Origin of the sequence: Streptomyces sp. NPDC020875, from assembly GCF_040641415.1 — a bacterium.
Taxonomy (GTDB): Bacteria; Actinomycetota; Actinomycetes; order Streptomycetales; family Streptomycetaceae; genus Streptomyces.
Map to the genome: position 1 here is coordinate 1 of NZ_JBFADP010000003.1, position 115,343 is coordinate 115,343.

Annotated in this window: 94 protein-coding genes, 2 tRNA genes, 1 pseudogene and 1 riboswitch (1 of these 98 running past the window's edge); of the genes and pseudogenes, 46 read left to right on the forward strand and 51 right to left on the reverse strand. The window is 71.3% G+C overall.

Features of this window, described 5'->3' with window-relative positions:
- Positions 1–179: 179 nt before the first annotated feature.
- The 3 genes from AB0G74_RS02355 to AB0G74_RS02365 all read right to left on the reverse strand — a co-directional run bounded on the left by AB0G74_RS02355 (position 180) and on the right by AB0G74_RS02365 (position 4,796).
- Positions 180–542: a hypothetical protein gene (locus AB0G74_RS02355; protein WP_361139540.1), complete on the reverse strand. Its 363-nt coding sequence runs from the start codon at positions 540–542 to the stop codon at positions 180–182.
- Positions 543–697: 155 nt separating this feature from the next.
- Positions 698–2,206: an MFS transporter gene (locus AB0G74_RS02360; RefSeq protein ID WP_361139543.1), complete on the reverse strand. Its 1,509-nt coding sequence runs from the start codon at positions 2,204–2,206 to the stop codon at positions 698–700.
- A 202-nt stretch (positions 2,207–2,408) separates the two neighbouring features.
- The gene (locus AB0G74_RS02365) at positions 2,409–4,796 is read right to left on the reverse strand and encodes a penicillin acylase family protein (RefSeq protein WP_361139546.1); all 2,388 of its coding nucleotides are present in this window, start codon (positions 4,794–4,796) and stop codon (positions 2,409–2,411) included.
- 498 nt (positions 4,797–5,294) lie between these two features.
- Here AB0G74_RS02365 and AB0G74_RS02370 point away from each other — a divergent pair, with 498 nt between their 5' ends.
- Positions 5,295–7,196 (forward strand): AfsR/SARP family transcriptional regulator, encoded by a 1,902-nt coding sequence (locus AB0G74_RS02370; protein ID WP_361139549.1) that lies wholly within the window; start codon positions 5,295–5,297, stop codon positions 7,194–7,196.
- A gap of 206 nt (positions 7,197–7,402) precedes the next feature.
- On the opposite strand, the gene AB0G74_RS02375 is transcribed toward AB0G74_RS02370, so the two are convergent.
- Positions 7,403–8,194: a TetR/AcrR family transcriptional regulator gene (locus tag AB0G74_RS02375; RefSeq protein ID WP_361139552.1), complete on the reverse strand. Its 792-nt coding sequence runs from the start codon at positions 8,192–8,194 to the stop codon at positions 7,403–7,405.
- Positions 8,195–8,280: 86 nt separating this feature from the next.
- On the opposite strand from AB0G74_RS02375, the gene AB0G74_RS02380 reads away from it, so the two are divergent.
- The 6 genes from AB0G74_RS02380 to AB0G74_RS02405 all read left to right on the forward strand — a co-directional run bounded on the left by AB0G74_RS02380 (position 8,281) and on the right by AB0G74_RS02405 (position 14,207).
- Positions 8,281–9,252 carry an ATP-binding cassette domain-containing protein gene (locus AB0G74_RS02380; RefSeq protein WP_361139555.1) on the forward strand — a complete coding sequence of 324 codons (972 nt, stop codon included), beginning with the start codon at positions 8,281–8,283 and terminating at the stop codon, positions 9,250–9,252.
- A gap of 23 nt (positions 9,253–9,275) precedes the next feature.
- Positions 9,276–10,034, forward strand: coding sequence for an ABC transporter permease (locus tag AB0G74_RS02385; protein ID WP_361139558.1), 759 nt, complete (start codon positions 9,276–9,278; stop codon positions 10,032–10,034).
- Positions 10,035–10,336: 302 nt separating this feature from the next.
- On the forward strand, positions 10,337–10,939 hold the full coding sequence (gene rfbC / locus AB0G74_RS02390) for a dTDP-4-dehydrorhamnose 3,5-epimerase (RefSeq protein WP_361139962.1): 603 nt from the start codon (positions 10,337–10,339) through the stop codon (positions 10,937–10,939).
- Positions 10,936–12,054, forward strand: a complete 1,119-nt coding sequence (locus AB0G74_RS02395; protein WP_361139561.1) for an NAD-dependent epimerase/dehydratase — start codon at positions 10,936–10,938, stop codon at positions 12,052–12,054. Before rfbC ends, AB0G74_RS02395 begins: the two co-directional genes overlap by 4 nt.
- 57 nt (positions 12,055–12,111) lie before the next feature.
- Entirely contained in the window at positions 12,112–13,101 is a 990-nt protein-coding gene (rfbB, locus tag AB0G74_RS02400; RefSeq protein WP_361139563.1) for a dTDP-glucose 4,6-dehydratase, read from the forward strand.
- On the forward strand, positions 13,098–14,207 hold the full coding sequence (locus AB0G74_RS02405) for a DegT/DnrJ/EryC1/StrS family aminotransferase (RefSeq protein ID WP_361139566.1): 1,110 nt from the start codon (positions 13,098–13,100) through the stop codon (positions 14,205–14,207). The genes rfbB and AB0G74_RS02405 overlap by 4 nt, the downstream gene beginning before the upstream one ends.
- 102 nt (positions 14,208–14,309) lie before the next feature.
- Here AB0G74_RS02405 and AB0G74_RS02410 read toward each other — a convergent pair whose 3' ends face one another.
- The 4 genes from AB0G74_RS02410 to AB0G74_RS02425 form a co-directional block, all read right to left on the reverse strand.
- Positions 14,310–15,734: an NDP-hexose 2,3-dehydratase family protein gene (locus AB0G74_RS02410; protein ID WP_361139569.1), complete on the reverse strand. Its 1,425-nt coding sequence runs from the start codon at positions 15,732–15,734 to the stop codon at positions 14,310–14,312.
- Between the two features lie 11 nt (positions 15,735–15,745).
- Complete coding sequence (locus AB0G74_RS02415) at positions 15,746–16,360, reverse strand: pyridoxamine 5'-phosphate oxidase family protein (protein WP_361139571.1); 615 nt, start codon at positions 16,358–16,360, stop codon at positions 15,746–15,748.
- A 207-nt stretch (positions 16,361–16,567) separates the two neighbouring features.
- A complete protein-coding gene (gene rfbA / locus AB0G74_RS02420; RefSeq protein ID WP_361139965.1) occupies positions 16,568–17,431 on the reverse strand; it encodes a glucose-1-phosphate thymidylyltransferase RfbA in 864 nt (287 codons plus the stop codon).
- An 89-nt stretch (positions 17,432–17,520) separates the two neighbouring features.
- Positions 17,521–18,804 carry an activator-dependent family glycosyltransferase gene (locus AB0G74_RS02425; RefSeq protein ID WP_361139574.1) on the reverse strand — a complete coding sequence of 428 codons (1,284 nt, stop codon included), beginning with the start codon at positions 18,802–18,804 and terminating at the stop codon, positions 17,521–17,523.
- A gap of 371 nt (positions 18,805–19,175) precedes the next feature.
- Here AB0G74_RS02425 and AB0G74_RS02430 point away from each other — a divergent pair, with 371 nt between their 5' ends.
- Positions 19,176–20,480, forward strand: coding sequence for a cytochrome P450 (locus AB0G74_RS02430; RefSeq protein ID WP_361139577.1), 1,305 nt, complete (start codon positions 19,176–19,178; stop codon positions 20,478–20,480).
- A 128-nt stretch (positions 20,481–20,608) separates the two neighbouring features.
- On the opposite strand, the gene AB0G74_RS02435 is transcribed toward AB0G74_RS02430, so the two are convergent.
- The 4 genes from AB0G74_RS02435 to AB0G74_RS02450 form a co-directional block, all read right to left on the reverse strand.
- Positions 20,609–21,913, reverse strand: a complete 1,305-nt coding sequence (locus AB0G74_RS02435) for a nucleotide disphospho-sugar-binding domain-containing protein (RefSeq protein ID WP_361139580.1) — start codon at positions 21,911–21,913, stop codon at positions 20,609–20,611.
- Positions 21,914–21,916: 3 nt separating this feature from the next.
- Positions 21,917–25,072: an amino acid adenylation domain-containing protein gene (locus AB0G74_RS02440; protein ID WP_361139583.1), complete on the reverse strand. Its 3,156-nt coding sequence runs from the start codon at positions 25,070–25,072 to the stop codon at positions 21,917–21,919.
- Between the two features lie 306 nt (positions 25,073–25,378).
- A complete protein-coding gene (locus AB0G74_RS02445) occupies positions 25,379–26,596 on the reverse strand; it encodes a class I SAM-dependent methyltransferase (protein WP_361139586.1) in 1,218 nt (405 codons plus the stop codon).
- Between the two features lie 196 nt (positions 26,597–26,792).
- Positions 26,793–26,865, reverse strand: a tRNA-Ala gene (locus AB0G74_RS02450).
- A gap of 184 nt (positions 26,866–27,049) precedes the next feature.
- Here AB0G74_RS02450 and AB0G74_RS02455 point away from each other — a divergent pair.
- Both AB0G74_RS02455 and AB0G74_RS02460 read left to right on the forward strand, forming a co-directional pair.
- Positions 27,050–27,598: a DNA-binding protein gene (locus AB0G74_RS02455; RefSeq protein WP_358824457.1), complete on the forward strand. Its 549-nt coding sequence runs from the start codon at positions 27,050–27,052 to the stop codon at positions 27,596–27,598.
- Positions 27,599–27,721: 123 nt separating this feature from the next.
- On the forward strand, positions 27,722–29,224 hold the full coding sequence (locus AB0G74_RS02460) for a serine/threonine-protein kinase (RefSeq protein ID WP_361139590.1): 1,503 nt from the start codon (positions 27,722–27,724) through the stop codon (positions 29,222–29,224).
- Positions 29,225–29,375: 151 nt separating this feature from the next.
- Here the strand turns inward: AB0G74_RS02460 and AB0G74_RS02465 are convergent, their stop codons facing one another.
- The 10 genes from AB0G74_RS02465 to dnaA all read right to left on the reverse strand — a co-directional run bounded on the left by AB0G74_RS02465 (position 29,376) and on the right by dnaA (position 43,478).
- The gene (locus tag AB0G74_RS02465) at positions 29,376–29,510 is read right to left on the reverse strand and encodes a DLW-39 family protein (protein WP_003958712.1); all 135 of its coding nucleotides are present in this window, start codon (positions 29,508–29,510) and stop codon (positions 29,376–29,378) included.
- 283 nt (positions 29,511–29,793) lie between these two features.
- Positions 29,794–29,867: transfer RNA gene (locus tag AB0G74_RS02470), tRNA-Ile, on the reverse strand.
- 186 nt (positions 29,868–30,053) lie between these two features.
- A complete protein-coding gene (locus tag AB0G74_RS02475; protein WP_361139593.1) occupies positions 30,054–30,668 on the reverse strand; it encodes a DUF3566 domain-containing protein in 615 nt (204 codons plus the stop codon).
- 5 nt (positions 30,669–30,673) lie between these two features.
- Positions 30,674–33,349, reverse strand: coding sequence for a DNA gyrase subunit A (gene gyrA / locus AB0G74_RS02480; RefSeq protein WP_361139596.1), 2,676 nt, complete (start codon positions 33,347–33,349; stop codon positions 30,674–30,676).
- Positions 33,350–33,390: 41 nt separating this feature from the next.
- Positions 33,391–35,454 (reverse strand): DNA topoisomerase (ATP-hydrolyzing) subunit B, encoded by a 2,064-nt coding sequence (gyrB, locus tag AB0G74_RS02485; RefSeq protein ID WP_361139599.1) that lies wholly within the window; start codon positions 35,452–35,454, stop codon positions 33,391–33,393.
- 953 nt (positions 35,455–36,407) lie between these two features.
- A complete protein-coding gene (locus tag AB0G74_RS02490) occupies positions 36,408–37,079 on the reverse strand; it encodes a DciA family protein (protein WP_361139967.1) in 672 nt (223 codons plus the stop codon).
- Positions 37,080–37,093: 14 nt separating this feature from the next.
- Entirely contained in the window at positions 37,094–38,269 is a 1,176-nt protein-coding gene (gene recF / locus AB0G74_RS02495) for a DNA replication/repair protein RecF (RefSeq protein WP_361139602.1), read from the reverse strand.
- 60 nt (positions 38,270–38,329) lie between these two features.
- Positions 38,330–39,430 (reverse strand): phosphogluconate dehydrogenase (NAD(+)-dependent, decarboxylating), encoded by a 1,101-nt coding sequence (gene gnd / locus AB0G74_RS02500; protein WP_361139970.1) that lies wholly within the window; start codon positions 39,428–39,430, stop codon positions 38,330–38,332.
- On the reverse strand, positions 39,427–40,557 hold the full coding sequence (gene dnaN, locus AB0G74_RS02505; RefSeq protein WP_361139604.1) for a DNA polymerase III subunit beta: 1,131 nt from the start codon (positions 40,555–40,557) through the stop codon (positions 39,427–39,429). Before dnaN ends, gnd begins: the two co-directional genes overlap by 4 nt.
- Positions 40,558–41,633: 1,076 nt before the next feature.
- Positions 41,634–43,478 (reverse strand): chromosomal replication initiator protein DnaA, encoded by a 1,845-nt coding sequence (dnaA, locus tag AB0G74_RS02510; RefSeq protein WP_361139607.1) that lies wholly within the window; start codon positions 43,476–43,478, stop codon positions 41,634–41,636.
- Positions 43,479–43,874: 396 nt separating this feature from the next.
- Here dnaA and rpmH point away from each other — a divergent pair, with 396 nt between their 5' ends.
- The 9 genes from rpmH (at position 43,875) to AB0G74_RS02555 (ending at position 50,498) form a co-directional block, all read left to right on the forward strand.
- Positions 43,875–44,012 carry a 50S ribosomal protein L34 gene (rpmH, locus tag AB0G74_RS02515; RefSeq protein ID WP_003956500.1) on the forward strand — a complete coding sequence of 46 codons (138 nt, stop codon included), beginning with the start codon at positions 43,875–43,877 and terminating at the stop codon, positions 44,010–44,012.
- 18 nt (positions 44,013–44,030) lie between these two features.
- Entirely contained in the window at positions 44,031–44,402 is a 372-nt protein-coding gene (gene rnpA / locus AB0G74_RS02520; RefSeq protein ID WP_358826473.1) for a ribonuclease P protein component, read from the forward strand.
- Positions 44,399–44,776, forward strand: a complete 378-nt coding sequence (yidD, locus tag AB0G74_RS02525; protein ID WP_358826472.1) for a membrane protein insertion efficiency factor YidD — start codon at positions 44,399–44,401, stop codon at positions 44,774–44,776. Before rnpA ends, yidD begins: the two co-directional genes overlap by 4 nt.
- A 3-nt stretch (positions 44,777–44,779) precedes the next feature.
- Positions 44,780–46,045 (forward strand): membrane protein insertase YidC, encoded by a 1,266-nt coding sequence (yidC, locus tag AB0G74_RS02530; protein ID WP_361139610.1) that lies wholly within the window; start codon positions 44,780–44,782, stop codon positions 46,043–46,045.
- A 16-nt stretch (positions 46,046–46,061) separates the two neighbouring features.
- A complete protein-coding gene (locus AB0G74_RS02535) occupies positions 46,062–46,574 on the forward strand; it encodes a R3H domain-containing nucleic acid-binding protein (RefSeq protein ID WP_358826470.1) in 513 nt (170 codons plus the stop codon).
- Positions 46,575–46,698: 124 nt separating this feature from the next.
- Positions 46,699–47,415, forward strand: coding sequence for a 16S rRNA (guanine(527)-N(7))-methyltransferase RsmG (rsmG, locus tag AB0G74_RS02540; protein ID WP_361139613.1), 717 nt, complete (start codon positions 46,699–46,701; stop codon positions 47,413–47,415).
- A 233-nt stretch (positions 47,416–47,648) separates the two neighbouring features.
- Positions 47,649–48,725 carry a ParA family protein gene (locus tag AB0G74_RS02545; RefSeq protein WP_358826468.1) on the forward strand — a complete coding sequence of 359 codons (1,077 nt, stop codon included), beginning with the start codon at positions 47,649–47,651 and terminating at the stop codon, positions 48,723–48,725.
- A complete protein-coding gene (locus AB0G74_RS02550; RefSeq protein ID WP_361139617.1) occupies positions 48,722–49,825 on the forward strand; it encodes a ParB/RepB/Spo0J family partition protein in 1,104 nt (367 codons plus the stop codon). Before AB0G74_RS02545 ends, AB0G74_RS02550 begins: the two co-directional genes overlap by 4 nt.
- A 55-nt stretch (positions 49,826–49,880) precedes the next feature.
- A complete protein-coding gene (locus AB0G74_RS02555; protein ID WP_361139620.1) occupies positions 49,881–50,498 on the forward strand; it encodes a GNAT family N-acetyltransferase in 618 nt (205 codons plus the stop codon).
- 109 nt (positions 50,499–50,607) lie between these two features.
- On the opposite strand, the gene trxA is transcribed toward AB0G74_RS02555, so the two are convergent.
- The 7 genes from trxA to AB0G74_RS02590 all read right to left on the reverse strand — a co-directional run bounded on the left by trxA (position 50,608) and on the right by AB0G74_RS02590 (position 60,461).
- Positions 50,608–50,940 (reverse strand): thioredoxin, encoded by a 333-nt coding sequence (gene trxA, locus AB0G74_RS02560; RefSeq protein WP_361139623.1) that lies wholly within the window; start codon positions 50,938–50,940, stop codon positions 50,608–50,610.
- Between the two features lie 49 nt (positions 50,941–50,989).
- On the reverse strand, positions 50,990–51,964 hold the full coding sequence (gene trxB, locus AB0G74_RS02565; protein ID WP_361139626.1) for a thioredoxin-disulfide reductase: 975 nt from the start codon (positions 51,962–51,964) through the stop codon (positions 50,990–50,992).
- A 123-nt stretch (positions 51,965–52,087) separates the two neighbouring features.
- Positions 52,088–53,044 (reverse strand): zf-HC2 domain-containing protein, encoded by a 957-nt coding sequence (locus AB0G74_RS02570; RefSeq protein WP_361139629.1) that lies wholly within the window; start codon positions 53,042–53,044, stop codon positions 52,088–52,090.
- A complete protein-coding gene (gene sigM, locus AB0G74_RS02575) occupies positions 53,041–53,754 on the reverse strand; it encodes an RNA polymerase sigma factor SigM (RefSeq protein WP_361139632.1) in 714 nt (237 codons plus the stop codon). Before sigM ends, AB0G74_RS02570 begins: the two co-directional genes overlap by 4 nt.
- 137 nt (positions 53,755–53,891) lie before the next feature.
- On the reverse strand, positions 53,892–55,628 hold the full coding sequence (locus AB0G74_RS02580; protein ID WP_361139635.1) for a protein kinase family protein: 1,737 nt from the start codon (positions 55,626–55,628) through the stop codon (positions 53,892–53,894).
- Between the two features lie 115 nt (positions 55,629–55,743).
- Positions 55,744–58,059, reverse strand: a complete 2,316-nt coding sequence (gene murJ, locus AB0G74_RS02585) for a murein biosynthesis integral membrane protein MurJ (RefSeq protein ID WP_361139638.1) — start codon at positions 58,057–58,059, stop codon at positions 55,744–55,746.
- Positions 58,060–58,103: 44 nt separating this feature from the next.
- Positions 58,104–60,461: a DUF6049 family protein gene (locus tag AB0G74_RS02590; RefSeq protein ID WP_361139641.1), complete on the reverse strand. Its 2,358-nt coding sequence runs from the start codon at positions 60,459–60,461 to the stop codon at positions 58,104–58,106.
- 165 nt (positions 60,462–60,626) lie between these two features.
- On the opposite strand from AB0G74_RS02590, the gene AB0G74_RS02595 reads away from it, so the two are divergent.
- Positions 60,627–62,069, forward strand: a complete 1,443-nt coding sequence (locus AB0G74_RS02595) for a CCA tRNA nucleotidyltransferase (protein WP_361139644.1) — start codon at positions 60,627–60,629, stop codon at positions 62,067–62,069.
- A 152-nt stretch (positions 62,070–62,221) separates the two neighbouring features.
- Here AB0G74_RS02595 and AB0G74_RS02600 read toward each other — a convergent pair whose 3' ends face one another.
- The 3 genes from AB0G74_RS02600 to AB0G74_RS02610 all read right to left on the reverse strand — a co-directional run bounded on the left by AB0G74_RS02600 (position 62,222) and on the right by AB0G74_RS02610 (position 65,498).
- Entirely contained in the window at positions 62,222–63,532 is a 1,311-nt protein-coding gene (locus AB0G74_RS02600; protein ID WP_361139647.1) for an MFS transporter, read from the reverse strand.
- Between the two features lie 108 nt (positions 63,533–63,640).
- Positions 63,641–64,723 (reverse strand): inositol-3-phosphate synthase, encoded by a 1,083-nt coding sequence (locus tag AB0G74_RS02605; protein ID WP_361139650.1) that lies wholly within the window; start codon positions 64,721–64,723, stop codon positions 63,641–63,643.
- A 58-nt stretch (positions 64,724–64,781) separates the two neighbouring features.
- Positions 64,782–65,498 (reverse strand): helix-turn-helix transcriptional regulator, encoded by a 717-nt coding sequence (locus tag AB0G74_RS02610; RefSeq protein ID WP_361139653.1) that lies wholly within the window; start codon positions 65,496–65,498, stop codon positions 64,782–64,784.
- Positions 65,499–65,858: 360 nt separating this feature from the next.
- Between AB0G74_RS02610 and AB0G74_RS02615 the strand changes: the two genes are divergently transcribed.
- Together AB0G74_RS02615 and AB0G74_RS02620 are read left to right on the forward strand one after the other, a co-directional pair.
- Complete coding sequence (locus AB0G74_RS02615; RefSeq protein ID WP_361139656.1) at positions 65,859–68,660, forward strand: transglycosylase domain-containing protein; 2,802 nt, start codon at positions 65,859–65,861, stop codon at positions 68,658–68,660.
- Between the two features lie 123 nt (positions 68,661–68,783).
- Complete coding sequence (locus AB0G74_RS02620) at positions 68,784–70,382, forward strand: glycosyltransferase 87 family protein (RefSeq protein WP_361139659.1); 1,599 nt, start codon at positions 68,784–68,786, stop codon at positions 70,380–70,382.
- A 36-nt stretch (positions 70,383–70,418) separates the two neighbouring features.
- Here the strand turns inward: AB0G74_RS02620 and AB0G74_RS02625 are convergent, their stop codons facing one another.
- The 3 genes from AB0G74_RS02625 to AB0G74_RS02635 form a co-directional block, all read right to left on the reverse strand.
- The gene (locus tag AB0G74_RS02625; protein ID WP_361139661.1) at positions 70,419–71,450 is read right to left on the reverse strand and encodes an alanine racemase; all 1,032 of its coding nucleotides are present in this window, start codon (positions 71,448–71,450) and stop codon (positions 70,419–70,421) included.
- 141 nt (positions 71,451–71,591) lie between these two features.
- Complete coding sequence (locus AB0G74_RS02630; protein WP_361139664.1) at positions 71,592–72,710, reverse strand: peptidoglycan bridge formation glycyltransferase FemA/FemB family protein; 1,119 nt, start codon at positions 72,708–72,710, stop codon at positions 71,592–71,594.
- A gap of 148 nt (positions 72,711–72,858) precedes the next feature.
- Positions 72,859–73,167 (reverse strand): hypothetical protein, encoded by a 309-nt coding sequence (locus AB0G74_RS02635; protein WP_358826450.1) that lies wholly within the window; start codon positions 73,165–73,167, stop codon positions 72,859–72,861.
- 280 nt (positions 73,168–73,447) lie between these two features.
- On the opposite strand from AB0G74_RS02635, the gene rpsF reads away from it, so the two are divergent.
- The 4 genes from rpsF (at position 73,448) to rplI (ending at position 75,175) form a co-directional block, all read left to right on the forward strand.
- Complete coding sequence (rpsF, locus tag AB0G74_RS02640; protein WP_017240415.1) at positions 73,448–73,738, forward strand: 30S ribosomal protein S6; 291 nt, start codon at positions 73,448–73,450, stop codon at positions 73,736–73,738.
- 71 nt (positions 73,739–73,809) lie between these two features.
- Positions 73,810–74,409 (forward strand): single-stranded DNA-binding protein, encoded by a 600-nt coding sequence (locus AB0G74_RS02645; protein ID WP_361139667.1) that lies wholly within the window; start codon positions 73,810–73,812, stop codon positions 74,407–74,409.
- Positions 74,410–74,473: 64 nt separating this feature from the next.
- Positions 74,474–74,710 carry a 30S ribosomal protein S18 gene (gene rpsR / locus AB0G74_RS02650; protein ID WP_358826448.1) on the forward strand — a complete coding sequence of 79 codons (237 nt, stop codon included), beginning with the start codon at positions 74,474–74,476 and terminating at the stop codon, positions 74,708–74,710.
- Between the two features lie 18 nt (positions 74,711–74,728).
- Positions 74,729–75,175 (forward strand): 50S ribosomal protein L9, encoded by a 447-nt coding sequence (rplI, locus tag AB0G74_RS02655; RefSeq protein ID WP_361139669.1) that lies wholly within the window; start codon positions 74,729–74,731, stop codon positions 75,173–75,175.
- Positions 75,176–75,358: 183 nt separating this feature from the next.
- Here rplI and AB0G74_RS02660 read toward each other — a convergent pair whose 3' ends face one another.
- The gene (locus AB0G74_RS02660; RefSeq protein WP_361139672.1) at positions 75,359–76,696 is read right to left on the reverse strand and encodes an MATE family efflux transporter; all 1,338 of its coding nucleotides are present in this window, start codon (positions 76,694–76,696) and stop codon (positions 75,359–75,361) included.
- 426 nt (positions 76,697–77,122) lie between these two features.
- Between AB0G74_RS02660 and dnaB the strand changes: the two genes are divergently transcribed.
- Positions 77,123–79,537, forward strand: coding sequence for a replicative DNA helicase (dnaB, locus tag AB0G74_RS02665; protein ID WP_361139675.1), 2,415 nt, complete (start codon positions 77,123–77,125; stop codon positions 79,535–79,537).
- Between the two features lie 37 nt (positions 79,538–79,574).
- On the opposite strand, the gene AB0G74_RS02670 is transcribed toward dnaB, so the two are convergent.
- Entirely contained in the window at positions 79,575–80,144 is a 570-nt protein-coding gene (locus tag AB0G74_RS02670; RefSeq protein WP_361139678.1) for a dihydrofolate reductase family protein, read from the reverse strand.
- Between the two features lie 152 nt (positions 80,145–80,296).
- Positions 80,297–81,199 (reverse strand): TIGR03619 family F420-dependent LLM class oxidoreductase, encoded by a 903-nt coding sequence (locus AB0G74_RS02675; RefSeq protein WP_361139682.1) that lies wholly within the window; start codon positions 81,197–81,199, stop codon positions 80,297–80,299.
- Between the two features lie 292 nt (positions 81,200–81,491).
- Here AB0G74_RS02675 and AB0G74_RS02680 point away from each other — a divergent pair, with 292 nt between their 5' ends.
- Complete coding sequence (locus AB0G74_RS02680; RefSeq protein ID WP_361139685.1) at positions 81,492–82,943, forward strand: amidase; 1,452 nt, start codon at positions 81,492–81,494, stop codon at positions 82,941–82,943.
- Between the two features lie 52 nt (positions 82,944–82,995).
- On the opposite strand, the gene AB0G74_RS02685 is transcribed toward AB0G74_RS02680, so the two are convergent.
- Complete coding sequence (locus AB0G74_RS02685) at positions 82,996–83,541, reverse strand: GNAT family N-acetyltransferase (RefSeq protein ID WP_361139688.1); 546 nt, start codon at positions 83,539–83,541, stop codon at positions 82,996–82,998.
- Between the two features lie 255 nt (positions 83,542–83,796).
- On the opposite strand from AB0G74_RS02685, the gene AB0G74_RS02690 reads away from it, so the two are divergent.
- From AB0G74_RS02690 to AB0G74_RS02720, 7 genes are all read left to right on the forward strand, one after another.
- Positions 83,797–84,693 (forward strand): hypothetical protein, encoded by an 897-nt coding sequence (locus AB0G74_RS02690; protein ID WP_361139691.1) that lies wholly within the window; start codon positions 83,797–83,799, stop codon positions 84,691–84,693.
- A gap of 61 nt (positions 84,694–84,754) precedes the next feature.
- On the forward strand, positions 84,755–85,285 hold the full coding sequence (locus AB0G74_RS02695; RefSeq protein ID WP_361139694.1) for a carboxymuconolactone decarboxylase family protein: 531 nt from the start codon (positions 84,755–84,757) through the stop codon (positions 85,283–85,285).
- A gap of 90 nt (positions 85,286–85,375) precedes the next feature.
- Positions 85,376–86,695, forward strand: a complete 1,320-nt coding sequence (locus tag AB0G74_RS02700; RefSeq protein WP_361139697.1) for an MFS transporter — start codon at positions 85,376–85,378, stop codon at positions 86,693–86,695.
- A gap of 79 nt (positions 86,696–86,774) precedes the next feature.
- Positions 86,775–87,185, forward strand: coding sequence for a hypothetical protein (locus tag AB0G74_RS02705; RefSeq protein WP_361139700.1), 411 nt, complete (start codon positions 86,775–86,777; stop codon positions 87,183–87,185).
- A 70-nt stretch (positions 87,186–87,255) separates the two neighbouring features.
- A complete protein-coding gene (locus AB0G74_RS02710) occupies positions 87,256–88,293 on the forward strand; it encodes an ATP-binding cassette domain-containing protein (RefSeq protein WP_361139703.1) in 1,038 nt (345 codons plus the stop codon).
- Positions 88,290–89,084: an ABC transporter permease gene (locus AB0G74_RS02715; protein WP_361139705.1), complete on the forward strand. Its 795-nt coding sequence runs from the start codon at positions 88,290–88,292 to the stop codon at positions 89,082–89,084. The genes AB0G74_RS02710 and AB0G74_RS02715 overlap by 4 nt, the downstream gene beginning before the upstream one ends.
- A gap of 51 nt (positions 89,085–89,135) precedes the next feature.
- Complete coding sequence (locus tag AB0G74_RS02720) at positions 89,136–89,963, forward strand: MerR family transcriptional regulator (RefSeq protein WP_361139708.1); 828 nt, start codon at positions 89,136–89,138, stop codon at positions 89,961–89,963.
- Between the two features lie 15 nt (positions 89,964–89,978).
- On the opposite strand, the gene AB0G74_RS02725 is transcribed toward AB0G74_RS02720, so the two are convergent.
- Positions 89,979–90,638, reverse strand: coding sequence for a maleylpyruvate isomerase N-terminal domain-containing protein (locus tag AB0G74_RS02725; protein WP_361139973.1), 660 nt, complete (start codon positions 90,636–90,638; stop codon positions 89,979–89,981).
- Between the two features lie 10 nt (positions 90,639–90,648).
- Positions 90,649–91,143 (reverse strand): GNAT family N-acetyltransferase, encoded by a 495-nt coding sequence (locus tag AB0G74_RS02730; RefSeq protein ID WP_361139711.1) that lies wholly within the window; start codon positions 91,141–91,143, stop codon positions 90,649–90,651.
- Positions 91,144–91,302: 159 nt separating this feature from the next.
- On the opposite strand from AB0G74_RS02730, the gene AB0G74_RS02735 reads away from it, so the two are divergent.
- Entirely contained in the window at positions 91,303–92,697 is a 1,395-nt protein-coding gene (locus AB0G74_RS02735) for a serine hydrolase domain-containing protein (protein WP_361139713.1), read from the forward strand.
- Between the two features lie 143 nt (positions 92,698–92,840).
- Here the strand turns inward: AB0G74_RS02735 and AB0G74_RS02740 are convergent, their stop codons facing one another.
- The 6 genes from AB0G74_RS02740 to AB0G74_RS02765 form a co-directional block, all read right to left on the reverse strand.
- Positions 92,841–93,293: a MarR family transcriptional regulator gene (locus AB0G74_RS02740; protein WP_361139716.1), complete on the reverse strand. Its 453-nt coding sequence runs from the start codon at positions 93,291–93,293 to the stop codon at positions 92,841–92,843.
- A gap of 181 nt (positions 93,294–93,474) precedes the next feature.
- The gene (locus AB0G74_RS02745; RefSeq protein WP_361139719.1) at positions 93,475–94,335 is read right to left on the reverse strand and encodes a GNAT family N-acetyltransferase; all 861 of its coding nucleotides are present in this window, start codon (positions 94,333–94,335) and stop codon (positions 93,475–93,477) included.
- A 5-nt stretch (positions 94,336–94,340) separates the two neighbouring features.
- A complete protein-coding gene (locus AB0G74_RS02750) occupies positions 94,341–94,907 on the reverse strand; it encodes a DUF2269 domain-containing protein (protein ID WP_361139722.1) in 567 nt (188 codons plus the stop codon).
- 191 nt (positions 94,908–95,098) lie between these two features.
- Entirely contained in the window at positions 95,099–95,587 is a 489-nt protein-coding gene (locus AB0G74_RS02755) for an NUDIX hydrolase (protein ID WP_361139725.1), read from the reverse strand.
- Positions 95,588–95,657: 70 nt separating this feature from the next.
- Positions 95,658–96,548 (reverse strand): LysR family transcriptional regulator, encoded by an 891-nt coding sequence (locus AB0G74_RS02760; protein WP_361139728.1) that lies wholly within the window; start codon positions 96,546–96,548, stop codon positions 95,658–95,660.
- Between the two features lie 320 nt (positions 96,549–96,868).
- Entirely contained in the window at positions 96,869–98,002 is a 1,134-nt protein-coding gene (locus AB0G74_RS02765) for a cystathionine gamma-lyase (protein ID WP_361139731.1), read from the reverse strand.
- 158 nt (positions 98,003–98,160) lie between these two features.
- On the opposite strand from AB0G74_RS02765, the gene AB0G74_RS02770 reads away from it, so the two are divergent.
- The 4 genes from AB0G74_RS02770 (at position 98,161) to AB0G74_RS02785 (ending at position 100,159) form a co-directional block, all read left to right on the forward strand.
- On the forward strand, positions 98,161–98,478 hold the full coding sequence (locus tag AB0G74_RS02770) for a cupin domain-containing protein (protein ID WP_361139734.1): 318 nt from the start codon (positions 98,161–98,163) through the stop codon (positions 98,476–98,478).
- A 249-nt stretch (positions 98,479–98,727) separates the two neighbouring features.
- Positions 98,728–98,946 (forward strand): DUF5326 family protein, encoded by a 219-nt coding sequence (locus AB0G74_RS02775; RefSeq protein ID WP_361139737.1) that lies wholly within the window; start codon positions 98,728–98,730, stop codon positions 98,944–98,946.
- 385 nt (positions 98,947–99,331) lie between these two features.
- Positions 99,332–99,577, forward strand: coding sequence for a hypothetical protein (locus AB0G74_RS02780; RefSeq protein WP_361139740.1), 246 nt, complete (start codon positions 99,332–99,334; stop codon positions 99,575–99,577).
- Positions 99,578–99,724: 147 nt separating this feature from the next.
- A complete protein-coding gene (locus tag AB0G74_RS02785; RefSeq protein WP_361139743.1) occupies positions 99,725–100,159 on the forward strand; it encodes an SsgA family sporulation/cell division regulator in 435 nt (144 codons plus the stop codon).
- 187 nt (positions 100,160–100,346) lie between these two features.
- Here AB0G74_RS02785 and AB0G74_RS02790 read toward each other — a convergent pair.
- Positions 100,347–101,726: pseudogene (locus AB0G74_RS02790) on the reverse strand (YibE/F family protein); the annotation flags it as partial.
- Positions 101,727–101,750: 24 nt separating this feature from the next.
- Between AB0G74_RS02790 and AB0G74_RS02795 the strand changes: the two are divergent.
- Together AB0G74_RS02795 and thiC are read left to right on the forward strand one after the other, a co-directional pair.
- Entirely contained in the window at positions 101,751–102,098 is a 348-nt protein-coding gene (locus tag AB0G74_RS02795; RefSeq protein ID WP_361140001.1) for a hypothetical protein, read from the forward strand.
- Positions 102,099–102,179: 81 nt separating this feature from the next.
- A riboswitch (TPP riboswitch) is annotated at positions 102,180–102,357 on the forward strand.
- Positions 102,351–104,147, forward strand: a complete 1,797-nt coding sequence (gene thiC, locus AB0G74_RS02800) for a phosphomethylpyrimidine synthase ThiC (RefSeq protein WP_361139745.1) — start codon at positions 102,351–102,353, stop codon at positions 104,145–104,147. Its footprint overlaps the riboswitch before it by 7 nt.
- A 72-nt stretch (positions 104,148–104,219) precedes the next feature.
- On the opposite strand, the gene AB0G74_RS02805 is transcribed toward thiC, so the two are convergent.
- From AB0G74_RS02805 to AB0G74_RS02815, 3 genes are all read right to left on the reverse strand, one after another.
- Positions 104,220–105,038: a hypothetical protein gene (locus AB0G74_RS02805; RefSeq protein WP_361139747.1), complete on the reverse strand. Its 819-nt coding sequence runs from the start codon at positions 105,036–105,038 to the stop codon at positions 104,220–104,222.
- 141 nt (positions 105,039–105,179) lie between these two features.
- Entirely contained in the window at positions 105,180–106,628 is a 1,449-nt protein-coding gene (locus AB0G74_RS02810; protein ID WP_361139749.1) for a metallophosphoesterase, read from the reverse strand.
- A gap of 320 nt (positions 106,629–106,948) precedes the next feature.
- On the reverse strand, positions 106,949–108,061 hold the full coding sequence (locus AB0G74_RS02815; protein ID WP_361139752.1) for a LacI family DNA-binding transcriptional regulator: 1,113 nt from the start codon (positions 108,059–108,061) through the stop codon (positions 106,949–106,951).
- A gap of 447 nt (positions 108,062–108,508) precedes the next feature.
- On the opposite strand from AB0G74_RS02815, the gene hisC reads away from it, so the two are divergent.
- The 4 genes from hisC to cydD all read left to right on the forward strand — a co-directional run.
- The gene (hisC, locus tag AB0G74_RS02820) at positions 108,509–109,582 is read left to right on the forward strand and encodes a histidinol-phosphate transaminase (RefSeq protein ID WP_361139976.1); all 1,074 of its coding nucleotides are present in this window, start codon (positions 108,509–108,511) and stop codon (positions 109,580–109,582) included.
- A gap of 385 nt (positions 109,583–109,967) precedes the next feature.
- A complete protein-coding gene (locus AB0G74_RS02825; RefSeq protein ID WP_361139754.1) occupies positions 109,968–111,476 on the forward strand; it encodes a cytochrome ubiquinol oxidase subunit I in 1,509 nt (502 codons plus the stop codon).
- 21 nt (positions 111,477–111,497) lie between these two features.
- The gene (cydB, locus tag AB0G74_RS02830) at positions 111,498–112,499 is read left to right on the forward strand and encodes a cytochrome d ubiquinol oxidase subunit II (RefSeq protein ID WP_361139757.1); all 1,002 of its coding nucleotides are present in this window, start codon (positions 111,498–111,500) and stop codon (positions 112,497–112,499) included.
- Between the two features lie 58 nt (positions 112,500–112,557).
- Positions 112,558–115,343, forward strand: the 5' portion of a protein-coding gene (cydD, locus tag AB0G74_RS02835) for a thiol reductant ABC exporter subunit CydD (RefSeq protein WP_361139760.1). Its footprint extends 859 nt past the window's final position; only the first 2,786 of its 3,645 coding nucleotides appear in the window; the start codon lies at positions 112,558–112,560; its stop codon lies beyond the right edge, outside the window.

A 115,343-nucleotide genomic window follows, 5' to 3' on the forward strand; every position in this document is an offset into this window, starting at 1 on the left:
AGCCGGGGGTCCTCGGCGATGGCGGCGGCGGCCCGGTATTCGGCGGCGTGGGCGTTCCCGGCGGCCGCGGCGGCGTCGGCGGCCCTGGCGGCGGCTCCACGTGAAACACCGCCCGGACGAAGGTTCCGTGCGCACGGAGGCCCCGCGTGTCCCCGCGCGTCCCCGGCGGACGAGGCTCCTCAGTGGATGAAGCTGTAGCTCCGCCAGGGCCCCGCCCCGGGGGCGACCACATCCGAGGTCATGGTCGAGACATAGATCGATCCGCCGGAGCAGTCGTCCGTGGGGTAGGCGAGCAGATCGACCAGCGTGTCATTGGTCAGGGCGACCGCGCCCTGGGGACCGAACCGGTGGCAGCCCTTCACCGGCGGGCTGTTCACCTGGACATGGTCCTTCTTCTCGGTGTCGTAGAAGACGGGCCCGACGGCGGTCCGGCCGAGGCCCGAGCAGCCGCCGAGGACCAGGGCCAGCAGCCCGGCCCCCACGGCGACGGCACCCCGGCGACCACGGTTCGCCGGCCGGGGCCGACGGCGATCAACAGCCATAACCAGTCCTCGTCCCTCTCCCTGACTGCCTTTGTCCCTACGGGTCGCCGCACCGGATCCGCCACGGCACGGACGGCGGAAAGCGGGGGAGATCCACTTATGCGCCACCCTGCCGCCCCGCCCCCGTTCCGGCATCCGGGGTGCGTCCGCACGGGCTACTCGCCCGGCGCCCCGCCGTCGACCGCTCCACCCGGCCGGCCGTCCACCGCGCCGACCGCCCGGGGCTCCGCCCGGCGGCCCCGGGCGATCAGTACGGTCAACAGCGCCCCGCCGACCAGGATCCCGGCCGCCACCCACAGCGCCGTCGTATAGCCGTGGACCGTCCCCGCCCGGACCGCCCCGGGGCCGTGCTCCCGTAGATAGGAGGCGGTGGCCCCGGCCGCGATGGAGTTCAGCAGCGCCGTCCCGAACGCGGCCCCCATCTGCTGCACCGTGTTGTACGCGGCCGAGGCCACCCCGGCTTCGGCCGGAGCCAGCCCGGCGGTCGCCCGTTCGGTGGCCACCGCGAGCAGACAGCCGAGCCCCAGCCCGGTCAGCACCATGGCGGGAGCGAGAAAGACCACCAGGACCTGGGAGCTGTCGGCGGTGACCCGGGTGAGGACGAGCATCCCGGCCGCCGCGGCGAGCAGACTGCCCGTGATCAGCACGTCCGGTCCGGTACGGCCCCGGGCCCGCTGGGCGATCACCATCGCGCCGACCGTGGTGGCCAGGGCGTTGATCAGCAGGGTCAGCCCGGCCTCCACCGGCGAGTAGCCGAGGATCATCTGGGTGTAGTAGCTCAGAAAGAGATAGAACCCGAACATCGCGATATACATCGCCAGTACGGCGACGAACGCCCCGCCCCGGACCCGGTCGGCCAGGATCCGCAGCGGCAGCAGCGGACTCCGCGACCGGGCCTCCACCAGGACGAAGAGGCCCAGCAGCAGCGCGCCGAGCAGCAGCAGCCCGAGCACACCGGGATCGCTCCAGCCCCGCGGTTCGGCCTCGGTGAAGCCATGGACCAGAACGCCGAGTCCGGCGGTGCTCAGCAGCACCCCGGGCAGATCGAGGCCGTGCGGTACGCCCCCGGGCCGGTCGCGGGGGATCAGTACCGTCCCGGCGAGGGTCACCAGGGCCATCGGAATGTTGATGTAGAGGCACCAGCGCCAGTCCGCGTACTCGGTGAGCAGTCCGCCCGCGACCAGTCCGAGCGCCGCTCCGGCCGCGCCGACCCCGGCGAAGACCCCGAAGGCCCGGCCCCGTTCGCGGCCGTCCGGGAAGGTGAGGATCACCAGCGACAGCGCCGCCGGGGCCAGTAGCGCCGCGAAGACGCCCTGTCCGGCCCGGGCCGCGAAGAGGCCGGCCGCGTTCCCGGCCGCCCCGCCCGCCACCGACGCCGCGGCGAACCCCACCAGCCCCACCGCGAAGGCCCTGCGGTGCCCGATCGCCCCGGCGATCCGTCCGCCGAGCAGCAGCAGCCCGCCGAGGGCGAGGGCGTAGGCGGTGATCACCCAGTGCCGTTCGGCGTCACCGATACCCAGTTCGGCCTGGGCGGACGGCAGGGCGATATTCACGATCGTCACATCGAGGACGACCATGAGCTGCGCCAGGCTCACCACCCCCAGGGCCCACCACCGGGTACGCGCCCCGTCCGGTCCCGCGCCCGTCCCGATCTGTTTCCGCACCGTCGGCCACCCCGCCTAGAACGTTGATCGATGCACTGGAACATCGATCCGGAGCGGGTGACGCTACTCCCTCCCGCGCACCGGTCCCCGGCGCCGGACGGCGTCATCAGGCCAGTGTTTATCTCCGGCGGAATGCCGCGAAAAGCCCGGCTGAGAACCGGGCCGCCCGGGTCGGGGACCCGCCTGTCAGAAAGGGATCGGGTCAGCCCCGGCGCGGGCGCAGCAGAAACCGGTCGGCGGCGGCCGCCTCCACCGCCGACCGGCCGTAGAGCAGCGGGAAGGGGTCTCCGGCGGCCCAGCGCCGATGCAGATCGGCATGGTGGGGGCTCCGGCGGTCACCCGACTGACCTGGGGCGTTGAGGGCCCGGGAGGCGTCCCAGGAGCCGACGTCGAGCACCATGCTGAAGGTCGCGCCGCCCGCCTCGGCGAAGCCGCCGGGGAAGTAGAGGGAGATCTTCGGCGTGTGGTGCGTACCGCCGCGCGGTATCGGCCCCAGGGCGGTGCCGAACACCGGGTCGAAGAAGGTGTGGGTATGCAGATCGCCCCACCGCCAGGCGGCCGGATCCGGTCCCAGTTCGGCGGCGACGGCGGCGTACGCCTCCTTGAGGGTGGCCAGCAGCAGCCGGTCCCGGACCGCGGCACCGTCCGGGCCGAACCACTTCTCGGGCTCGGCGAAGGACTCCAGCACCACGGTGAACTGGGGGTCGGTGAAGAAGGCCGGATCGCGGGCGCCCCGGGGATGGACCTCGGCGAGCCAGCGGGGGTGGAGGAACCGGGTGGTCCAGGTCTCGAACAGCGGAGTGACGGCGGAGCCGGCGCCGCTGCCGCCGTCGTACCCCCGCAGCAGTTCCAGCGCCTTCGTCACCCGCGGGTCGTCGGACGTCAGACCCCGCAGGTGGGGGACGAGGGCGGTGGCGAAGGCCGACACTGTGTCGTTCTGGAGGTTCACCTGGTCCTGTACGGTCCCGTCGCGGCGGGCCGAGAGCACCGCGTCGATCCGGTCCTTGCGGAAGGGCATCGCCCACTCGTAGCCGGGCATCACGGGATGGTCCGCCGGGAAGTTGAACTCGTTGGCGGTGGCGACATAACCGGCCGGGGGGTCGAGCCGGTACGGCAGGTCCTCGGTGCCGTGGAAGCCGTCCCACTCGTAGCGGCCGTCGCCGGGGACCGGGAGCAGTCCGTCGTAACCCTCACCGGTCCGGCGGGGCACGGTACCGGCGGCGACGAGTCCCACCCGGCCGCCGGTGTCCGCGTAGGCGAGATTGGAGCCCGGGGTCCGCCAGCGCCGCAGGGCGTGGCGGAACTCGGTGAAGTCACCGGCCCGCAGATAGGCCAAGCTGCCCAGATAGGGGGCGGTGCCGGGTTCGGTCCATACGGTGCGGACCGCGTAGGCGCGGTTCTTCGCCGGATCCGTCCTGATCACCGGGCCGTGCCGGGTAAAGGCCAGCTCGACCGGGACGGGCGGGCCGCCCGCGACGGGGACCCGCTCGGTGACCGTGCGGAACTTCTCCCAGCCGTCGCCGTACCGGTAGCGCCCGGGATCGTCGGGGTCGGTCTCGTAGACATAGAGGTCGGCCTGGTCGGCCGGGAGATTGGTGAGCCCGAAGGCGATCTCGCCGTTGTGTCCCATGCTGACCCCGGGGGCCCAGGGCTCCCCCGCGCCGATGACGTCGATCCCGGGCGCGGTGAGATGGACCAGATAACGGCTGGTCGGCAGCAGGGCGTTCAGCCGGTGCGGATCGTTGGCCAGGATCGGACGCCCGGTGGCCGTCCGGCCGGGGGAGAGAGCCCAGGCGTTGCTGCCGCCGGGGGCCGGGGGCGCGGGTACGGTCCGCGGCCCGCCCGGTGTCCCGGGCTGGAACAGGAAGACCCCGGTGGCCAGGTCGTACACCTCGGACACATCGGCGGGTATGTCACAGGGGTCGAGCCCGGCCGGGACACGGGGGACCCGGGGCGGCTCCAGGGTCGCCACCACGGCCGCCGCCGCCGGGCCGCCCGCGCAGACGGCCCGGGCGCGGGCCAGTTCGGTGGAGAGGTTGGACACCAGGGCGTGGGTGCGGATCCGGACGACGTCCTCGGGCGCCCAGCGGGCCGGGGCGTAGCCGAGCCGGGTGAACTCCTCGGGCAGGGAGCCGGGATGCTCCGCCAGCCAGTCGATATAGGCGTTCACCCCGGCGGCGAACTCGGTGGCGGCCTCCCTGGCGCCGGGGCCGTAACTCGCCCACTCCCGTGCCATGTCGCCCCGGTAGCGGAAGAGCCGGGCGGCCCGGTCGTGGCGGAGGTACTCCGGTCCGAGTACGGCGCTCAGCTCGCCGAGCCCCTTCCGCCGCCAGGTGTCGAGCTGGAAGAGCCGGTCGCGGGCGGCGACGAAGCCCTGGGCCCGGAAGAGGTCGCCGGTGGAGCGGGCGGTGATATGCGGTACGCCCCAGGTGTCGACCGTGACCCGGACCGGGGCGTCCAGTCCGGCCAGTTCGTAGCCCCGGGGTTTCTCCCCGGCGGACGCGACCGCCGGGAGCAGCAGGGAAAAAGACGCTACTCCGGCGGCAAGCGGTTTCCACAACGCACGCCTCGGCATTCTGCCTCCAGCCATCTCGCGGTGATAGATCTGCGGCGGAACGCGGGAGCGGGTCGCTGTGCACCACTCCTCCCGGGCAGGCGTCGGCCCGGCAATGCGGAAAGAAATATGGGCAGAAACAGGCAGGGATCGCCGTGCGCCGCAGACCGCAGCGTAACGGCGGCCGAATAGCCGCGGGACGGCTCTCGACGGCGGCCCAAAGCTTTTTCAAGGGATTCTCAAGGCGGGCCGAGAACCACCGCCCGGCACCGTAGTGGCGGCCCCGGAAGGCCGCAAGCGGGCCTTCCAGGCCCCGCCGGGGCCGGGGATCACCGGAATGAGCTGCGGCCATCACACCATGGGATCGGCTAATGGCTCTCCGCACCGCGATGACCCGTTAGCCATCACCGCAGTTCACGGCGGTGCCGTTCGGGAAAAGCTCACTTAGGGCGCTCTTGACTCACGCTTGACCCGTGGCTTAAACGTGCCTACCGTGAAGTCTCAGGCACAACAGGTGCAACAACGGGGGCAACTGTGCTGCGCATTGATCTGCTGGGAAACCTGTTAACCACATATGGCGGCGAGACGGTGACTCCGTCCGCGCCGAAGATCCGTCAAGTTCTCGCCCTGCTGGCACTGAGAAGCAATACGGCCATTCCACATCGACGATTCGTCGAAGAACTCTGGGGGGATTCCCCGCCGCCCAGCGCCACCACGACGCTGCAGACCTATATCTGTCATCTACGCAAGATTCCCGGAATGGCGCCCTCCTCCCGCGCGCCCGCCCCGGCGGACGGTCCGGAGCTGCGGACCACACCGGGCGGCTATCAACTGCGGGTCCCGCCGGGGACCGTGGACGTCCGCCGGTTCGACGAACTGGCCGACGCCGGACAGCGGGCGATGGAGGACGGCGAGGTCGAACAAGCCGCCGACGCCCTGCACCGGGCGCTCGGACTCTCCCGGGGCCCGGTCCTGGGCGATGTCACCCGGGGCCCGGTGGTCACCATCGACGTACTCCATCTCGAAGAGCGCCGGTACGAGATCCTGGAACAGCGGATCGCGGCCGATCTGCTGCTGGGCCGTCACCACCGGCTGGTCAGCGAGCTGTCGGCGCTCGGCGCCGACAACCCGACCCGGGAGAGCCTGCACGGAAAGCTGATGCTGGCGCTCTACCGGACCGGCCGCCGCCCGGAGGCGCTGGACACCTTCCGCAGACTCCGGCACGTACTCGCCCGGGACCTGGGGGTGGAGCCCTGCTCCGAACTCCAGCTGCTGCACCAGCGGATTCTCGCGGGCGCGCCCGAGCTGGACCTGCCGCATCAGGAGGCCGGGACGGTGCGCGGCCCGCAGCCGGGACCGGGCACCCCGGTGCCGCGGGGCGCCGCCTCCGTACCCCTGACGCTGCCCGCGGCCGTACCACTGCTCGGCCGGGCGGCGGCGGACACCTCCGCGGTCCGGACCCTCACCACCCCGCCGGAGAAGGGCCATCCGTACGACCGGCCGCGGCTGATCACCGTCGCCGGGCCACCGGGTGTCGGGGTGACCTCCTTCGGCGCGTCCGTGGCGCACCGGGTCAAGGCGTCCTACCCGGACGGCTGTTTCTACGTCTCCTTCGGCCGCGACCCCCGCAAGCCACGCTCGCAGGAGGAGGTGGTCGGCGAGCTGCTGGCGGCGGCGGGCCTGGCACCGGCCGCGCCACGCGGCCGGGCCGGAGGGCTGCCGGGGCTCTTCCGCTCCTGGACGGCCGGGCGCAAGGTGCTCCTCGTCCTCGACGACGTCGGGTCGGCGGCCCAGATCACCGATCTGCTGCCGGCCGACAGCGGCTCCGCGGCGATGATCACCGGGCACCGGCGGCTGCACGGCATGAAGGGCCAGCACACCATCGACCTCGGACCGCTGGACCCGGGGGACGCGGAGACCCTGCTCCGGCACGCCCTGGGCCGGGCCGGGACCACCGAGGACCGGACCGGACTGCTGGAGCTGACCGATCTCACCGGGGGCGTACCCGGTCCGCTGGTGGAGGCCGTCAATCTGCTGACACTGCGGCCCCATTGGTCGGTCCGGCAGCTCACCGGCTGGCTCCGGCAGCATCCCCGGGGGGCGTACGGCGGCGAGCGCGGCGCGTTCGGCTCGGCGGCGCGCTGGGTGGGCGGTGTCGAGGACCGGCTGCGGAATCCGCTGATCCGGCTGGCGGAGCTGCCCGGGGAGCACATCACCGCCGAAGACGCGGCCGCCGCGCTGCGGCACGGCTTCGACCAGACGGTGGAGCTGCTGGAGGAGCTGGTCGAACACTTCCTGCTGGACGCGGAGATGACGACCCGGGACATCAGCTCGTGGTTCTTCCGCTACCGGCTGCCGCCGTCGATCCGGTTCGCGGTGAGCGGGCTGCGCGACCGGGTCGACGCGGAACCGTCCCCCTACTGCGAACAGCGATAACGCGCGGGAGCCCGCGTACCCGGGAGACCCGGCCCGCCCGACGGCGGACCGGGCTCCCGGCACGCGGGCTTCCGCGAACCGGAATCCGGTGAACAGGGCTTCCGCGACACAGGTTTCCGGCCGCCGGGCTTCGGCGGGCCGGGTTTCCGGCTGCCGCTCCCGGGGCGTACGGGACATCGCGCGCCGGTCCCGGGGCGTACGGCCGGTCATGCTTCGCCCTCGCGGACATCGCGGACATCGCGGTTCTCGGCGCCGTCGCGGTCCGTTATCAGCCGCTCGACACCGTCCAGCAGCCGCTGGAGGCCGAACTCGAAATCCGTCCGCTGCTCGGTCGGGCCCACCTCGTCCCAGAGGGCGGTCAGCCGGGGGTAACGGGAGAAGTCCACGAACTCCTCCAGCAGCGCGTCGTACCGCTCCCACCACTGCTCGCCGGTGAGGCCGGTCCTGCGCTCCAGTTCGGCGACCCGGATATGCGAGGTCGCGGCGCCCTGGACGTAGTCGTCGACCAGGTTGATCAGGGCCAGCCGCTCCTCGGCGGAGAGGCCGAGACCGGAGATCGTCTCCATGATCGACTCCAGTCCGGCGAGCACATTGGGCCCCAGCGGGGGGCGGCCCATCGTCACCTGGAGCACCCAGGGATGGCGCTGGTAGATCTGCCAGCTCGCCCGGGCGTGCCGCTCCAGGCCGGCCCGCCACCCCTCGCCGTCGGGGGCGGGCGCGGCGGACGGCGCGTGGACCCGGTCGAGCATCACATCGACCAGCTCGCGTTTGCTCGGCACATACGAGTACAGCGACATCGCGGTGACGCCGAAGCCCTCGGCCACCCGGCGCATGGTGACCGCCTCCAGGCCCTGGCGGTCGGCCAGCTCGATCGCGGCGGCCACGATCCGCTCGACGCTCAGCCCCCGCTTGGGGCCGCGCTTGGGCTGCGGTTCGGCGCCCCAGAGCAGTTCGAGACTGCGCCGGGCGTCTCCGCCGCCGCTCGACTCCTCCGCCATCCGCGCACTCCTTCTCCGGGCCCTGAAAACACTATACATGCTAAGGTGTCTTTACTCGATACAGTGTAAAGACTTTTGGAGGCGTGATGATCAGGGCCCGCGGCCTCAGCCGCACCTTCACCGTGAAACAGGAGGTCGTCCATGCCGTCCGCGGTATCGACCTCGATGTGGACGAAGGGGAGTTCATCGCCTTCCTCGGCCCCAACGGAGCGGGCAAGAGCACGTCGCTGCGGATGCTGACGACCCTGCTCACCCCCACCTCCGGCACCGCCCGGGTGGTCGGCCACGACATAGCCGAGGAGCCCGTACAGGTCCGCCGCAAGATCGGATACATCGGCCAGGGCAACGGCTCGGGCAATGAGATCCGGATCGGGGACGAACTGGTCTCGCACGCCCGCTACTACGGGCTCAGCCGCCGCCAGGCCCGGCAGCGGGCCGCCGAACTGATCTCCGCGATGGGCCTGGAGGGGCTGGAGAACCGGGTGGCCGAGCGGCTCTCCGGAGGTCAGCGCCGCCGGGTCGACATCGCCCTCGGACTGATGCACTCCCCCCGGCTGCTCTTCCTCGACGAGCCGTCGTCCGGACTCGACCCGCACAACCGGGCCCGGGTCTGGGAGTACGTCCGCGGCCTCCATCAGCAGGGCATGACGATGTTTCTGACCACGCACTATCTGGACGAGGCGGACCAGCTCGCCAATCGCGTGATCATCGTGGACAAGGGCCGGGTCGTCGCGGACGGCAGCCCCGACCGGCTCAAGGCCGACCAGGCGGGCGATCTGATGACGCTGGTCCTGGCCGAGGAGGACGAGGCCGCCCTGACCGCCGTCCACGCCGAGCGGATGACCGCGTCCGACCGAATCACGGTCGACGGCAAGCGGGTCGAGATCCGGGTCGCCCACGGCGACGAACTGCTGCCCGGCTTCCTGCTCGCGCTGGACGCGGCGGGCGCCAAGGTCACCAGCGCCACCCTCACCCGGCCCACGCTCGACGACGTCTTCCTCGCCCTGACCGGCCGCAGCCTCGAAGAGGCCGACGAGCCCGCCGCCCCGGCCGCCTGACCGACCTTCACCAGGAGCGACCGATGAAAGTCCTCAACGACACCGCCGCCACCTTCGAACGCGAGATCCGCCCGGTCCTGCGCGAACCGGTGGCCCTCACCTTCGCGATGCTCCAGCCGATCCTCTTCCTGGTCCTCTTCGGACCGCTCCTCGACACCATGCCCGGGGTCCCCGGCAACTCGCCCTGGGAGTGGTTCGTCCCCGGCGTCGTCGTGATGCTCGCGCTCTTCGGCACCTCGCCCTCCGGCGCCAATCTGCTGAGCGAGATCCACACCGGCTCGTACGAACGCACCCTGGTCAGCCCGGCCCACCGGGGGGCGCTGCTACTCGGCCGGACCGCCAAGGAGGGCGCGATCCTGGCCACCCAGGCACTGGTGGTGCTCGTGGGCGCGCTGCTCTTCGTCGATGTCGACTTCCACCCGCTGGGCGTCGTCGCCGGACTGCTGCTGCTGATCTTCTTCGGTCTGGGCCTGGGCGCGCTCTCCAACCTGCTGGCGCTCGCCGTCAAGGGCCGGGACTTCGTCTTCATCGTGGTCCAGCAGACCCTGCTCTTCCCGCTGCTGCTGCTCTCCGGGATGCTGCTGCCGATGGAGCTGGGGCCGCGCTGGCTGGAGGTGCTGTCCCGGTTCAACCCCGTCACCTACATCGTGGACGCGGAACGGGCGCTGTTCATGGGTGAGTTCTCCGATATCGCGGTGCTGTGGGGGCTGCTGTCGGCGACCGGGATCACCGTCGCCGGGCTGGTCCTGGGCGTCCGGGCCATGCAGCGCGCCAAGATCTGACGACGCGCGGGCGCGGGCGGCCCGGCGCCGGGCGAAGCGTCGGGCGGCGCCCGGAAGCGCCTCGCCGTCCGTGCCGGTCATCCCCTTGCGTCCCGGTCTCAAGGAACTCTCAGAGGGGGCTCGAACCATGTCCCGGACGCTCGACTTCCCGGCCCGGGGCGTCGGGTGAGTCCACCCGACGTCCCTGGTCACCGTCCCGCCCGGGGACGGCCAGAGGGGGTGCGACCAGGGGAAGGAAGGACCGTATGCCGGTCCAGCACGGGACGGCGGCCACCGGGGCGCCGGTGATCGAGACCCCGACGATGCGCGTACGGCCGCTCGCGGTGGCGGGGGCGTACGCCTTCACCCCGCGCCGCTTCGCCGACCGGCGAGGCTACTTCGTCTCCCCGTTCCAGGAGGACGCCTTCCACCTGGCCGTGGGACGGCGGACGCTGCCGGTCGCCCAGACCAACATCAGCCGCTCCGACCTCGGGGTGGTGCGCGGGATCCACTTCACCGCGACCCCGCCGGGCCAGGCGAAGTACGTGTCCTGCATCGGCGGCCGGTCCCGGGACTTCGTGGTGGATCTGCGGATCGGCTCCCCCACCTTCGGGCAGTGGGACACGGTGATCCTCGACCAGGAGGACTGCCGGGCGGTCTATCTCCCGGTCGGCGTCGGCCACGCCTTCGCCGCCGAGGAACCCGACACGGTGATGTCGTACCTGGTCAGCAGCGCCTATGTGCCCGAGAACGAACTCGCGGTGGACGTCCGGGACCCCGTTCTGGGGCTGCCGCTGCCGCCGGGCGCCGAAGACCGGCTCTCCGAACGGGACACGGTCGCCCCCACCCTCGCCGAGGCCAGGGCGGCCGGACTGCTGCCGACGTACGAAGAGGCGATCCGGCGCGAGCGGGCGCAGGCCGGATGACGCCCGCGAACCGGACCGCGAACACCTCCCGGACCGCGAGCGCGCCCCGGGCCACGGGCACCGAACGGGCGGCGGACACCGAACGGCCGGGCCGGACCGTCGTCGTCCTCGGGGCCTCCGGCTTTCTCGGCGGCGCGCTGACCGGTGCGCTCGCCCGCCGCCCCGGCGAGCTGCGGCTGGTCGCCCGGCGGCCGACCCCCGTACCGGCCGGGTCGGTCGCCGAGGTCCGGGCGTACCGCGCGGATCTGACGGAACCGGACCCGCTCGGGCCGCTGGTGGCCGATGCCGATGTGGTGTTCCAGCTGGTGGCCCATACCGACAACGGCTGGCGGGTCGCGGACGGCGACCCGGTGGCCGAGGCGGTCAATGTCGGTACGACCCGCCGTCTCGTGGCGGCGCTCCGGGAGCGGCCCGCCGGGCGGCCGCCGCCGGTGGTGGTCTTCGCGGGCACCACCAGCCAGAGCGGCCCCACCGGCGGACGCCCACTGACCGGTGCCGAGCCCGACCGGCCGGTGACCGCGTACTGCCGGCAGAAACTCGCCGCCGAACGGCTGCTGAAGGACGCCACGGCCGAAGGCGTACTGCGGGCCGTCTCCCTGCGGCTGCCGACCGTCTACGGCCCCGGGCCCGCCGGGTCCGGCGTGCCGCGCGGGGTCGTGGCGGCCATGGCGGCGAGCGCGCTGGCCGGACGGCCGCTGACGATCTGGGGCGACGGTTCCGTACTGCGGGATCTGCTCCATGCCGACGACGTCGTCTCCGCGTTCCTGCTCGCCGCCGACCACGCCGGGGAGTTGGCCGGACGGCACTGGCCGGTCGGCACCGGGCACGGGATGTCGCTGCGCGCCCTGTTCTCCCTGATCGCCGAGGTCGTCGCCGAGCACACGGGGCGTCCACCGGTCCCTGTCGTGCGGGTCGATCCGCCCGCCGGGGCGGTGGCCGCCGACACCGAGAGCGTCCGGGTCGACGCCGGTGCCTTCCGGTCCCGTACCGGCTGGACACCGGTCACCGATCTCCGGGCGGGCGTCCGGGAGACCGTCGCACGGCTGGCCGCGGAGTTTCCGGCCGGGGCGGACGGGTCCGGTCCACGCACGGTGCCCGGCCCCGGCCGGGCCTGAACCGAAACGGAAGGAGCAGGCCATGCGTATCGCACCACCGCCTCCCCGGGGGGCGCCATGAGGATCCTGGTCACCGGCGGCGCGGGCTTCATCGGCTCGAACTTCGTCCGGATGCTGCTGGCGGACACCGAAGACACCGGCACAGGCGCCGGTACAGGCACCGGTGCCGTGACCGAGGTCGTCGTCCTGGACAAGCTGACCTATGCGGGCGACCGGGCGAACCTGCCCGCCGGGGACCCCCGGCTGACCTTCGTCCACGGCGATATCGCGGACCGTCCGCTGCTGCGGAAGCTGCTGCCGGGGTGCGGGGCCGTGGTCCACTTCGCCGCCGAGTCGCATGTGGACCGCTCACTGGGCGGCCCGGAAGCCTTCGTGGCGACCAATGTGGCCGGGACCGCGGCCCTGTTCGACGCCTGTCTGGAGGCCGGTACGGAACGCGTCGTCCATATCTCCACGGACGAGGTGTACGGCTCCGTGCCCGAGGGCGCCTCCACCGAGAGCGATCCCCTGCTGCCGAACTCGCCGTACGCCGCGTCGAAGGCGGCGGCCGATCTGCTGGCCCGGGCCTATCACCGCTCGTACGGACTGCCGGTCCTGGTCACGCGGTGCACCAACAACTACGGACCCCGCCAGTACCCGGAGAAGCTCGTCCCGCTGTTCGTCACCCGGCTGCTCTCCGGCCGCGACGTCCCCCTCTACGGGGACGGCCGCAACATCCGCCAGTGGGTGCACGTCGACGACCACTGCCGGGCCGTCCGGCTGGTCCTGGAGCGGGGCGTACCGGGCGAGATCTACAACGTGGGCGGCGGGACCGGACTCACCAACCGCGAGCTGACGGACCGGCTGCTGGAGCTGTGCGGAGCGGACGGCGGCCGGGTGCGGTACGTCGCCGACCGCGCGGCCCACGACCTCCGGTACGCCGTGGACGACTCGAAGATCACCGAACAGCTGGGCTACCGGCCGCGGGTGGACTTCTCCGACGGTCTCGCCGAGGTCGTGGAGTGGTACCGCGCCCACCCCCACCGATGGGAAGGACCGAGCGGTTGAGCACCTACGTATGGGACTACCTGCCCGAGTACGAGAAGGAGCGCGAGGACCTGCTGGACGCGGTGGAGACCGTGTTCCGGTCCGGGCGGCTCGTGCTGGGCGAGAGCGTCCTCGGCTTCGAGCGGGACTTCGCGGGCTACCACGGACTGCCGCACTGCGTCGGCGTCGACAACGGCACCAACGCCGTCAAGCTCGGCCTCCAGGCACTGGGCGTCGGACCGGGCGACGAGGTGATCACCGTCTCCAACACCGCGGCGCCCACGGTGGTGGCGATCGACTCGGTCGGCGCCCGGCCGGTCTTCGTCGACGTCCGCGCCGATGACTACCTCATGGACGTCCGGCAGGTCGAGGCGGCGATCACCGAACGCACCCGCTGTCTGCTGCCGGTCCATCTCTACGGACAGTGCGTGGAGATGGCCCCGCTGGAGGCGCTCGCCGAACGCCACGGGCTGACGATCCTGGAGGACTGCGCCCAGGCGCACGGCGCGACGCACCACGGCCGCCGGGCCGGGACGATGGGCCGGGCCGGGGCGTTCTCCTTCTACCCGACCAAGGTCCTGGGGGCGTACGGCGACGCCGGGGCCGTCGTCACCGCCGACCCCGAGGTCGACCAGGCGCTGCGCAGGCTGCGCTACTACGGCATGGAGGACGTCTACTACGTGGTCCAGACCCCGGGCCACAACTCCCGGCTGGACGAGATGCAGGCGGAGATCCTCCGGCGGAAGCTGGGCAGGCTGGACGCGTACGTCCGGGACCGCCAGGAGGTCGCCCGGCGGTACGCGCAGGGCCTGGGCGACACCGGACTGACGCTGCCGGGGCCCAACCCGGGCAACAACCACGTCTACTACGTCTACGTCGTCCGGCACCCGGCCCGGGACGAGATCATGAAGCGGCTGCTGGAGTACGACATCCGGCTGAACATCAGCTACCCCTGGCCGGTGCACACCATGAGCGGCTTCGCCCACCTCGGCTACGAGAAGGGCGCCTTCCCGGTCACCGAGGACCTGGCCCGGCAGATCTTCTCGCTGCCGATGTATCCGTCGCTCGGCACCGACACCCAGGACCGGGTGATCGAGGCGGTCCGCGAGGTGCTGGACCAGTTGTGACCCGTGGGCCCACGGCGAAAGGGGGCGGGTACGGAACCGTGGAGTTCCGTACCCGCCCCCTTTCGCCCGCCCGGACCGGCCGGCCCGGGGCGCGTACCGCCGTCAGCCGGGTGTGAGCAGACCGCCGAGACAGGCGACGAGGGTCCTGGCCTGGATGTTCAGATAGTGGCTGTGCCGCAGCAGCCCGCGCAGCTGGGCCAGGGTCAGCCAGCGGTAGCTCTCGCCGTCCGGCACGTCCCCCGGCGAGACGTCGGCCTCGATCACCAGATAGCGGTTGCGCGCGTGGTGGAACCGGCCGCCCTCCTCGGAGAGGGTGCCGTCGTAGCGGATCGCCGACGGATCGGCGGCCAGCACGGTCTCCAGGAAGGACGGCCGGTCCCGGGCGGGCAGATGGCTGTGGTTGCCCGGTGCGCACTGCACCGTGGGCCCGATCTCGGCGACATCCGCGTACCCCGGCTCGAACCGCAGCTTGCCGAGGACGTGCAGGGTGCCCTCGAACCGCCGGACGACGAAGGCGGCGACCCCCGTCTCCCTCGGGGCCAGCATCGGCTGGTCCCAGGAGGCCACCTCGCGGTCGGCGGACACCCGGACGCCGATGACGTCGAAGAAGTGGCCGCGTTCATGGTGCAGCCGGTCAGGGGTGCGGTGCCAGGAGGCCAGGGAGTTCAGCGGGACCGTACGGGTCAGCAGCGGTTCGGCGGCCCGCCGGTCGGTGATCCAGCTCAGTACGTCCTCGTCCCGGTGGAGGGGTTCGGCCCCGGCGGAGTCGGAGCGGGCCAGGGCGGCCAGGAACCCGGTGTCCGGTCCGGCGGGGCGCGCGGGCGGGTCCGACGGCGAGGTCAGCGGCAGACAGGAGAGCACGGTCCGGGTGTCCATATTGACGAAGTCGCCCTCCCGGAGCAGCTGATGGAGCCGGCCGATGGGGAGCCAGCGGAAGCCCTCCAGCAGCTCCACGTCCTCGGTGACCGCCACGACCACGTTCCGGTTCCGCTTCCGGTAGAACCAGGCGCCCTGCTCGGACTGGCGGACATCGGCGACGATCCGGCCGCGCCCCCGCTCGCGGAAGTACTCCAGATAGGGCACGGCCCGGCCGCCGTGGAGCCGGGTGTAGTTGCTCCGGGTGGCCTGCACGGTCGGGGAGAGCTGGTGGTGGTTGTGGTTGCCGGGCTCCACCTTGGCCTGGACGAGGGCGTGCGGTACGCCGTCGAACTCCTTCACCAGTAGCCCGAGCACCCCGACCTCCGGCTGGTGGATGATCGGCTGGTCCCAGCGGGGCACGGCGGCGCCGTCGTGCCGGACCGAGAGCCCGCCGACCCGGAAGAAACCACCGCTGTGGTGGCGGATGTCGCCGGTGCGCGGATCGGTGCTCCAGCCCTCCAGCGCGTCCAGGGGACGCCGTTGGACGTCCATGGGACTGCGGCGGGCCTGCTCGGCGAGCCAGGGGTGGAAGGTACCCGCCGGGCTGACGGCGGATTCGGTCGCCGCCGTGGCCGCCGCCCAGGCGTCCGGTGTGATGGTGGTCGGCACGTGGACACTCCTCAGCGGTCGGCGGGCGGGGAAACGGGCGGGGCGGCGGATGCGGTGACGGAAGGGATGACGGTACGCAGTCGCTCAGGCGGCAGCTCCACCCGGCGGTCGATCCGGTCGTCGGCCCAGGTCCGCAGATCGATCAGCCACCATCGCTCGACGGTGATCGCGTAGAACCCGTGCGCCCGGCCGGGCCCGAACGCCTCCGGGGGCAGGGCCCACTTCTCCCGTACCGCCGGATCGGGGAAGAGGACCGTGAAGAAGTACGGCTGCCAGGAGGCCAGTTCACCGGCCGAAAGCTCCGTACAGACGCCCTCGAACTGAGCGCCCTCCACCGGGGCGAGTTCCAGCTCACCGGGGACCCCGGTGGCGAAGACCGAGCCCGACACTCTCGGCCGGGCGGCGATATTGCGACCGTGCGTGGTGTCGCGGGTGGAGACGAAGAACAGCCGGAGCGGGTCCCCGGCCCAGACATAGTGCAGGGTCGAGGCCCAGGGCTCACCGGTGGCGGAGACGGTGGCCAGGGTGACGTACTCCGCGACGTCCAGCAGACGGCGGGTGCGCCCCGGCAGATCGGCCGGACCGGTCGGATCAACCGGGCCGGTCGCGGCGGGATGGGCGGACATGGTGACTCTTCCCTTCGGGGTTCTGAAGGTCTGGGGTGGATATGAAGGTCCCGGCAGACGGTGGGGCGTGGTTTCACGTGAAACAGGTCCCGGCAGGCGACGAGACGCTGTTTCACGTGAAACGTCGGCCCACGGGGCAGGGGGAGGGCGGCGTTGTTTCACGTGAAACGGGCCCGGCACAGCGGAAAAGGCGGGGGTACGGCCGCGTCAGGGGGCCAGGCCCAGCACATAACGCCCGTACGCCGACTGGCTGTGCGCCCGCCCGAGCCGATGGCACTGCTCGATGTCGATATAGCCCATCCGCAGCGCCACCTCCTCGACACAGGCGATCCGTACGCCCTGCCGCTCCTCCAGCGCGTCCACGTACTGGGCCGCCTGGGCGAGGCTCTGCGGGGTCCCGGTGTCCATCCAGGCGAAGCCCCGGCCCAGATCGATCAGCCGGGCCCGGCCCCGCTCCGCGTAGTACCGGTTGACATCGGTGATCTCCAGTTCGTCCCGGGCCGAGGGCCGGACGTTCTTGGCGACGTCCACGACCCCGGACTCATAGAGATAGAGCCCGGTGACCGCCCGGTTGGAGCGCGGCGCCACCGGCTTCTCCTCCAGGGCCGTCACCCGGCCCCCGGCGTCGACCTCGGCCACGCCGTAGCGCTCCGGGTCCGGGACCGGATAGCCGAAGAGCACACAGCCGTCGACCTCTTGGGCCTCGGTCTGGAGGGTCCGGGAGAAGTGGTGGCCGTGGAAGATGTTGTCGCCGAGGATGAGCGCGACCGGGTCGTCGTCGATGTGACCGGCCCCGATCAGCAGGGCCTCGGCGATGCCCCGGGACTCCTCCTGCGGTGCGTAGGAGATCGCGAGCCCGAGCTGCGACCCGTCGCCCAGCAGCGCCTGGAAGCGCGGCAGATCGGCGGGCCGCCCGATGATCAGCGTCTCGCGGATCCCGGCGAGCATCAGCACGGAGAGCGGGTAGTAGATCATCGGCTTGTTGCCGACGGGCAGCAGCTGCTTGGAGACGGCGACGGTGGCGGGATAGAGCCGGCTGCCGGTGCCACCGGCCAGGATGATCCCCTTCATGGGTACGGACATGGGTACGGACTCCTCAGCGGTCGTCGGACGGCTCACGGCTCCGGCTCACAACTCACGGCTCTGTCTTCGGCTCACGGCTACGGCTCCGGCCGGAACGCCGGTCGCGGCGGACGGGGCGCCCGGACGATCCCCTCCAGTACCCGGACGACCCCCTGCGGCCCCGGCCGGGACAGGGCGTCCGAGCGCAGCCCTGCGGCCCCGGCCCGGAACGCCGGATCGGCCAGCAGCCGGGTCAGTTCGGTACGGAGCAGTTCGGGGGTGAGCTTCTCGGGCGGCAGGGCGATCCCCGCGCCCGCCCGCTCGACGCCCTCCGCCAGCAGCCCGGGGTCCCAGACGGCGTCCGGGACGATCAGCTGCGGTACGCCGTGGGCGACGGCGCTGTGCAGGGTTCCCGCGCCGCCGTGGTGGACGATCGCGGCGCAGGTGGGCAGTAGTTCGGTGAGCGGGACGAAGTCCACGGTCCGGACGTTCGGCGGCAGCGGCGGCCCGTCTCCCAGGTCGTCGTCGGTCAGGGTCGTGACGACCTCCGCGTCGACCTCGGCGACGGCGTCCAGCAGATCCCGGACGGAGACGCCGTTCTCGCTCCAGAACTCGCGGAGCGAGAGCCCCAGGGTCAGACAGACCCGGGGCCGTCCGCCGGGCGCGGGACGCGCCAGCCAGTCGGGCACCCGGGCGGGCCCGTTGAACGGCACGGCCCGCATCGGGATCACGGGCCGGGCCGTCGGCAGGGAGAGCGCCGGAGGTATCGGGTCCAGGGTGTACTCGCCGAAGACATCGGACTCGGTGAACGACCGTCCGTACCGGTGGAGTACGGCCTCCAGCCACTCCCCGAGCACGTCGTCCCGGGCCTCGGCGGGCAACCGCCGCTGATCGTCCAGCGCGTGGGCGCGGGCCCGGGCCAGCAGATCGAGCCCGAACAGCAGCCGTACGTGCGCGGCGCCGCTGACGGCGGCGGCGACCGGCCCGGCGTAGCTCAGGGCGTCCCAGATCACCAGGTCGGGGCGCCAGTCACGGGCCAGGGCCACCACGTCGTCCAGGGTCTCGTCATCGGTGGCGTACTGGAGGAAGACGGTGACGTACCAGGTGAGAATGCCCAGGACCGCCTCGGGATCGAGGAGTGCGGGATCCTGAGAGATGTCATGGCCGAGCCCGGCGAGTACCGCCTCCTGCTCCATGAACCGGTCCAGGCGCAGCGGACCTCCGACGGGTACGGCGGGCAGCCCGGCGCCGCGCACCGTCGGTACGGCGTCGGGCCGGACGGCCAGCCGCACCTCGTGGCCCGCGGTACGGAGCGCCCAGGCGAGCGGGACCGCGTTGAGGACGTGGGAGGTGACGGGGAGGGATGTGAGAAGGACACGCACGAGTTCCCACCATTCGGTTCAGGTCGCTCGGTTCGGGTCGCAGCGCGCGGTGGTATCACCGCGGGGACCAGCGGATTCGCGGTCGTCGCCGACGCTAACAGCGCGCCCCTTGGGCCCGGTTTGAGACCGCTATCGACGGCCTTGAGCCGGCGTCGAGCGCACCGGCCGGGCCGTCAAGCCGCCTTCGAGCGGGCTTCTTTACGGTGCGTACCCGGCCCGCCCGCGCGCGCCGGGAGCCCGGCGCCGACCCGGGGCCGCCCGCCGGACCCCGGCGGCCGGTACGAGTTCCCGTCCCGGTCGCGTCCCGGACCCCGGCCCGGAGGCGTCGGCGGCCGGTCCGGGACCACCGTCAGCACCAACGGGAGGACAACGTGTCCACAGCTACCGTCGCCGCACGACCGCGAGAGGACGACGAAGGCCCCCGGGCGGACGGCGCGCACGCCGTCGACCCCGGCCGGTCCGGGGAACCCGTCCTGACCCGCCATCTGCTGACGGCGCGCGGACTCCAGTGGATCGGCGGCGACCGCTCCCCGGACCCGTACGCCCTGCTGCTGCGCGGCCGCCCACCGGAGTCGCTCACCGCCCGGCTGTGGGAACTGCCCGACGTCAGTCGCGGCGCGCTGGGCGCGGTCGTCGTCGCCCGGCACGCCCGGGCCGCCGCCGCGCTGGCCGACCCCCGGCTCGTACCGCTGCCGCCGGAGGGTCCGGGATCCGTACGGCCGGTCACCCTCGCCGACGCCCCGCGCGGACTCGGCCCGGTGTTCGCGCCCGCCCCCGAGTTGCTCGCCGTACCGGCCCCGGACGCGGAGGTCCCGGCGGCGGAAGTCCCAGCTTCGGAGGTCCCGGGCGGGCACGATGCCGGGGATCCGGCCGTACGGGAGGCGGCCGACCGGGCGCTGACCGCCGTACTCGACTCCGTACGACCCGCCGGGAACGGTGAACTGGAGCTGGTCACGGCCGTACTGGAGCCGGTGGCCAGGGCCGTGACGGACCCCGCCGACCGGCGTACGCCCCGGGAATGGGCCGCGCTCGGCGGCCTGCTGGACGGATATCTCTGCCCGCCCAGGATCTCCGACGCCCGCCGCCAGACCGCCGCCGTCGCCCGGCTCCGCGAGGAGACGGGCGGGGATCCGGACCGGATCCGGGCGGAGCTGCTACGGGCCCTGACTCTCTGGGCCTCGGTGAATCTCGCCGGGTACACGGTGGCGCTGCTGCTCGCGGAGGACCGGCGGTGGCGGCGGGCCGGGTCGGGCGACGAGCGGTGGCTGCGGGCCGCCGTGGCCGAGGCCGTACGGCTGGCACCACCGGTACGGGTCGAGAGCCGGTACGCCCGCGAACCGCTGGAGTGGGACGGGCTCTCGGTCGGGCCGGGCGAACAGGTCGTGGTGGTGACCCATGCGGCGGCCCGTGACCCCCGGGTCTTCGCCGATCCGGCGGAGTTCCGGCCGGACCGCGAGCTGCCGTCCGGTGCCCCCGCCGTACCGCTGGGCGGCCCGGCGGCGGTCGTACTCCCCACCGCGAGGGCGGTGGCGGCGGCCGTCGCCGCCGGTCTGGCCCGCCGCTGCCCCGGGCTGCGCCCGGCGGGGCCGCCCGTCCCCCGGGCCCGGGCCGTGGTCACCGGCGCCCTCGCGGCCCTGCCCGTACAGCTGCGCGCACAGGCGCGGCCGGGCGGCTGAACCCGCCCCGGGCCGTACGACACCGAGGCCCCGGGAGCCCGTGTCGAGGGGCTCCCGGGGCCTCGGTCCGCCCCGCGCCGCCCGGCCCGGCGGCGAAAGGCGGCGCAGCGGCGCAACAGCGCGACGACTCAGCGGCGGGACCGGTGGGCCTCGGTGAGACGTTCGAGGACCGGAACGATGTCGTTCGGGGCGGGCTGGCCGAGCATGGCGTCCCGCAGCCCCGCAGCCCCCCGCGCGAACGCCGGATCGTCCAGGACCCGGAGCGTCGCGGCCCGCAGCTCACCGGGCGTCAGCTCGGCCGCGCCGCCCAGCCGCAGGCCCGCGCCCCGGTCCGCGACGGCGACGCCCAGTTCCGCCTCGTCCCAGCCGTCGGACGGCACCACGATCTGCGGCACCGCCGCGGCGGCCGCGGCCATCAGCGTGCCCAGGCCACCGTGGTGGATGACGGCCGAGCAGGTGGGGAGCAGCGCGTCGAAGGGGACGTAGTCCGTCAGCAGTACGTTGTCGGGGACGGCGACCGTGCCGCCGGCCGGGAGCTGGTCCCGGGTGAGGGTGGCGACGACCTCGACGTCGAGTCCGGCCAGCCCCTCGAAGAGATCGCTGACGCTGATGCCGTAGTTGTCGTTCTTGCGGACGTCCCGCACCGAGCGGCCCAGGGTCAGACAGATCCGGCCGCCTTCCCGGCCCGGGGCCTTGGCCAGCCATTCCGGCGCGGGTGTGGGCGGCGCGAAGGGCAGCTGGCGGAACGGCACCACGGTGAGCCCCGGCGGGGCGGGCACCACCTCGGGTACCGGGTTGAGCGACCAGTCCCCGAAGAGCATCCGTTCGTCGTAGCCGGGGGCGCCGTACCGTTCCAGGGTCTCGGCCAGCAGCCCCGCGACGGCGTCGTCGGGCCCACCGCCGGACCCGGCCCCGGCGGCCGTACCGACCCGGCGGAGGTACTCCGTACGCATCGTCCGCACATGGTCGACCCCGATCATCGAACGGGCGCTCGCCGCGCCCGCCGCCCGGGCCGCCACCGAGCCGTGGAAGGCCAGATGGTCCCAGACGACCAGTTCGGGGCCCCAGTCGCGGGTCAGGGCGACCAGTTCGTCGAGGGTGGGCCGGAGGAGTTCCAGGCCGCAGTAGGCGGCGACGGCGCCCATCGCGTACTCCCGGACCCGGAGCCCCCGGGCGGTGTCGGGGGCGTCGAGTCCGGCCAGTTCGGAGAGGTCCCAGCCGCCGTCGTCGCCCTCATGGGCCTCGTCGGAGTCCCCGAGGTCGACCTCGGTCCCGAACGGGACGGCGATCAGCCCGGCTTCCAGTACGGAGGCGACATGGTTGGGCGGCACCGCGAACCGTACGTCGTGGCCCGCGGTCCGCAGGGCCCAGGCGGTCGGCACCATCAGCGCGAGATGGGCGGGTGCCGCGAGCGGCACGAAGAGCACACGCATGACTCACTCGCTTTCGGTCTGCGCCGGACGAACAGGACCACCCGCGGCGGCACCACCGGCACCGGCACCGGACGCGGCACCAGCACTATCGGGGCGGCGGATGTATCCGGAGCGGAAGAAGTACTCCAGATACAGATCGAGCAGCGCGTCGTCGACGGGCGGGCACTCCAGCCCGCTCCCGGCGAGGGCGCGTTCGGTGTTCTCCCGGCCCAGGACCGGGAAGGTGCCGTCGAAGAACATCTCCTTCACCGTCATGTCGGCGGCCCGGCTGCGGTCCAGGCACATCGCGACGAAGGGCGCGGTGGGGCTGGTCGGATGCTCGGCGACGTGCCGGACGAGTTCGGCGACCCACTGCCGGTAGGGCAGGGCCCGGATCCCGAACCCGGCGGCCCGCATCCGGTCCAGAACGTGGCGGAAGGTGGTGGGCCGGGGGTTGGTCAGGTGGTAGACCCGTTTCCCCGGTTCGTCGTGGGTGGCGATATGGACGATGGCCGCCGCCGTGTGGTCGACCGGTACGAAGTCGATCGGCAGCGGGATGTCGGGCGCCACCCCGGTGTCCGCGATGGTCCGGAAGAGCGAGCAGATGGCGGTCTCCACATTGCAGGCGCCGGTGCGCCGCTCGCCGGTGATCTCGTACGGCCGCAGCACGGACACGGGCTGGCCCCGGTCCCCGGCGGCCAGGACCAGTGATTCGGCCACCCACTTGCTCTCGCCGTAGCCGAGGGTCAGATGGTCGCCGTGGGCGAGCGGGGTGTCCTCGGCGACCTCGCGGATCCCGGCGGTGCCGAATCCGGCGAGGGTGGCGACGGTGGAGAGGAAGTGCACGGGGACCCGGCGGTCCGCGGCGAGCCGCAGCACTTCCCGGGTGCCGTCGACGTTGACGGCCTTCAGTTCCCGGTACGGGTAGAGGAAGTTGACCCGGGCGCCGGAGTGCAGCACCAGGTCCAGGGTGTCGGCCAGTTCGTCCGCGACGGCGTCGGGCAGGCCGAGCCGGGGCCGGGCGAGATCGGCCGGATGGCAGACCACCCGGTCCCAGTCGGCCAGCGGCGGCAGCCCGTACCGCTCCCGGGCGGCGGCGGTCCTGCGCCGGGCGTGCTCCGCGTCCCTGGCCCGGACGGGCAGATGGATCCGGGCCCGGGTGGCGGTGAGCAGCCGGTCGAGGAGGAAGACGCCGAGGAATCCGGTGCCGCCGGTGAGCAGTACCTCGCGCGGGTCGCGCCATCGCGGGGCCGGGCCCCGTACCGGCGGCAGCGGATAGCCGGGTTCGGCGTCCTCGGTCATCCTCGCCAGTGACGGGTGCTGTCCGGCCGGGCCGGTCTCGCGCAGGGCGGCCACCGACGCGGTGAAGCCCTCCAGGGTGGGGTCCGCCAGCAGCCGGGCGATCAGCGCGCTGCCGTGGGCGGCGTCGAGACCGAGGACGGAGAGGGTACGGACGACGGTCTCGGAGGCGAGCAGCGAGTCGCCGCCGATGTCGAAGAAGCCGTCGGCGGGCCGGGGTTCGACGGCCAGGGTGGTCCGCCAGATCTCCGCGACGGTGTCCATCAGGCCGGTGATCTCCCGGGACGCCCCGGCGGCGGCCGGCTCCCGGCGGTCGGCCAGGGCGGCGAGCCCGCGGTGGTCCACCTTGCCGTTGGGCTGTACGGGGAACCGGTCGACGACCAGGATCCGCCCGGGTACGGCCTGGTCGGGCAGCCATTCCCGGAGCCCCCGTACCACCCGGTCGGGTACGGGTGCCGCCCCGGCGCCCGCGCCCCCGGGGGTGACGAAGCCGGTCAGGGACGGCTCGCCGCCGAGGGTGCGGCCGACCAGGACCAGGGCCTCGCCGACCCCCGGCTGGGCCCGCAGTCTGGCCTCGACCTCGTCGAGTTCGACCCGGTGGCCGCGGAGCTTGATCTGGCGGTCCCGGCGGCCGACGAACCGCAGGGTGCCGTCCTCGGCGGGCACCACCCGGTCACCGGTCCGGTACAGCCGCTCGCCCGGATACAGCGGATGCCCGACGAACCGGTCCTCGGTGAGCGCCGGATCGCCCGGATAGCCGAGGGCAAGACCGTCGCCGCCGACGTACAGCTCGCCCTCATCGCCGGGGCCCGCCGGTTCGCCGTCGGCCCGGAGCACCAGACAGGTCGAGTTGGCGATGGGCAGCCCGATCGGGATGTCCTCGGCGCCCTCGGGGACCTCGCGTACCACGTGGGCGGTGGCGACGACGGAGTTCTCGGTGGGTCCGTAGAAGTTGACCAGGGTGGCCCCGGGGCAGGCCGCCAGGACGGCCCGCGCCAGATCGGGCGAGAGTGCCTCGCCGCCCGCCGAGATGTGCCGCAGCCCGCGCAGGGCGGCGGGCCGGGTCCGGGCGATCAGATGGAGGACGCTGGTGGTGAAGTAGGCCATGGTGACCCGCCGTTCGTGCAGCAGGGCCTCCAGGGCGGGCGGCGAGAGCAGCTCGGGCTGATCGGCTATGACCAGGCAGGCGCCGTTGACCAGGGCGGACCAGATCTCGATGGTGGAGGCGTCGGAGGAGAGGCCGCAGGAGAACAGGATCCGGTCGTCGGGGCCCGGCCCGGAGAGCGCCGGTTCGGAGGTGGTCAGCCGGACGATCCCGCGATGCGGTACGGCGACCGGCTTCGGCCTGCCGGTCGAGCCCGAGGTGAACATGACGTACGCCCGGTCGCCCGCCCCGGCCCCGGCGGGATCGCCGGGCGGGGCCTTCGGCAGGGCCGTGACGTCGACGCTCAGCCGCAGTCCGCGCGGCTGCCGCCCGGCGGCGTCGGTGGTGACGACGACCTGGAGCCCGGCGTCCTCGGCCATCGCCTGGAGCCGCTCCGGCGGCAGGGAGTCGTCCAGCGGTACGTATGCGGCCCCGGTACGCAACACCCCGACCAGGGCGACCAGGGCGTCCGGGGACCGGCTGCCGCAGACGCCGACCAGATCGCCCTGCCCCACCTTGGCCTCGTACAGGACATCCGCGAGCCGCCGGGAGCGGTCGCGCAGCTCCCCGTAGCTGAGGACGGTGTCGCCGTGGACGACGGCGGGCGCGTCGGGCCGCAGCTCCGCCTGGGCGTCGAAGAGCTGGTCGAGCGTGCTGTCACGGGGATAGGGCGTGGCCGTGTCGTGCCAGGCCGACAGCAGTCGGCCGGTCCGACCCTGGAGGGCCGCGAGGTTCATCGGTGGATGCCTTCCGGTGTGAAGGTGATGGCGGCGGCCCGTCCCCGGGGACGCGCGCATGACCGTCCCGCGCGGGGGTGCGGTCCGAGCTGGTGCGATGGGCGGGCGGTATCGCGGGCCGGGCCGTCGGGACGGCGTACGGAACGACCCGCGCGGCCCCGGCGCACGGGCACCGGGGGCGCGGCGACGCACGGGCACACGACGAAACAGGGGCCACGGCGGAGCTGGGGCCACGACGGGACGCCGCCGACCCACCTCGTACGCCCCGCCCCGCTCCCGCCCCCGGTGAGCCGCGGGCGGCGGCCGTCAGACGATCGTGACCTCGGGTACGTAGGTGATCCACCGGCCCCCGGCCTCGCGGAACCCGGTCTCCTTCGCCATGATCTCCTCGGCGTGGTTCCAGGCGAACAGCAGCGCGTAGTCCGGGTACGGCTCGCTGAACGCCTCGCCCGGCCGTACCGGCAGATGGGCGCCGGGCGACAGCCGCCCCTGCTTCTCGGGGGTGGTGTCGCAGACGAAGGAGACCAGCTCGGGGGTGATCCCGCAGTAGTTGGTCACGGTCGCGCTCTTGGCCGTCGCGCCGTAGGCGACGACCCGCTTGCCCTCCTCGCGGAGCCCCCGCAGCGTCCCGATGAGATCCGCGCGCACCTGGTGCACCCGCTCCGCGAACAGCCGCAGCCGGGCGAGGGAGAGGATCTCCTCCCGCTCCTCCTCGGCCAGCAGGGCGGCGACCGCCGGGGTGGCGACGCGCTCGCCCCGGCGCGCCAGGGAGTACCGCACCTCGCCGCCGTGTACGGGCAGCCGCTCGACATCGACCAGCTCGAAGCCGAACCGCTCCGCCGCGGCCCGTACCGAGTGCGCCGAGAAGAAGTAGAAGTGCTCGTCGTAGATCTGGTCGAAGGAGTTCTTCGCCAGGATGTCGCCCAGATACGGATCCTCGAAGAGGAAGACACCACCGGGCGCGAGCAGGGCGTCCACCCCGCGCAGTACGGAGTCCAGATAGGGGATGTGACAGATGGTGTTGGCCGAGAAGATCACATCGGCCGGCCCGTGCTCCGCCCGCACCCGCCGGGCGGTCTCCTCCTCGAAGAACGCGGTGAGTACGTCGACCCCCAGCTCCCGGGCGGTCTCGGCCACCCCGCCCGAGGGATCGACCCCCAGATGCCGGACGCCCTTCTCTTTGACCGTTCTGAGCATGACGCCGTCGTTGCAGCCGATCTCCACCACGAACGGATCGTCCCGGCGGCACTCGCGTTCCAGCAGCCGCAGCGCGGTCGCGGTGAAGTGCTCCCGCATCCGCGCCGACCCGGAAGAGCGGTACGGATACTCCTCGTGGAACATCCGGTCCCGGGGCACCTCCTCCATCAACTGCACCATGGCGCACGACTCGCACACGCCCACCGCCAGCCGGAAGAAGAACTCCGGCCGGGTGTCACCGGGGACGCGGAACGCGTCCGAGAGGGGCTGCCGGCCGAAGTCGACGAACTCGACGACCGATTCACCACAGACTCTGCATTTGACCATGGAGACGACGCTAGGCACGCCCCGTGGAGGACCCGCTCACAGAACACTGAGAAACCCTGGAGAGCGCCTCGAACACCCGGCACACCCCGACGGACCCCTCAGCCCTCGGCCCACCGTGTTGACACCGTGGGCACGTGACAAACGCAAAGAGACCCTCCGACCGACGTTTCCGCAGGTCAGAGGGCCTCTTTAGCTGTGGAGCCTAGGGGAGTCGAACCCCTGACATCTGCCATGCAAAGACAGCGCTCTACCAACTGAGCTAAGGCCCCGGGCGGGAGGTGGACGAGGACGCGGGAGCGGTGCCCCCGGTTCTCGTCGGAACCAGAATACCGGGTGCGGGCCGTTATCCCGCAAAGGGATTGGGACTCCCGATGGACGACCACTCTCCGTAAGATGCACGGCGTGGTTCGCAGCAGTGAAGCGCGCCTCAGGGGAAGCGATGGGGAGACGCACATGGACGCCGCTCAGCAGGAGACGACCGCCAGAGCCAGGGAGTTGCAGCGCAGCTGGTACGGGGAACCGCTCGGGGCGCTCTTCCGGCGGCTCATCGACGATCTGGGGCTGAACCAGGCCCGGCTCGCGGCCGTGCTCGGGCTGTCGGCGCCGATGCTGTCGCAGCTGATGAGCGGCCAGCGGGCGAAGATCGGCAACCCCGCCGTGGTCCAGCGGGTCCAGGCGCTCCAGGAGCTGGCGGGCCAGGTCGCCGACGGCAGCGTCAGCGCCGTCGAGGCGGCCGACCGCATGGAGGAGATCAAGAAGTCCCAGGGGGGATCCGTGCTGACCGGTACCGGACAGACCACCAGCAGCTCGGGCGCGCCGACGGTCCGCCGGGTGGTGCGGGAGATCCAGTCGCTGCTGCGCTCCGTCTCCGCCGCCGGGGACATCATCGACGCGGCGGACTCCCTCGCCCTCACCCACCCCGAGCTGGCAGAGTTCCTCCGGGTGTACGGGGCGGGCCGGACCGCGGACGCCGTCGCGCACTACGAGGCGCACCAGAGCTGATCCCGGCGGTCCGGGAACCGTCCGGCGGCTCCCGGGAGCGGCCGCGGGGCGGTATCGAGGCGGGGCAGGCGCCCCACGAGGGATTCGGCGCCTCTTGAGGGAACGAGGAGCGGGCACAGCGCCATGGGTGAGGTCTTCGCCGCTCGGTACGAGCTGATCGACCCGGTCGGGCACGGTGGCGTCGGCGCGGTGTGGCGCGCCTGGGACCGCCGCAGGCGGCGCTATGTCGCGGCCAAGGTGCTCCGGCAGAGCGACGCGCACACCCTGCTGCGGTTCGTCCGCGAGCAGGCCATGCGGATCGACCATCCCCATGTCCTCGCCCCGGCCAGCTGGGCCGCCGACGACGACAAGGTGCTGTTCACCATGGATCTGGTGGGCGGCGGGTCGCTGGCGCATGTGATCGGCGACTACGGCCCCCTGCCGCCGCGCTATGTCTGCGCCCTGCTCGACCAGCTGCTCGCCGGGCTGGCGGCGGTACACGCGGAAGGCGTGGTGCACCGGGACATCAAACCGGCGAACATCCTGATGGAGGCCACCGGGACGGGCCGTCCCCATCTGCGGCTCTCCGACTTCGGGATCGCCATGCGCAAGGGCGAACCCCGGCTCACCGAGACCAACTACGTGGTGGGGACGCCCGGCTACTTCGCGCCCGAGCAGATGACCGGCGCCGAGCCCGACTTCCCGGCGGACCTCTTCGCCGTCGGTCTGGTGGGCCTCTATCTCCTCCAGGGCCAGAAGCCGGACGCGGGCGCCCTGGTCGACCACTTCACCGAGCACGGCACCCCGGGCGCCCCGCTCGGGATCGCGGAACCCCTCTGGCAGGTCCTGGCCGGGCTCCTCCAGCCCGACCCGGAGGATCGCTTCCGGTCCGCCGCGGGCGCCCGCAAGGCCCTGCTCGCGGCCGTTGAGGCGCTTCCGGAGTCCGGTGAGGACGAGGAACCGGTCGAGATCTTCGACCAGTTGGAGCCGCTGCCGCCGGGCTTCGGCCCCGAAGGCCCCGAGCCGGCCCCGTATGCCCCGAACACCCCGGCCGCCGCGGGTTCCCCTGTCGTCCCGGCCGAATCCGACGCCCCGGTGGCCCCGGCCGCCCCAGGCGGCACGCCACCACCGCACCCCGCGGGGCCCGTCAGCGGCCGGGTCCCCGTACAGCCGGAGCTTCCACCGGCCCCGGTGGCGCCCCCGCACCCGCACAGCGGTGGTGTCGCCATGGTCCCGGCGCCGCCCAGCCAGCCGCCGACGCCACCACCGCACCCGATCGGCGGCACGCCCTCCGCTGGCCCCGTACCCGGCCCGGCCGCACCACCGCCCGTACCGCCGTCCACCGCCCCGAAACCGGCGCTACCCGTTCCGCCCGGCGCACACCCCCTGCCCGGTCCGGTACCCCGGCCGCCCCACCTCTCCGGGCAGACCGCTCCGACGACCCCGCTGCCGTACGGATCCCCTCAGGTACCTCCTACGCGTACCTACACCGCCCAGAGCCCCCGGGTTCCCCTCTCCCGCGCGGAACTCCGCCGGGCCGCCCGGCGCCGTCGCCGGGCCCTGCCCGCCGCGAAGATCGCGGTACCGGTCCTGGTCCTCGCCCTGCTCTGCTACGCCGTCGGCATCTGGGCACTCACCCAGACCTGACCGCCGCTTCCCCGGCCGGACCCCCCCGCCACGCCACCCCCGCCGTCCCCACCGGGACCGTGTCCGGGCAGCGTCCGGGCAGCGGAAAGCCCCGGTCTCGCCGAGCGACGACCGGGGCTCTCAGAGCTGTTTCGGCTATGACCGCCGGGGCTCACACACCGGAACCTGCGGGCACGGAGTCGGTCGCCTCCGTCCACAGATCCTGCTCGGCGCGGTCCGCCTGGATCTGGCGGTACACGAGGAGCCCGCCGATGGCGGCCAGTGCGACCAGGAGAAGCTTCTTCACCGCGCGACCTCGTCTTTCCTTGACGTATGAGGACTTCTGGCGCCCGACTATACACACCGACCGATATCGATCGGTGACCTGCGTACCCCTTGCAGAGCGCCCCCGAATCGCCCGAGGCCATACGTTCGACCGCCGCCCGCACCCGGTGCTCCGCAGGCGGGACGGCCACCCCCGAACCCGCCCCGCCCCGCCCCCGGACAGGCCGGCCGCCCCCGTGGACCCGTGGCCGCCGCCGGAAACGCGAAGACCCCCGACCGGAATCGATCGGGGGTCTTCGACACTGTGGGGCTAACAGGATTTGAACCTGTGGCCTCATCCTTATCAGGGATGCGCTCTAACCAACTGAGCTATAGCCCCGCCGCGCTGCGCGCTGACCTCTGAAGATTAGCGCACGTCCGGCGCCGCGCCCAAATCCGAATGCGGGACCCCCTCGACCGGGCGGAACGAGGCCGCGCGCCCGGGTCGGCGGAACGGGGGAGGCCCCCGGGTGCGGACACCCGGGGGCCTCCCCCGACAACGAGCCCGGCGCGGTGGCCGGGTGGGTCACTCGTCCTCCGCCAGGGTCAGCTCGACGCCGCCCACGAAGCCCGCGGAGAGGTTGTAGATAAAGGCGCCCAGCGTCGCCAGGGCCGTGACCAGGACCACATCGATGACCGCGATCACCGAGGTGAAGATCAGCACCCGGGGGAGCGAGAGGAACGCCTGGAGGTCAAAGCCGTTGCTCTCGTTCGAGCCCGTGGCCTCGCTGATCGTGCCGCCGACGGTGGAGAAGACGCCCATGGCGTCCATCACCGTCCACAGCACGGCCGAGGCGACGATGGTGCAGATCCCGAGCGCGATGGAGAGCAGGAAGCTGACCTTCATCACCGACCACGGGTCGGCCTTGGCGACCCGCAGCCGGGCCTTCCGGGTCCTCGGGGTGGTCCGGGCGCCCGTACGGGGCATCCGGACGCCCTCGTCGCCGTCCGCCGACTGGTACGCCTGCGGGGGGCGGTAGGGACCCGAAGCGGGCTGGGCCGCCGGGCGCTTGCCGTCGAAGACCGGGGAACGCCCGTCCGTGTCCACCGCACCCCCCTGGGAGTCCGTGGCAGAGCCACGGGGGCCGTTCTTCTTGGCAGCTCCGGCTGCGGCCGGCCCGGCTCCCGTGGCTCCACTCACGCCTTTTACTCCTCGTGCTCCCGGGCCGAGGACTCAGTGCCCTCGGCAGCCGCCTCGGCCGGTTCACCGCCGGCCACACCGATCCCCCTGACCTCAACAGAGGTCACGGGAGCCGATTCGGTTCCGTCGGATCCGACTTCGGTTCCGTCGACTTCCTCGGCCTCGCGGCCGGCCTCGGCGTTGCGCGCGATCCCGACCACGGCATCGCGCTTGCCCAGGTTGATCAGCTGGACACCCATGGTGTCACGGCCGGTCTCCCGGACTTCATTGACTCGCGTACGAATCACACCACCGCCGAGGGTGATGGCCAGAATCTCGTCGGACTCCTCGACCACCAGCGCGCCCACGAGCGAGCCGCGGTCCTCCACGATCTTGGCGGCCTTGATGCCGAGGCCGCCGCGGCCCTGGACGCGGTACTCGTCGACCGCGGTCCGCTTCGCGTACCCGCCGTCGGTTGCGGTGAAGACGAACGTACCGGGCCGGACGACATTCATCGAGAGCAGTTCGTCGCCCTCGCGGAAACTCATGCCCTTGACACCCGAAGTGGCGCGTCCCATCGGGCGGAGCGCCTCGTCCGTCGCGGTGAACCGGATCGACTGCGCCTTCTTGCTGATCAGCAGCAGATCGTCGGCGGCCGAGACCAGCTCGGCGCCGATCAGCTCGTCGTCGGCACCGCTCTCGGTCTCCCGGAGGTTGATCGCGATCACACCGCCGGAGCGGGGCGAGTCGTAATCCTTGAGCGGGGTCTTCTTGACCAGGCCGCCCTTGGTGGCGAGGACCAGATACGGCGCGGCCTCGTAGTCCCTGATGGCCAGGATCTCGGCGATCCGCTCGTCCGGCTGGAAGGCGAGCAGGTTGGCGACGTGCTGGCCGCGGGCGTCCCGGCCGACGTCCGGCAGCTCGTACGCCTTGGCCCGGTAGACCCGGCCCTTGTTGGTGAAGAAGAGCAGCCAGTGGTGGGTGGTGGAGACGAAGAAGTGGTCGACGATGTCGTCCTCCTTCAGCTTGGTGCCCCGCACCCCCTTGCCGCCGCGCTTCTGCGACCGGTAGTCGTCGGTCTTGGTCCGCTTCACATAGCCGCCGCGAGTGATCGTGACGACGATGTCCTCCTCGGCGATCAGGTCCTCGATGGACATGTCGCCGTCGAAGGGCACCAGCTGCGAGCGGCGGTCGTCGCCGTACTTCTCGACCAGGACGGCCAGCTCGTCGCTGACGATCTCCCGCTGCCGGGCGGGCGAGGCGAGGATCGCGTTGTACTCGTTGATCTTCGCCTGGAGCTCGTCGTGCTCCTGGATGATCTTCTGCCGCTCCAGGGCGGCCAGCCTGCGGAGCTGCATCTCCAGGATCGCGTTGGCCTGGAGTTCGTCGATGGCCAGCAGGTCCATCAGGCCGCCGCGGGCGATCTCGACGGTGTCGCTGCGCCGGATCAGCGCGATGACCTCGTCGATCGCGTCGAGCGCCTTGAGCAGACCGCGCAGGATGTGGGCCCGCTCCTCCGCCTTGCGGAGCCGGAACCTGGTCCGCCGGACGATGACCTCGATCTGGTGGGTCACCCAGTGGCGGATAAACGCGTCCAGCGAGAGGGTCCGCGGCACGCCGTCGACCAGCGCCAGCATATTGGCGCCGAAGTTGGTCTGGAGGTCGGTGTGCTTGTAGAGGTTGTTGAGGACGACCTTGGCGACCGCGTCCCGCTTGAGGACGATCACCAGCCGCTGGCCGGTCCGGGACGAGGTCTCGTCGCGTACATCGGCGATCCCGCCGATCTTGCCGTCCTTGACCAGGTCGGCAATCTTCTGCGCGAGATTATCCGGGTTGACCTGGTACGGCAGCTCGGTGACCACCAGGCACTGCCGGTTCTGGATCTCCTCGACCTCGACCACCGCGCGCATCGTGATGGAGCCGCGGCCGGTACGGTACGCCTCCTCGATGCCCTTACGGCCCACGACCAGCGCGCCGGTCGGGAAGTCCGGGCCCTTGATCCGCTCGATCAGCGCGTCGAGCAGCTCCTCGTGGGAGGCGTCGGGGTGCTCCAGCGCCCACTGGGCACCGGCCGCGACCTCGCGCAGATTGTGCGGCGGGATATTGGTCGCCATCCCGACCGCGATCCCGGCGGAGCCGTTGACCAGCAGGTTCGGGAAGCGCGCCGGGAGGACCGTCGGCTCCTGGTTACGGCCGTCGTAGTTGTCCTGGAAGTCGACGGTCTCCTCGTCGATGTCCCGGAGCATCTCCATCGACAGCGGCATCATCTTGCACTCGGTGTACCGCATGGCGGCGGCCGGGTCGTTGCCCGGGGAACCGAAGTTTCCGTTGGAGTCGACCAGCGGCATCCGCATCGACCACGGCTGGGCCAGCCGGACCAGGGCGTCGTAGATCGAGGAGTCGCCGTGCGGGTGGTACGTACCCATGACGTCACCGACGACGCGGGCGCACTTGTAGAAGCCCTTCTCGGGCCGGTAACCGCCGTCGTACATCGCGTACAGCACCCGGCGGTGGACCGGCTTGAGGCCGTCCCGGACATCGGGCAGCGCACGCGAGACGATCACGGACATCGCGTAGTCGAGGTAGGAGCGCTGCATCTCCGTCTCGAGCCCGACGGGCTCGATCCGCATCTGCGGCTGCTCGTCCGCGGCGGCGTCGCCCGCGGGGTCCTCGGTGGTGGCAGGAGTGTTCTCGTCGGCCATTGCTGGTCTTGGATCCTTTCGTACGGTCAGCGGAGACCGACTCAGATGTCGAGGAAGCGGACGTCCTTGGCGTTGCGCTGGATGAAGGAGCGCCGGGCCTCGACGTCCTCACCCATCAGTACCGAGAAGAGGTCGTCGGCCTGGGCGGCGTCGTCCAGCGTGACCTGGCCGAGAACGCGGTGCTCGACGTCCATCGTGGTGACGCGCAGCTCCTCGGCGTTCATCTCGCCCAGACCCTTGAAGCGCTGGATCGAGTCCTCCCGGATCCGCTTGCCCTGCTGCTTGCCCAGCTCGACCAGGGCGTCGCGCTCCCGGTCCGAGTACGCGTACTCGAAGTCGTCCCGACCCCACTTGATCTTGTAGAGCGGGGGGCGGGAGAGGAAGACGTGCCCGGCCTCGACCAGGGGCCGCATGAAGCGGAAGAGGAACGTCAGCAGCAGGGTGTTGATGTGCTGACCGTCGACATCGGCGTCCGCCATCAGGATGATCTTGTGATAGCGGAGCTTCTCGATGTCGAAGTCCTCGTGGACCCCGGTACCGAAGGCCGAGATCAGCGCCTGGACCTCGGTGTTCTGGAGGATCTTGTCGATCCGGGCCTTCTCGACGTTCAGGATCTTGCCCCGGATCGGCAGGATGGCCTGGTACATCGGGTTCCGGCCGGACTTCGCGGAGCCGCCGGCCGAGTCGCCCTCGACGATGAAGATCTCGCACTTCGTCGGGTCGTTCGACTGGCAGTCGCTGAGCTTGCCCGGCAGGGACGCGGACTCCAGCAGCCCCTTGCGGCGGGTCAGGTCACGGGCCTTGCGGGCGGCGACCCGGGCGGTCTGGGCCTGGATGGCCTTGCGGACGATGTCCGCGGCCTCGTTGGGGTTGCGGTCGAACCAGTCCGTGAGGTGCTCGTGCACCACCTTCTGGACGAAGGTCTTCGCCTCCGTGTTGCCCAGCTTGGTCTTGGTCTGGCCCTCGAACTGCGGCTCGCCCAGCTTGACCGAGATGATCGCCGTCAGGCCCTCGCGGATATCCTCGCCGGAGAGGTTGTCGTCCTTCTCGCGGAGCAGCTTCTTGTCCCGGGCGTACCGGTTGACCAGGCCCGTGAGCGCGGCGCGGAATCCCTCCTCATGCGTACCCCCCTCATGCGTGTGGATGGTGTTCGCGAAGGAGTAAACGCCCTCGGTGTACTGAGAGTTCCACTGCATCGCGATCTCGGCCGAGAGCATCCGCTCCTTGTCCTCGGCCTCGATGTCGATGACGGTCGGGTGGATCAGCTCGCCCTTGCGCGAGTTCAGGTACCTGACGAAGTCGACGATGCCGCCCTCGTAGTGGTACGAGACCGTGCGCGCCTGGTCGGAGTCCTGCTCCTCGGCCGAGTCGGCGCCCATCGTGGCGCGCGCGGACTCCCGCTCGTCGGTCAGCGTCAGGGTCAGGCCCTTGTTCAGGAAGGCCATCTCCTGGAAGCGCCGGGAGAGCGTCTCGAAGGAGTACTCGGTGGTCTCGAAGATGTCGCCGTCGGCCCAGAAGGTGACCGACGTACCCGTCTCCTCGGTCGCCTCGTTCTGGGCGAGGGGCGCGGTGGGGACACCGAGCTTGTAGTCCTGGGTCCAGCGGTGGCCGTCCGTCTTCACCTCGACCGCGACCTTGGTGGAGAGCGCGTTGACGACCGAGACGCCGACACCGTGCAGACCGCCGGAGACGGCGTAGCCGCCGCCGCCGAACTTGCCGCCCGCGTGCAGCACGGTCAGCACGACCTCGACGGCGGGCTTGTTCTCCGAGGGCACGATCCCCACCGGGATACCACGGCCGTTGTCGACGACCCGGACCCCGCCGTCGGCGAGGATCGTGACGTCGATGGTGTCCGCGTGCCCGGCGAGCGCCTCGTCGACCGAGTTGTCGACGACCTCGTAGACGAGGTGATGAAGGCCACGCTCACCGGTGGAGCCGATGTACATGCCGGGCCGCTTGCGGACCGCGTCCAGGCCCTCCAGGACGGTGATCGCACTGGCGTCGTACGAGGCGGTGACCTCGCCGCCTCCGTCGGCGGGAGTGGACGGGTTGATCTCGTTGGGGTTGCCGGAATCGGCCACGAAGCGCCCTTTCTGGCACAGCACAAGCCGTTCTCCGGGCAGGCGGGGACGGCTGCGTCGTTCGACATGTTCCGCAAGGTGGCGGGATTGTCCACCAGTCTACCGGTACCGCCGACACGAATGGGGGTTTGCCGGTGGCTGAGTCCGCATGTGCCGCCCTGGGAACCGTCGGTTCGACTCCCCATATCAGGGGAGGGGCTCCAAGAGGCTCACACGGGCGTTGAGCGCTTCTGCCTGTCAACCATTCGTCACGGTCCGACAAGGCCCCGGGAAGACCACCCGCACCGGGCGTCCCACACCCCTCACCCGGGGCCGGTCGCCCGTGCCCCCGGCCGGGCCCGACCGCCGCCGGAAGGCGGGTCCGGGACGCATCGGGCGGTCCGGGCGGGGGCTCGGAGGATGGTCGCGCGGCGCGGAGGCGCGGACGGCGGAGAACGGAGCGCGTTACGGGCGTACGACGCCGGGCGGGGCGTACGACGGATGCCGTGAGCCCCCCGGCGCGGCGCGCGGACGAGCCCCGGGCCGGGGACGGCCGGGGAGCGCCTCGCGGACCGGGCCGGATGAGCGAAAGGGGGTCCGGCGCGGGCGGTCGCACGGCGGAGGGCGAGGCTTTCCAGGCCGCCGGGACCCGGGCCGCCGGGCCTCGGGGTGAGTCCACGCGATGGGGGTACGCCCCTGGGCTTCCGCCGGGCGACCCCCACCGGAGCCGGGTGGAGCGCGGCGCCGGGGCCCGCAAGCCCGGCATGATCCACAACGAGAAGGCCGCGGCCGGCACCCTGTTCAGCCCGAGCGTTCCCGGGCGCGGGTGGGCCGGGCGGGCCGGATACCGGCCGGGGCCCTTGGGTCCGTTCAGGACTCCGCCGTCCCGGGACCGCGAGTATCCGCCGGGAACCCGGCCGGGACCCATGCGGGACCCGAACAGGACTAGGGCGTGTTTCGAAAGCGGAGCCGCCCGCCCCGCGCCTCGCCCTACGGCATCAGCCGTAGGTGTCGCCGGGGCCCGTACTGCCCGGCGCGCGCAGCGGGCCGTACCCCCGGCGCGGCGCGCCGGGGCCCATCACCTTGATCAGCCGTACGGTGCCCTGGCCCAGGTCCTCGTTGAGCCGGGCCACCAGCCGGGGCGCGAGCAGCCGGAGCTGGGTCGCCCAGGCCGTGGAGTCGCACTGCACCGTCAGCACCCGCTCGTCCTCGTCGTACCGCTGCGGTACGCAGTGCTGCGCCAGGCCCTCGCCGACGATCTGCGGCCAGCGGCCCATCACACCGCCCACGGCGGCCGGGGTTTCCCAGCCGCGTTCGGTGATCAGCCGGTTGATCGCGGCGCCGAGCGGCAGCGGATCACGGCCGTCCGCCCGGGCGCCGGAGCGGAGCCCGCCGCCCCGGCGGGCCTGCCGCCGCTCCTGCGCGGCGGCCCCGCGGGCGCGGGCCTGTTCCTTCGCGGCGCGCAGCGCGACCCGGGCCAGATCGATCCCCGACGGCTCCGGCACCCGGGCGCCGCCGTCCGTACCACCGAGCACACCGGAAACACCCTGCGCACCCGGTACGCCCGAGCCACCGGAGATACCGGGCATACCGGAAGCACCGGTGCCGCCCGGACCCGCCGGGCCGCCCGGCGGACCGGCGCCCGGCCCACCGGATCCGAACCCCGGCAACGGCGTGTTCTCGTTCACAGCCGGGTCACCTCGCCCTCAGCCACCGCGTACCGCGCCCCGGTCAGCACATCCGGAACGTCGTCGTCGACCGCCGCGGTCACCAGGACCTGCTCACCCGGTGCGACCAGCTCCGCCAGCCGCTCCCGCCGCCGGGCGTCCAGCTCGGCGAAGACGTCGTCCAGGACCAGTACGGGCTCATTGCCCTCGGCGCGCAGCAGATCGTACGAGGCCAGCCGGAGCGCCAGCGCGTACGACCAGGACTCGCCGTGGCTCGCGTACCCCTTGGCGGGCAGCCGGCCGAGCCGGAGCACCAGCTCGTCGCGGTGCGGACCGACCAGGGTGACGCCCCGCTCGATCTCCTGTTTGCGGGACGCGGCCAGCGCCGCCATCAGCTGCTCGTACAGCTCGTCGGGGCGGTCCGGAAGGGGTTCCGTAGCCGTGGTCTCCCCGGTGTCGGCCGTCGGCGCGCCCTCGGCCGCGGCCGCGGCGGTGGAGCGGTACTCCAGGGCGACCGGACCGCCGCCCGGCGCCAGGGACTCGTACGCCTTGTCGGTCAGCGGCTGGAGGGCCGTGATCAGCTCGGCCCGGCGGGCCAGCAGTTCGGCACCGGCCCGGGCCAGATGCTGGTCCCAGACATCGAGGGTGGAGAGGTCGGCGCCGCGCCCGCCGTGCCGCCGGGCCAGCGCCGCCGACTTCAGCAGGGTGTTCCGCTGCTTGAGCACCCGCTCGTAGTCGGAGCGGACCCCGGCCATCCGGGGCGACCGCGCGGTGATCAGTTCGTCGAGAAAGCGCCGCCGGTCGCCCGGGTCGCCCTTGACCAGCGCCAGATCCTCCGGCGCGAAGAGCACGGTCCGTATGATCCCCAGCACATCACGCGGCCTGACCTGCGACGATCGATTGATTCTGGCGCGGTTGGCCCGGCCCGGGTTGAGTTCGAGCTCGACCAGCTGGGACCGCTCGCCCTGGGTGACGGCGGCCCGGATCACGGCCCGCTCGGCCCCGGCGCGGACCAGCGGGGCGTCCGAGGAGACCCGGTGGCTGGCGAGGGTGGCCAGATAGCCGACGGCCTCGACCAGATTGGTCTTGCCCTGCCCGTTCGCCCCCACGAACGCGGTGACGCCCGGGTCGAGCGGAACCTCGACCCGGGCGTACGAGCGGAAGTCGGCCAACGACAAATGCGTGACGTGCATGGATCTACGCCGACCTCCCCGGCCGCGGCCGTCGTGCTCTCCGGCCGACGGCCGTTACTTCTACTTCTTGGTCTCGACCGCGTGGCCGCCGAACTGGTTGCGCAGCGCCGCGATCATCTTCATCTGCGGGGAGTCGTCCTGCCGTGAGGCGAACCGGGCGAAGAGCGACGCGGTGATCGCCGGGAGCGGCACGGCGTGGTCGATGGCCGCCTCGACGGTCCACCGGCCCTCGCCGCTGTCCTCCGCGTAACCGCGCAGCTTGTCGAGGTGCTCGTCCTCGTCGAGCGCGTTCACCGCCAGATCCAGCAGCCAGGAACGGATCACCGTCCCCTCCTGCCAGGAGCGGAAGATCTCCCGTACGTCGGTGACGGCGTCGGCCTTCTCCAGCAGCTCCCAGCCCTCGGCGTACGCCTGCATCATCGCGTACTCGATGCCGTTGTGGACCATCTTGGCGAAGTGACCGGCGCCCACCTTGCCCGCGTGCACCGAGCCGAACTCGCCCTCGGGCTTGAGGGCGTCGAAGACCGGCTGCACCTTGGCGACGTTCTCGGCGTCACCGCCGTACATCAGCGCATAGCCGTTCTCCAGGCCCCAGACACCGCCGGAGACACCGCAGTCGACGAAGCCGATACCCTTGATGCCCAGCTCGACGGCGTGCTTCTGGTCGTCGGTCCAGCGGGAGTTGCCGCCGTCGACGACGACATCGCCGGGGGAGAGGAGTTCGGCCAGTTCGTCGATGGTGGACTGGGTCGCGGCCCCGGCCGGGACCATCACCCACACCACTCGCGGGGCCGGAAGCTGCTCCACCAGCTCCGACAGGCTGTGGACATCGGCGAGATCGGGGTCCCGGTCGTATCCGACGACGGTGTGGCCCGCGCGGCGGATGCGCTCGCGCATGTTGCCGCCCATTTTCCCGAGGCCGACGAGGCCGAGCTGCATCTTTCGTGTCCTTCGCGTAGTCCGACGTTTTCCGTACCTGACCTGGGTCGAGCCTACGCCGGACGGCTCGGTGCGGCCCGGCGGGCCACCCGTCGCCCCGGGAGGGGAGGCGGGGGCCGCCGGGGCGCGGCGGTCGTCGTGCCCCTGACCCGGGGCGGGGGACGACCCCGGCGGCCGGGAACGGCCGACCGGGGTCCGGTGGATCGCGATCGGCCGGATCAGCCCGAGAGACGGACCGGCATGATCAGGTACTTGTACGCGTCGTCGGCCTCGGCGTCGACCGCGGGACGGCCGCTCAGCAGGGCCGGCTTGGTCGAGGTCGTGAAGGAGAGCTGGGCGACCGGGGAGTCGATCGCGCTCAGACCGTCGAGCAGGAAGGTCGGGTTGAAGGCGATCGAGATGTCGTCGCCCTCCAGCTGGGCGTCGACCCGCTCCACAGCCTGTGCGTCGTCGCTGGAGCCCGCTTCGAGGATCAGCACGCCCTGCTCGAAGCTGAGCCGGACCGGGGTGTTCCGCTCGGCGACGAGCGCGACGCGCTTGACGGCCTCCACGAAGGGCGCGGTCTCGATCACGGCCACCGAGTTGAACTCGGTCGGGAAGAGCGTGCGGTACTTCGGCAGGTCGCCTTCGAGCAGCCGGGTCGTGGTCCGCCGTCCGGCGCCCTCGAAACCGATCAGACCCTCACCGGCACCGCTGCCGGAAAGCGCCAGGGTGACCGTGTCACCGCTGGTCAGCGCCTTGGCCGTGTCCAGCAGGGTCTTGGCGGGCACCAGGGCGACGGCGGACGTACCGGCGTCCTCGGGCTTCCACAGGAACTCGCGGACCGCGAAGCGGTAGCGGTCGGTGGAGGCCAGCGTGACGGTGTCGCCCTCGATCTCGATCCGGACACCGGTCAGCACGGGCAGCGTGTCGTCCCGGCCCGCGGCGATGGCGACCTGCTGGGCGGCGGCGGCGAAGACCTCACCGGGGACGGTCCCGGTCGCGGTCGGCATCTGCGGCAGAGCGGGGTACTCCTCCACCGGCAGGGTGTGGAGGGTGAAGCGGGAGGAGCCGCAGACCACGGTCGCCCGTACACCGTCTGTGGAAATCTCCACCGGGCGGTTCGGGAGGGCGCGGCAGATGTCGGCGAGCAGCCGGCCGGAGACCAGGACCGTGCCGTCCTCCTCGATCTCGGCCTCGACCGAGACGCGAGCCGAGACCTCGTAGTCGAAGCTGGAGAAGCTCAGCGCGCCGTCCTCGGCCTTCAGCAGCAGACCCGCGAGCACGGGCGCCGGGGGACGGGCTGGGAGGCTCCGGGCCACCCAGGCCACCGCCTCCGCGAGTACATCGCGCTCCACCCGGATCTTCACCGGAACCGCCTCCTGCTGTCGCCGTCTCGCCCTTGCTGGCTCTTGTCGTCGGCTGTGTCGCCGGGGACCAGTCTGACGTACGGCACTGACAGCGGGTGCGCCTCGGGGTCAAGTCGGGTCGACGGGCGTGCCGGGCGGTCGGAGCGAGTTGTGCACAGGCCCCACTTCGAAGCGAATTCCCCGGTAACTCTAAGTGGGAGTAGTAGTAGGGCTTGTGGATACCGTGGATAACCCCGTATCCGCAGGTCAGCGCAGGTTTTTTATCCACTGCACCTGTGGGTGACGCCGGTGGAAAACCCGGGGTTCCTGTGGACGCCCGAAAGTTCTGCACAGGCGATGCACAGCCCAGGGGGAGTTCTCCCCAGTCCTGTCCCCAGCTTTACCCAGGTTCCCCACAGCCCAATCCGGTGTCCTGGTGTGACGGCTTTCACTCGACCGGGTGAGAGGGGGTGTTGTGTTGCCGAACAGTGGACAGCGGTGTGGACAAGCTGTGGGCAACCAGCCGTCACCTGTGGGTGGCCGGTGGACAACTTTTCCCGGCCCCTGTGGACGATCTTGTTGTCCACAGCCTGTGGATCACGGTTGGCCACAATTCCACAACCGACTGACCTGCTGTGATCATCAGAGGGTCGGTCCGCCTGTGGACACAGTAGGGACAACTCCGCAGTCCCCAGGGTGTGGACGGTGGATTCTCCCGCTTCCTGTGGAGAACCACGGCATCCCGGCCGGTATTCGAACACCGGTCGCGCCGCCGTCCACCGCCTCCGGGGCCTCCGCACCCCGCAGGGCCGCCTCCGGACCGCTTCCGGGGCGCCTTCCCGACGGTTCCCGGGAGCTTCCCGGACGCCGTCGGGGCTTCTCGGGTACGTCGCGCGAACGTCTCCCGGGCCCGCTCCCGGCGTCTCCCGGGCCCTCTCGGTGCCTCCGAGGCCGTACCGCCCGCGCCCCGTCCCGTACCGCCCCGGAAACGACGGAGGGCGCCCGGGACGCGTTCGTCCCGGGCGCCCTGCGCCCACAGCTGTGGACGGCCGACGGCGGTCCGGCCGCCGCCACCGACGGCGGCGTTGTTGTTGCCGTCAGCCGTTCTTGATGCGGTTGGTCAGCTCGGTGACCTGGTTGTAGATGGAGCGCCGCTCCGCCATCAGCGCCCGGATCTTGCGGTCCGCGTGCATCACCGTCGTATGGTCCCGGCCGCCGAACTGCGCGCCGATCTTCGGCAGCGACAGATCCGTCAGCTCCCGGCAGAGATACATGGCGATCTGCCGGGCCGTGACCAGGACCCGGCTGCGCGAGGAGCCGCAGAGGTCCTCCACCGTCAGCCCGAAGTAGTCCGCCGTCGCCGCCATGATCGCGCCCGCGGTGATCTCGGGGGCCGAGTCCTCGCCGCCCGGGATCAGGTCCTTCAGCACGATCTCGGTCAGCCCGAGGTCGACCGGCTGCCGGTTGAGCGACGCGAAGGCCGTCACCCGGATCAGCGCGCCCTCCAGCTCGCGGATATTGCGCGAGATCCGGGAGGCGATGAACTCCAGCACCTCCGGCGGCGCGTTCAACTGCTCCTGGACCGCCTTCTTCCGCAGGATCGCGATCCGGGTCTCCAGTTCGGGCGGCTGGACATCGGTCGTCAGCCCCCACTCGAACCGGTTCCGCAGCCGGTCCTCCAGCGTCATCAGCTGCTTGGGCGGCCGGTCCGAGGAGAGCACGATCTGCTTGTTGGCGTTGTGCAGGGTGTTGAAGGTGTGGAAGAACTCCTCCTGCGTCGACTCCTTGCTCGCCAGGAACTGGATGTCGTCGACGAGCAGGATGTCGACGTCCCGGTAGCGCTTGCGGAAGGTGTCGCCCTTGCCGTCCCGGATCGAGTTGATGAACTCGTTGGTGAACTCCTCGGAGCTGACGTACCGCACCCGGGTGCCCGGGTAGAGGCTGCGCGCGTAGTGCCCGATGGCGTGCAGCAGATGCGTTTTGCCGAGCCCCGACTCCCCGTAGATGAAGAGGGGGTTGTACGCCTTCGCCGGGGCCTCGGCCACCGCCACGGCGGCGGCGTGCGCGAACCGGTTGGAGGCGCCGATGACGAAGGTGTCGAAGAGGTATTTGGGGTTCAGCCGGGCATGCGGCTCCCCGGGGCCCGCGGCTCCGCCGCCGGACGAGGACGACCCCATGAGTCCGGCCGGGACCCCCGAACCGCCGGGCCCGCCGCCGGCGGCCGGTCCGCCGGACGGGGCGGGACCCCCGGAGTGACCGGGCGCGCCCGAGCCGCCGGGCCGGTGCGCCGACGGCTCCCGCCGCTCCGGGCGAGGGGGCTCGTACCCCTGGTGCTCGGACTGCTGCGGCGAGCGGTAGTCGTGCGTCGGCTGGTGCGACCGGGGGGAGGCGTACGGATCGCGGTCCTGGAAACCGCCGAGCCGCGGCTGCTGCCAGGACAGGTCCTCCTGGCTCCGCGGCCAGGCGCCCGGCTCGGGCCGGGACTGCGGATACTCCGGGTAGGCGGGCCGGATCTCCGGGAGCCCGTCGTCGCCCGGCCGGTGGCCGTAGCCGCCGTAGGGGTCGTTCTGCTGATGGGGGTAGCGGCCGGGGCCTAGTTCACCGCCGCCGCCGTCGTCGTAGTGCGACGGGGCGGGCGGTGCCGGGGGCTGCGGGGCCGCGGGACCGGCGGCCGAGTCGTCGACCGTGATCGCGATCCGGATCGGCCGTCCGCACTCCCGGCTGAGCGTCTCACTGATCAGCGGGGCCAGCCGTCCCTCTAGGACCCGCTTGCCCCATTCGTTGGGAACCGCGAGCAGGGCGGTGTCGGCGACCAGCGCCAGTGGCTGGCAGCGCTCGACCCACTGCTTGTCCTTGGGCTCGACGCCCTGCTGGCCTTCGGCGAGAAGCTGCTCCAGCACTCGTGGCCACACTGCGGCAAGATCGGCAGGTACGTCAGCCACGAGCCACGCTCTCTCGAAGATCCCGCACGTCCGCCGGAGGCGGGCTCCGGGGCGGGGGAAGGACAGTCAAGGACAGAAAGGAAAGGTTCGGAGTCCGGCCACGGTAGTCAGGGCGGCCCGGCTCGTTCAAGTTGTTGTCCACAGCCTGTGCACAGACGGCCCCGTCCGGCGCCGGATGGGCGGGAGCCCAGGGGCCGGTTTGACCGGATGGCGTAGCCGCGCGTACCGTAACCAGGTCGAGTTGTCGATGGCTGCTGCCGCCTGCCTCCGATGGGCAAAGATCACCTTCCGTGGTCGTGAAGCGGTGCACTCGGGCGAAACGCGAGCTACTCGTGGGCGCACGGTGACAGCCAGGCGATGCCCCGCCACCTACGAATCTCTTTCTGGAGCCCCCGAGTGAGCAAGCGCACCTTCCAGCCGAACAACCGTCGCCGGGCGAAGACCCACGGTTTCCGCCTGCGCATGCGTACCCGTGCCGGCCGCGCGATTCTCGCGTCTCGCCGCAGCAAGGGTCGCGCTCGTCTGTCCGCCTGACCGCGTACAGGTCATGACGTGCTGCCTACCGAGAATCGGCTGAGGCGGCGCGAGGACTTCGCGACCGCGGTACGACGAGGACGCCGGGCCGGCCGCCCGCTCCTCGTCGTCCATCTACGCAGCGGTTCACCGGACCCGCACGCGCCTGGGGAGAGCGCTCCCCCGACGTGTGCGGGTTTCGTCGTGAGCAAGGCCGTGGGTGGCGCGGTTGTGCGCAACAAGGTCAAGCGCCGACTGCGGCACCTGATACGCGACCGGCTCGCCGAGCTGCCCGCCGGTAGCCTGGTGGTCGTACGGGCGCTGCCCGGAGCGGGCGACGCCGACCACGCACAGCTGGCCCGAGACCTGGACGCCGCCCTGGAGCGGCTGCTGGGAGGGGGCGCGCGATGAAGTACCCGCTGCTGGCTCTGATCAAGCTGTACCAGTGGACGATCAGCCCTCTGCTGGGGCCCGTCTGCCGGTACTACCCGTCGTGTTCCCACTACGGATACACGGCCATCGACCGGCACGGTGCGGTGAAAGGCACGGTGCTCACCGCCTGGCGGATCCTGCGGTGCAATCCGTGGTCCCCGGGCGGAGTGGATCATGTGCCGCCGCGTAAGCGTCCCCGGTGGCACGAGATGCTGCGGAACGCCCTGCGGGGCAAGGACGCCGTTGTCGGCACGGAGGGCGGGCGCGGCGCAGATTCTGTGCCGTCACGGGGAGCGGACTCCGCTCCCGGCAGTCCGGCCGCAGAGACCTCGCCCAATGCTCAAGGAGCCTGATTAGTGGACACGATTGCCAGTCTCTTCAGTTTTATCACCACACCTGTCTCGTGGATCATCGTCCAGTTCCACAAGCTCTACGGGGCGATCTTCGGTCCCGACACGGGCTGGGCCTGGGGACTGTCCATCGTGTCGCTGGTGGTCCTGATCCGTATCTGCCTGATCCCGCTCTTCGTGAAGCAGATCAAGTCGATGCGGAACATGCAGGCGCTCCAGCCGAAGATGAAGGCGATCCAGGAGCGCTACAAGAACGACCGGCAGCGCCAGTCGGAAGAGATGATGAAGCTGTACAAGGAGACGGGTACCAACCCGCTCTCCTCGTGCCTGCCCATCCTCGCCCAGTCGCCGTTCTTCTTCGCCCTGTACTACGTCCTCTCCAAGATCGCCTCCGGTAACGTCGTCGGCTATATCGACGAGCCGCTGCTGGCCAGCGCCCGGCAGGCGCATATCTTCGGTGCCCCGCTGGCGGCGAAGTTCACGGACAGCCCGGAGAAGGTCGCGGCCCTGGACGCGTCGCTGACCGACGTCCGCGTGGTCACCGCCATCATGATCATCCTGATGTCGGCGTCGCAGTTCTACACCCAGCGCCAGCTGATGCAGAAGAACGTCGACCTGTCGGTGAAGACCCCGTACATGCAGCAGCAGAAGATGCTGATGTACATCTTCCCGGTGATCTTCGCGGTCATGGGTATCAACTTCCCCGTCGGTGTCCTCGTCTACTGGCTGACCACCAACGTCTGGACCATGGGTCAGCAGATGTATGTGATCAACCAGAACCCGACGCCCGGCAGCAAGGCCCAGGACCAGTACCTGACCCGGCTGCTGAAGTCCGCCACCCACCGCGGCGAGGTCCGCTCCCGCCGTCAGCGCAAGGTCGTCCAGGTGCTCGTGGCCAAGGGGTCGGAGCGCAACGACAACGAGCGGAAGTTCATCACGAGCCTTGCCAAGGCCGGCTACGCCGCCCAGGCCGACGGCACGATCGTGAAGAGCGACACCATCGCGCCCGAGCCCGAGGCCGGTGCCGGACGGCGTCAGCAGCCGAAGCGGCAGCCCAAGTCCAAGCGCCAGACCGGACCGCAGTCCGGTACCGGGAGCAAGCCGGAGACCTCCGCCGAAGCCGACGACGACGAGTCGAAGCCCTCGCTGGAGAAGAAGGCCACGCCGCAGTCCGCCAAGTCCAAGCAGCCCCGGGCCAACTCGGGCCGTCAGCAGCCCAAGTCCGGACGCAAGGGCCCGCAGCGCCCCAAGCACCCGTCGTCCAAGAAGTAGTAGAAGGAGTCCATCCGTGACGGAAGGCACCATCCCCGCCGCCGCCGAGGAAGGCGACACCCTGACCCGCCTGGAGCAGGAGGGTGAGATCGCCGCGGACTACCTCGAAGGTCTGCTCGACATCGCCGATCTCGACGGTGATATCGATATGGACGTCGAGGCGGACCGGGCCGCTGTCTCGATCATCAGCGATACGGCCGGCCGCGATCTGCAGAAGCTGGTCGGCCGGGACGGCGAGGTCCTGGAGGCTCTGCAGGAGCTGACCCGGCTCGCCGTGCACCGGGAGACCGGTGACCGCAGTCGGCTGATGCTGGACATCGCGGGCTTCCGGGCCCGTAAGCGCACCGAACTCGCCGAGCTGGGCGCCAAGGCGGCCGACGAGGTGAAGAACAGCGGTGAGCCGGTCAAGCTCAAGCCGATGACCCCGTTCGAGCGCAAGGTCGTCCATGACGCGGTCGCCGCGGCCGGATTGCGCAGCGAGTCGGAGGGCGAGGAGCCGCAGCGCTTCGTCGTCGTCCTCCCGGCCTGACTCCGCTCGTTCCCTCGGCCCCGTCTGTAGCGCAGGCGGGGCCGAACTTTGTCAGCCTGATAGTCAGCGATAGTCAGCCACCACGGTCCATCAAGCGGCAGTACGGTACGGAAGGACGGTTCCCGTGACGGAGGCAGCGGAGCTTCCCCAGGCGCCCGAGGCGGCGCAAGCGGTCTTCGGCGAGTTCATGCCCGAGGCCGTGCGCTATGCCGAGCTGCTGGCCGATGCCGGGGTGAAGCGCGGCCTGATCGGTCCGCGTGAGGTGCCCCGCCTCTGGGAGCGCCATCTGCTGAACTGCGCGGTGCTCTCCGAGGTGGTTCCCGAGGGCGTCACCGTCTGCGATGTCGGCTCCGGGGCCGGACTGCCCGGTATCCCGCTGGCCCTGGTCCGCCCCGATCTGAAGATCACCCTGCTGGAGCCGCTGCTGCGGCGGACCAATTTCCTCCAGGAAGTCGTCGAGCTGCTGGGCCTCGACCATGTGACCGTGGTGCGCGGCCGGGCCGAGGAGATGATGGGCACGCTGTCCCCGGTCCATGTGGTGACGGCCCGTGCCGTGGCGCCGCTGGACCGGCTCGCGGGCTGGGGCGTGCCGCTGCTCCGCCCCTACGGGGAGATGCTGGCCCTCAAGGGCGATACCGCCGAGGAAGAGCTGCGGGGCGCCAGGGCCGCCCTCAGCAAGCTCGGTGTGGTGGAGACCTCGGTCCTCCAGGTCGGGGAGGGGCTGGTCGACCCGCTCTCCACCGTGGTGCGGGTAGAGGTCGGGGAGAGCCCCGGCGGTGTGCGGTTCGCGGCCAAGCGCGCCAAAGCGGCCAGGGTCAGCCGTTCGCGTCGCCGTCGCTGACTCCCCTGGCTCCCATACGTACGTATGCCGGAGTGTCGCCCGGGTGCCGCTCCGCGGCCCCGGGCATCGTGTTTCACGTGAAACGTCGCTCACTGCTGCACGGAATCATCAGCCGCGGGCGTGCCGCCGCCCCGATTCGGAACCGGAGACCCCTCGCCGGGGTTACGAAGTTGTCCACAGAGGTGGATTCATCCACAGAAGCACGGGCCTCGCTGGTTCATGACCCCGAAAGCATGGCAGGCTCTCTCTATCGCGAGCCTGAAGTCGAGGAGAGTGAATCCTTGCGGTCCGACGCCAACATCGCGGGACCGATGACCGATCCGGTCCCCGGCCCCCGTACCGAGTCGCCGGGAGACGATGTTTCACGTGAAACACCGGCCCCGATGGACGACACCCCCATCGGTCGAGCGGCCCAGCTCGCCGTACAGGCACTGGGACGGGCCGGTGAAGGGCTGCCCCGACCTGAGCAGACCCGCGTCATGGTGGTCGCCAACCAGAAGGGCGGCGTGGGCAAGACCACCACCACGGTCAATCTCGCCGCCTCCCTCGCACTGCACGGTGCGCGTGTTCTGGTGATCGACCTCGACCCCCAGGGCAATGCCTCCACGGCGCTCGGGATCGACCACCATGCCGAAGTCCCCTCGATCTATGACGTCCTGGTGGAGAGCAAGCCGCTCTCCGATGTGGTCCAGCCGGTCTCGGACGTCGAAGGTCTCTTCTGTGCCCCCGCCACCATCGATCTCGCCGGTGCGGAGATCGAGCTGGTGTCGCTGGTGGCGCGGGAGAGCCGACTCCAGCGGGCGATCCAGGCATATGAGCAGCCGCTGGACTACATCCTCATCGACTGCCCGCCCTCCCTCGGTCTGCTGACGGTCAATGCGCTGGTGGCCGGTGCGGAGGTGCTGATCCCCATTCAGTGCGAGTACTACGCACTGGAAGGACTCGGGCAGCTGCTGCGGAATGTGGATCTGGTCCGCGGACACCTCAATCCGACCCTGCGGGTCTCGACGATCCTGCTCACCATGTACGACGGCCGGACCCGGCTGGCCTCCCAGGTGGCCGACGAGGTCCGCAGTCACTTCGGTGAAGAGGTACTGCGAACCAACATCCCCCGCTCGGTCCGGATCTCGGAGGCCCCCAGCTACGGGCAGACCGTGCTGACCTACGACCCGGGCTCCAGCGGCGCCCTGTCGTATCTGGAGGCGGCGCGGGAGATCGCCCTGCGCGGAGTCGGTCTCCAGTACGACCCGCACCATGCCCATCAGGGCACTCAGAACAACCGGCAGAACATCTCGGAGGGGATTCAGTGAGCGAGCGACGTAGAGGGTTGGGGCGGGGACTCGGTGCCCTGATCCCTGCGGCTCCCCAGGAGAAGCCGGCGCTCTCCGGCGGGACCCCCGGTTCCGCCGGTACGGCTCCGACCATGACCGACGACCGCGGTATCGCGGCGGCGAAGGTGGCCCGGCTGCCCTCGGCCGCCGTGGCCCCCGATCTCACCATCGGAGCCGGTGACCCGGATACCGAGCCCGCGTTGATCACGCCCTCCGGCGCGCACTTCGCGGAGGTGCTGCTGGACGCGATCACCCCCAACCCCCAGCAGCCGCGGGAGATCTTCGACGAGGACGCCCTGGCCGAGCTGGTGACCTCCATCAAGGAGGTCGGTCTGCTGCAGCCCGTGGTGGTCCGGCAGCTGGGTCCCGAGCGCTTTGAACTGGTGATGGGCGAGCGCCGCTGGCGGGCCTGTCGTGAGGCCGGTCTGGAGCGGATTCCCGCGATCGTCCGGGAGACCGAGGACGAGAAGCTGCTGCTGGACGCCCTGCTGGAGAATCTCCACCGGGCCCAGCTGAACCCGCTGGAGGAAGCGGCGGCCTACGACCAGCTGCTCAGGGACTTCAACTGCACCCATGACCAGCTGGCCGACCGGATCGGGCGCTCCCGGCCCCAGGTCTCCAACACCCTCCGGCTGCTGCGGCTGGCGCCCTCGGTCCAGAAGCGGGTCGCCGCCGGAGTGCTGACGGCCGGGCACGCCCGGGCGCTGCTCTCGGTGGACGACCACGAGGAGCAGGACCAGCTCGCCCGCCGGATCGTGGCGGAGGGGCTGTCGGTCCGTTCGGTGGAGGAGATCGTGACCCTCCTCGGCTCCGAGCCCGAGCGGAGTACCCGGAAGAAGGGGCCCCGGGCGGGAGCCCTGGTCTCCCCCGCCCTCACCGATCTGGCCTCTCGCCTCTCCGACCGCTTCGAGACCCGGGTCAAGGTCGACCTGGGGCAGAAGAAGGGCAAGATCGTCGTCGAGTTCGCCTCGATGGAGGATCTGGAGCGCATTCTCGGCACCCTGGCGCCCGGTGAGGGCCAGGTCCTGGAACGCGGTCTCGCCGGTGGGGGCACCGCCGGTGAGGAAGCCGGGGACTGAGGCCCACCGCCCGGCCGCCACCGGGCGGCCGGGAACGACCGGAGGAGCGGCGCGGATGGGGCGACGGCTGGTACCCCTCACCCTGGACAATCTGTCGGACCTCCCCAAGCGCTGCCGGTCCTGTGTCTTCTGGGAGCTGGACCCGGTCAGCGGGGAGGCCGCCGTCGCGGCGGGCCGGCCCGGTGCGGAGAAGGAGGCATGGATCTCCGCCGTTCTGCTGGAGTGGGGATCCTGCGGCCGGATCGTCTATGTCGACGAGGTGGCGGTGGGCTTTGTGCTCTACGCGCCCCCGGCGTACGTTCCCCGCTCCCTCGCCTTTCCCACCAGTCCGGTCTCGGCGGACGCCGTCCAGCTGATGACCTCCTGGATCGCTCCGGGGTATCAGGGACAGGGGCTCGGCCGGGTGCTGGTCCAGACCGTCGCCAAGGATGTGCTCCGCCGGGGCTTCAAGGCCATTGAGGCATTCGGTGACGCCCGCTGGCAGCAGCCCGCCTGTCTTCTCCCGGCGGACCATCTGACCGCGGTGGGGTTCAAGACCGTCCGCCCGCACCCGTCCTATCCACGACTGCGGCTGGAACTGCGGACGACGCTCTCCTGGAAGGAAGATGTGGAGCAGGCGCTGGACCGGTTGCTCGGCGCGGTCCAGAAGGAGCCCGTCCTCCGGCCGCTCTGATCCCGGAGACAACAGGGTCGACAGCGGCCGACGGCAGAGGGCCCACCCCGGTTCGGGGTGGGCCCTCGTCATGTTTCACGTGAAACATCGGCGCCCGGGCGCCGGGGTGCTACTCGGCGATAAAGGGGTCCAGGTCGCGGAGGATGGCGGTCTTCGGCTTGGCGCCGACGATCGTCTTGGCGACCTCGCCGTTCTGGTAGACGTTCAGCGTCGGGATCGACATCACACCGTACTTGGCGGCCGTGGCGGGGTTCTCGTCGATGTTCAGCTTGACGATCTCGATCTTGTCGCCGTGCTCGGCCGCGATGGCCTCCAGGGACGGCGCGATCTGACGGCACGGGCCGCACCAGGCCGCCCAGAAGTCCACCAGTACCGGCTTGTCGCTCTTGAGGACCTCATCCTCGAAGGTGGCATCGGTTACGTTCTTCAGCGCGCCGGCCACGGCGGCCTCCTTTGATCAGCTGCGGGGTGAGAGGGAGAGAGGGGACCGGTCAGACCGCGGCGGTCTGCTCGGGCTGGGCGGCCTGCTCGGCGTCCGCCAGGGCGGCCAGGAAGCGCTCGGCGTCGAGCGCCGCGGAGCAGCCGGTACCGGCGGCCGTGATGGCCTGGCGGTAGGTGTGGTCGACGACATCGCCCGCGGCGAAGACACCGGTCACATTCGTACGGGTGGAAGGCGCCTCGACCTTGAGGTAGCCCTCGTCGTCCAGTTCGAGCTGGCCCTTGAACAGCTCGGTGCGCGGGTCGTGGCCCACGGCGATGAAGAGCCCCGTCACCGGAAGCTGGGACGTCTCGCCCGTCTTGGTGTTGCGCAGGGTCAGGGCGGAGAGCTTCTGGTCGCCGTGGATCTCGGCGACCTCACTGTCCCAGGCGAAGGTGATCTTGGGGTCGGCGAAGGCACGGTCCTGCATGGCCTTCGACGCCCGCAGGCTGTCCCGGCGGTGGACGATCGTCACCGACTTGGCGAACCGGGAGAGGAAGGTCGCCTCCTCCATCGCGGTGTCACCGCCGCCGACCACGGCGATGTCCTGGTCCTTGAAGAAGAAGCCGTCGCAGGTGGCGCACCAGGAGACCCCGCGCCCGGAGAGGGCGTCCTCGTTCGGCAGGCCGAGCTTGCGGTGCTGGGAACCGGTGGTGACGATGACGGCCTTGGCCCGGTGGACCGTGCCCGCCGTGTCGGTGACGGTCTTGATCTCACCGTTGAGGTCGACCGAGACCACATCGTCGGGGACCAGTTCGGCGCCGAAGCGCTCGGCCTGGGCCCGCATATTGTCCATGAGGTCGGGCCCCATGATGCCGTCGCGGAAACCGGGGAAGTTCTCGACGTCGGTGGTGTTCATCAGCGCACCACCGGCCGTCACTGCTCCTTCGAACACCAGCGGATTCAGTGACGCCCGCGCGGTGTAGAGCGCCGCCGTGTACCCGGCGGGTCCGGAGCCGATGATGATGACGTTACGGACGTCGCTCACGAGTCTCTTCCTCGTCTCTGCAGGCTGCCTGCTGACAGATGGGTCGGGGCAATGGCTCTCACCCCACCCAACGGATCCTACGGGGGATGCATTCCCGTACGGTCGCGCAGCGCGCTCCGAGCCTCAGCGACGGGGGTAGGAGTCGGTGAGCAGTACCTTCCCCGGGGCCGGGGAAGCGGCGGTCGTACAAGCGGCGTCGATGACGAAAGCCTCGACCCGCTCGATGTCCACGGCCGCGGGCAGGACGACCAGATAGGCGTCGGTGCCCCGGTAGCTGCCCCGTTCCGCCGCGATCGGCGGAACGGTACGCCCGGTGCCCCGCTGGACGCAGGGGGGCACCGAAGGGCCGGGGCCGCCCATCTCCGGACCGGGCTCCGCGGACGCCGTACCGGGCAGGCCCTCGGTCGTCATGGTCGTACCGCCGTCCCGCTGGAGGGGACGGTCCTGGAGCAGCGTACGGACCCGCTGTTCCAGGGTCTCCTCGGACAGCTCGTCGGGTCCGGCGGAGTGGGTGTCGGCGGAGTGGGTCCGTACCGGCTGATCGCCGCTCTCGGACGTCAGCAGCTGGAAGGAGAGGACCGCGACCCCGGTGGCGACCACACCGAAGGCCGCTCCCAGGACGACGGTACGGCGGCGGAGTCGAGTGGCCCGCCCGGGGCCGGTACCGCCCCGGGGGCGGCCCAGGGGCCTGGTCGCCGGTCCGCCACCGACGGCTGTGGACCGGTCGGCCCCCGGGTCGTCCGATAGGCCGGACACCGGCACCGTCTCCGCTGATGTTTCACGTGAAACATCAGCCGGTCCGGAGCCGGTGCCATCGGGGCGGCCGGCTGCCAGCAGCGCTTCGGCGGCCAGCGCGGCATCGATCCGTTCGGCGATATCGGTGGGCATCCGGGGCGTGCCCGGGACGGCGCCCAGCAGACCGCGGATCTCCTCCAGGGACGTACGGACGTCCTGGCAGAGCTCGCAGTCGGCCAGATGCTCCCGCAGCCGGTCGCTCTCGGACGGGGAAAGCAGGCCCTCGGTGAGGTCGGAGATCTCGGAGACATCCGGATGCTGAACCATGTCGGCCGTGGATGTCACGTGCGTCCACCTCCGCCTTTCACAGCAGCAGGATCGGTAGGTCCCGCGTCCCTCTGGTCCGTCGCCGATGGGACGGATGTCCCCGGCGTCCGGTTCCTTCCCCCGTCGAGATCGTCGCTATCCCCGGAAGACCCGCGCAGATGGGTGACGAGTGGCAGCAGCCGGGCTCTCCCCCGGGCGCAGCGGCTCTTGACCGTGCCCGGAGGCACATCGAGCGCCTCGGCGGCCTCGGCGACCGAGTAGCCCTGCATATCCACCAGGACCAGAGCGGCCCGCTGCTCCACCGGGAGCTTCGCCAGGGCGGCCAGCAGCTGCCGGTTGAGATCCCGGCGCTCGGCCGGGGCCTCCGCGGACTCATGCGGTTCGAGCAGCTGCTCCAGTCGTGCGGTGTCCTCGACGGGCGCGGTCCGCCGGGAGGCGGCCTTACGGGCCCGGTCCAGGCAGGCGTTCACCGTGATGCGGTGGAGCCAGGTGGTGACGGCGGACTGACCGCGGAAGGTGTGGGCGGCCCGGAAGGCGGAGACCAGGGCGTCCTGGACCGCGTCGGCGGCTTCCTCACGATCGCCCAGGGTCCGCAGGGCGACGGCCCAGAGCCGGTCGCGGTGGCGCCGGACCAGCTCGGCGAAGGCATCGGGATGGCCCTCGACATGGCGGGCGAGGAGTTCGGAGTCGCTGGCTGTGTGGGACGCCCCCGTTGTCACGGCCTCCACCCTCTGGTCGGTCCCGTACTGCGTCTGATCGCTTGAGCTCAGGCCCGGTCTGTCTATCACGATTACCCCGGGCGGAGGCAGGGCGCCGGGGAATCCCCCGGAGCGGCCGGTCGACGGGGCGTACCCCGCCGACCGGGTCACTTGCCCAGGATCTTGATCTCGGAGATTCCGCCCCGGAAGCGGTCCGCCCGCTCCGCCGGCGGCAACGAGGTGAGGCGGATCAGTACGTAGCGCGCCCGGACCGGTTCGAACGTGGTCCGCAGCTTCTCCCCCTTGACCCCTTCGGGAACGAGCTGCCGGCCGAACTCCGAGAGCCCGGTCGGATCGACGGCGCTCTCCGCCGCCGCGGACACCGAGACGGTGTTGCCGCCGCGGTAGAGGTCGATATCGACCCCGGAGACGTTCCGTACGGAACCGAGGTCGACGATGATGCCGCTCCCCAGGGACCGCTGGGGGAGATTGCCGAAGTTCGGATAGTTCTGGTATTCGGGCGTGATCCAGGCCGAGTTCGGGTCGCCGTCGACGGTGTTGGGGACCTGCTTCCGCTGGATCGAGGAGCCGTTGGGCTTGAACTCCCCGACATGGGCGACGGCCAGCGGGTCGGCGGGCGGAGCGGGCTTCTCGTCCCCGCCCTGGCGCGGGGCCTCGGTGGCGGGCCCGGAGTCCTTGGTGCGGTCGAGCAGCTTCTCCGAGATCTGCCAGCTGCCCACGCCCAGGGCGGCGATCAGCAGTGCCGCGGCGGTCCACTTCAGGGCCTTGCCCGCCCGGCTCTCCATCGGCGGCGGCGGAACCGGCACCGGACGGGTGGGGGCCGGGGCTCCGGGCAGCCCGGAACCGGGGCGGCCGTAGCTGCCCTGCTGATAGGTGGTGCGCTGATACTCCGGCGGGGCGGCGAAGGCGGGCTCCGGGGGGCGGATCCGGGGCATCTCCGCCACGGCCTTCGCCAGCTCCTCCGGAGTGGTGCAGGGCGGCTCCTGGCGGGAGGCCGTGGCGCCGTCGTTGACCAGGGCGCGCATGGACAGCTCGGAGAGCCCCCGGTGGACCCCGGCCCGTACCTGGTCCGGCGGCAGCAGCCCGACGCCCTTGGGCAGTCCGGAGAGCCCGTGGGCGTCGTTCTCGTACGGCCAGCGCTGGGTGAGGGCGGCGTACAGCAGGGCGCCGATGGCCTCGGTGTCGGTGCGCTGCGGGCGTTCGGCGGTGATGCCGCGCAGGGCGGCGTTCACGGCGAGCCCGCGGACGCGGTACTGGCCGGTGGAGGTCCGCAGGATCGCGGAGGGGGTGAGCTTGAGGTGGGCCAGCCCCTCGCGATGGGCGGCCGCCATGGCCTGCGAGAGCTGGTCGACGAGCCGGTACGCCTCGTGCGGCTCCAGCGGGCCCATGGCCAGCAGGGTGGTCAGTTCGGTGGCGTCCGGCAGCCACTCGTGGACGACGTAGACGAGGTCGTTCTCCTCGACGGCGTCGAGGACCATCACGAACCGGGTGTCCCCCAGCAGCGCCGCGGAGCGGGCGGCGGCCAGTACGGACCGGGCCCGGGAGTGGTCGGCGGGCAGTACGTGAACCCCCACCGCCCGGCGCAGCTTCTCGTCCACGGCACGCCAGCTGCTGAAACCGTCCAGACGGGTGATGCACTCCTCCAGGCGGTACCGCTTGGCGAGTTTATGACCGCTGTGCAGCTCGGGCGCGGGGGCCGCGGCCCCCTGCCCGGCCGGGGTGTCGCCGTCCCGGGCGTCCTCGTTCTCGGGGGCGACGGGCAACTCGGCCGTCGCCTCGGATGCGGCAGCTCCGTCGGCCGCGGCCTGCTCCGCCTGAGCGGTCGGCGGTTCGTCCCCGCCGTTGTCGGCCACGTCGACGGCAGCCGTGCTACGTTCCGCCACCGTCGTTCCTGCCTCCCCATCCGATGCGCCTCACCAACAGCCATGCCAATTGTGCCCACAGACCGCTGCTATGCACGACACGCGGTCCCCGGCGATGGTTGTGCGGGGATCCGCGTCAGCGCCCGAGCCAGCCCCGCACCATGCCGACGATCGAGTTCAGTTCCTCGATCCGCATCCGCTTGGCGGCCAGGAAGAACACCACACCGAGGACCGCGCCGCCGCCGACGAGGGCGGCCAGGGAGCCGCTCGCCCCGTTGCCCAGGAGCTTGATGATGCCGAAGGCCGCGCCGCCGCCGAGGATCGCGGCGGGCAGCGAGGCGATGCAGAGCCGGGTGTAGGTCCGCATCACATGGGCGCCGTCCAGATCGCCGCCGAGCCGCTTGCGCAGCCTGCTCCAGGCGACCCCCACGCCGATCATGTACGCCAGTCCGTAGGAGGCGGCCATTCCGACGACGGCCCAGCGGGCGGGCAGGACGAGGAAGCTGATTCCGGCGGCGCTCGCGTTGATCACGGCGACGATCACGGTGTTGTAGAAGGGCGTCCGGGTGTCCTCGTAGGCGTAGAAACCGCGGAGGACGACGTACTGCACGGAGTAGGGAATCAGTCCGAGGCCGAAGGCCATCAGGGTGAAACCGATGTTCCGGGCGCCCTCGGCACCCGATCCGGCGTACATCAGGCCCGCCATCGGCACACCGAGGGCCAGGAAGGCGAAGGCCGAGGGCACGATGGCGACGGCCGAGGTGCGCAGCCCGTAGGAGATGTCGTCCCGGACGGCGGCGGCGTCGCCGTCGTGGGCCGAGCGGGAGATCCTGGGCAGTACGGCGGTCATCACCGAGACGGTGATGATGGCCTGCGGCAGCTGCCAGAGCAGCAGGGCGAAGTTGTAGGCGGTGATACCGGTACCGGTAAAGCCGTGCTTCTCGGCGGTGGCTCCGGCGGAGGTCGCCAGCTGGGTGACGACGATCATGCCGAGCTGGTTGGCGAGGACGAAGAAGAGCGTCCACTTCGCCAGCTTGGCCGCCTTGCCGAGGCCGTGGCCGCGCCAGTCGAACCGCAGCCTCATCCGGAAGCCGGCGTCCCGCAGATAGGGCAGCATCGCCAGGGCCTGGACGACCAGTCCGAGCATGGTGCCCAGACCCAGCAGCCGGATGCCCTCGGGGGTGATCGTGGTGGTGTTGACCCCGGAGGTGGTGAAGCTGCCGAAGGCCCAGATGAAGGCGCCGAACGAGGCGATGATGACGACGTTGTTGAGGACCGGGGTCCACATCATCGCGCCGAACCGGCCCCGGGCGTTGAGGATCTGCCCGAGCACCACATGGAGACCCATGAAGAAGATGGTGGGGATGCAGTAGCGGGCGAAGGCGACGGCCACCTCCTTCTTCTGCGGGTCGGAGGCGATCGTCGGCGACATCATGGTGACGAGCATCGGCGCGGCCACGACACAGAGCACGGTGACCCCGGCCAGCAGGACCACCACGAGGGTGAGCAGCCGGTTGGCGTACGCCTCGCCGCCGTCCTCGTCGTTCTTCATCGCCCGGACCAACTGGGGGATGAAGACCGCGTTCAGCGCGCCGCCGCCGACCAGGACGTAGATCATCGTCGGCAGGACGTTGGCGACCTGGTAGGTGTCGCTGAGGACGCCGACACCGATCGCCCCGGCCATCACCAGATTGCGGAGGAAGCCGGTGAGCCGGGAGACGATCGTGCCCGCGGCCATCACGGCGCTCGACTTCGCCAGGCTGGACACCCGGCCGCCGGAGCGCTTGGGCTCGGCGGGGGCGGGCAGCGGCTCCGGCGCGGGCGCGGGCACGCTCCGGCCGCCGCCGCCCTGCTGGTCGCGGAAGAGATGGGCGAAGGCGTCCTGCTGGGGCCGTTCGTCGGCCGCGTTGGTGACCAGGTCGTCGACCCCGGTGTACTGGGTGGTCCGGGCGTCGTCGCCGTACGGCAGATGGCGGGAGGGGCCCTCGGGCTCCGGCGGCGGGGTGTGCGCCCAGACCCGGGGGTCGGGGGCGTGCTGCGGGGTCGGGGGCTGCTGGTAGAGCGGCTGCTGGTCGGGGTAGGTGCCGGGGGGCGGCGGCGGGTGGGCGGCCCGGTCGTAGAGCGCCTCGGCCACCGGGTCCTGGGCCGAGAGGTCCTGGGCCCGGTAGGGGTCCGGGGCGTAGGCGTCGCGCAGATACGGGTCCTGCTGGGCCTGGTGGTAGGAGATCTGCTGGGTCGCGTCGTAGCCGCCGTGCTGCTGGGCCGGGTCGTATCCGGGGTGCTGCTGCGCGGGGTCGTACGGGTACGGCTCCGGCTGCTGCTGGTAGGCGGGGTCGTAGCCGTACGGGTGCTGGGCCGGGTCGTAGGCGTACGGGGGCTGCGGCGGTGGCGGCTGGCCCGCCGGATCCATCCCGGCGCCCTGACCGCGGTCACCGTCGTACGGCGCGTTCATTGCAACCCCACCTCATCGTCCCCGGCCGGTGGCCACGACATCGCTCAACGGTCCACTTTCTCACCCGCGCCCGACCGGTCGCCGCTTTCCCGGCCGGTGTCCGGTGTCGGGTCACTCGGCTGCCCGGGGTCGACGCCGTCGGTACCGGCCCCGGGCGGCGGGGTTCCGTCCGCCGGGGAGTCCCCGGCGGAACCGCCGCCGGTGCCGTCGGCCGGGGTGTCGCGGGCCGCCGCGCGCTTGCGCTGGGTGTACATCCGGACCCCGGCGAGCACCAGGAGCAGCACGCCTCCCGCGATGACCAGCAGGACCGTGGGGGTGGCTTCGGAGACCTTGACCGTGAACTGCATCGCGGGCCCGTACGCGGTGCCGTCCTCGGTGTAGAGCTGGGCCGTCATCCGGACCTGGCCGTTGGCATTGGCCTTGGCGTCGAACTTCACCGACTGGCTGTGGCCGCCCTTGATCTCGATCGGGCGCTCGGCGACGCCCTTGTCGTCGAGGCTGAGCCGGGCGCCGTTGTCGGAGCTGAGCCGGAGCACCAGGTTGTCGACGTTCTGCACCAGCCGGTTCTGGACGGTGACCGGGATGGTGGCGCTGCGGCCGGAGAGGGTGATCTGGGACTTGTCGATCAGCTGTACCTCGCCGACCAGCAGCCCCAGGTTCTGCCGCACCCCGGCGCGGTACTCCTCGGCGGCCCGGGCGTTGCCCCGCCACGAGGTGGACATCTCCCGGTCGATGGCCCGGGAGAACGGCGGCTCCACCCGCGCCGGTTCGGTGAGGATGCCGGTGAAGTCCTTCAGGGTGTCCTGGGTGGCGCGGATCTCCCGGAAGGCCGCCACGGGCAGCTCGCGCGCCCGGAGCCGGTCGGGGTACTGGGAGCCGGACGGCACCCGGCGGTTCGCCCCGCTGTCGGGCTCGGCCTCCGCCGCGGCGATCAGATCCACCGGCTGGGTCCAGCGCTCCCCGGACAGCCCCTGGAGGGCCTTGGCCATGGCCTGGGCCTGGGACGCCGACGGCATCCGCTGGGGGGCGACCACGACATTGCGCGGCCCGGGGGCGTCCTGGAGGGCCACCACCAGGGTCTGGGCGAGGAACCGCTGGACGGCGAGGGTCGACCGGCCCGCGTGCACCATGTCGCCCTCGAACGCCTTCGACAGCCGGGCGTCGGCCACCACCGCCGTCGTACCGCCGCCGATCGGGCGGGGGGCCGAGACCGTGTACGGCAGATCGTCGCCGAGGCTGTCGCCGCGGGTGATCACATGGTCGGCGCCGGCCGAGGTGGCGACGTTCACGATCGAGGAGTCGATCGCCCCTTCGACCGGCCAGGCGAAGTCGAGGGACGGCTTGACGTGCAGAATCGTCTCCACGGTCCGGCCCGCGACCTCGGTGGCGGCCTGGAGCCGGCTCAGCGTGCCGGAGACCTGGGTACCGCGGTGCGCCAGGGACGCCAGATCGGGGTCGGCGTACGGCAGGGCGACGACCTTGCGGTCTTGTACGGCGGTCTGGAGGGCGTTGATCCACTGATTGGCCAGCGCCTGGTTCCGGCCCGGTACGGTCCCCCCGCCGTCCTTGCCCGCCCGGTCGCTCTTGACCCGGTAGTTGCCGGTCATGGCGTCCACACTGGCCAGCAGATCGGGGTCGATCACCCAGGTGACCGGCAGCTCCCGGCCCAGCGAGACCATCTGTCCGAGCCGCCCCCCGGGGGCGATCTCCTTGGCCAGCGTCTCGTCCTCGAAGACCGGGGTCCGCTGCTCGTCCGAGCCGATCTCGGAGGTCAGATGCGTGGAGGAGACCAGCGGCCAGAGATAGGTGAGCCGGGTCTTGGTTCCCAGGGCTTCGGGCTGCCAGGGCAGAAAGGTCCGCTCGATGCCCAGTACCTGCTCGTAGGAGCCGCCCTCGCGGCCGGAGAGGCTGACCCCCAGCTGGTAGACCCCGCCGTCGCCCAGCTCCAGCTTTTCCACCGGGACGGAGAGTGTGAAGTCCCGGCTGATGCCCGGGGCCAGCGACGGCAGCTTGACGGTGAAGTCGTCGCCCAGGGACCGGCCGTCGGCGCCGGGCTCGTAACCGCCCCGCTTGGCGACCCGGTCGATGGCGGTCCGGCTGGTCAGCCGCTGCCCCACCCGGAGGTCGATCTCCGGTTCGGTGATCCGCCGCTTGCCCTTGTTCACCACCGTGCCGGAGACCTTCAGGGTCCCGTCCGCCTCCGGCACGGCCGGAGTGAGTGTGGTGAGAGTCACATCGACGGTGGAGGCTTCCGAGGCCGCCGGAGCGGCCGCGGCGGGGGTCGCCAGCGGCCCCAGCAGCCCGGCGATCAAAGGGGTGGCGGCCAGCGGCAGCGCCGCGCGGCGCAGCCACCGGCGGGCGGGCGAAGGGGTCGTCCTCCGGAAGTCTGCCGCCTCGGCCACGCGCTCGTCCGTCCCTCGTCGTCTGTTGCCGTCAGGTCGCTGTCGCTCATTGCGTCCACGCATGGTAACGAGGTGCGCCGGGCCTGAGTGCCGCGGTCCGCCTGACATGATCGTCCGGCTATTCCGGGAGACCCCCGCGGGTCGGGGGACGTAACCTTCTCTGTTGTGCCGAACGCCAATGAAGACACCCCTTCCGCACTGAGTCAGGTGCAACGCCGCGCGGTGACGGAGCTACTGCGGGTAGCCCCCGTCGCGGACGATCTCGCCCACCGCTTCCGGGCCGCGGGTTTCCGCCTCGCCCTGGTCGGCGGCTCGGTCCGGGACGCACTGCTCGGCCGGCTCGGCAATGATCTCGACTTCACCACCGATGCCCGCCCCGAGGACGTGCTCGCCGTCGTCCGGCCCTGGGCCGACTCGGTCTGGGACGTCGGTATCGCCTTCGGCACCGTCGGGGCGCAGAAGTCCGGCTACCAGATCGAGATCACCACCTACCGCTCCGAGGCGTACGACCGGACGTCGCGCAAGCCCGAGGTCTCGTACGGCGACTCCATCGAGGAGGACCTGGTCCGCCGGGACTTCACGGTGAACGCGATGGCCGTCGCGCTCCCCGAGAAGGAGTTCATCGACCCGCACCACGGTCTGGAGGACCTCGCGGCCAGGGTGCTGCGTACCCCCGGCACCCCCGAGGCGTCCTTCTCGGACGATCCGCTGCGGATGATGCGGGCCGCCCGGTTCTCGGCCCAGCTCGACTTCGCCGTGGCCCCCGAGGTCGTCGCCGCGATGACGGAGATGTCCGGGCGGATCGGGATCGTCTCCGCCGAACGGGTCCGGGACGAGCTGAACAAGCTGGTGCTCTCGGCCCACCCCCGGCAGGGGCTGGCCCTGCTCGTCGACTCCGGCCTGGCCGACCACGTCCTGCCCGAGCTGCCCGCCCTGCGGCTGGAGAGCGATGAGCACCACCGGCACAAGGACGTCTACGAGCACTCCCTGACCGTGCTGGAGCAGGCGATCGATCTGGAGGAGGACGGACCGGACCTGGTGCTCCGGCTCTCGGCCCTGCTCCATGACATCGGCAAGCCGCGGACCCGCCGGTTCGAGAAGGACGGCCGGGTCTCCTTCCACCACCACGAGGTGGTGGGCGCGAAGATGACCAAGAAGCGGATGACGGCGCTCAAGTACTCCAATGAGCTGGTCCGGGACGTCTCCCGGCTGGTGGAGCTGCATCTGCGGTTCCACGGGTACGGGGACGGCGAGTGGACCGACTCCGCGGTACGCCGTTACGTCCGGGACTCCGGACCGCTGCTCACCCGGCTGCACAAGCTGACCCGCTCGGACTGCACCACCCGGAACAAGCGCAAGGCCGCCGCGCTCTCCCGGACGTACGACGGTCTGGAGGAGCGGATCGCCCAGCTCCAGCAGCAGGAGGAGCTGGACGCCATCCGGCCCGATCTCAACGGCAACCAGATCCAGGAGATCCTCGGGATCGGACCGGGGCCCGCGATCGGCAAGGCGTATGCCCATCTCCTGGAGCTGCGGCTGGAGAACGGGCCGATGGAGTACGACGACGCCGTCGCGGCGCTCAAGGAGTGGTGGGCCGCGCAGAGCTGAACCGAGGCGGTCGGGCGGGGGCATGTTTCACGTGAAACATGCCCCCGCTTCGTTGCTCGGTGCTCTCCAGGGGCGGGCGATGTTTCACGTGAAACATCGCCCGTTTCTTATCGTCCGCTGAGCCTGCCGTGCCTGCTGTGGGGCCGCGGTCCTCAGCCCGTGGGGCCGGTTCCGGCCCCTGTGGTCTCCGCCGGGTGCGGGCCGGGGTCGCGGCGGTGCCAGTGCCGGAGCGTCAGGGCGATCCCCGCGTAGATCACGGCCACCAGCACCACCAGGACGACCGAGCGGCCGTCCGGCGGCAGTATCAGGGCGGCGACGCCCGCCGCCCCGACGAAGGAGACATTGAAGAGGACGTCGTAGAAGGAGAAGGTCCGGCCCCGGTAGGCGTCGTCCACCGAGGTCTGGACGACGGTATCGGTGGTGATCTTCGTGCCCTGGGTGACCAGCCCCAGGACGAAGGCTGCGACCAGTATCGGGCCGGGGGCGAAGAAGAGTCCGAGCGCCGGGACGAGTACGGCGGCCGTCGCCGCACAGCAGACCATCCAGCCGTACGGGCCCAGCCGTCCGATGGTCCACGGGGTGATCAGGGCCGCGACCAGGAAGCCCGCCCCGGAGACGGCGACCGCGACCCCGAGCAGGGCGAGTCCGTCCCGCTCGTCCTCGTACCAGGCGTACCGGCAGAGCATCAGCACCATCACCAGCAGCGCGCCGTAGCAGAACCGCATCAGGGTCATCGCGGTCAGCGCCCGGGCCGCTGCCGGGCGCCGGGCGAGATGGCGTACCCCCGAGACCAGCCCGCGGGCCGTGGAGGCGACGGCGCTCAGCAGCCCGGGCCGGACCCGGTCCGGATCGGGTCCGAGCAGCTCCCGGCCCATCCGCAGCGACGCCAGGGCGGCACAGAGATAGAGGGCCGCGCCCAGCAGCACCACGGCGGCGTCGGAGTCGTCCGCGATCAGCCGTACCGCGAAGGCCAGACCGCCGCCCGCGGTGGCGGCCAGGGTGCCCGCCGTCGGCGAGAGGGAGTTGGCGATCACCAGCCGGTCGTCGTCGACGACCCGGGGCAGCGAGGCGGAGAGCCCGGCCAGTACGAACCGGTTGATGGCGGTGACGGAGAGCGCCGAGACATAGAACAGCCAGTCCGGGACGGAGGCCAGGATCAGCAGGGCGGTACCGCAGGCCAGCAGGGCCCGCAGCAGATTGCCGTAGAGCAGGACCTGACGGCGTCGCCAGCGGTCCAGCAGCACCCCGGCGAAGGGGCCGATCAGTGAGTACGGCAGCAGCAGGACGGCCATGGCCGAGGCGATGGCGGCGGGCGAGGTCTGCTTCTCGGGGGAGAAGACCACATACGCGGCGAGCGCCACCTGGTAGACACCGTCCGCCGACTGGGAGAGCAGGCGGACCGTCAGCAGCCGGCGGAAGCCGGTCAGGCGCAGGAGTACGCGCAGATCACGTACGACGGGCATGCGGACAAGAGTCACACATGAGCCCCGCGGGAACGCGGAGGGCCCCCGGTGATCACCGGGGGCCCTCCGCGCGGACCCGGCCGACGCACGGCCGGGCCCGGGACGGGATCAGCTCTCGACCTCGCCCTTGATGAACTTCTCGACGTTCTCACGGGCCTCGTCGTCGAAGTACTGGACCGGCGGGCTCTTCATGAAGTAGCTGCTCGCCGAGAGGATCGGGCCACCGATCCCGCGGTCCTTGGCGATCTTGGCGGCGCGCAGCGCGTCGATGATGACACCGGCCGAGTTCGGGGAGTCCCAGACCTCGAGCTTGTACTCCAGGTTCAGCGGGACGTCACCGAAGGCGCGGCCCTCGAGGCGGACGTACGCCCACTTGCGGTCGTCGAGCCAGGCGACGTAGTCGGACGGACCGATGTGGACGTTCTTCTCGCCCAGTTCGCGGTCGGGGATCTGCGAGGTGACGGCCTGCGTCTTGGAGATCTTCTTGGACTCCAGCCGCTCCCGCTCCAGCATGTTCTTGAAGTCCATGTTGCCGCCGACGTTCAGCTGCATCGTGCGGTCGAGGACGACACCGCGGTCCTCGAAGAGCTTCGCCATGACCCGGTGGGTGATGGTGGCGCCGACCTGGGACTTGATGTCGTCGCCGACGATCGGGACCCCGGCCTCGGTGAACTTGTCCGCCCACTCCTTGGTGCCCGCGATGAAGACGGGCAGCGCGTTGACGAACGCCACCTTGGCGTCGATGGCGCACTGCGCGTAGAACTTCGCGGCCGCCTCGGAGCCGACCGGCAGGTAGCAGACCAGCACGTCGACCTGCTTGTCCTTGAGGACCTGGACGACGTCGACCGGGGCCTCGGGGGACTCCTCGATGGTCTCGAGGTAGTACTTGCCCAGACCGTCGAGGGTGTGGCCGCGCTGCACCGTGACACCGGCGTTCGGCACGTCGCAGATCTTGATGGTGTTGTTCTCGCTGGCGCCGATGGCGTCCGCCAGGTCGAGACCGACCTTCTTGGCGTCCACGTCGAAGGCGGCCACGAACTCGACGTCCCGGACGTGGTACTCGCCGAACTGGACGTGCATCAGACCCGGCACCTTGCCGGCCGGGTCGGCGTCCTTGTAGTACTCGACGCCCTGCACCAGCGAGGCGGCGCAGTTGCCCACGCCGACGATGGCTACGCGAACCGAACCCATTCCGGTTGCTCCCTGTGTGATTTCGGTATTCCGGATGAGACCCGCGGACCGCGGGGTCTCAGTTGGCGGTGCCGTCGGACGGATCCGGCGGGGTGGCGGTCCCGGAGGCGCTGCCTCCGGGGTTCTCCGCACTCCCGCGCCGGGGCAGGCCGTCCTCGGACGCCGCGGTGTTCCACCGCCGAGACGAGGAGCCGGGGGAGGAGCGTCGCTGATCCCGTCCCGCCCGCTCGCTCTCGATGAGCTCGTTCAGCCAGCGCACTTCGCGCTCCACGGACTCCATTCCGTGGCGCTGGAGCTCCAGCGTGTAGTCGTCGAGGCGCTCACGGGTGCGGGCGAGGGAGGCGCGCATCTTCTCCAGACGCTCCTCCAGCCGGCTGCGGCGGCCTTCCAGCACCCGCATCCGCACCTCGCGCTCCGTCTGCCCGAAGAAGGCGAACCGAGCCGCGAAGTGCTCGTCCTCCCAGCTGTCGGGGCCGGTGTGCGAGAGCAGCTCCTCGAAGTGTTCTTTCCCTTCCGCGGTCAACCGGTAGACGATCTTGGCGCGCCGCCCTGAGAGTGGAGCGGCCAGGGCGTCGTCGGAAGCGCTTCCCGGTTCCTCGATCAACCAGCCGTTGGCGACCAGCGTCTTGAGGCAGGGGTACAGGGTCCCGTAACTGAAGGCCCGGAAGATCCCCAATGAGGTATTGAGCCGTTTCCGCAGCTCATACCCATGCATCGGGGCTTCACGGAGGAGGCCGAGCACGGCGAACTCAAGAATTCCCGAGCGCCTGCTCACCCTGGCCTCCCTTCGCGCCGTCCCGAGCCCTTGTCTCGTGCTGATGTATCGAGTCGATACATCAGCACGATATGACGGTGAGACGCCCGCGACAAGGGGGGTCGCGGTGAACGGGATCACATCGTCAATTCATCTTGGTCAACTTGCCTGATTTGGGATGAACTTCGGAGTCGGGGGGGTTTTGTTCGTGCGTAGTCTGTGCGGATGCAGACACCGGGAACCACATGACGGCCTCAGCCGTCATCGCCGTGGATGCAGTGCGGACGAGCCCCTCGTGTGGCCGGTCCGTATCCATGTCGGGGGGACCGGAAGTCAAATGCCGCTTCCAGGCGTTTCGCCTGCCCGAGGAGTAGTCGTTCGATGAGCGAGCACCGTCGCAAGCCGCCGCAGCCCGAAGGTGGCGGCAGGGCGGCTGCCAGGCGCGCAGCCCAGCAGCCATCCGGCCGCCGCGCCGTACCCAGTGAGGAGAACGCGCCGTTCTCCCCCACCGTCTCCCATGGTGAGGAACGGCCGTCCTACGGCGGCCGAGCCGAGGCCAGGCGGGCGGCGAAGCGCGGCGGTGGTCGCCGCCGGGTGGAACCCGCCGCCGGTGGTGGCCACGGCGGCCGGGGTGGTGGCCGCCGGGGTACCGGCGGGGCGCACTACGGCGGCGCCGGTGACGGCGGTGGCCCCCGCAAGCGGCGGCTGATCGACTATCCGCGGTACGACAAGGACGGCTGGCGCCGCTGGACTCCCTCCTGGAAGCTGGTCAGCGGGATCGCGCTGAGCTTCCTCGGCCTGCTGATGGGCGCGGCGGCGGTGGCGTACGCCTGGGTGGACGTACCCGACCCGCGCAAGGCGGCCGAGGCCGAGAACAACGTCTACTACTGGGCCGACAACACCCAGATGGCGGCGACCGGCGGCGAGGTCAACCGGCAGAACGTCGGGATCGAGCAGATTCCGCAGCATATGCAGGACGCCGTGAAGTCGGCGGAGAACAAGACCTTCGACGATGACTCGGGGATCGACCCCAAGGGCATCAGCCGGGCGCTGGTGAACATGGCCAAGGGCCAGCAGACCCAGGGCGGCTCGACGATCACCCAGCAGTACGTGAAGAACGCCATGCTCGGCGACCAGTCGCAGACGATCAGCCGTAAGTTCAAGGAACTCTTCATCTCGATCAAGGTCGGCAACGAGATCGAGAAGCCGCAGATCATGTCCGGCTATCTGAACACCTCGTACTTCGGGCGGAACGCCTACGGGATCCAGGCGGCGGCCCGGACCTATCTCGACACCGACGCGTCCAAGCTGACCGTCGCCGAGTCCGCGTTTCTGACCACCCTGCTGAAGGGCGCGACCTACTACGACCCGGCCGGGGCCACCGACCTCGACCCCGCGGCGACCCGGGAGTCCAACCTCAAGCGGGTGACCGACCGCTGGAACTGGGTCCTGGACGAGATGGTCAAGGACGGCCACCTCGACGGGGCGGAGCGGAAGACGCTGAAGTTCCCCAAGGTCGAGGAGCCCTCGAAGCAGGCCAAGCTCGGTGGTCAGATCGGCTATCTGGTCGACCTGGCGAAGGCCAACTTCCTCGCCAACAACAAGGACATCACGGCCAGTGAGCTGGCCCTCGGCGGGTACCACATCCACACGACCTTCGACAAGAAGCTCATCCAGCAGATGGAGGCGTCGGTCAAGAAGGTCTACGAGGAGAACATCGACCCGGAGAAGCGCCCCAAGACCGATACGCACGTCCAGTTCGGCGGCGCTTCGGTGGAGCCCGATACCGGGGCGATCCGGGCGATCTACGGTGGTACCGACGCAACCAAGCACTTCACCAACAACTCCGACAACACCGGTGTCCCGGTGGGGTCGACCTTCAAGCCGTTCGTGCTGGCCGCCGCGATGAAGGACGGTGTCCGCGATCCCGGGGGCGAGCCGGATCAGTCCGCGTCCCAGCGCACCAAGCTCGACCCGGACCGGGCGATCTACAACGGCAAGAACAAGCTGAAGATCAAGAACTATGACGGTTCGATCTGGCGGAACGAGAACGGCGCGGAGTGGCTCCAGGTCAACGACGGTGACGAGGACTACGACAACATCAATCTGCGGCAGGCCATGATCGACTCGGCGAACAGCCCGTTCGTCCAGCTCGGTATGGATATCGGCATTCCGAAGGTCCGGCAGGCCGCCGTCGACTCCGGACTGCTGGAGGGCTCCCTCAACAAGGCGAACGTGCCCTCGTTCTCGCTCGGTATCTCCACCCCCAGCGCCATCCGGATGGCCAGCTCGTACGGCACCTTCGCCTCCGAGGGCAAGCAGCGGGACCCGTACTCGGTGCAGACGGTGAAGAAGAAGGGCCGGGTCATCTATGAGCACAAGGACGACCCGAGGACCGCGTTCGAGCCCGATGTCGCCAACAACGTGACCGACGTCCTGGTGGACGTCGTGAAGAAGGGCACCGGTAAGAACGCCAGGGTCCCGGGCCACCAGGTGGCGGGCAAGACCGGTACGACCGACGGCAACATGTCCGCCTGGTTCGTCGGCTACACCCCGCATCTGGCCACCGCGATCGACATGTACCGGCTGGACGACGACGCCAAGAACACCAAGCGGGAATTCCTCAAGATGTTCGGCACCGGCGGCGAGGACAAGATCCACGGCTCGTCGTTCCCGTCCGAAGTCTTCGCCGACTACATGACCAAGGCCCTCAAGAACAAGAAGGCCATCGCCTTCCCGCCCGCGTCCCCGGTCGGCGAGGCGTACTGGGGCGGTGGAGCCTCCAGCCCGCCGCCGTCGAAGTCGAAGGAACCCTCGCAGGAGGAGTCGTCGCAGCAGCCGACCGACGAAGAGTCCGAGTCGAAGAAGCCCGAGTCCCCGGCCTCGAGCAGCAGCTCCCCCGGCCCGACGGCCTCCTGCAACCCGTGGGAGGACTGGAGCTGCGGCACCAATAACGGCGGCAACGACAACGCCGGGAACGGCAACGGTGCCAATGGCACCAACAACAACGGTGGCTCCGGCAACGGAGGCAACGGTGCCAACGGCGCCAACAACAACGGTGGCTCCGGCAACGCGGGCAACGGTGCCAACGGGGCCAACAACAACGGTGGCTCCGGCACCAACAACGGCGGCGCCGACGGCGGCAGCGACGGTGGCGGGATGATCGCGGGGCGCCGGGAGTAGCGCCCCCGCCCGTACCCCCGCATCCCCACGAGGGCCGCGGCATCCGGTACCGCGGTCGTGTCCCGGACACGACCGCCGCCCGGATCCCGCGGCCCTCGTGGCGTACCACGGCGGTACGGCAGGATGTGCACCATGCCCAGCGCAGAAGAGACGACCGTGCCCCGGGACGACCGGAGGGACGGCCGTCCCGCCGACCGCCACGACGACCGGCCGGACGTCCGGCCCACCCGCCGCGACCCGGTCGCGGCGGCCGGCAGCGAACTGATCGGAGGCCCGGCGGGCCGCTGGGCGCTCCGGGTCCGCGGCGGCTATCTCACCCCCGTCCGGGTGATCGCGCTGACCGCCATCGGGATGTTCGCCCTCGGTATGGCGCAGAAGATGCCCTGCTACGAATGGGCCTGGTTCCGGGGCGTCAGCTCGCAGTACACCCGCGCCTGCTACTCGGACATCCCGCATCTCTTCGTGGGCCGGGGCTTCTCCGACGGGCTGACCCCCTACTTCGACCGGCTCCCCGGCGATATGGAGTATCTGGAATATCCGGTCCTGACCGGCCTCTTCATGCAGATCGCCGCCTGGCTCACTCCCTCCGGCGGCTCGCTCCAGGAACAGCAGCAGCTCTACTGGGCGGCCAACTCCGCGATGCTGATGATCTGCGCGGTGATCATCGCGGTCTGTGTCTCCCGGACCCACCGCCGCCGCCCCTGGGACGCCCTGCTGGTCGCGCTGGCGCCCGCCTTCGCCCTTACCGCCACGATCAACTGGGATCTGCTCGCGGTCGCCCTCACGGCCGCCGCGATGCTGATGTGGTCCCGGGGCCGGGCCCTGGCCTTCGGCGTACTGATCGGTCTCGCCACCGCCGCCAAGCTGTACGCCGTCTTCCTGCTCGGCCCGCTGCTGGTGCTCTGCTGGCGGGCCGGGAAATGGCGGGAGTACGGCACCGCGGTCCTGGGCGCCGCCGCCGCCTGGCTGGTCGCCAACGCCTATGTGATGTGGCGGGCGCCCGAGGGCTGGCGGAAGTTCTACACCTTCAACCAGGAGCGGGACATCGACTTCGGCTCCTTCTGGATGATCCTCGTCCAGCGGTTCGACGCCGTGATCACCCCCGACGAGGTCAACCGCTACTCCCTGCTGCTGGCCGTACTGGCCTGTGCCGGGATCGGCTGGCTGATCCTCGCCGCGCCCCGCAGGCCGCGCTTCGCCCAGGTCGCCTTCCTGGTCGTCGCGGTCTTCATCCTGACCAACAAGGTCTACTCGCCGCAGTACGTCCTCTGGCTCGTCCCGCTCGCCGTCCTGGCCCGGCCCCGCTGGCGGGACTTCCTGATCTGGCAGGCGTGTGAGGTCGGGTACTTCATCGGCATCTGGATGTACCTCGCCTACACCACCAGCGGTGACGCCCGGCAGGGCCTGCCGCCCGAGGGGTACCACCTGGCGATCGCCCTGCATCTGCTGGGCACGCTCTACCTCTGCGCGGTGGTGGTCCGGGACGTGCTGCGGCCCGAGCGGGACGTCGTACGGCAGGACGGCTCCGACGACCCCTCCGGCGGGGTGCTCGACCGGGCGGAGGACGTCTTCGTCCTGGGCCGTACGGAGCCGCTGGACGACGCGTACGACGACGAACCGGAGGGCGTGAAGGTGCGCTGGGGGGCGTACGGGGACGAGCCCGAAAAAGACGGGCGCCCCGGGCGCCGTGACGACGCGCCGGAGCGCCCGGAAGGTCTCTGACCGCTCCCCGGTACCGGGAAGGTCAGCGCTGAGCGCTCAGCGTTCGACGAGCCGGTCGAACTGGGTCGTGGTGTGGCGCAGATGCGCCACCAGCTCATCGCCGACCTGCGGCTCCTGCGCGTCCGACGGCACGAACAGGATCGACACCTGCATATGCGGCGGCTCGGCGAACCAGCGCTGCTTGCCCGCCCAGACGAACGGCGACAGATTGCGGTTGACGGTCGCCAGACCCGCCCGCGCCACGCCCTTGGCCCGCGGCATCATGCCGTGCAGCGCCTTGGGCGCCTCCAAGCCGACGCCGTGGGAGGTGCCCCCGGCGACGACGACCAGCCAGCCGTCGGACGCCACCTTCTGCTGGCGGTAGCCGAACCGGTCACCCTTGGCGACCGGGGTGACGTCGAGTACGGAGCCCCGGTACTCGGTGGAGTCGTGGTCGCCGAGCCAGAGCCGGGTGCCGATCCGGGCCCGGAAGCGGGTCTGCGGGAACTGCTGGCGCAGCCGGGCCAGCTCCTCGGCGCGCAGATGGCTGACGAACATGGTGTGCAGCGGCAGCCGGGCGGTCCGCAGCCGGTCCATCCAGCCGATGACCTCCTCGACGGCGTCCGAGCCGTCGGTACGGTCCAGCGGCAGATGGATCGCGAAGCCCTCCAGCCGGACGTCGTCGATGGCCGTGGCCAGCCGGGGCAGATCCTGCTCGGAGACGCCGTGGCGCTTCATCGTGCTCATGCACTCGATCACGACCCGGGCGCCGACCAGGGCGTACACCCCGTCGACCGAGGAGACGGAGCGGATCACCCGGTCCGGCAGCGGAACGGGCTCCTCGCCCCGGCGGAAGGGGGTGAGGACCAGCAGATCACCGCTGAACCAGTCCTTGATCCGGGCCGCCTCGTAGGTGGTGCCGACGGCCAGCATGTCGGAGCCGAACCGGGTCGCCTCCTCCGCCAGCCGCTCGTGGCCGAAGCCGTAGCCGTTGCCCTTGCAGACCGGGACGAGCCCCGGGAACTGGTCGGTCACCGACTTCTGGTGCGCCCGCCAGCGATTGGTGTCGACGTACAGGGAGAGCGCCATGGCCGGCCCGGAACCTTTCTGGTGGCTGCGGTGGATCGAAGATGTGGACGAGAACGGGGAGAACGTACGAAGGTACGAGGTTACGTGGTGGGGGCCGCCGGGCCGGGAATCGCCCGGGTCCGGCGGCGGTCGGGCCCGGGGTCAGCGGCGCGACATATACATGTCGAGGGCCTTGTGCAGCAGCTTGTTCAGCGGGAAGTCCCACTCGCCGACGTACTCGACGGCCTCGCCGCCGGTACCGACCTTGAACTGGATCAGACCGAAGAGATGGTCGGTCTCGTCCAGGGAGTCGCTGATGCCGCGAAGGTCGTAGACGGTGGCGCCCATGGCGTACGCGTCGCGGAGCATCCGCCACTGCATCGCGTTGGAGGGCCGGACCTCACGGCCGATGTTGTCCGAGGCACCGTAGGAGTACCAGACGTGGCCGCCGACGACGAGCATCGTGGCCGCGGAGAGGTTGACGCCGTTGTGCCGGGCGAAATAGAGGCGCATGCGGTTGGGGTCCTCGTTGTTGAGGACGGTCCACATCCGCTGGAAGTACGAGAGGGGGCGCGGGCGGAACCGGTCGCGGACCGCGGTGATCTCGTAGAGCCGCTGCCACTCCTCCAGGTCGTAGTAGCCGCCCTGGACGACCTCGACCCCGGCCTTCTCGGCCTTCTTGATGTTCCGGCGCCACAGCTGGTTGAAGCCCTTGAGGACATCGTCGAGGGAACGGTTGGCCAGCGGCACCTGGTAGACGTAGCGGGGCTGGACGTCACCGAATCCGGCGCCGCCGTCCTCGCCCTGCTGCCAGCCCATCTTCCGCAGCCGGTCGGCGACCTCGAAGGCCCGCGGCTCGATATGGGTGGCCTCGACGTCCCGCAGCCGCTTGACGTCCGGGTCCTGGATACCGGCCTTGATCGCGGGAGCGTCCCAGCGGCGGATCACCACCGGCGGGCCCATCTTCACCGAGAAGGCGCCCTGCTGCTTCAGATGGGCGAGCATCGGCTGCAGCCAGTCGTCCAGATTGGGGGCGTACCAGTTGATCACCGGGCCCTCGGGCAGATAGGCGAGATACCGCTTGATCTTGGGCAGCTGGCGGTAGAGGACCAGACCGGCGCCGACCAGCTGACCCGACTTGTCGAACCAGCCCAGGTTCTCCGAGCGCCACTCGGTCTTCACATCCGACCACGCGGGGACCTGGCAGTGGCTTGCCGACGGCAGGGACTGGATGTACGCCAGATGCTGCTCGCGGCTGATGGTCCTCAGGGTCAGGCTCATATGGGGCGCTCCTCGGCAGGTGTGTCCCCATGGGTCAGGGGCTCCGGCTCTCGCGCCGAAAGCCTACTGGGCGGGGGCGGTGCCCCGAATGGCCGCGTTCGATCAGGCTGTTCGCCGCGGCCGCACACCTGCCGGGGAGCGCCTTCGGTCAGCCGACGACCCCGCCGAAGAGACCGCCGTGGGCCAGGCCCAGATAGAAGCCCGCGGCCGACGCGCCCAGGCCGAGGACCAGGACGAAGCGCTCACGCGTCGTCTCGGAGATGAACTGTCCGTAGGCACCCGTGAGGATGCCGATCAGCCCGGTCCACGAGCTGAGGAGATGGAGCCCCGGGAACCAGGACGACACAAAGGCCAGGACACCGAGTACCAGCGTCACGCCGGCCAGGGTGTCCTGCAGGGGATGGGGCTTGCCGTCCGTGGCGAAGAGGGATGTCTGACGTCGCGCTGCCTGGGCCATATGGCACCTCCTGGCGTTGCCGCGCGCGGCGCATCGTAGTGCCGCGCACACCCGATGTGTACAGATTGCGCCCGGCGGGCACCGGATTTCAACCGGAAGCGCCCGGGCGGGTACTCTGTACGGTCTGCACCGGTGTCTGCCCAGGCCACGGGCCGATCCCGCCGCTCAGGCCGGTGAATGTCAGTGGGCCCTGGTTTACTCGACACCGTTGCATCACGCATCACGACCCTCCTGCCACGGAACGACCGTGGCCGCCGAGTCCAAAGGAGGTGGGTTCCACATGCGTCACTACGAGGTGATGGTCATCCTCGACCCCGATCTGGAGGAGCGCGCCGTCGCCCCCCTGATCGAGAACTTCCTCTCCGTTGTCCGTGAGGCCAACGGAAAGGTCGAGAAGGTCGACACCTGGGGCCGTCGTCGTCTCTCGTACGAGATCAAGAAGAAGCCCGAGGGCATCTACTCGGTCATCGACCTGCAGGCCGAGCCTGCGGTCGTCAAGGAGCTCGACCGCCAGATGAACCTGAACGAGTCGGTCCTCCGGACCAAGGTCCTCCGCCCCGAGACCCACTGAGCATCCGCTCAGAGGTCATCGGGTCCGAGTAGCAGCAAGCAGCCAAGCAATCCCCGCCGAGAGGTTCACCCATGGCAGGCGAGACCGTCATCACGGTCGTCGGCAATCTCGTCGACGACCCCGAGCTGCGCTTCACCAACTCCGGTGCGGCGGTCGCGAAGTTCCGTGTCGCGTCCACCCCGCGCACCTTCGACAAGCAGACCAATGAGTGGAAGGACGGCGAGAGCCTGTTCCTGACCTGCTCGGTCTGGCGGCAGGCGGCGGAGAACGTCGCCGAGTCGCTCCAGCGCGGCATGCGTGTCGTCGTGCAGGGCCGTCTGAAGCAGCGGTCCTACGAGGACCGCGAAGGTGTGAAGCGCACGGTCTACGAGCTGGACGTCGAGGAAGTCGGCCCCAGCCTCCGGAACGCCACGGCCAAGGTCACCAAGACCACGGGTCGCGGCGGCCAGGGCGGCTACGGCGGCGGCCAGCAGGGTGGCGGCAACTGGGGCTCCGGCCCCGGCGGCCAGCAGCAGGGCGGCGGGGCTCCCGCCGACGACCCCTGGGCCACCGGCGCGCCGTCCGGCGGCGGGCAGCAGCAAGGTGGAGGCGGCGGAGGCGGCTGGGGCGGAAGCTCCGGCGGTTCCTCCGGCGGCTCCGGCGGCGGCTACTCGGACGAACCCCCCTTCTAGGACCCTCCGGGGATCCCTGGGGGAGTTCGTCAACCCCACTTCTTGATCACACAGGAGAATCACCATGGCGAAGCCGCCTGTGCGCAAGCCTAAGAAGAAGGTCTGCGCATTCTGCAAGGACAAGACCGCTTACGTGGACTACAAGGACACGAACATGCTGCGGAAGTACATTTCCGACCGCGGCAAGATCCGTGCCCGCCGCGTGACCGGCAACTGCACGCAGCACCAGCGTGACGTCGCCACGGCCGTGAAGAACAGCCGTGAGATGGCGCTGCTGCCCTACACGTCCACCGCGCGATAAGGGAAGGGTGACATCACTATGAAGATCATCCTCACCCAGGAGGTCTCCGGCCTCGGTGCCGCGGGAGACGTCGTCGAGGTCAAGGACGGATACGCTCGCAACTACCTGGTCCCGCGCGGTTTCGCGATCCGCTGGACCAAGGGCGGCGAGAAGGACGTGGCGCAGATCCGCCGCGCCCGCAAGATCCACGAGATCGCGACCATCGAGCAGGCCAACGAGGTCAAGGCGAAGCTGGAGGCCGTCAAGGTCCGTCTGGCCGTTCGCTCCGGCGACGCCGGCCGCCTCTTCGGCTCGGTGACCCCGGCCGACGTCGCTTCGGCGATCAAGACCGCGGGTGGCCCGGAGGTCGACAAGCGCCGGGTCGAGCTCGGTGCGCCGATCAAGACCCTGGGCTCGCACCAGGTCTCCGTGCGTCTGCACCCCGAGGTCGACGCCAAGCTCGGTATCGAGGTCGTCGCCGCCTGACGGGCTGCGCTCGACTGAGCTGACAAAGGGCCGTATCCCCAGGGATACGGCCCTTTGCGCTGCCCGGGGCCGGGAGCGCGCCGGCGCGGACTGAGGCCGGGCCCGTGTCTCCGGCCCGGGGCGGGCGACGTTTCACGTGAAACATCGGCGCCGGGGCCGGGGGTCCGGAAGCCCGGGGCGCGGTCAGCGGGTGGCGCCGGTGACGATCCAGCGGCCCGAGCGGGTCCGGGTCCAGAGCGTGGCGAGCCGTACGGTCATCATCAGGGTCATCGTCCACCACAGGGCCGTGAGCCCGCCGCCCAGGGCGGGGACCAGCAGGGCCACCGGGGCGAAGAGGGCCAGGGTGACCAGCATGGCCCCGGCGAGATAGGGGCCGTCGCCCGCGCCCATCAGCACACCGTCGAGGACATAGACGACCCCGGCGATCGGCTGGGCGAGCGCGACCACCAGCAGGGCGGGCAGCAGGGCGTCGTGGACGGCCGGGTCGCTGCTGAACAGCGGCAGGAAGAGCGGACTGGTGACGACCAGCAGCACCCCGAGGATCACTCCGGACGCGATGCCCCAGTGCACCATCCGGCGGCAGGCGTCCCGGGCGCCCTCGGTGTCGCCCGCGCCCAGATAGCGGCCGATGATGGCCTGGCCCGCTATGGCGATGGCGTCGAGGGCGAAGGCCATCAGGTTCCACAGGGCGAGCGCGATCTGATGGGCGGCTATGTCGGTGTCCCCGAGCCGGGCGGCGACCGCGGTGGCGATCATCAGTACGGCGCGCAGGGATAGCGTACGGATCAGCAGGGGCACTCCGGCCCGGGCGTTGGCCCGGATCCCGGCGGCATGGGGTCGCAGGGACGCCCGGTGCTTCCGGGCCCCGCGCACCACGACGACGAGATAGGCGGCGGCCATGCCGCACTGGGCGATGACCGTGCCCCAGGCGGAGCCAGCGATGCCGAGTCCGGCGCCGTAGACCAGCAGCACGCTCAGCGCGCCGTTGGCGGTGAAGCCGCCGAGGGCGACATAGAGCGGCGTACGGGTGTCGTGGAGGCCGCGGAGTACGCCGGTGGCGGCGAACACGATCAGCATCGCCGGGATGCCGAGGGCGGAGATCCGCAAGTAGGTGACGGCGTACGGGGCCGCGGTGTCGGAGGCACCGAGGACGTCCACGAGCCAGGGGGCGAGCGGCAGGGTGGCGGCGGTGACCGCGACACCGAGCAGGACGGCGAGCCAGATACCGTCCATGCCCTGGCGGATGGCGCCGGGCAGATCGCCCGCGCCGACCCGGCGGGCGACGGCCGCGGTGGTCGCGTAGGCCAGGAAGACGAAGATGCTGACGGCCGTCAGCAGCAGGGCGGCGGCGATACCGAGACCGGCCAGCTGGGGGGTGCCGAGATGGCCGACGACGGCGCTGTCGACCATGACGAAGAGGGGTTCGGCGACCAGGGCGCCGAAGGCGGGGACGGCGAGGGCGACGATCTCCCGGTCATGGCGCCGCCGCCGGGCTTTCGGTGACGCTGGGGCCTGGGTCATCGGGATAGGTTAATCGTCCACAGGTAATAGATGCAATAGAATCTTGATCCTTACTTGTGCGGAGGGTGACGGCCGATCGCCGGGTTGTTCGTCCCGTTCGTGCTCCAGTCGGGAAACTTTTTCTCCCCCACAGCCGGTGGATGGGAAAAGTGCAGGTCAGGGCGGCTGGGCCGAGCGAGCCCACAGGTTGTCCACAGTGCTGTCCCCCGGTCCGTGCACAGGATCGGGCGGGTTCTCCACAGCATCTGGCCGGTCATCCACATGGCCTGTGGATAACCAGATTGGCTGACGGTGGCGGGCGGCCTAACGTGGACCGTCGCTCGACGCGCCGGAAGCCGGGTCGGGCCACTCGATTTGTCAGTGCCGTGCCGTAGAAAGAAGGGGCACGGCGAGGTCCGCTGCGCGGACGGGAGGAAGGTGGCCCGGGTGAGCATCTCCGAGCCCTTGGACGACCCGTGGGCGGCCGACGGAATCCCCGGCGACCGTCTGCCCGTCTCCCGTTCCCGTCGTGACGACCGCGGCGGTGACCGCGGTGGCGACCGCCGAGGCGGCCGAGGGGGCCGGGACGACCAGCACGACCGCGGCCAGGACGGCGGCTGGGACGGTGGTGGCGGGGGCTTCGAGCGCGTACCGCCCCAGGACCTCGACGCCGAACAGTCCGTACTCGGCGGCATGCTCCTCTCCAAGGACGCCATCGCCGACGTCGTGGAGATCATCAAGGGCCATGACTTCTACCGGCCCGCCCATGAGACGGTCTACACCGCGATCCTCGACCTCTACGCCAAGGGCGAGCCCGCCGACCCGATCACGGTCGCGGCCGAACTGGTCAAACGCGGCGAGATCACCCGGGTCGGCGGGGCGTCCTATCTCCACACCCTGGTCCAGTCGGTGCCGACCGCGGCCAACGCGTCGTACTACGCCGAGATCGTCCACGAGCGGGCGGTACTGCGCCGTCTGGTCGAGGCCGGTACCAAGATCACCCAGATGGGATACGCGGCGGACGGCGACGTCGACGAGATCGTCAACTCCGCCCAGGCCGAGATCTACGCCGTCACCGAGCAGCGGACGAGTGAGGACTACCTCCCCCTCGGCGACATCATGGAGGGCGCGCTCGACGAGATCGAGGCGATCGGCTCCCGCAGCGGTGAGATGACCGGTGTCCCCACCGGCTTCACCGACTTCGACTCGCTCACCAACGGCCTCCACCCCGGCCAGATGATCGTCATCGCCGCCCGTCCCGCGATGGGCAAGGCGCTGGCCCTGGACACCCCGCTGCCCACCCCCGACGGCTGGACCACGATGGGCGCGGTCCGGGTCGGTGACCTGCTGCTCGCCCCTGACGGCAGCCCGAACCGGGTGGTCGCCGCGACCGAGGTGATGACCGGGCGGCCGTGCTTCGAGCTCACCTTCGACGACGGTACGACGGTCGTCGCGGACGCCGACCACCAGTGGGTCACGGAGACCGGCGGGCCCCGCGACGACGCCCCGGCGCCCGGCGGTCCCGAAGGGGCCGGGGCCGTACGGACGACGTGGGAGATCGCCGCCACCCTGCTGGCCCCCGACGGGGACGGCCGGGCGAACCACAGTGTGCTCACCACCGCGCCCCTCGCCCTGCCCCACCGCGATCTTCCCGAGCCGCCCCGGGCCCTCGGCGCCCGGCTCGGCGCCCGGCCGGACACCGACCCGGACGGGCTGCGCGTCCCGCCGGAGTATCTGCGGGCGTCCGCCGCCCAGCGCCGCGAGCTGCTGGCCGGTCTGCTGGCGTCCGACGGCGGTACGGTCACGGCCACCGGCCCGGCCGTCGGCTCGTTCCGGTTCTCCACGGCGTCCCGTGCCCTCGCCGAGGACGTCCGCGAACTGGTCGTCGGCCTCGGCCACCGCTGCGACCCGGCGGACGAGCGGACCGCTACGACCCCGGAGACGGCCCCGGCCCCGCCCTCGTACGCCATCTCCTTCACGGCGGAGCACGACGCCCTCACCGCCGCCGAGGCCCGCCCGGGGCCCGGACACCAGGACTCCGGCACACCTCTGAGGTCCCGGCGCTTCATCACGGCCGTACGCCCGGTGCCGAGCGTGCCCGTGCGCTGTGTGCAGGTCGAGCACCCGGCCCATCTCTATCTGGCCACCCGCTCCATGGTCCCCACCCACAACAGCACCCTGGCGCTGGACTTCGCCCGCGCCGCCTCGATCAAGAACAATCTGCCGAGCGTGATCTTCTCCCTGGAGATGGGGCGCAACGAGATCGCCATGCGACTGCTGTCGGCGGAGGCCCGGGTGGCGCTCCACCACATGCGCTCCGGCACGATGACGGACGACGACTGGACCCGGCTCGCCCGCCGGATGCCCGATGTCTCCCAGGCGCCGCTCTACATCGACGACTCCCCCAACCTGTCGATGATGGAGATCCGCGCCAAGTGCCGTCGGCTCAAACAGCGCAACGATCTCAAACTGGTCGTGATCGACTACCTCCAGCTGATGCAGTCCGGCGGCTCCAAACGCGCCGAGAGCCGCCAGCAGGAGGTCTCCGACATGTCCCGTAACCTCAAGCTGCTGGCGAAGGAGCTGGAGGTCCCGGTGATCGCGCTCTCCCAGCTGAACCGAGGCCCCGAGCAGCGCACCGACAAGAAGCCGATGGTCTCCGACCTCCGTGAGTCCGGATCCATCGAGCAGGACGCCGACATGGTGATCCTGCTGCACCGGGAGGACGCGTACGAGAAGGAGTCCCCGCGGGCGGGCGAGGCGGACCTGATCGTCGCCAAGCACCGTAACGGCCCGACGGCGACGATCACGGTCGCCTTCCAGGGCCACTACTCCCGTTTCGTGGACATGGCCCAGACCTGACGGACCGGCCCGGCCGCGCGGCCGTCCGGCGGGTCGCTCAGCGCCTGGTCTCGTACCTGGTCAGGAGCACGCCGCCGGGGAAGGTCCGGGTCTCGACGAGGTGCAGGTCCACCTGGTCGGCCAGGTCGGCGAAGAACGGCGTGCCGCCGCCCACCAGGACCGGATGGGCGGCGATCACATATTCGTCGATCAGCCCGGCCCGCATGGCCGCCCCGGCGAGCGTCGCGCCGCCGATGTCCATCGGGCCGCCGTTGCTGGCCTTGAGCCGGGTGATCGCGGCGACCGCGTCCCCGGTGACCAGGCGGGTGTTCCAGTCGACCTCGTCCTCGTCGATCGTCGAGGAGAAGACCACCTTCGCCATCTCCCGCCAGCGGCGCGCGAACTCGACCTCCGCCGGACCGGCGTCCGGCCGCTGGTCGGCGGTGGGCCAGTGGGAACTCATGGTCCGCCACAGCTTGCGTCCGTAGAGCGTCAGCTCGGTCGCCCGCAGCTGGTCGGACCAGAACCGGAACAGTTCGTCGCTCGGTGTGCTCCAGCCGATGTCGTCGCCGGGCGCGGCGATATAGCCGTCGAGGGATACGTTCATGCCGTAGATCAGTTTCCGCATGGCGTCAGCCTTCCGCGAGTGGGTGCCGGGGGTACGGACCGGCGCGGCGCCGGGAGTTCATCGGTACGCGATCCCCGCGCCCGCGCCGTCCCGCAGCCCGCGCCGTCCCCGCGCCCGGTCGGTCCTCGTACGTCGCCCCCCCGGGCGCCGGGTCAGCCCCGCCGTACGAGATCGAGGATGTCCGTCGCCCGCTGGAGCGCCTGGTCGACGCCGTCGTCGCTGTACAGGGAGTCGACCATGACCTGGTCGATCCCGGTCCGCTCGCCCACGGTCCTGATCACATCGGCGACCTGCTCCGACGACGTTCCGGCGTCGATGTTCACCCGCAGGACGGTGTCGATGTCGGCCGGGTCGCGGCCCGCCTCCCGGGCCAGCCGGTCCAGGGTGGCCCGCTGCCGGATCAGACCGTCGACATCGACCCAGCCGGGCACCGTGCACAGCGGCAGCCAGCCGTCGGCGCGCCGGGCGACCCGCCGCAGGGCGCGCTCCGACATCGAGCCCAGATAGAAAGGCGGCCGGGGCCTGCGGGCCGGTTTGAGCGGTGCGTGGTGCAGCGGGACCGACAGCTGATCGCCCCGGTAGGCGGCCGGGTCCTCGGTCCAGATCGCCTCCAGCGCGTCGAGGGTCTCGTCCAGCCGGGCGCCGCGGGTGGTGAAGTCCCGGCCCGCCGCCTCGTACTCCTCGGGCGACCAGCCGATCCCGAAACCGGGGAGCAGCCGGCCACCGCTGATCAGGTCGATCGTGGTGAGCGCCCGCGCCAGCTGGACCGGCGGGTAGAGCGGCGCGAGCAGGACATGCGTACCCAGTACGACCCGCTCGGTGGCGCTCGCGGCCACCCCCAGCAGGACGAAGGGGTCGGCGGCGGGGTTCAGTTCGGCCGGAATGGCCGTGCCGTGGCCGCCGTAGCCGATCCGGGGGTGGACGGCCGCGAGATTGCGGTCCCCCACCCAGAGACCGGCGCCGCCCGCCCGCTCGATCTCCCGGGCGAAGTGCGCCGTCCGGTGGATCTCGAATGCCTGCCGGTGGAACTGCGGTAACGCGAAACCGACCTTCATGGAGCTGCTCCTTTCAACGGCGGCGCTCCGGCTCGTTCGCCGTCGGCGCCCGTACGCATGGTTTCCGCCGACTCCTCGCCGATGACAGCTCTCCTTCCGGTGTGTTGCCGTGAGCTACGGCACACCGGAGTACGCCTCCGGAACCGGGCCGTCTCTCCACCGGGGTGCCGACCTCCGCGAGGGCATGGAAAACGACGTTGCGCCATGGTGCCGGGTGACTTCGGCCGAGTCCGGCGCGTTGCGCGAAGCGGTGTTTCCTGGCTCCCCCGGGGTGTTCGTACGGTCCGGTCGCATGAATACGGATTACTCGACGGCCGAAGAACTCGGCGCCGCCCTCCGGGCCGGTGACGTGAGTTCGGCCGAACTGACCGAGGACGCGATCGCCCGCATCGGGCGCCACGACGAGTCGCTCAACGCGATCTGCGTACCGGACTTCGACCGGGCCCGGGAGGCCGCGCGGGCCGCCGACCGGGCGCGGGCCCGGGGCGAGGACGGTCCGCTGCTCGGCGTTCCGGTCACGGTCAAGGAGTGCTACGACATCGCGGGGCTGCCCACGACCTGGGGCATCCCGGAACACCGGGACCACCGGCCGGCCGAGGACGCGGTCCAGGTGTCCCGGCTCAGGAACGCGGGCGCGGTGATCCTCGGCAAGACCAATGTGCCGCTGGGGCTCCAGGACGTACAGACCTTCAACGACGTCTACGGGACCACCAACAACCCCTGGGACCACGGGCGCACCCCGGGGGGTTCCTCCGGGGGATCGGCGGCGGCCCTCGCGGCCGGGTTCGGCGCGCTGTCCATCGGCTCCGACCTCGGCGGCTCGCTGCGCAACCCCGCGCACTACTGCGGTGTCTACGCGCACAAGCCGTCGCTCGGGCTCGTGGCGAGCCGGGGCATGGTGCCGCCGGACGTTCCGGCGCTGCCGGCCGATCCCGACCTGGCCGTCGTCGGCCCGATGGCCCGGAGCGCCCGCGATCTGACCCTGCTGCTGGACGTCATGGCCGGACCGGATCCGCTGACGCGGGGGGTGGCGTACGGGCTGACGCTGCCGCCCGCCCGGCATCGGCGGCTGGCCGGCTTCCGGGTCCTGGTCCTCGACCGGCATCCGCTGCTGCCGACCTCCGCCGCCGTCCGGGCGGGCGTGGGCCGGGTGGCGGAGGCGCTGGTGGCCGGGGGCGCCCGGGTCGTACGGGAGAGCCCGCTGCTGCCCGATCCGGCCGAAGCCGCGGTGCTCTACCAGCAGCTGCTGATCTCGGGATCCGTCGCCCGGTTCCCCGTCGGCACGGACGAGCTGATCAGGGCCGAGGTCGCCGCACTGAGCCCGGACGACCGGAGTCTCACCGCGACCCGGCTGCGCGCGATGCTGTTCAGCCACCATGACTGGCTCCGGGCGAACGGGCTGCGCGAGCTGCACCGGCAGGGCTGGCGGCGGTTCTTCACCGAGTTCGACGCCGTGGTGTGCCCCGTCATGCCCACGCCCGCGTTCCCGCACACCCACCACCCCGGCCCGATGACGCGGACGATCGATATCGACGGTGCGGAGTATCCGTACTTCGATCAGCTCGTCTGGGCGGGGACGGCCACCATGCCCGGACTGCCCGCCACCGCCGTACCGGCGGGGCTCTCGCCCGCCGGGCTGCCAGTGGGAGCGCAGATCATCGGCCCCATGTTCGAGGACAGGACCCCGCTGATGCTGGCCGAGCTGCTGGAACGGGAGATGGGCGGCTTCCGACCGCCCGGGTAGCCCCGGCCCGGGGCTACCCGGGCGGTCCGGCCGCGGTCGGCGGTGTACGGGCTCAGCCGCGCGGCGTGGCCGCGGGCGGTGGGGACCAGACACCGAACCACTGGTCGGCGTCATAGGCGCGGAACCGTTCCGCCTCGGTGAACCCCAGCTTCGCGGCGAGACGCATCGAGCGGAGGTTGGCGGTCTGGGTGGCGAGGACGACCTCCTCGCCGGGGAGCGCTCCGGCGAACCAGCCGAGGGCCGCCGCGCACGCCTCGGCGGCGTAGCCCCGGCCCCACGCCCCGGGCAGGAAGAGATAGCCCAGCTCGGCGCGTCCGGCGGCCCGGGGGAGGTGGCCGGTGTCCTTGGTGAGCATGACCTGGCCGATCATCGAGCCGTCGAGCGCGACGACGAAGAGGCCGGAGCGGCGGGCGGGGGCGCCGGGGGTGTCGCGTTCGAGTTCGGTACGCGGCCGGGGGCCGCCGAGATAGGCGCCGACCTCGGGCGAGGCCAGCAGTTCGATGGTCGCGGTACGGTCCCCGGCCTCGGGTTCGCGCAGGACGAGCCGTTCGGTCCTGATGGGGGCGGGGGGCCAGGCGACGGTTCCCAGATCGGTCATGGCCGTCAGCCAAGCAACCGTTCCGGCGGTGATCAAGGCCCGGGCGGTCCGGTCACGCCACCCCGCCGGTCCTGCCCCGGTCGCCGGTACGGGTCCGGGCCCGGGCCGGGTCCGGATGGTCTTCGGTGGTTGATCAATTCGATGGGACTCGGTGGCGATTTCCCTGGACTGTATACCCCCAGGGGGTATACAGTTCTGATCGTTGAACCGAACGGAACGCGCCGGAAGGCGCGAAAGAGCCAGGGAGAAGCAGTCATGACGAACCACTCCGGACACCAGCACACCGCCCACACGGGCCACGGCGCGCACACCGCCCACGGCGGTCACGGTTCGCATGAGGGCCATGAGGGCCACGGCGCTCACGGCGGCGGCCGCCCCGGTGGTCTCTCGGTCTCCGAGGACGGGTACACCATCGAACTCGACTCCACGGTCCTCACCGCCGGTGTCCAGCCGGTGACCTTCCGTGTGACCGGCCCCGACGGCCGCGTCGTCACCGAGTTCACCCCCGAACACGAGAAGGAGCTGCACTTCATCGCCGTCCGGCGGGACACGACCGGATTCCAGCACGTACACCCGGTGAGAGACGGCGAGGGCACCTGGAGCGTCGAACTGGATCTGACACCCGGGGACTGGCGGTTCTTCGCCGATATCCACCCCACCGGGCACGACGCGACCCTGACACTGGGGATCGACGCCGCCGTCGCCGGATCGTACGAGCCCCGGCCGCTCCCCGAGACGGGCCGTACCGCGGTCATCGGCGAGTACACCGTGGCCCTCGACGGCGACCTCCTGCCCGCTGAGGCGAGCGACCTGACCCTCACCGTCAGCCGGAACGGGCGGCCCGTCACCGACCTGGAGCCCTATCTGGCCGCGTACGGCCACCTGGTGGCGCTGCGCGTCGGCGACCTGGGCTACCTCCACGTCCACCCGGAGGGCGAGCCCGGTGACGGTGTCACCGCGCCGGGGCCCGAGATCTCCTTCATGGCGACCGCGCCGACCGCCGGGGCGTACCGCCTCTACCTCGACTTCCAGCACGAGGGCGTGGTCCGGACGGCCGAGTTCACGGTACGTACCGCCGTCGCCGCCGAGTCCCCGCGGACCGCGGCCGACCACGGCCACCAGGCACAGCACGCACACCACGGCCACCACTGACCGTCATGACACCGCAGACCACCAACAGCCGGACGTCCCCCGTACCGGAAGGAGAGACGCCGTGCCCCGTCTGAACCGACTCACGTCCGATACCGCGGTCGGCGCCTCCCGCGACCTCCTCGCCGACCTCGAAGCCCGGCACGGCCGACCCGGTGACATGGTCGCCACCATGGCCAACTCACCGGCCGTACTGGGCGGATACCTCCAGCTCAGCCGGGCCATGGGCCGCGCCAAGCTCGACCGGGCGATCAGCGAGCGGATCTCGATCGCGGTCCAGGCCCACCAGGGCTGCGGGCTCTGTCTGGACGCCCACACCGCCGCGGCCCGGGCCAGGGGCGTGGACGACGAGGAGATCGAGCGGGCCCGCCGGGGCACCTCGGCCGACCCCGCGATCGCCGCGATCATCGCCCTAGCCCTCCGGATCCACCGCGAGCCCACGTCGATCACCGACGAACAGGTCGGCGCGCTGCGTGAGTACGGCTACAGCGACCGGGCGATAGCCGATGTCGTCGGCGTCGTCGCGCTCAACGTCCTCACCGGCTCCTTCAACCTGCTCGCCGGACTCACCCCGGGGAGCGACCCCGATGCGTAGAGACAACCCCGTCTGTCCCCGCGGGGCACGGCCACCACCTCCCCGTGGCCGTGCCCCGCCGCCGGGACACGTAAGGAATCGGAATCCGCCATGAGCTTGTTCGCCATCCGCGACTACCGCCATCTCTTCGGCGCCCAGGTCATCGCCCTCTTCGGCACCGGGCTCGCCACCGTCGCCCTCGGACTCCTCGCCTACGATCTCGCCGGCCCGCGCGCCGGAGTGGTCCTCGGGACCGCCCTGACCGTGAAGATGGTCATGTACGTGGTCATCGCCCCGCTGGCCGCCGCGTATGTCGACCGGCTCCCCAGAAGAACCTTCCTCTTCGTCCTCGACGTCGTCCGCGGCGCGGTCGTCCTGGCCCTGCCGCTGGTCACCGAGGTCTGGCAGATCTACGTACTGATCGGCCTGCTCCAGGCGTCGTCCGCGGCCTTCACCCCGACGTTCCAGGCCGTCATCCCCGATATCGTCACCGACGAGGCCCAGTACACCCGGGCCCTCTCCGCCTCGCAGGTCGCCTCGACCATGGAGAGCCTGCTCAGCCCGGTACTGGCCGCCGTCGCCCTGACGTTCATGAGCTTCGACCGGCTGTTCCTCGGTACCTCCGCCGGATTCCTGATCTCCGCCCTGCTGGTGCTGTCGACCCGGATCCCCGACGCCCGCCCCAGCGCCCACACCAAGGCGTGGGACAAGGCCGCGGCCGGGATCAGGACCTTCGTCAGGACACCACGGCTGCGCGGGGTGATGGCGCTCAACCTGGTGGTCGCGGCGGCCGGTTCCATCGTCGTCGTCAACACCGTCAACTACGTCCGGGACGAACTCGGCGGCTCCCAGTCGGACGTCGCCTGGACGCTCGCCGCCGCCGGAACCGGAACCCTGCTGGCCGCCCTCGTCCTGCCCCGGATCCTCGACCGGGCCGCCGCCCGGACCGTGATGACGACCGGCGCCGGAGTCCTCGTCGGCGGTACGGCCGCGGCGGTGACGCTGAGCGCGGCCGGAGTCGCGAACTGGACCGCGACGGCGATCGTCTGGTCCGCGATCGGGATCGGGATGGCCCTGGTCATCACCCCGACCGGCAAGGTCCTGCGGGCCTCCGTCGACCGGAACGCGATCCCCGCGGCGTTCGCGGCGCAGTTCTCCCTCTCGCACCTGGCCTGGCTGATCACCTACCCCGTCGCGGGCTGGCTCGGTACGAGCGCCGGGTTCACCGTCACCTGGTCCGTACTCGCGGTCCTCGCCGGGACGGGAGCGGTCGCCGCCCTCATTCTCTGGCCGCGCCACGAGGACCGGGGCACGAGCACCGCGCCGGTGGCCGGGGGTTCGGCCACCTCCGTCCCGGCGGCCACCACTCCGGCCACCGCAGTCCCGGCGCCCCGGCCGACGGACAGGTCCACCCTCTCCAAGGCCGCCTGACGGCCCGCGCCGCCCATGGGGTGGCTCCCCCGGAAACCCGGGGGAGCCACCCCGTACCCGCGCGCTAGATTCATCCACCATGCGATCACACGACTACGACCAGGAGTTCCGGGACAAGGCCGTCCGGATACGTACCTGGGGGACCGGGCTGCTGGCCGTGGCGGCGCTGCTCTGGGGCTGGTGCGCCGTCCTGCTGCTGACGCCGTACGACGTCGAGCGGGAGCCCGGCGACAAGTACCCGGTCGAGTGCGAATCGCGGCTCACCACCGACCGGGGCACGGCCAACGACGGAGTCCGCCGGGGCGACTTCTGCGCCGACGAGCGCGACTGGCCCGAGGCACTGGCCGTACTCGGCCTCTCCGTACCGGTCTCGGTCGCCGGTGCCGTCCTCTTCACCGGCGGCCAGGTCGGCCTGCGCCTGAGCGCCCACGCCCAGGCCCTCCGGTACCTGGACCGCCGTGCCGAGGAGGAGGCGAACGAGCGGAAGTGACCCGGCGGGTCCGGCGCGGCCGAGCGCGCGGTTGACCCTGACGCAGGGGCAGCCTTCCAGCATGGTCGCCATGACGACGACAACCAGTGCGATCGAGGTCAGCGGGTTGCGCAAGGCGTACGGCGGCCACGAGGTGCTCGCCGGACTCGATCTGACCGTCCCCGCGGGCACCGTCTACGCCCTGCTCGGCTCCAACGGCGCGGGCAAGACCACCACGGTACGGATCCTGACCACCCTCCTGCCGCCGGGCGCCGGTGAGGCCCGGATCGCCGGGTACGACATCCGCCGCGACGCAGACCGGGTCCGGGCCTCCATCGGGGTGACCGGCCAGTTCTCCGCCGTCGACGGGGTGCTGACCGGGCGGGAGAATCTGCGGCTGATGGCCGATCTCGCCCGCCTCGGCCGGGCGCCCGCCCGGGCCCTGGCCGACCGGCTGCTGGAGCGGTTCGGGCTGACCGGGGCCGCCGACCGGCGCGCGGGAACCTACTCCGGCGGGATGCGACGGCGGCTGGATCTGGCGATGACCCTGGTACCGGGGCCGGGGCTGGTCTTCCTCGACGAGCCGACGACCGGTCTCGACCCGCGCAGCCGCCGCGAGTTGTGGGACGTCGTACGCGAACTGGTGGCGGACGGCGGCACCGTCTTCCTGACCACGCAGTATCTGGAGGAGGCCGACCGGCTCGCCGACCGGATCGGGGTACTCGACGGCGGCGTACTGGTCGCCGAGGGCACCCCGGCCGAACTGAAGGGGCTGGTCCCGGGCGGCCGGGTCGAGCTGACCGCCGCCGACGCCGGGCGGGCGGCGGAGCTGGCGCGCCGACGGCCGGGGGCGGTGACCGATCCGGCGGCGCTCACCGTGACACTGCCGTACGACGGCGGGGTCGGCGAGCTGCGACGGCTGCTGGACGGCCTCGACGACGACGCGGTCACCGGGCTCGCGGTCCGTACCCCGGACCTCGACGACGTCTTCCTCGCCCTCACCGGGGACACCGTACGGACCGCCGGAACGCCAGGCCGGACCGCCGCCGGAACACCGGGCCGGGCGGTCACCGGAGCCGCGCACCGGTCCGCCGGGGACACCGCGAGCACCGGGGAGGTGTCCGGATGAGCACCGCCGGACATGCCGTACGGGACTCGGCGACCATGCTCCGCCGCAATCTGCGGCACATGGTCCGCTACCCGTCGATGACCGTGATGCTGATCGGACAGCCGCTGCTCTTCCTGCTGCTCTTCGTCTACGTCTTCGGCGGCACCATGGGCGCCGGACTGCCGGGCGCCCCGGCGGGCGACCGCGGCGACTATCTGACGTACATCACCCCCGGGATCCTGACGATGACGGTCGCCAGCGTCTCCATCGGTACGGCCGTCCTGGTCGCCAACGACATGACCGACGGGATCATCGACCGGTTCCGCACCATGGACATCACCAGGGGCTCGGTACTCACCGGTCAGGTGCTCGGGGCGATGATCCAGACCGCGCACGCCCTGGCCGTGGTCGTCGGGGTGGCCTTTCTGCTCGGGCTGCGGACCGCGGCCACGGCCGCCCAGTGGCTGGGTCTGGTGGCCCTGCTCGTACTGCTCTCCCTGGCGCTGACCTGGTTCACCGTGGCACTGGGGCTGGCCAGCCCCGATCCGGAGACGGCGAGCAATCTGCCGATGGTCTTCGTACTGCTGCCGTTCGTGGGCAGCGGGTTCGTCCCGGTGGAATCGATGCCCGCCGGACTGCGGACCTTCGCCGAACACCAGCCGTTCACCCCGGTCATGGACGCCTTCCGGGGGCTGCTGGCCGGATCCCCGGACGGCCGGGACGTCCTGCTGTCGCTGCTCTGGTGCTCGGTGATCGGCGGGATCGGCTATCTCTGGTCCCGCCGCCTCTACCGGACCCGGGCCGCCCGCTGAACCGGCCTCCCGTCCCGCCGTGGCCGCTGCCCGTGAGGGGAGACTGATCGCATGCTGACCATCGGCGAGCTGGCGTCGTACGCGGGGGTGACCGTACGCACCGTGCGGCACTACCACGCCAAAGGGCTGCTGCCGGAGCCGGAACGGGACCACTCCGGCTACCGGAGGTACGGCGCCGGGGCCGTGGTCGAACTGATCAGGATCCGGACCCTGGCCGAGGCGGGGGTGCCCCTGGCCCGGGTACGGGAGCTGCTCTCGGCCGACGAGCCGGAGTTCGCCGCGGCGATCGCCGATATCGACCGGCGTCTGCGGGCGGAGATCCGGGCCAGGCGGCGGCACCGGGAGCGGATCGCCCGGCTCGCCGCCGGGGACCGGCTGACCCTGCCGCCCGAGGTCGTCGGCTTCCTCGACCGGCTGCGGGCGCTCGGGGTCGACGAACGGATCGTCGGGGTGGAGCGCGACGGCTGGATTCCGCTGGTCGCCCGGGCGCCGGAGCGGATCCCGGAGCTGGCGGCCCGGAAACGGGACCAGCTCGACGACCCCCGGGTGCGCGGCTTCTATCTCACCCTGGGCCGGGCCCTCGACCGCGCCGACGACGATCCGTGCCTGGTGGAGCTGGCGGACGAACTGGCCGACTACCTCACCCGGACCGCCGACGAACGGGGCGACGCGTATGTCGGGGAAGCCGATATCGAGCCGCCGGTGGCCGAGTTGATGGACGCGCTGGCCTTCGCCGACGCTCCCCCGGCCCGCAGACTGGTCGAACTGCTCCATGAACGCGGCTGGTCCGGCTGGACCCGGCTCCGGCGGGTGGAGCCCGTACGGCCGCGCGTCGAAGAGTCGTCGGACGGTACGGGGGCGGGGCCGGGCTCACCGTAGGGCGGTGACGGCGGCTCAGCCGAGGACGAACGGGATCCGGTCCACCAGCGCGCCGCCCAGCGCCGACCGTTCGGCGGGGGTCGGGGCGCGGCGGCCGGTGCCGATCAGCAGGGCGTCGCGGTCGGAGAGCGCCGCCGGGAACGGCGTACCCGTGATCCGCTCCAGCAGCGCCCGGGCCCGGGCCAGCCCCTCGGCCGGGGGGCCCGCCGCTTCGGGGAGGTCGGCGGTCAGATCGAGATGGTGCAGGGTCCACTCCAGGACGTAGGCGGTGAGGTAGTCGCCCGCGGTGAGGACCTGGCCCTGGGTCTCGACCGGCAGCGCCGGGTCGGCGAGTTCGGCGGCGCGGCCCGCCGCCGCGCCCACGTCGTCCAGATGGAAGGCCAGCAGCGCCGGATCGCCATACGCGGCGGCCAGCCGGACGGTGAGCGCGTCCAGCGGATCGTCACCGGTCGGCGGGGTCCGGCCGACCTGCCAGTACGTCGCCGCGTCCCGGGTCGGCCCGGTGTCCGCCGGGGTCACCAGGGTGATCAGTACGTCCTGGGCGTCGATCACCAGATGGCAGACCAGATCGCGGACGAGCCACCCCGTACATCCCGACGGGCGGGCGAAGTCCTCCTCGCGCAGCTCGGCGACCGCCGCGCGGAGCGCCGCCCAGGAGAGCGAGAAGCCGTCCACGGTTCCCATGTCAGCTCCAGACGGTCTCGTAGTAGCGCACCCGGTGGTCCTCGCCCACCAGCCGCATCCCGGCCGCCGCCATCACCTTCTGGGAGGCGACATTGGCATGGTCGGCATCGCCCTTGACCCGGCTGATTCCGAGGGACCTGGCATGGGCGAGGACGGCCCGCAGCGCCTCGGAGGCATAGCCGCGGCCCCGGACCGAGGGGATCAGACCGTAGCCGACGGTGACATCGCCGTTCCCGTCGGCGGGTCCGTGGAAGTCGACCCCGCCGATGGCCTGCCCGCCGGACCTGAGCCGTATCTCGAACGCCCCGGGGTGCGGGGAGCCGGGAGCCGCCCGGGTATGCGCGGTGAGGAAGCGGCGGGCCGCGGCCCGGTCGTCGTCCATCGGATAGCCGGGTGCCCACAACGCGCCGGAAGGCGTGGTCCCTTCGGCGAGCCGCTCCGCCTCCTCGGGCGTCAAGGGGTGCAGGAGCAGCCGCTCGGTCACGAGATCGCTCATGTCTATGACGTAGCACGGCCGAGGTCGGGGGCGCATCAGGAAATCGGCACCCGGCGGTGGCGGAGGAATCCCGTCCGGCGCGTGGCGGGAGCGGTTCGGGGGCGCCTCGGGGATTTCCCGGTGCCGCGCGGCGGGCGGTCTGAGGTAGACCTTGTAGCCATGATCTCCTCATCTCCGACCCCTCCGGCGGAACCCCTGCTGCCGACCACCGAAAGGTCCTTGCTGCGTACCGTGGCCGTGGCGCAGTCCGAGGGCCGGGCGCCCTCGCTCTCCGCCGCCGTGGCCCGTGACGGGAACGTCGTCTGGAGCGCCGCCCGGCCCGCCGGGCCCGACGGCGGCCCGGCCGCCGACACCCAGTACCGCATCGGCTCGATCACCAAGACCTTCACCGCCGTTCTGGTACTGCGGCTGCGCGACGAAGGACTGCTCGACCTCGGTGACCCGGTGGCGAGGTATCTGCCCGATCCGGGGCTGGGCGAGGCGACAGTCGGTCAACTGCTCGCCCATACGGCCGGACTGGCGGCCGAGACCCCCGGCCCCTGGTGGGAACGGACCCCCGCCACACTCCGGCCGAGCCTGGCGGAGGTACTCGGCGACGATCCGTTCCGCCATCCCGTCGGCCGCCGCTTCCACTACTCCAACCCCGGCTATACGGTGCTCGGCGCCCTGGTCGCGGCGGTACGCGGCCGGAGCTGGGCGGACGCGCTGAAGACCGAGATCCTCGAACCGCTGGGGCTCGACCGGACGAGTGTGGGCCCGATGGCGCCGTACGCGGAGGGCTGGGCGGTCCATCCCCATGCCGACGCGCTGCTCCCCGAACCCGTCGAGGATCTGGGGCTGATGGCCCCGGCCGGGCAGCTGTGGTCGACCGCCGCCGATCTCTGCCGGTTCGGCGCGTTCCTCGCCACCGGCGACGACCGGGTACTGAGCGCGGCGACCGTACGGGAGATGGCGACCCCGGCGGCACCGCCGGAGGCCGGGGAGTGGGAGAGCGGCTACGGCCTCGGCGTCCAGCTGGTGAACGGCGGGGGCCGCACCCTGGTCGGCCATGCCGGATCACTGCCGGGCTATCTCGCCGCCCTCTGGGTGAGCCCGGCGGACGGGCTGGCGGCGGCGACGGTGGCCAATGCCACCGCCGGGCCGCAGCCCTGGCTGGTCGCTGCCCAACTGCTGGGGACCGTGGCCGAGGCCGAGCCGGGGATCCCGCCGGCCTGGCGACCGCTGACCGAGGTGGATCCGGAGCTGCTGGCGCTCACCGGGACCTGGTACTGGGGCCCCCGGGCGCATGTCCTGCGGCTGCTCCCCGATCGCGGGCTGTCGCTCGAACCGTTCGAGGGGCCGGGCCGGGGCGCGCGTTTCCGGGCCGAGGCGGACGGTGGCTGGACCGGTCTGAACGGCTATTACGCGGGGGAGACGCTTCGGGTGGTCCGCCGGGAGGACGGCTCGGTTCGCCATCTCGACCTCGGGTCCTTCGTCTTCACCCGGGAGCCCTACGAGCCCGATGCGGGCGTCCCGGGCGGGGTCGACCCCGGCGGCTGGCGGGGGACACCCTGATCTCGCCCGGACCGTAGCCGAGGGCGGAGGGTCGCTCGCACCACGGGTGGGTCGTTGTTTCACGTGAAACGGCGACCCACCCGGGCCACGGGCGGGCCGGGCCAGAGCCGTACCACTCCTCGACAGTTCAGCCGTTCGATCGCTCAGTTGTTCAGTTGTTCGACGGTGCGGACCAGTGGCGCGAGGACGGGGTTCTCGGCCGCCTCGTCGAACGCCTCCCGCAGGGCGGCGTCATGGGTGGGGCGGGCCTCCGCGAGCAGGGACTGCCCGTCCTCCGTCACATCGGTGTAGATCCCCCGGCGGTCGGTGTCGCAGAGATAGCGGGTCAGCAGCCCCCGGTCCTCCAGCCGGGTCACCAGCCGGGTCGTCGCGCTCTGGCTGAGGACCACGGCATCGGCGACCTGCTTCATCTGGAGATGGCCGCCGGGTCCGCTGTGCTGTCGGCTGAGGACATCCAGCAGGGAGTACTCGCGGACGCTCAGTCCGTGGCCGCTCTGGAGGGCCCGCTCCACCCGGGTCTCGATCTTTCCGTGCAGCAGGGAGAGGGCGCACCAACTCTGGGCGAGGCCGGTGAGAGCGGGATCGGTCGCGGTCATGGCTTCCTCCTGCGGATCGCGTCCGAACCCTGAGCGCCGGAGCGACGGATATCCAGCGTAATCGACAGCCGTCAGTCGCAATAATCCGCGCCTGCAACTGTTTTTCGGGCGGCGCCGCCAAGGGAACGGCCGGGCCCGGAGCCGTAGCCCGGCGCCGAACGCCGAACGGTGTGCCGGAGTGTCAGCCGGTGGCGAGGGAGAGCGGGGCGAAGGCGCGTCGGCGGTCACCGGGCAGCTCGCCGATGCCGTAGACCATCTCCGAGGTGCCGGAGACGGGCGTCAACCCGTGCTCGACGGCCCAGTCCAGCAGGCCCTTCTGCTCGCCGTGGACACTGAGCAGTACGGGACCTTCGACGCTCCGGGCGATCGTGACCAGCAGCGCCTTGGCGGTAGCGGTGTCCCGGGCGGTCAGTGGGCCGATGCCATAGGCGTCCGAGGAGGTCCAGCCCGCCGCGCAGCCGATGATCTCGCCACCCTCCTCGGCCACCCAGAGCCGGTCGGCCGTCGCGGGCAGCCGGGTGATCAGATGGGTCCGGTCGACGCCGAAAACGGCGGCGTCCAGCCGGACGATCGCCGGAATGTCCTCGGCGGTGGCCCGCCGGGTCAGCACCCCGGTCACCGAGGCATCGGCCGTACCGTCGAGCGTGCCCCGGAGCCGTTCGGTACGACCGGTCTCCACAAAGCCCAGCTCCTGGTAGATCGGCCGGCCCTGAGGGGTGGCGTACAGCACCAGCGGGGTCTCCCCCGCCGCCGCCATGATCTGTGCCATCACCCGTCGGCCCAGGCCCCGGCGGGCGTACTCCCCGGCGACCAGCAGTTTTCCGACGGCGGCGAGACCGGAGTCGTAGGGCATGAGCACACAGCAGGCGGCCAGGCCCTCCCCCTCCGGGGCGTCGATCCCGAACCCCGTCCCCGCGGCCAGCAACAGTCCCCAGGTGCCTTCGGCCCGGGCCCAGCCCCGGTTCTGGGCGAGGTCGGCGCAGTGCCGCAGATCGTCCCGGGTGAGTCGGCGGATGGGCGGTTCGGGGAGGGCTGTCGACATAGAGGTCAGACTGTACGCCGTGATGATCGCGCGTCCAGTGCTTTCCGGGAACTGATCTCGGCCCGCAACCGACGGCCCCGCCGGGTCGGTCCCCAGGGCTTCACTACGGAGACGACCGTCATCAGCAGATAGGCGCAGAAGGAGACGACCGGCCCGCCCAGCAGCTCACCGGCCGGTGGTACGGCTCCGGCGGCGACGGTATCCGCCGCCTCGGCGATCCCGGGCCGCAGGGCGAAGGCGGTGGCGGTGACCGTGGCGAGGGTCAGCAGAAACTTGGTGAGCACCCAGCGGTGGCGGGCCAGCCCCCACGGCGTCCCCAGCGCCAGGACCAGCCCGCTGCCCAGGGTCAGCAGGCCGAGCGGGAGGACCAGCCACTCGGTGAAGACCCGCATCGATCTGACCGCCGCCTCGATCGGCTCTCCGGGGGCGGTGGGCCCGGCCGGGACCGGATCCGCGGTTACGGCGGTGACCGCCAGGGCGAGCAGCCCGAGGGTGAGCCCGAGCCAGGCCGCGGCGCTGGCGATATGGATGACGAGGAAGGTCCGGCGGACCCGTCGGCTGAGTGGTTTCACGTGAAACACCGTGCCGGGCGGGCCACCGCCGGGCGTCCCACGGCGGGAGTAACCCGCCCTACGCGCGGGGGTGTAGCCGAGCCCGGGGCCGGTCGGCGCGGGGGAGTGTCAGCCCAGGTCCGGAGGCGTCGGCTCGGGTCCGGGGGTGTCGGCTCGGGCTCGGGGAGTGCGGGCTCAGGTCCCGGGGAGTGTCAGCCCAGGTCCGGGGCGTGCAGCGCGCGGACGCCTTCGATATTGCCGTCGAGGTAGTGCCGCAGGGAGAGGGGGACCAGATGGACCCCGGCGATGCCCATCCGGCTGAACGGCACCCGGACGATCTCGTACTCCCCCCGGGGTTCGTCCATCTCCGGGCCGTGCCGCTGGGCCGGATCCATGGCCACCAGCCGGCAGACGAAGAAGTGCTGGACCTTCACCCCGGTCACCCCGGCGGTTCCGTCGCCCCCGATGTGCTCCACGGTGTCGACGAAGCAGGGCACCACATCGGTGATCTCGGCGCCCAGTTCCTCGTCCACCTCGCGGTGGAGCGCGTCGACGACGCTGGCGTCCCCGGGCTCGACCCCGCCGCCGGGCGTCAGCCAGTACGGATCCACTCCGGGCCGGGTGCGCTTGATCAGGATCAGATCGTCGCCGTCGAGCAGGACGGCGCGGGCGGTGCGCTTGACCACGGGACGTTCGGTCATGTCTGGACCATGGCCCGTCCGGTGGACTCTGAAACTCCCCGGCCCGGGAGCGGCCGTCCGGAGCCGGGGTTCACCAGTCGGCGGCGGCCCGGATCAGCCATTCATGGGCGCGGGCGATATGCGGCAGTGCCAGGGTCCCGGCCCGGACCACCAGGAAGTAGGTGCGCAGCGGGGGCACCGGCGGATCCAGCAGGGGCACCAGCCGCCCCCGTTCCAGCGCTTCCTCGCAGAGGTAGCGCGGCAGTACGGCGAGCCCGGCGCCCGCGGCGGCGGTCTCCAGTACGGCCCGCAGATCGGGCGCGATGACGGTACCCGCGGCGGCGGGCGGGGATTCGAAGACGCTGGACCAGTAGCGGGAGACCAGCGGCAGCGACTCATGAACCTCGACCACCGGCAGCTGCTCCAGCCGGACCCGGCCGCCGCGCAGGACGTCGGGTCCCAGCCGGGCGGCCCAGCGGGGCGAGGCGACCAGGACGTGCTCCTCGTCGCAGAGGGGAGTCGCGGTGAAGAGGCCGCCGCGCGGCCGGGCCGTGGTGATGGCCAGATCGTGGTGTCCTGCGCCCAGTCCGTCCAGGGATTCCTCGGCCTTGCCGAACGCGGCCCGCAGCGCCAGCCCCTGGGAGAGCAGCGGGGTGAGGGCGGGCAGGGCCCGCAGGGAGATGAACTCGGGCGGCCCCACCAGGTGCAGGGTCCGTACGCCCGCCTCCTCGTCGAGACCGGTCTCGGCGATCTCCACCAGGGCGTCCAGATGCGGGGCGGCCCGGTGGGCGAGTTCGTCGCCGACGCTGGTCGGGGTGACGCCCCGGGCCTGCCGGAGGAAGAGGGGCTTGCCCAGTTGCCGTTCCAGGGTCCGTATCTGACCGGTCACCGCGGGCTGGGAGAGCCCCAGCAGGGCCGCGGCCCTGGTGAAGGAGCCGGCCCGGTGCACCGTGACGAACGTCCGCAGCAGGGCCAGGTCCATGCGAGCGCCTCTCCGACCGATCGGTGTCCGCGGATCGGACAACTATAAATAAGTCGATAGGTTGCTGTCGCTACTGTGATTGGACACTGACGCAGAGTCAACTAGCCTTGTGGGCGCGGTTCTCGGGGGAAGAACCGGGACGGCCCGAGCCACGAGGGGGGAGGCTCGGGCCGTCGGATCGGACCGGAACCGGTCCGCTGTCGGCCGGATGCCGGGCACGCCGCGGGCCCGGCCGGTCCGTGGCCGGTTCATGGCCGGGCCGTACGGGAGGGAGATGGCCCGAGCCCCAGCCCGAGCCCGTGGGGCCGTACGCCGTCGGCTCAGTCGTGTGCCGCCGCCTCGTCGAGGGACCGCAGGACGTCCGCCACCAAGTCCTCGGTGTCCTCGACGCCCGCCGAGAGCCGGATGAAGCCCGCCGGGACCGCGTCCCCGCCCCAGCGCCCGCGCCGTTCCGCCGACGACCGGACGCCGCCGAAGCTGGTCGCGTCGTCCACCAGCCGGAGCGCGTCGAGGAAGCGCTCGGCGTACTCCCGGTCGGGCAGCACGAACGAGACCACCCCGCCGAACCGCCGCATCTGCCGACTCGCCAGCGGGTACGCCGGATCCGTCGGCAGTCCGGGATAGCGCAGGCCCGTCACATCGGTCCGTTCGGCGAGCACCCGGGCCAGGGCCAGCGCGTTGGCGCACTGCCGGTCGATCCGCAGCTGGAGCGTGGCCAGCGACCGATGGGCCAGCCAGCTCTCCATCGGCCCCGGAATCGCGCCGACGATCTTCCGCCAGCGCCGAACGTCCGCCGTGAGGGCGCTGTCCCGGCAGGTCACATGGCCCAGCAGCAGATCGCCGTGGCCGGTCATGCCCTTGGTGTCACTGGCCACCGAGTAGTCGGCCCCCAGGGCCAGCGGCCGTTGGGCGAGCGGGGTCGACAGGGTGTTGTCGACGGCGACCAGGGCGCCCCGGGCGTGGGCGATCCTCACCAGCCGCCGGATGTCGCAGACGTCGAGCCCGGGGTTGGAGGGGCATTCGATCCAGAGCAGCTTCGCCCCCTCCAGTACGGAGAGCTGGGCGTCGCCCGCCGTCGGCGCGGTGCGCACCTCGATGCCGTACGCCTCCAGCTGGTCGCGGACCAGCGGCAGCGCCTGATAGCCGTCACTGGGCAGGACCACCGCGTCACCGGCGCGCAGCCGGGAGAACAGTACGGCCGAGACCGCCGCCATGCCCGAGGCGAAGACCGTGGTGTCGACGTCCTCGCCGGGCGCCTCCAGCTCGCCGATGGCCCGTTCCAGCAGGGTCCAGGAGGGGTTGGAGTCCCGTCCGTAGGTGTACGGCCCCGTGGGCTCGCCCGGCAGATGGAAATGGGCGGCGAAAGCCGGTCCCGGCAGGGTCGGTTCGTACTTCACCGGCTCGGGCAGCCCCGCTCGTACCGCCCTCGTGCCGTCTCCGATGTCCGCGTTCACGGCTCCGGCCCTCCTCACGTCCACCGGCCCCGACCGGGCCCCTTGACTGGGAAAATCTTCCTGTGTCTGATCGTGACAGACATGATCGGAACAGCTGTGATCGGGACAGGCGTGACCGGGACAGGCGTGATCGGGACGACGGGCAGGGGCGGCACACGATGAAGGCATTCCGGCTGGACGAACTGGAGGCGGAGCGCGCCGCCAACGACGGCGCGTACCTCCAGTTCCTGCGGGAGCGGAATATGTCGGTCGGTCTGTACGCCCTCGACGCCGGGGCGCTCGATCCCCAGCAGCCGCACAACCAGGACGAGGTGTACTTCGTGGTCAGCGGCCGGGCCGCGATCACCGTCGGCACCGAGACGACCCCGGTGGGCCGGGGCAGTGTCGTCTACGTACCGGCGGGGGTGCCGCACAAGTTCCACCACATCACCGAGGATCTGCGGGTCATGGTGGTCTTCTCGCCCCCCGAGGGCTGACCCCGCCCCGGCTCCCGGGTGGAGCCCCCGGCCAGGGGCCTCCACCCTGAAGCCGAGACCGGGGCCGGGAGGCCCTAGGGGGGCGGTCAGGGGAGATCGAGGGCCCGAAGGCCCCCGCCGCGCGGCCCGCCCGCTTAGCATCGGGGGCGGGAAGCCGGGTAGCCGTCCCGGAGCGCGCGGCGAATCCCCAGAAAACGCAGCAGACGCAGCAGACGCAGAGTGCGCCGAGGGAGAGACGAGGTAGTACCGATGGCCATAGGGAAGATCGCCAACAGGCTGCCGTGGTGGGTGAAGTGGATCGTCGCACCGGTACTGGTGCTGCTGGTCTTCGGCGGGTTGATCGCCAATGTCGTCGGGGTCCTGATCGGTCTGCTGTTCAAGGTGCTGGCACTGGTCGCCCTCGTCTGCGCGCTGGCGTTCGTGGTTCGAAAGTTCAAGGGGTCGTCGAACTCCCGCAGTGACTGGTAACGGTCTGTGATCGAGTAGGGCCGGGGCGTTAACCCGGCCGGGGGAACCCGGGGTCCCACCCGGTCACAGACGGTTGAATGGCCATTACAGTGGCAGTCCGCCGCTGGATAAGCGGATTCACCACCCCTAGTGCGCCCTTTCGCACGCTTATGAGCGCCCCCCTTGGGGCCGCTCGGCGCCACCGTCGGAACTCGTCCGGATCCCGCCCGGGAGACGGCCCGGAGCCGCCGGGGAGACGTCGGGGGCATCGGGGCACGTCGGGGTGCGGCTTCCGGGCCGGGGAGGCCGGACGGGGCCGGGGGATCCGGGACGCCGCGGCGGGTGATCGCACGGGGACGGCCCCGCGGAACGGGTGCCGCCCCGCCACCTTGCCTGGGGGTGATCCGTGGCCACGACGAACGACGGCGGTACCGGTACGCCCACCGGCTCCCCCACCCTGATCGGCTCGGCGCGACGGGCCGTCGCCCGGCTCGCGCCCGTCACGGCGACCGCGGCGGCGCTGCCGGTGCCGATGTCGGCATACCCTCCGCTCCGCCAGAAGGAACGATTACCTCCGGCGATCGAGCCGTTCCGGTTCCGGTCGAGGGCGGGCGGAGCGCCCGGTGTCCTCGATATCTCCATCAGCAGCTGAAGAACTCACTCCTTGTGACCGTTCGGTGACATAGCGCGCGATTACGAGGAGTGGATCAGGGGAATCCTTCCTGTTCCGTATCGCCGGGCTTCACCAAGAAGGCCGCCAACAGGCCCTATCCGGGCTTCCGTCACTGCGGGGTACACGATGCACGAGTCGGTCCAGGCCGAGGTACTGATGAGCTTCCTCGTCTCCGAGGAGCTGTCGTTCCGGATTCCGGTGGAGCTTCGGTACGTACCCGCGGATCCCTATGCCGTGCGAATGACCTTCCATCTGCCCGGAGACGCGCCGGTGAGCTGGGCCTTCGGCCGGGATCTGCTGCTCGACGGGATCGTCGGGGCGAGCGGTGACGGTGATGTGCACATCGCCCCGGTCGGCCCCGGTGAGCTGGCCGATATCGCGATCCGGCTCAGGGTCGGCGACGAGGAGGCGCTGTTCCAGGTGAGTGCCGCGCCCATCGTGGCCTTCCTCGACCGTACGGACCGGATCGTTCCGCTCGGCCAGGAACAGGCGCACGGCGACTTCGCCGCCGAACTGGACCAGGTGCTGCTCAGCATCCTCGCCGAGGAGAACGCGGGCTAGCGAAGGGCCGGGGGCGGCCGGGCGGCGAGGGCGAGGCGGAAGGGGTACGGCCCCGGAGGCCCGCCGGAGCCGGGACCACCGGGCCCGCCGGAGCCGGACCACCGGGGCCGTGACGAACAGCCGTAGCCGGGGACCCGACGGGGCCGGGGGCGCGTAACGGAGCCGTACGCCCCCCGGCCCGGCCGGGCTACTTCTTGCGGCGGCGGCCCTTCGCGCGGCTGCCCCGGCCGCCGACGAGACCGCCACCGACCGCCCCACCGGCCCCGGTCGTCCCACCGGCCGCCGCACCAGCCGTCCCGGCAGCGTTCGCCGTCCCGGCCGTACCCGGATCCGGCCGGTCCGCCGAGACCACCAGCGCCGCCAGCGCCGTCGTCACCGGTACCGACGCCACCAGACCGATCGAGCCGACGAGCGTACGGACGATCTCCTCTGCCACCAGCTCGCTGTTGGCGACCGCACCCATCCCGCTCTGCGCGATGCTGAAGAGCAGCAGCAGCGGCAGCGCCGCACCCGCGTAGGCCAGGACGAGCGTATTGACCACCGAGGCGATGTGGTCCCGGCCGATCCGGATCGCGGCCCGGTACAGCGCCCTCGGCCCCATCCCCGGATCGGCCTGGCGCAGCTCCCACACCGCCGACGTCTGGGTCACCGTGACGTCGTCGAGCACCCCGAGGGAGCCGATGATCACCCCGGCCAGCAGCAGTCCGCTCATGTCGATCCCGGGATAGAGCCCGTGGATCAGTCCGGTGTTGTCGTCGGTATTGCCCGAGAGCGTGGCCCAGCCGATGAAGATCGAGCCCAGTAGCCCGATCAGCAGCAGCGAGATCAGCGTGCCCAGGACGGCGACCGAGGTTCTGGCGGTGATGCCATGACAGGTGTAGAGCGCGATCAGCATGATGGCGCTCGCCCCGACCACCGCCACGACCAGCGGGTTCGAGCCGTCCAGAATCGCCGGGAGGATAAAGAAGTTCAGTACGGCGAAGGAGATGACCAGCGCCACCAGCGCCATCACCCCACGCATCCGCCCCACCAGCACCACCGCCAGGGCGAAGATCCCGGCCAGGACGGCGAGCGGCAGCCGGCGGTTCACATCGATCACCGAGTACTGGAGGTCCCGGGGCGCGTCGGGGGCGTACGCCACCACGACACCGAGCCCCGGCTTCAGCTTCCGCGGCGCCTCCGGCTGGACGATCTCCCCGAAGGAACGCCCCTTGTGCGGACCGCTGGTGATCTCGATCGTCGCCTTCTTGCACTTGCTGTTCCCGGCCGCGGCGCCCGTACCGCCGTTCTGGGCCGGGGCCATGCCGTCGCCGGTCACCGGTACCTGGGCGGCGTTGACCGACTTGCAGTCGATCGGCTCCAGCCGGGTCACGGTCGCCGACTCGGTCTGCCGGTCGAAGCCGACCCCGGTCCGCTCGTGCCCGGGGGCCGAGCCGGGCCAGAGGACCGCCAGGCCCACGACGACGGCGGCGGCGAAGGGGATCAGTACGGCGGCGATCACTCGGCGCAGATGCCGCGAAACGGGCGCGGCGGGACCGTGCGAGTGGGAGTGCCCGTGCGAATGGCCATGCGAATGCCCGGGGGAGTGCCCGTGCGGAGGGCCGTGGGAGGGCCCGGTTCCGCCGTGGTCATGGCCGGGACCGTGACCGTCGTGGCCGGGACCGCCGGGACCGTGACCACCGTGGCCATGATCCTGCCCGTGCCCCTGTCCCTGCCTCCGTTCCCACTCCCGCTCCGGCTCGGCCGGTTGTCCGAACGGCTGCGCGACCGGCTGTCCCGGGTGCGCGGCGGCCGGTCGGGGCACCGGGGGCGGCGGCGCCGAATGGCCCGGGGCATGGGGCGGCGCGGGGCCGTGGCCGGGAACGTACCCCTGGTCACCGCCGTCCGCGGAGCCGTACGCGTACCGGGAATCGGGGCCCTGTCCGGGGCCGGGCGCTGATGACGTCACCGACCGATCATCGCAAGAACGGCCGGGGGCCCCTGTTCAGCACGCCAGAATTGGCGCTAGCGTTGGTGTCACCTTTGCACACGCGGGAGCTCGGAGCACCGGGCTGAGAGGGCGCTGACCTCCGTCGACGCGTCATCGGGTGGTACACGAACCAGGTGTACGACCGGGATGTCGTCCATGGGATCCGCTGCGTCGACCGCCGAACCTGTTACCGGGTAATGCCGGCGTAGGGAGTAGGTCTTCATGACCGTTCAGGATGCACGCACGCCTGCCGTCGAACCCGCCGTCGACGGCGACCGCACGCCGGGCTGGCACAAGGGGTACGTCACGGGCTCGCGCCCGGACCTCCGGGTGCCGGTCCGTCAGGTGCACCTCACCAACGGCCGGGACGTGACGCTGTACGACACCTCGGGCCCGTACACCGACCCCACCGTCGAGACCGATGTCCGCCGCGGTCTGCCGCCGCTGCGGGAGAACTGGATCGTCGCCCGCGGCGACACCGAGGAGTACCAGGGCCGTCCCGTCCGCCCCGAGGACGACGGGATCAAGCACACGTCCCCGCGCGGTGGACTGCGCAATCTCGACGCCGTCTTCCCCGGCCGGCCGCGCCAGCCGCGCCGGGGCCGTGACGGCCGGGCGGTCTCCCAGCTCGCCTATGCCCGCCGGGGCGAGATCACCCCCGAGATGGAGTTCGTGGCGCTCCGGGAGAACGTCGCCCCCGAGGTCGTCCGGGAGGAGATCGCGGCCGGCCGGGCGGTGCTCCCGGCGAATGTGAACCATCCGGAGATCGAGCCGATGATCATCGGCAAGCGGTTCCTGGTGAAGGTCAACGCCAATATCGGCAACTCCGCGGTCACCTCCTCGATCGAGGAGGAGGTGGAGAAGATGACCTGGGCGACCCGCTGGGGCGCCGACACGGTGATGGACCTCTCCACCGGCCGGAACATCCACACCACCCGCGAGTGGGTGCTCCGCAACTCCCCCGTCCCGATCGGTACGGTGCCGCTCTACCAGGCGCTGGAGAAGGTCGACGGCCGGGCCGAGGAGCTGACCTGGGAGATCTACAAGGACACGGTGATCGAACAGGCCGAGCAGGGCGTCGACTACATGACCGTGCACGCGGGGGTGCTGCTGCCGTACGTCCCCCTCACCGCCCGCCGCAAGACCGGCATCGTCTCGCGCGGCGGTTCGATCATGGCGGCCTGGTGCCTGGCCCACCACAAGGAATCGTTTCTGTACGAGAACTTCGAGGAGCTGTGCGAGATCCTCGCGGCGTACGACGTCACGTACTCCCTCGGCGACGGACTGCGGCCGGGCTCGATCGCAGACGCCAACGACGCGGCGCAGTTCGCCGAACTGCGGACGCTCGGTGAGCTGAACCGGATCGCCAAGCGGATGAACGTCCAGACGATGATCGAGGGCCCCGGGCACGTCCCGATGCACAAGATCAAGGAGAACATCGACCTCCAGCAGGAGATCTGCGAGGAGGCGCCGTTCTACACCCTCGGCCCGCTGACCACCGATGTGGCGCCCGCCTACGACCACATCACCTCGGGCATCGGGGCGGCCATGATCGCCTGGTGGGGCACGGCGATGCTCTGCTACGTCACGCCCAAGGAGCACCTGGGCCTGCCCAACCGGGACGACGTCAAGACCGGGGTGATCACCTACAAGATCGCCGCGCACGCGGCGGACCTCGCGAAGGGGCATCCGGACGCCCAGGTATGGGACGACGCGCTTTCCGACGCGCGGTTCGAGTTCCGCTGGGAGGACCAGTTCAATCTGGCCCTCGACCCGGACACCGCCCGGGAGTTCCACGACGAGACGCTGCCCGCGGAGCCCGCGAAGACGGCCCACTTCTGTTCCATGTGCGGGCCCAAGTTCTGTTCGATGAAGATCAGCCGGTCGATCTCCGAACAGTTCGGCGGGGACGCGGCGGCGGACGGGGCGAGCGAGACGGAGATCGCCGAGGGGATGCTCCAGAAGTCCCGGGAGTTCGCGGCGAGCGGCAGCCGGGTCTATCTGCCGATGGCGGACTGAGCCGGGGCTGCCCCGTACGTCCCCCTGGCCCCGCCGGTCACTCCGGTCGGGGCCGTGGGGGACACCCTCCGGTCACTCCGGCCGGTGTTCGGGACCGCCGAAGTCGGGACTGGTGAACTCGGGGCTGCTGAAGCTCGGCCGCTGCCCGGCCGTGGCTCCGTCACCGGGGCTGGAGAAGTCCGGGCTGTCGTACCCCACCTTGGGGATCCGGCTCACCGGCCGCGCCCGGGCCGCGGCGAGCGGGTCGACGTCCGGTTCCTCCAGCGCCAGCCGGAGGAACGGGAGCAGCCCGCGTTCCAGTACGGCATGCAGCCAGGCGTCCTTGGCACGTGCCACCTCGTCCGGCAGATCCTCGGACAGCTCGACGGCGGCCACCTGCGTCGCGCTGTTGCGGACCGCGGTGATCAGCAGCCCGACCGCCGCCGCCAGGATCGCGGCGGCCGTCACGGCGGCGAAGAACCAGCCCGCCGTGACCAGCGGGGTGGCGAAGGACGGTGCCGGGTCGAGCATCTTCAGCAGATACCCCACCAGCAGGAAGATCAGCGCCGCCGTCCCGGCCAGGACCGGTGCCAGCACGGTGAGTACGGCGCCGAGACCGGCACCGCCCCCGTCGGCCTCGGCGAGGGGATCGGGCGGGGCTTCCCGGGCGGCGTCCGGATCCGCGGGGGAGCGCGCCTCCTCGCGGATCCTCAGGTAGTGCGCGTACTCCGGCGCCGCGGACGCGGTGATCAAGGTAGTGGCCCTGAGCGCCATGGTCCGTAGCTGAGTGGCGTTCAGCCGTTCGCCGACGGCCGTGAGTTCCGGCCGTTCACCGGCGTCGCGCAGTACCTCGTCGAGGAGCCGCTCGTAGTCGGCGCGGTCCTCGCCCAGCAGATGCGGAGCGCTGTTCATGTGCGTCCCCCGATACTCCGCGGGCCGGGCCGTCCGCGCACGGACGGGGACCGGTCGTCGACGGAGGAGAGTCTGCGACGGATAACCCGATGGTAGAGCCGTTACCGCGCGGGGTGACAGGGGATTGCGGCAAAACGCCGGTCAACGAGGGTCGGTAGCGCTCCGGTCGGCCAGCGGAAGCTGGACGACCAGCAGCTTTCCGGCCATGGTGACCCCGCCGTCCATGGCGATCGCCAGCCCGTCCGCGTAGACGTGCGGGCCCTCGACCACCGGACGCTCGCCGCTCTCGCCCTCCTCCGTGCCGACCTCGCCGAGCAGATACGGAATCGGGCTGTGGCCGTGCACCACCCGGGTACCACCGTAGGCGGCGAGCAGTTCGCGGACCGCCGGGGGGCCGCTCGTCTCGTCCCGGAAGGCGAACCGCTTGGTCATCTTGCGGAACAGGTCCCAGCACTCGTCCGCGTCGTTACGGGTGAGGACGTCGTGGATGGTGTCGTTGACGGCCTCGGCGTTGTCGCCGTAGTCGAGATAGGCCGTGGTGTCCGAGTGCAGCAGCAGATGGCCGTCCTCGACCGCGACCGCGTCGAGCCGGGCCATCCACTGGACATGGACGTCCTGGAGCCGGTCCATATCGGACTTCTGGCCGCCGTTGAGCAGCCAGGCGGCCTGGAAGGTCGCGGTACCGGCGCCGGAGTTGACCGGGGTGTCGACGAAACGCTTGGCGCCCAGCAGCAGCAGCTCGTGATTGCCCATCAGGGCCTTGCAGTAGCCGCCGGCCGCCGCGGCCTCGGCCGAGAGCCGCATGACCAGGTCGATCACCCCGATACCGTCCGGGCCCCGGTCGGTGAAGTCGCCGAGGAACCAGAGCCGGGCATTGCCCGCCGCCCAGTTGCCCTCGGCGTCGATCAGACCCTGGGCCGCGAGGGCGGCCACGAGTTCGTCGAGATAGCCGTGGACGTCGCCGACGACATAGAGAGGGCCCAGCTCATTGGGCCCGGACTGCTCGCCGGACGCCGGACGCGGTACGGCATCCGCTCCGGTGTCGGTCCCGGCACCCGCCCCGGCTCCGGCGCCGGGCTCGGCCCGGCTGATGACCGGGAGATCGCGTTCGGTGGGGGTGTAGCCCTCGGGCAGCTCGTCCTCGGGGACGGCGTTCCCGGGGTGCGCCGCCCGGGCGGGGTACGCCTCGTACGCCTCCGGTGCGGACACGGGCACCTGGGCGGCCTGAGGCGCCTGGGGCTGTGCGTGAGCCTGAGGGGCCTGGGCCTGAGGCGCCTGGGGGGCGCCGCCGTACGGGGTCTGTTCCGTTACGGGGTAAGGCGCCGGTGGCTCCTGGTGGTACGGCTCCTGCTGGTGCCCATGAGGAACGACAGGCGCGGGAGGCGGTACGGGAGCGGCGGGCGCGGCCTGGGCCGGGTGTCCGGCCTGCGGCGCGCCCTCCTCGGGACCCCGGGGCGCGGGAATGCTCTCGGGCCGTTCCTGGTCCTGTGCCCCGGACGGTTCCACGGGCATCTGCGCATACGGCGGAACGCGGAAATCGCGCAGCGTCGCCGTCCGCACCACGGGTCCTTGACCGGCCCCCTGAGTCATCGACCCCTCCACCACCGTCGCGCCGCCGTTCACCTCTCGGCCCAGCCTGGTCGGGGTGGTCCGCGGTGTCGTCCGCCCATCATAGGAATGAGGTCCGCGCTCTGTGACGCACCAGGGGTGTTGAATCCGGTCGTACCCCCTGAGTTGCCGACTGTTTCGCCCCGTTAGGGCAGTAATGAGGCTTCCGGTCGTGTCCCGGTGTCCTCCGGTACCGGCGGATCCGGCCCGGTCCGGCCCTCTCCGGGCGGGCTCGTGACCGTCCGGCCGGGTCGGCGGCCGGACCGCGGGACCGCCCGGAAGGTCTGCTTCCGCCGCTTCGGCTACTCCGACGAGGGGGACCGCGGCGGGCTGACGGTGGTCCGCGGCGAACGGCGCTGGGACGAGGTCCTGACGATCAGCTCCGTCGGTATCACCTGCTCGACCGGACGGTCCTCGTCGATGCCCTCGATGGCGTCGATGAGCAGCTGGACGACGGCGGTGCCGATCCGCCGGGGCTTCAGCGAGAGGGTGGTGATCGGCGGCTCGGTGGTGGCGTAGACCGTCGACTCGCTGCAGCAGACCAGCAGCAGGTCCTCGGGGACGCGCAGCCCGTAGCGGCGGGCGGCGGCCAGCAGGTCGGTGCCGTTGGGGTCGAAGAGTCCGTAGACCGCGTCGGGCCGGTCCGGGCGGGCCAGCAGCCGGTCGGCGGCGACGGCGCCCGCGCACGGGTCGTGCGCCGGATACGACTCGTAGACGGGATCCTGGCCGACCCGCTCGCACCAGTTGAGGTACGCGGTGGTGGAGAGCCGGGTGTACGTGTCCGTGGTGGTGCCGGTCAGCAGGCCGATCCGGCGGGCGCCCGCGTCGGCGAGATGGTCCAGCAGATCGAGGACGGCCGCCTCGTGGTCGTTGTCCACCCACGCGGTCACCGGGAGGGTCCCGGCCGGGCGGCCGTCGGAGACGACGGGCAGCCCTTGGCGGACGAGTTCGGTGACGACCGGATCGTGGTCGGAGGGGTCGATGACGACCGTGCCGTCGAGCGCCACGTTCGACCAGACGTCGTGGCGCGAGGTGGCGGGCAGGATCACCAGGGCGTAGCCGCGGGCCAGCGCGGCGGAGGTGGCCGCCCTGGCCATCTCGGCGAAGTAGGCGAATTCGGTGAAGGTGAAAGGTTCATCCCCGTACGTGGTCACGGTCAGGCCGATCAGGCCCGACTTCCCGGTACGGAGGGTGCGGGCGGCGGCAGACGGCCGGTATCCCAGCCGGTCGGCGACCTCGCGGACATGTCTGCGGGTGGCGTCGGGCAGTCTGCCCTTCCCGTTCAGCGCGTCCGAGACGGTCGTGATGGAGACACCGGCTGCGGCGGCGACGTCTCGAATGCCCGCCCGACCTTGCCGGCTTCCCCGGCGGGATGTGTCCGTCCGGCTCACCTGGTGCTTCCCTGCTGCTGTCATGGCGTGCCGATATTAGGGCTCGTGCGGGCGGTGGGACCGGTCGCATATGCACCCGTTGACAGGCACGATTCTGCATGATCATAAACCATCAACTGCCTTTGAATTTAAGGAACTTATTCGATACTCATCGGTCGGCTGAGGTGTGCCGGGGCCCAAGCCGGGCCCGGGATCAAGGTCTCGGAGAGGTCTCAACTCACCTCTACGGGGGACGCGCGCCACGGAGCGAGCCGGAGGCGCGCGCCCCGGGCGCGAGCGCTCCCCCCGATCTTCCGAACCCCTGTCCGAGCGGATCGCCGAACTCCTGTCCGAAGTCGGACCGGGGTGCCGGGTGGGGGTCCGTTCGAACGGGAATCCTCATAAGGTGTGCAGCATTGGGCTCGGGCCGGATTTCCGGCCGGAGCCGGGACGGACGGTCGAGGAGGATCTGCGGTGAGCGATACGAGCCCGATGACGAGCCCGAGGCTCCGTGCCGAGCTGAACGGAATTCCCACGTACAAGCCCGGCAGGCCGGCGGCGGGCGGCGGCTCCGTCGCGTACAAACTGTCGTCCAACGAGAATCCCTATCCCCCGCTCCCCGGAGTGATGGAGCGCGTTCTGGCGGCGGCCGAGAACTTCAACCGCTATCCCGATATGGCGTGTACGGGTCTGATGAGCGAGCTGGCGGACCGGTTCGGGGTGCCGCTGACGCATCTGGCGACCGGTACGGGCTCGGTGGGCGTCGCCCAGCAGCTGATCCAGTCGACCGCGGGCCCGGGCGACGAGGTGATGTACGCCTGGCGCTCCTTCGAGGCGTATCCGATCATCACCCGGATCAGCGGCGCGACCGCGGTCGAGGTACCGCTGACGGCGGGCGAGACGCACGACCTGGACGCGATGGCCGACGCGATCACCGACCGGACCCGGCTGATCTTCGTCTGCAACCCCAACAACCCGACCGGCACGGTGGTGCGCCGGGCGGCCCTGGAGCGGTTCCTCGACCGGGTGCCGTCGGATGTGCTGGTGGTGCTGGACGAGGCGTACCGCGAGTTCATCCGGGACCAGGACGTACCGGACGGCGTGGAGATCTACCGCGAGCGGCCCAATGTGGCGGTGCTGCGGACGTTCTCCAAGGCATACGGCCTGGCGGGGCTGCGGGTCGGCTTCGCGATCGCCCGGGAGCCGGTGGCGGCGGCGCTGCGGAAGACGGCGGTGCCGTTCGGGGTGACCCAGCTCGCGCAGGAGGCGGCCGTCGCGTCGCTGCAGGCCGAGGACGAACTGCTGGGCCGGGTCGGGACGCTGGTCTGCGAGCGGACCCGGGTCCACGAGGCCCTGGTGGAGCAGGGGTGGACCGTGCCGGAGACCCAGGCCAACTTCGTCTGGCTGCGGCTGGGGGAGCGTACGGCGGAGTTCGCGGCGCACTGCGACGAGGCGGGTGTCGTGGTCCGGCCGTTCGCGGGCGAGGGCGCGCGGATCACGATCGGCGAACCCGAGGCGAACGATCTGTTCCTGCGGGCGGCGGAGGAGTACCGCAAGAAGCTGTGACCCGGCCCGGCGCCCGGCGGCCGCCCGGTGCCCGCTGACGGTCCTGTGCCGGCGCCCGGTCCGGTGCCGCCCGGCCCTCCGGCGCCTGGTGGCCGCCGCCCGGCATGTCGTCGATACCCCGGTACGTCCGATGGTCCGGGTCCCGCTCCAGGGGCCCGGACCATCGGCGTTTCCGGGTGCCCCGGCCCCGCGAGCCCGGCCGTGATCTAGCTGGAGCGGCCCGCCGCGTCAAGAGGTACCCCCCGGTCATCAGTCTGAATTTCGGATGAGACATAATCTCATGTGAATGTGAACGCTTTCACAAGCGTGTCTCGTTCATCCCGCTATGGCTGGGATTAATCGGGCAAACTGCCGATTGACCTTGTCGATGTAAGGAGATGACGACGTGGACTTGGCTCTGGCGCCGGAGACCCTGGCGCGATGGCAGTTCGGCATCACGACCGTCTACCACTTCCTCTTCGTCCCCCTGACGATCTCCCTGGCCGCCCTCACCGCCGGACTCCAGACCGCCTGGGTCCGGACCGGCAAGGAGAAGTACCTCAAGGCGACCAAGTTCTGGGGCAAGCTGTTCCTGATCAATATCGCCATGGGTGTCGTCACCGGCATCGTGCAGGAGTTCCAGTTCGGGATGAACTGGTCCGACTACTCCCGCTTCGTCGGCGACATCTTCGGCGCCCCGCTCGCCTTCGAGGCGCTGATCGCCTTCTTCTTCGAGTCCACCTTCATCGGGCTGTGGATCTTCGGCTGGGACAAGCTGCCGAAGAAGATCCATCTGGCCTGTATCTGGATGGTCTCCATCGGCACGGTCCTCTCCGCCTACTTCATCCTCGCCGCCAACTCGTGGATGCAGCACCCGGTCGGCTACCGGATCAACGAGGAGCGCGGTCGCGCCGAGCTGACCGACTTCTGGCGGGTGCTCTCGCAGGACACCGCCGTCACCCAGTTCTTCCACACCATCACGGCCGCCTTCCTGGTCGGCGGCGCGTTCATGGTCGGCATCGCCGCGTACCACCTGGCCCGGCGGAAGCACATCCCGGTGATGCGGACCTCGCTCCGGCTCGGCCTGGTCACCGTGATCGCCGCCGGACTGCTCACCGCCGTCAGCGGCGACCTCCTCGGCAAGGTCATGTTCAGGCAGCAGCCGATGAAGATGGCCGCCGCCGAAGCGCTCTGGGACGGCGAGGCCCCGGCACCGTTCTCGATCTTCGCCTACGGGGATGTGGACAAGGGCCACAACGAGGTCGCCCTGGAGATCCCCGGGATACTGTCCTTCCTCGCCAACGGCGACTTCGACTCGTACGTCCCCGGCATCAACGACGTCAACAAGATGGAGCAGGAGAAGTACGGGCCCGGCGACTACCGCCCCAATATCCCCGTCGCCTACTGGGGCTTCCGCTGGATGATCGGCTTCGGGATGGCCTCCTTCGGCCTCGGACTGCTCGGCCTCTGGCTGACCAGGAAGAGGTTCCTGCTGCCACCGGCGCTGCGGACCGGCGAGGACGAGGTACCGAATCTGGTCCTCTTCCGGAAGAAGGCCCTCGGCCCCCGGTTCAGCCGCTGGTACTGGATCGCCGCCCTGTGGACCATGACGTTCCCGCTGATCGCCACCTCCTGGGGCTGGATCTTCACCGAGATGGGCCGCCAGCCGTGGGTGGTCTACGGAGTGCTCAAGACCGAGGCCGCCGTCTCCCCCGGGGTCTCCCAGGGCGAGGTCCTCACCTCCATGATCGTCTTCACCCTGCTCTATGCCGTCCTCGCCGTGATCGAGGTCAAACTGCTGGTCAAGTACGTCAAGCAGGGCCCGCCCGAGCTGACCGAGGCCGATCTCAACCCGCCCACGAAGATCGGCGGCGACGAGCGCGACGCCGACCGGCCGATGGCCTTCTCCTACTGAGGCCGAAGGGACTGCTGAGCCATGGAACTCCATGACGTCTGGTTCGTACTGATCGCCTTCCTCTGGATCGGCTACTTCTTCCTGGAGGGCTTCGACTTCGGGGTCGGCGTACTGACCAAACTGCTCGCCCGCGACCGCAAGGAGCGGCGGGTGCTGATCAACACCATCGGCCCCGTCTGGGACGGCAACGAGGTCTGGCTGCTCTCGGCGGGCGGCGCCACCTTCGCCGCCTTCCCCGAGTGGTACGCCACCCTCTTCTCCGGCTTCTATCTGCCGCTGCTGATCATCCTGTTCTGTCTGATCGTCCGCGGTGTCGCCTTCGAGTACCGGCACAAGCGCGACGAGGACCGCTGGCAGACCAACTGGGAGCACGCGATCTTCTGGTGCTCCCTGATCCCCGCCTTCCTGTGGGGCGTGGCCTTCGGCAATATCGTCCGCGGGGTGAAGATCAACGGCGAGATGGAGTACGTCGGCAATGTCGCCGACCTCCTCAACCCCTACGCCCTGCTGGGCGGACTGGTCACCCTGAGCCTCTTCACCTTCCACGGCGCGGTCTTCGTCGCGCTCAAGACCGTCGGTGACATCCGGGGCCGGTCCAGGGCGCTCGCCACCAAGCTCGGGCTGGTCACCGCCGTACTCGCCCTCGGTTTCCTGGGCTGGACCCAGACCTCCCGGGGCGACGGTACGAGCCTGGTCGCGCTGATCGTCGCGGTGGTGGCGCTGGTGGCGGCGATCGGGACCAATATCGCCGGACGCGAGGGCTGGTCGTTCGCCTTCTCCGGGGTGACCATCGTGGCCGCGGTCACGATGCTCTTCCTGACCCTCTTCCCGAATGTGATGCCGTCGTCCCTGAACGACGCCTGGAGCCTGACGGTCACCAACGCCTCGTCGACCCCGTACACCCTGAAGATCATGACCTGGTGCGCCGGGATCGCCGCCCCGATGGTGATGCTCTACCAGGGCTGGACGTACTGGGTCTTCCGCAAGCGGATCGGCACCCAGCACATCGCCGACGCGCACTGACCGTGTCCCGTACCGCACCCGACGCGGGCCCGTTCGCGGGGCCGCTCGTCCTCAGGGGATGTTTCACGTGAAACCGATCGACCCGCGTCTGCTCCGCTACGCCCGGGCCACCCGGGGCTTTCTGATCGCGGTGGTCGTCCTCGGGCTGGTCGGGGCGGCGCTGGTGATCGCCCAGGCGATGCTGATCGCCGAGGTGGTGGTGGGGGCCTTCGAAGGGGGGCTGGGCGTCTCGGACCTGCTGACCCCGCTCGCCCTGCTCGCGGCGGTCGCCGTCGGCCGGTCGGTGGTCTCCTGGCTGACCGAACTGGCGGCCCACCGGGCCAGTGCCGCGGTCAAGTCGGAGCTGCGGGGGCGGCTGCTGGAGCGGGCCGCCGCCCTGGGGCCCGGCTGGCTGAGCGGTCAGCGCACCGGCTCCCTGGTGGCACTGGCCACCCGGGGCATCGACGCGCTGGACGACTACTTCGCCCGCTATCTGCCCCAGCTGGGACTGGCCGTGGTGGTCCCGATCGCGGTCCTGGCCCGGATCGTCACCGAGGACTGGGTCTCCGCCGCCATCATCGTGGTGACCCTGCCGCTGATCCCGGTCTTCATGGTCCTGATCGGCTGGTACACCCAGGCCCGGATGAACCGTCAGTGGCGGTTGCTCTCCCGGCTCTCCGGCCACTTCCTCGATGTGGTCGCCGGACTGCCGACGCTGAAGGTGTTCGGCCGGGCCAAGGCGCAGGCCGAGTCGATCCGTACGATCACCGCCGAGTACCGCCGGGCCACCATGCGGACCCTGCGGATCGCGTTTATCTCCTCCTTCGCCCTGGAACTCCTCTCCACCCTCTCCGTCGCCCTGGTCGCCGTCACCATAGGGATGCGGCTGGTCCACGGCGGAATGGACCTCTACACCGGGCTCGTCATCCTGATCCTGGCGCCCGAGGCGTATCTGCCGATCCGGACCGTGGGCACCCAGTTCCATGCGGCGGCGGAGGGCCTGGCGGCGGCCGAGGAGATCTTCACCGTGCTGGAGGAGGAGCCGCGCCGGGCCGGGACCCGGCCGGTGCCCGCCTCGGTCCGGCTGGAGCTGTCCAGGGTGACGGTCCGCCACGAGGGACGTACCGAACCCTCCCTGGACGCCGCGTCGCTGACCGTCGAGGAGGGGGAGACCGTCGCCCTGGTCGGCCCGAGCGGCGTCGGCAAGTCCACCCTGCTCGATGTCGTCCTCGGCTTCACCGACCCCACCGAGGGGCGGATCACCGTCGGCGGCGTTCCGCTCGCCGAACTCGACCCCGACCGCTGGCGGGAGCGAATCGCCTGGGTTCCCCAGCGGCCCCAGCTCTTCGCGGGCACCATCGCCGACAACGTCCGGCTCGCCCGGCCGGACGCCGATGACGAGGCGGTCCGGGAGGCGCTGAGCCGGGCCGGGGCCGACGACTTCGTCCGGGCGCTCCCCGAGGGCGTCGCGACCGTACTCGGCGAGGACGGCGACGGGCTCTCCGCCGGACAGCGGCAGCGCCTCGCGCTCGCCCGCGCGTTTCTCGCCGACCGGCCCGTGGTGCTGCTGGACGAGCCCACCGCCGCCCTGGACGGGGCCACCGAGGAGGCCGTCGTGGCGGCGGTCCGGCGGCTGGCCGCCGGGCGGACCGTACTCCTGGTGGTCCACCGTCCGGCGCTGCTCGCCGTCGCCGACCGCGTCGTCTCCCTGACCCGTACCGGCGCCCGCCAGGCCGTGGGTACGGCCGCCGCTCCGGTCGGTGCGGTCGACGGCGCGGCTGCGGGTCCCGAGCGGCCCGGCGTCGGTACCACCGGCCTCTACGCGGGCTCCGGCACCGACCCCGACACCGCCCCGGCGGACGGCCGGCCGGGCGACGCGTACGACTTCGAACTCCCCGACGACCGGACCACCGCGGCGGGTGTACGGGTCCCCGCCCTCACCCGGGTCCGGCGGGCCGCCCGCCACCAGCGGGGCCGCTTCCGGCTGGCGCTGCTGCTGGGCAGCCTGGCGCTGGGCTCCGCCGTCGGGCTGATGGCGGTCTCCGGCTGGCTGATCTCCCGCGCCTCCGAACAGCCGCCCGTCATGCATCTGATGGTGGCCGTCACCGCGACCCGCGCCTTCGGCATCGGCCGGGCCGTCTTCCGCTACGCCGAACGCCTGGTCTCCCATGACGCCGTGCTGCGGATGCTCGCCGAACTCCGGGTCGCCGTCCATCGCGGTCTGGAGCGGATCGCGCCCGCCGGACTCGGCCGCGCCCGCCGGGGCGATCTGCTCTCCCGGCTGGTCACCGATGTCGACGCCCTCCAGGACTACTGGCTCCGCTGGCTGCTGCCCGCGGGCTCGGCGCTGCTGGTCGGCGTCGCGGCCGTCGGCTTCACCGGCTGGCTGCTGCCGGAGGCCGGGGCGCTGCTCGCCGTCGGACTGCTGGCCGCCGGGCTCGCCGTACCGCTGCTGAGCGGTGCCGTGGCGCGCCGGGCCGAGCGGCAGTTGGCGCCCGCCCGGGGCGCCCTGGCCACCAGGACCGTCGATCTGTTGCGCGGTACCGCCGAACTGACCGTCGCGGGGGCGCTCGGTGCCCGTACCGAAGCGGTCCGGGACGCCGACCGGCGACTCACCCGGATCACCGCCAGGGGCGCCGCGGCCACCGCACTCGGCGCCGGACTCACGACCCTCGCCTGCGGACTGACCGTCGTCCTCGTCGCCTTCGCCGGGGTGCAGGCCGTCCGCGACGGGCGGCTCGACGGGGTCGCCCTCGCGGTCCTCGTCCTCACCCCGCTCGCCGCGTTCGAGGCGGTCAACGGGCTGCCGCTGGCCGTCCAGTACCGGCAGCGGGTCGGGCGGAGCGCCGAGCGGGTGTACGAGAT

Excerpts from the sequence above, each read along its gene's own strand:
- AB0G74_RS02760 (WP_361139728.1), bottom strand. The coding sequence starts at position 96,548 with ATGGACCTGGCCCTGCTGCGGACGTTCGTCACGGTGCACCGGGCCGGC.
- AB0G74_RS02670 (WP_361139678.1), bottom strand. The coding sequence starts at position 80,144 with ATGCGGAAACTGATCTACGGCATGAACGTATCCCTCGACGGCTATATC.
- AB0G74_RS02380 (WP_361139555.1), top strand. The coding sequence starts at position 8,281 with ATGATCAGGGCCCGCGGCCTCAGCCGCACCTTCACCGTGAAACAGGAG.
- AB0G74_RS02460 (WP_361139590.1), top strand. The coding sequence starts at position 27,722 with ATGGGTGAGGTCTTCGCCGCTCGGTACGAGCTGATCGACCCGGTCGGG.
- rplI (WP_361139669.1), top strand. The coding sequence starts at position 74,729 with ATGAAGATCATCCTCACCCAGGAGGTCTCCGGCCTCGGTGCCGCGGGA.
- AB0G74_RS02555 (WP_361139620.1), top strand. The coding sequence starts at position 49,881 with ATGGGGCGACGGCTGGTACCCCTCACCCTGGACAATCTGTCGGACCTC.
- AB0G74_RS02710 (WP_361139703.1), top strand. The coding sequence starts at position 87,256 with ATGACGACGACAACCAGTGCGATCGAGGTCAGCGGGTTGCGCAAGGCG.
- AB0G74_RS02690 (WP_361139691.1), top strand. The coding sequence starts at position 83,797 with ATGACGAACCACTCCGGACACCAGCACACCGCCCACACGGGCCACGGC.
- rfbC (WP_361139962.1), top strand. The coding sequence starts at position 10,337 with ATGCGCGTACGGCCGCTCGCGGTGGCGGGGGCGTACGCCTTCACCCCG.
- AB0G74_RS02735 (WP_361139713.1), top strand. The coding sequence starts at position 91,303 with ATGATCTCCTCATCTCCGACCCCTCCGGCGGAACCCCTGCTGCCGACC.
- AB0G74_RS02545 (WP_358826468.1), top strand. The coding sequence starts at position 47,649 with ATGGCAGGCTCTCTCTATCGCGAGCCTGAAGTCGAGGAGAGTGAATCC.
- AB0G74_RS02745 (WP_361139719.1), bottom strand. The coding sequence starts at position 94,335 with ATGTCGACAGCCCTCCCCGAACCGCCCATCCGCCGACTCACCCGGGAC.
- AB0G74_RS02680 (WP_361139685.1), top strand. The coding sequence starts at position 81,492 with ATGAATACGGATTACTCGACGGCCGAAGAACTCGGCGCCGCCCTCCGG.
- thiC (WP_361139745.1), top strand. The coding sequence starts at position 102,351 with ATGACCGTTCAGGATGCACGCACGCCTGCCGTCGAACCCGCCGTCGAC.
- AB0G74_RS02700 (WP_361139697.1), top strand. The coding sequence starts at position 85,376 with ATGAGCTTGTTCGCCATCCGCGACTACCGCCATCTCTTCGGCGCCCAG.
- AB0G74_RS02395 (WP_361139561.1), top strand. The coding sequence starts at position 10,936 with ATGACGCCCGCGAACCGGACCGCGAACACCTCCCGGACCGCGAGCGCG.
- AB0G74_RS02620 (WP_361139659.1), top strand. The coding sequence starts at position 68,784 with ATGTGCACCATGCCCAGCGCAGAAGAGACGACCGTGCCCCGGGACGAC.
- recF (WP_361139602.1), bottom strand. The coding sequence starts at position 38,269 with ATGCACGTCACGCATTTGTCGTTGGCCGACTTCCGCTCGTACGCCCGG.
- rpsF (WP_017240415.1), top strand. The coding sequence starts at position 73,448 with ATGCGTCACTACGAGGTGATGGTCATCCTCGACCCCGATCTGGAGGAG.
- AB0G74_RS02630 (WP_361139664.1), bottom strand. The coding sequence starts at position 72,710 with ATGAGCCTGACCCTGAGGACCATCAGCCGCGAGCAGCATCTGGCGTAC.
- AB0G74_RS02625 (WP_361139661.1), bottom strand. The coding sequence starts at position 71,450 with ATGGCGCTCTCCCTGTACGTCGACACCAATCGCTGGCGGGCGCACCAG.
- AB0G74_RS02365 (WP_361139546.1), bottom strand. The coding sequence starts at position 4,796 with ATGGCTGGAGGCAGAATGCCGAGGCGTGCGTTGTGGAAACCGCTTGCC.
- AB0G74_RS02810 (WP_361139749.1), bottom strand. The coding sequence starts at position 106,628 with ATGACTCAGGGGGCCGGTCAAGGACCCGTGGTGCGGACGGCGACGCTG.
- rpsR (WP_358826448.1), top strand. The coding sequence starts at position 74,474 with ATGGCGAAGCCGCCTGTGCGCAAGCCTAAGAAGAAGGTCTGCGCATTC.
- AB0G74_RS02440 (WP_361139583.1), bottom strand. The coding sequence starts at position 25,072 with ATGAACCTCGCGGCCCTCCAGGGTCGGACCGGCCGACTGCTGTCGGCC.
- hisC (WP_361139976.1), top strand. The coding sequence starts at position 108,509 with ATGACGAGCCCGAGGCTCCGTGCCGAGCTGAACGGAATTCCCACGTAC.
- murJ (WP_361139638.1), bottom strand. The coding sequence starts at position 58,059 with ATGAACGCGCCGTACGACGGTGACCGCGGTCAGGGCGCCGGGATGGAT.
- AB0G74_RS02385 (WP_361139558.1), top strand. The coding sequence starts at position 9,276 with ATGAAAGTCCTCAACGACACCGCCGCCACCTTCGAACGCGAGATCCGC.
- AB0G74_RS02415 (WP_361139571.1), bottom strand. The coding sequence starts at position 16,360 with ATGTCCGCCCATCCCGCCGCGACCGGCCCGGTTGATCCGACCGGTCCG.
- AB0G74_RS02730 (WP_361139711.1), bottom strand. The coding sequence starts at position 91,143 with ATGAGCGATCTCGTGACCGAGCGGCTGCTCCTGCACCCCTTGACGCCC.
- cydB (WP_361139757.1), top strand. The coding sequence starts at position 111,498 with ATGGAACTCCATGACGTCTGGTTCGTACTGATCGCCTTCCTCTGGATC.
- AB0G74_RS02705 (WP_361139700.1), top strand. The coding sequence starts at position 86,775 with ATGCGATCACACGACTACGACCAGGAGTTCCGGGACAAGGCCGTCCGG.
- AB0G74_RS02645 (WP_361139667.1), top strand. The coding sequence starts at position 73,810 with ATGGCAGGCGAGACCGTCATCACGGTCGTCGGCAATCTCGTCGACGAC.
- gyrA (WP_361139596.1), bottom strand. The coding sequence starts at position 33,349 with ATGGCCGACGAGAACACTCCTGCCACCACCGAGGACCCCGCGGGCGAC.
- AB0G74_RS02755 (WP_361139725.1), bottom strand. The coding sequence starts at position 95,587 with ATGACCGAACGTCCCGTGGTCAAGCGCACCGCCCGCGCCGTCCTGCTC.
- AB0G74_RS02375 (WP_361139552.1), bottom strand. The coding sequence starts at position 8,194 with ATGGCGGAGGAGTCGAGCGGCGGCGGAGACGCCCGGCGCAGTCTCGAA.
- yidD (WP_358826472.1), top strand. The coding sequence starts at position 44,399 with ATGAAGTACCCGCTGCTGGCTCTGATCAAGCTGTACCAGTGGACGATC.
- AB0G74_RS02660 (WP_361139672.1), bottom strand. The coding sequence starts at position 76,696 with ATGACCCAGGCCCCAGCGTCACCGAAAGCCCGGCGGCGGCGCCATGAC.
- AB0G74_RS02815 (WP_361139752.1), bottom strand. The coding sequence starts at position 108,061 with ATGACAGCAGCAGGGAAGCACCAGGTGAGCCGGACGGACACATCCCGC.
- AB0G74_RS02605 (WP_361139650.1), bottom strand. The coding sequence starts at position 64,723 with ATGGGTTCGGTTCGCGTAGCCATCGTCGGCGTGGGCAACTGCGCCGCC.
- AB0G74_RS02435 (WP_361139580.1), bottom strand. The coding sequence starts at position 21,913 with ATGCGTGTGCTCTTCGTGCCGCTCGCGGCACCCGCCCATCTCGCGCTG.
- rfbA (WP_361139965.1), bottom strand. The coding sequence starts at position 17,431 with ATGAAGGGGATCATCCTGGCCGGTGGCACCGGCAGCCGGCTCTATCCC.
- AB0G74_RS02600 (WP_361139647.1), bottom strand. The coding sequence starts at position 63,532 with ATGCCCGTCGTACGTGATCTGCGCGTACTCCTGCGCCTGACCGGCTTC.
- AB0G74_RS02675 (WP_361139682.1), bottom strand. The coding sequence starts at position 81,199 with ATGAAGGTCGGTTTCGCGTTACCGCAGTTCCACCGGCAGGCATTCGAG.
- AB0G74_RS02635 (WP_358826450.1), bottom strand. The coding sequence starts at position 73,167 with ATGGCCCAGGCAGCGCGACGTCAGACATCCCTCTTCGCCACGGACGGC.
- AB0G74_RS02720 (WP_361139708.1), top strand. The coding sequence starts at position 89,136 with ATGCTGACCATCGGCGAGCTGGCGTCGTACGCGGGGGTGACCGTACGC.
- AB0G74_RS02715 (WP_361139705.1), top strand. The coding sequence starts at position 88,290 with ATGAGCACCGCCGGACATGCCGTACGGGACTCGGCGACCATGCTCCGC.
- AB0G74_RS02455 (WP_358824457.1), top strand. The coding sequence starts at position 27,050 with ATGGACGCCGCTCAGCAGGAGACGACCGCCAGAGCCAGGGAGTTGCAG.
- AB0G74_RS02445 (WP_361139586.1), bottom strand. The coding sequence starts at position 26,596 with ATGGTCAAATGCAGAGTCTGTGGTGAATCGGTCGTCGAGTTCGTCGAC.
- AB0G74_RS02355 (WP_361139540.1), bottom strand. The coding sequence starts at position 542 with ATGGCTGTTGATCGCCGTCGGCCCCGGCCGGCGAACCGTGGTCGCCGG.
- AB0G74_RS02785 (WP_361139743.1), top strand. The coding sequence starts at position 99,725 with ATGCACGAGTCGGTCCAGGCCGAGGTACTGATGAGCTTCCTCGTCTCC.
- AB0G74_RS02770 (WP_361139734.1), top strand. The coding sequence starts at position 98,161 with ATGAAGGCATTCCGGCTGGACGAACTGGAGGCGGAGCGCGCCGCCAAC.
- AB0G74_RS02685 (WP_361139688.1), bottom strand. The coding sequence starts at position 83,541 with ATGACCGATCTGGGAACCGTCGCCTGGCCCCCCGCCCCCATCAGGACC.
- AB0G74_RS02805 (WP_361139747.1), bottom strand. The coding sequence starts at position 105,038 with ATGAACAGCGCTCCGCATCTGCTGGGCGAGGACCGCGCCGACTACGAG.
- rfbB (WP_361139563.1), top strand. The coding sequence starts at position 12,112 with ATGAGGATCCTGGTCACCGGCGGCGCGGGCTTCATCGGCTCGAACTTC.
- AB0G74_RS02615 (WP_361139656.1), top strand. The coding sequence starts at position 65,859 with ATGAGCGAGCACCGTCGCAAGCCGCCGCAGCCCGAAGGTGGCGGCAGG.
- AB0G74_RS02740 (WP_361139716.1), bottom strand. The coding sequence starts at position 93,293 with ATGACCGCGACCGATCCCGCTCTCACCGGCCTCGCCCAGAGTTGGTGC.
- AB0G74_RS02775 (WP_361139737.1), top strand. The coding sequence starts at position 98,728 with ATGGCCATAGGGAAGATCGCCAACAGGCTGCCGTGGTGGGTGAAGTGG.